This is a genomic window from Plantactinospora sp. CNZ320 (assembly GCF_002846275.1).
The window spans coordinates 2,642,819-2,758,161 of record NZ_PJMP01000001.1 but is presented as its reverse complement, the minus strand read 5'-3'; the positions used below and the strand labels follow the sequence as shown (position 1 = coordinate 2,758,161).

The 115,343-nt window shown below is 72.9% G+C and carries 90 protein-coding genes and 5 pseudogenes (1 of these 95 cut by a window edge); 64 read left to right on the top strand and 31 right to left on the bottom strand.

Annotation, left to right across the window (positions count from 1 at the left end):
* The 4 genes from CLT71_RS12000 to CLT71_RS11985 all read left to right on the top strand — a co-directional run.
* Positions 1 to 512, top strand: partial view of an ABC transporter ATP-binding protein gene (locus CLT71_RS12000; protein WP_101371378.1) — the 3' portion only. 166 nt of this gene lie to the left of the window's left edge; only the last 512 of its 678 coding nucleotides appear in the window; the start codon falls outside the window, past its left edge; it ends in the stop codon at positions 510 to 512.
* A complete protein-coding gene (locus CLT71_RS11995; protein WP_101367167.1) occupies positions 509 to 1,576 on the top strand; it encodes a hypothetical protein in 1,068 nt (355 codons plus the stop codon). The genes CLT71_RS12000 and CLT71_RS11995 overlap by 4 nt, the downstream gene beginning before the upstream one ends.
* Positions 1,577 to 1,701: 125 nt before the next feature.
* A complete protein-coding gene (locus tag CLT71_RS11990) occupies positions 1,702 to 2,961 on the top strand; it encodes a DNA polymerase IV (protein WP_101367166.1) in 1,260 nt (419 codons plus the stop codon).
* Between the two features lie 115 nt (positions 2,962 to 3,076).
* Positions 3,077 to 3,463 (top strand): DUF3040 domain-containing protein, encoded by a 387-nt coding sequence (locus tag CLT71_RS11985; protein WP_101367165.1) that lies wholly within the window; start codon positions 3,077 to 3,079, stop codon positions 3,461 to 3,463.
* Positions 3,464 to 3,789: 326 nt separating this feature from the next.
* On the opposite strand, the gene CLT71_RS11980 is transcribed toward CLT71_RS11985, so the two are convergent.
* The 3 genes from CLT71_RS11980 to CLT71_RS11970 form a co-directional block, all read right to left on the bottom strand.
* Positions 3,790 to 6,270 (bottom strand): transglutaminase TgpA family protein, encoded by a 2,481-nt coding sequence (locus tag CLT71_RS11980; protein ID WP_101367164.1) that lies wholly within the window; start codon positions 6,268 to 6,270, stop codon positions 3,790 to 3,792.
* Between the two features lie 129 nt (positions 6,271 to 6,399).
* Positions 6,400 to 7,698, bottom strand: coding sequence for a DUF58 domain-containing protein (locus CLT71_RS11975; protein ID WP_101371377.1), 1,299 nt, complete (start codon positions 7,696 to 7,698; stop codon positions 6,400 to 6,402).
* 2 nt (positions 7,699 to 7,700) lie between these two features.
* Positions 7,701 to 8,762, bottom strand: a complete 1,062-nt coding sequence (locus tag CLT71_RS11970; protein WP_101367163.1) for an AAA family ATPase — start codon at positions 8,760 to 8,762, stop codon at positions 7,701 to 7,703.
* A 347-nt stretch (positions 8,763 to 9,109) separates the two neighbouring features.
* Here CLT71_RS11970 and leuS point away from each other — a divergent pair, with 347 nt between their 5' ends.
* Positions 9,110 to 11,953, top strand: coding sequence for a leucine--tRNA ligase (gene leuS, locus CLT71_RS11965; protein WP_101367162.1), 2,844 nt, complete (start codon positions 9,110 to 9,112; stop codon positions 11,951 to 11,953).
* Between the two features lie 181 nt (positions 11,954 to 12,134).
* On the opposite strand, the gene CLT71_RS11960 is transcribed toward leuS, so the two are convergent.
* From CLT71_RS11960 to CLT71_RS11935, 6 genes are all read right to left on the bottom strand, one after another.
* Positions 12,135 to 14,387 (bottom strand): xanthine dehydrogenase family protein molybdopterin-binding subunit, encoded by a 2,253-nt coding sequence (locus tag CLT71_RS11960; RefSeq protein ID WP_101367161.1) that lies wholly within the window; start codon positions 14,385 to 14,387, stop codon positions 12,135 to 12,137.
* Between the two features lie 13 nt (positions 14,388 to 14,400).
* Positions 14,401 to 15,417: an FAD binding domain-containing protein gene (locus tag CLT71_RS11955; protein WP_101367160.1), complete on the bottom strand. Its 1,017-nt coding sequence runs from the start codon at positions 15,415 to 15,417 to the stop codon at positions 14,401 to 14,403.
* On the bottom strand, positions 15,404 to 15,859 hold the full coding sequence (locus CLT71_RS11950; RefSeq protein ID WP_101371376.1) for a (2Fe-2S)-binding protein: 456 nt from the start codon (positions 15,857 to 15,859) through the stop codon (positions 15,404 to 15,406). The genes CLT71_RS11955 and CLT71_RS11950 overlap by 14 nt, the downstream gene beginning before the upstream one ends.
* A gap of 325 nt (positions 15,860 to 16,184) precedes the next feature.
* Positions 16,185 to 16,922, bottom strand: coding sequence for a VTT domain-containing protein (locus tag CLT71_RS11945; RefSeq protein ID WP_101367159.1), 738 nt, complete (start codon positions 16,920 to 16,922; stop codon positions 16,185 to 16,187).
* Between the two features lie 90 nt (positions 16,923 to 17,012).
* Complete coding sequence (locus CLT71_RS11940; RefSeq protein WP_101367158.1) at positions 17,013 to 17,771, bottom strand: type 1 glutamine amidotransferase family protein; 759 nt, start codon at positions 17,769 to 17,771, stop codon at positions 17,013 to 17,015.
* Positions 17,761 to 19,008, bottom strand: coding sequence for a MurT ligase domain-containing protein (locus CLT71_RS11935; RefSeq protein ID WP_101371375.1), 1,248 nt, complete (start codon positions 19,006 to 19,008; stop codon positions 17,761 to 17,763). The genes CLT71_RS11940 and CLT71_RS11935 overlap by 11 nt, the downstream gene beginning before the upstream one ends.
* A gap of 198 nt (positions 19,009 to 19,206) precedes the next feature.
* Here CLT71_RS11935 and CLT71_RS11930 point away from each other — a divergent pair, with 198 nt between their 5' ends.
* From CLT71_RS11930 to CLT71_RS11790, 28 genes are all read left to right on the top strand, one after another.
* Entirely contained in the window at positions 19,207 to 22,122 is a 2,916-nt protein-coding gene (locus CLT71_RS11930) for a DEAD/DEAH box helicase (RefSeq protein WP_101367157.1), read from the top strand.
* 332 nt (positions 22,123 to 22,454) lie between these two features.
* Entirely contained in the window at positions 22,455 to 22,886 is a 432-nt protein-coding gene (gene mraZ / locus CLT71_RS11925; RefSeq protein WP_101367156.1) for a division/cell wall cluster transcriptional repressor MraZ, read from the top strand.
* Positions 22,887 to 23,086: 200 nt separating this feature from the next.
* The gene (gene rsmH, locus CLT71_RS11920) at positions 23,087 to 24,217 is read left to right on the top strand and encodes a 16S rRNA (cytosine(1402)-N(4))-methyltransferase RsmH (protein WP_101367155.1); all 1,131 of its coding nucleotides are present in this window, start codon (positions 23,087 to 23,089) and stop codon (positions 24,215 to 24,217) included.
* Positions 24,214 to 24,873 carry a cell division protein FtsL gene (gene ftsL, locus CLT71_RS11915; protein ID WP_101367154.1) on the top strand — a complete coding sequence of 220 codons (660 nt, stop codon included), beginning with the start codon at positions 24,214 to 24,216 and terminating at the stop codon, positions 24,871 to 24,873. The genes rsmH and ftsL overlap by 4 nt, the downstream gene beginning before the upstream one ends.
* 4 nt (positions 24,874 to 24,877) lie before the next feature.
* Positions 24,878 to 27,106: a peptidoglycan D,D-transpeptidase FtsI family protein gene (locus CLT71_RS11910; protein ID WP_101367153.1), complete on the top strand. Its 2,229-nt coding sequence runs from the start codon at positions 24,878 to 24,880 to the stop codon at positions 27,104 to 27,106.
* A gap of 91 nt (positions 27,107 to 27,197) precedes the next feature.
* Complete coding sequence (locus CLT71_RS11905; RefSeq protein ID WP_486483216.1) at positions 27,198 to 28,730, top strand: UDP-N-acetylmuramoyl-L-alanyl-D-glutamate--2,6-diaminopimelate ligase; 1,533 nt, start codon at positions 27,198 to 27,200, stop codon at positions 28,728 to 28,730.
* Positions 28,727 to 30,133, top strand: coding sequence for a UDP-N-acetylmuramoyl-tripeptide--D-alanyl-D-alanine ligase (locus tag CLT71_RS11900; RefSeq protein WP_101367151.1), 1,407 nt, complete (start codon positions 28,727 to 28,729; stop codon positions 30,131 to 30,133). The genes CLT71_RS11905 and CLT71_RS11900 overlap by 4 nt, the downstream gene beginning before the upstream one ends.
* Before the next feature lie 64 nt (positions 30,134 to 30,197).
* Complete coding sequence (gene mraY, locus CLT71_RS11895; RefSeq protein ID WP_101367150.1) at positions 30,198 to 31,328, top strand: phospho-N-acetylmuramoyl-pentapeptide-transferase; 1,131 nt, start codon at positions 30,198 to 30,200, stop codon at positions 31,326 to 31,328.
* Between the two features lie 451 nt (positions 31,329 to 31,779).
* Entirely contained in the window at positions 31,780 to 33,210 is a 1,431-nt protein-coding gene (locus tag CLT71_RS11890) for an FtsW/RodA/SpoVE family cell cycle protein (protein ID WP_486483670.1), read from the top strand.
* Positions 33,210 to 34,316, top strand: a complete 1,107-nt coding sequence (murG, locus tag CLT71_RS11885; protein WP_101367149.1) for an undecaprenyldiphospho-muramoylpentapeptide beta-N-acetylglucosaminyltransferase — start codon at positions 33,210 to 33,212, stop codon at positions 34,314 to 34,316. Before CLT71_RS11890 ends, murG begins: the two co-directional genes overlap by 1 nt.
* A gap of 289 nt (positions 34,317 to 34,605) precedes the next feature.
* Positions 34,606 to 36,111 carry a UDP-N-acetylmuramate--L-alanine ligase gene (gene murC, locus CLT71_RS11880; RefSeq protein ID WP_101367148.1) on the top strand — a complete coding sequence of 502 codons (1,506 nt, stop codon included), beginning with the start codon at positions 34,606 to 34,608 and terminating at the stop codon, positions 36,109 to 36,111.
* Positions 36,108 to 37,046, top strand: coding sequence for a cell division protein FtsQ/DivIB (locus CLT71_RS11875; protein WP_143743442.1), 939 nt, complete (start codon positions 36,108 to 36,110; stop codon positions 37,044 to 37,046). Before murC ends, CLT71_RS11875 begins: the two co-directional genes overlap by 4 nt.
* Before the next feature lie 293 nt (positions 37,047 to 37,339).
* Positions 37,340 to 38,437, top strand: a complete 1,098-nt coding sequence (gene ftsZ / locus CLT71_RS11870) for a cell division protein FtsZ (protein WP_101367147.1) — start codon at positions 37,340 to 37,342, stop codon at positions 38,435 to 38,437.
* 8 nt (positions 38,438 to 38,445) lie between these two features.
* Positions 38,446 to 39,195 carry a YggS family pyridoxal phosphate-dependent enzyme gene (locus CLT71_RS11865; protein ID WP_101367146.1) on the top strand — a complete coding sequence of 250 codons (750 nt, stop codon included), beginning with the start codon at positions 38,446 to 38,448 and terminating at the stop codon, positions 39,193 to 39,195.
* Between the two features lie 192 nt (positions 39,196 to 39,387).
* A complete protein-coding gene (locus CLT71_RS11860; RefSeq protein ID WP_101367145.1) occupies positions 39,388 to 40,104 on the top strand; it encodes a cell division protein SepF in 717 nt (238 codons plus the stop codon).
* Positions 40,105 to 40,127: 23 nt separating this feature from the next.
* On the top strand, positions 40,128 to 40,442 hold the full coding sequence (locus CLT71_RS11855) for a YggT family protein (RefSeq protein ID WP_101367144.1): 315 nt from the start codon (positions 40,128 to 40,130) through the stop codon (positions 40,440 to 40,442).
* 40 nt (positions 40,443 to 40,482) lie between these two features.
* A complete protein-coding gene (locus tag CLT71_RS11850; protein ID WP_101367143.1) occupies positions 40,483 to 41,292 on the top strand; it encodes a DivIVA domain-containing protein in 810 nt (269 codons plus the stop codon).
* A gap of 73 nt (positions 41,293 to 41,365) precedes the next feature.
* A complete protein-coding gene (locus tag CLT71_RS11845) occupies positions 41,366 to 42,112 on the top strand; it encodes a hypothetical protein (RefSeq protein WP_101367142.1) in 747 nt (248 codons plus the stop codon).
* A gap of 60 nt (positions 42,113 to 42,172) precedes the next feature.
* A complete protein-coding gene (locus tag CLT71_RS11840) occupies positions 42,173 to 42,478 on the top strand; it encodes a DUF167 domain-containing protein (protein WP_101371372.1) in 306 nt (101 codons plus the stop codon).
* A gap of 25 nt (positions 42,479 to 42,503) precedes the next feature.
* A complete protein-coding gene (locus CLT71_RS11835; protein WP_101367141.1) occupies positions 42,504 to 44,003 on the top strand; it encodes a potassium/proton antiporter in 1,500 nt (499 codons plus the stop codon).
* Between the two features lie 431 nt (positions 44,004 to 44,434).
* Complete coding sequence (locus tag CLT71_RS11830; RefSeq protein ID WP_101367140.1) at positions 44,435 to 44,854, top strand: TraR/DksA family transcriptional regulator; 420 nt, start codon at positions 44,435 to 44,437, stop codon at positions 44,852 to 44,854.
* A 44-nt stretch (positions 44,855 to 44,898) separates the two neighbouring features.
* Positions 44,899 to 45,615 carry a signal peptidase II gene (gene lspA, locus CLT71_RS11825; RefSeq protein ID WP_486483669.1) on the top strand — a complete coding sequence of 239 codons (717 nt, stop codon included), beginning with the start codon at positions 44,899 to 44,901 and terminating at the stop codon, positions 45,613 to 45,615.
* Between the two features lie 77 nt (positions 45,616 to 45,692).
* Complete coding sequence (locus CLT71_RS11820; RefSeq protein WP_101371371.1) at positions 45,693 to 46,571, top strand: RluA family pseudouridine synthase; 879 nt, start codon at positions 45,693 to 45,695, stop codon at positions 46,569 to 46,571.
* A gap of 37 nt (positions 46,572 to 46,608) precedes the next feature.
* Complete coding sequence (locus CLT71_RS11815; RefSeq protein ID WP_101367138.1) at positions 46,609 to 47,727, top strand: hypothetical protein; 1,119 nt, start codon at positions 46,609 to 46,611, stop codon at positions 47,725 to 47,727.
* A 136-nt stretch (positions 47,728 to 47,863) separates the two neighbouring features.
* A complete protein-coding gene (locus CLT71_RS11810; RefSeq protein ID WP_101367137.1) occupies positions 47,864 to 49,591 on the top strand; it encodes an AAA family ATPase in 1,728 nt (575 codons plus the stop codon).
* A gap of 320 nt (positions 49,592 to 49,911) precedes the next feature.
* Positions 49,912 to 53,448, top strand: coding sequence for a DNA polymerase III subunit alpha (gene dnaE / locus CLT71_RS11800; protein ID WP_101367135.1), 3,537 nt, complete (start codon positions 49,912 to 49,914; stop codon positions 53,446 to 53,448).
* 140 nt (positions 53,449 to 53,588) lie between these two features.
* Positions 53,589 to 54,500, top strand: a complete 912-nt coding sequence (locus tag CLT71_RS11795) for a DUF559 domain-containing protein (RefSeq protein ID WP_486483215.1) — start codon at positions 53,589 to 53,591, stop codon at positions 54,498 to 54,500.
* A gap of 254 nt (positions 54,501 to 54,754) precedes the next feature.
* Entirely contained in the window at positions 54,755 to 55,543 is a 789-nt protein-coding gene (locus CLT71_RS11790) for a DUF2567 domain-containing protein (protein ID WP_486483668.1), read from the top strand.
* On the opposite strand, the gene CLT71_RS11785 is transcribed toward CLT71_RS11790, so the two are convergent.
* Entirely contained in the window at positions 55,458 to 56,213 is a 756-nt protein-coding gene (locus tag CLT71_RS11785) for an LON peptidase substrate-binding domain-containing protein (RefSeq protein WP_101367134.1), read from the bottom strand. The genes CLT71_RS11790 and CLT71_RS11785 overlap by 86 nt on opposite strands.
* 473 nt (positions 56,214 to 56,686) lie before the next feature.
* Between CLT71_RS11785 and hisD the strand changes: the two genes are divergently transcribed.
* The 8 genes from hisD (at position 56,687) to hisF (ending at position 62,589) form a co-directional block, all read left to right on the top strand.
* Positions 56,687 to 58,021, top strand: coding sequence for a histidinol dehydrogenase (hisD, locus tag CLT71_RS11780; protein WP_101367133.1), 1,335 nt, complete (start codon positions 56,687 to 56,689; stop codon positions 58,019 to 58,021).
* Entirely contained in the window at positions 58,018 to 59,124 is a 1,107-nt protein-coding gene (locus tag CLT71_RS11775) for a histidinol-phosphate transaminase (RefSeq protein ID WP_101367132.1), read from the top strand. Before hisD ends, CLT71_RS11775 begins: the two co-directional genes overlap by 4 nt.
* A gap of 71 nt (positions 59,125 to 59,195) precedes the next feature.
* Entirely contained in the window at positions 59,196 to 59,810 is a 615-nt protein-coding gene (hisB, locus tag CLT71_RS11770; RefSeq protein WP_486483214.1) for an imidazoleglycerol-phosphate dehydratase, read from the top strand.
* Complete coding sequence (locus tag CLT71_RS37430; RefSeq protein ID WP_199187578.1) at positions 59,810 to 59,983, top strand: hypothetical protein; 174 nt, start codon at positions 59,810 to 59,812, stop codon at positions 59,981 to 59,983. Before hisB ends, CLT71_RS37430 begins: the two co-directional genes overlap by 1 nt.
* A gap of 17 nt (positions 59,984 to 60,000) precedes the next feature.
* A complete protein-coding gene (gene hisH / locus CLT71_RS11765; protein ID WP_101371368.1) occupies positions 60,001 to 60,621 on the top strand; it encodes an imidazole glycerol phosphate synthase subunit HisH in 621 nt (206 codons plus the stop codon).
* 55 nt (positions 60,622 to 60,676) lie between these two features.
* Positions 60,677 to 61,003, top strand: coding sequence for a hypothetical protein (locus CLT71_RS11760; RefSeq protein WP_101367130.1), 327 nt, complete (start codon positions 60,677 to 60,679; stop codon positions 61,001 to 61,003).
* A gap of 40 nt (positions 61,004 to 61,043) precedes the next feature.
* Positions 61,044 to 61,769 (top strand): bifunctional 1-(5-phosphoribosyl)-5-((5-phosphoribosylamino)methylideneamino)imidazole-4-carboxamide isomerase/phosphoribosylanthranilate isomerase PriA, encoded by a 726-nt coding sequence (priA, locus tag CLT71_RS11755; protein WP_101367129.1) that lies wholly within the window; start codon positions 61,044 to 61,046, stop codon positions 61,767 to 61,769.
* 49 nt (positions 61,770 to 61,818) lie between these two features.
* Positions 61,819 to 62,589, top strand: coding sequence for an imidazole glycerol phosphate synthase subunit HisF (gene hisF, locus CLT71_RS11750; RefSeq protein WP_101367128.1), 771 nt, complete (start codon positions 61,819 to 61,821; stop codon positions 62,587 to 62,589).
* Positions 62,590 to 62,676: 87 nt separating this feature from the next.
* Here hisF and CLT71_RS11745 read toward each other — a convergent pair whose 3' ends face one another.
* Positions 62,677 to 63,132 (bottom strand): hypothetical protein, encoded by a 456-nt coding sequence (locus tag CLT71_RS11745; protein WP_101367127.1) that lies wholly within the window; start codon positions 63,130 to 63,132, stop codon positions 62,677 to 62,679.
* Between the two features lie 135 nt (positions 63,133 to 63,267).
* A complete protein-coding gene (yczE, locus tag CLT71_RS11740; protein WP_486483213.1) occupies positions 63,268 to 64,038 on the bottom strand; it encodes a membrane protein YczE in 771 nt (256 codons plus the stop codon).
* A gap of 59 nt (positions 64,039 to 64,097) precedes the next feature.
* Between yczE and yczR the strand changes: the two genes are divergently transcribed.
* A complete protein-coding gene (yczR, locus tag CLT71_RS11735; protein ID WP_101367126.1) occupies positions 64,098 to 65,555 on the top strand; it encodes a MocR-like transcription factor YczR in 1,458 nt (485 codons plus the stop codon).
* 103 nt (positions 65,556 to 65,658) lie between these two features.
* Positions 65,659 to 66,057 (top strand): NUDIX hydrolase, encoded by a 399-nt coding sequence (locus CLT71_RS11730; RefSeq protein WP_101367125.1) that lies wholly within the window; start codon positions 65,659 to 65,661, stop codon positions 66,055 to 66,057.
* 49 nt (positions 66,058 to 66,106) lie between these two features.
* Here the strand turns inward: CLT71_RS11730 and CLT71_RS11725 are convergent, their stop codons facing one another.
* The gene (locus CLT71_RS11725) at positions 66,107 to 66,907 is read right to left on the bottom strand and encodes an ATP-binding protein (RefSeq protein WP_143743441.1); all 801 of its coding nucleotides are present in this window, start codon (positions 66,905 to 66,907) and stop codon (positions 66,107 to 66,109) included.
* Between the two features lie 270 nt (positions 66,908 to 67,177).
* Positions 67,178 to 69,004, bottom strand: coding sequence for an AMP-dependent synthetase/ligase (locus tag CLT71_RS11720; RefSeq protein ID WP_101367123.1), 1,827 nt, complete (start codon positions 69,002 to 69,004; stop codon positions 67,178 to 67,180).
* A 329-nt stretch (positions 69,005 to 69,333) separates the two neighbouring features.
* Here CLT71_RS11720 and CLT71_RS11715 point away from each other — a divergent pair, with 329 nt between their 5' ends.
* Positions 69,334 to 69,681: a hypothetical protein gene (locus CLT71_RS11715; protein WP_486483212.1), complete on the top strand. Its 348-nt coding sequence runs from the start codon at positions 69,334 to 69,336 to the stop codon at positions 69,679 to 69,681.
* Between the two features lie 78 nt (positions 69,682 to 69,759).
* On the opposite strand, the gene CLT71_RS11710 is transcribed toward CLT71_RS11715, so the two are convergent.
* From CLT71_RS11710 to CLT71_RS11695, 4 genes are all read right to left on the bottom strand, one after another.
* Positions 69,760 to 71,142 carry a DUF6891 domain-containing protein gene (locus CLT71_RS11710; RefSeq protein ID WP_101367122.1) on the bottom strand — a complete coding sequence of 461 codons (1,383 nt, stop codon included), beginning with the start codon at positions 71,140 to 71,142 and terminating at the stop codon, positions 69,760 to 69,762.
* A gap of 134 nt (positions 71,143 to 71,276) precedes the next feature.
* Complete coding sequence (locus tag CLT71_RS11705) at positions 71,277 to 71,789, bottom strand: PepSY domain-containing protein (RefSeq protein WP_101367121.1); 513 nt, start codon at positions 71,787 to 71,789, stop codon at positions 71,277 to 71,279.
* Positions 71,790 to 72,039: 250 nt separating this feature from the next.
* Positions 72,040 to 73,380 (bottom strand): sensor histidine kinase, encoded by a 1,341-nt coding sequence (locus tag CLT71_RS11700; protein WP_101367120.1) that lies wholly within the window; start codon positions 73,378 to 73,380, stop codon positions 72,040 to 72,042.
* Entirely contained in the window at positions 73,377 to 74,069 is a 693-nt protein-coding gene (locus CLT71_RS11695; RefSeq protein WP_101367119.1) for a response regulator transcription factor, read from the bottom strand. Before CLT71_RS11695 ends, CLT71_RS11700 begins: the two co-directional genes overlap by 4 nt.
* Positions 74,070 to 74,226: 157 nt before the next feature.
* On the opposite strand from CLT71_RS11695, the gene CLT71_RS11690 reads away from it, so the two are divergent.
* From CLT71_RS11690 to CLT71_RS11680, 3 genes are all read left to right on the top strand, one after another.
* Entirely contained in the window at positions 74,227 to 74,823 is a 597-nt protein-coding gene (locus tag CLT71_RS11690) for a TetR/AcrR family transcriptional regulator (RefSeq protein WP_101367118.1), read from the top strand.
* Positions 74,810 to 75,664 (top strand): alpha/beta fold hydrolase, encoded by an 855-nt coding sequence (locus CLT71_RS11685; protein ID WP_101367117.1) that lies wholly within the window; start codon positions 74,810 to 74,812, stop codon positions 75,662 to 75,664. The genes CLT71_RS11690 and CLT71_RS11685 overlap by 14 nt, the downstream gene beginning before the upstream one ends.
* A 129-nt stretch (positions 75,665 to 75,793) precedes the next feature.
* Complete coding sequence (locus CLT71_RS11680) at positions 75,794 to 76,291, top strand: septum formation initiator (protein WP_101367116.1); 498 nt, start codon at positions 75,794 to 75,796, stop codon at positions 76,289 to 76,291.
* A 51-nt stretch (positions 76,292 to 76,342) separates the two neighbouring features.
* Here the strand turns inward: CLT71_RS11680 and CLT71_RS11675 are convergent, their stop codons facing one another.
* Both CLT71_RS11675 and CLT71_RS11670 read right to left on the bottom strand, forming a co-directional pair.
* Positions 76,343 to 77,296, bottom strand: a complete 954-nt coding sequence (locus tag CLT71_RS11675) for a terpene synthase family protein (RefSeq protein WP_101367115.1) — start codon at positions 77,294 to 77,296, stop codon at positions 76,343 to 76,345.
* A 22-nt stretch (positions 77,297 to 77,318) separates the two neighbouring features.
* Complete coding sequence (locus tag CLT71_RS11670) at positions 77,319 to 77,948, bottom strand: TIGR03085 family metal-binding protein (protein WP_101367114.1); 630 nt, start codon at positions 77,946 to 77,948, stop codon at positions 77,319 to 77,321.
* A gap of 205 nt (positions 77,949 to 78,153) precedes the next feature.
* On the opposite strand from CLT71_RS11670, the pseudogene CLT71_RS37945 reads away from it, so the two are divergent.
* The 4 genes and pseudogenes from CLT71_RS37945 to CLT71_RS11655 form a co-directional block, all read left to right on the top strand.
* Positions 78,154 to 79,263: pseudogene (locus CLT71_RS37945) on the top strand (ABC transporter transmembrane domain-containing protein); the annotation flags it as partial.
* Between the two features lie 108 nt (positions 79,264 to 79,371).
* Positions 79,372 to 80,151, top strand: a pseudogene (locus CLT71_RS37940) (ABC transporter ATP-binding protein); the annotation flags it as partial.
* Positions 80,148 to 81,935 carry an ABC transporter ATP-binding protein gene (locus tag CLT71_RS11660; protein WP_101367112.1) on the top strand — a complete coding sequence of 596 codons (1,788 nt, stop codon included), beginning with the start codon at positions 80,148 to 80,150 and terminating at the stop codon, positions 81,933 to 81,935. The pseudogene CLT71_RS37940 and the gene CLT71_RS11660, both read left to right, overlap by 4 nt.
* A 96-nt stretch (positions 81,936 to 82,031) precedes the next feature.
* On the top strand, positions 82,032 to 82,841 hold the full coding sequence (locus tag CLT71_RS11655; RefSeq protein WP_486483211.1) for a DUF2470 domain-containing protein: 810 nt from the start codon (positions 82,032 to 82,034) through the stop codon (positions 82,839 to 82,841).
* Positions 82,842 to 82,892: 51 nt separating this feature from the next.
* On the opposite strand, the gene CLT71_RS11650 is transcribed toward CLT71_RS11655, so the two are convergent.
* The 3 genes and pseudogenes from CLT71_RS11650 to CLT71_RS11640 form a co-directional block, all read right to left on the bottom strand.
* The gene (locus tag CLT71_RS11650) at positions 82,893 to 83,543 is read right to left on the bottom strand and encodes a TetR/AcrR family transcriptional regulator (protein ID WP_101367111.1); all 651 of its coding nucleotides are present in this window, start codon (positions 83,541 to 83,543) and stop codon (positions 82,893 to 82,895) included.
* Positions 83,544 to 83,627: 84 nt separating this feature from the next.
* Positions 83,628 to 84,382 (bottom strand): annotated as a pseudogene (locus CLT71_RS11645) (ABC transporter permease).
* Positions 84,379 to 85,140: an ABC transporter ATP-binding protein gene (locus tag CLT71_RS11640; RefSeq protein WP_101367110.1), complete on the bottom strand. Its 762-nt coding sequence runs from the start codon at positions 85,138 to 85,140 to the stop codon at positions 84,379 to 84,381. The pseudogene CLT71_RS11645 and the gene CLT71_RS11640 overlap by 4 nt, the downstream one beginning before the upstream one ends.
* A 207-nt stretch (positions 85,141 to 85,347) precedes the next feature.
* On the opposite strand from CLT71_RS11640, the gene CLT71_RS11635 reads away from it, so the two are divergent.
* The 5 genes and pseudogenes from CLT71_RS11635 to CLT71_RS11620 all read left to right on the top strand — a co-directional run bounded on the left by CLT71_RS11635 (position 85,348) and on the right by CLT71_RS11620 (position 90,102).
* Positions 85,348 to 86,349 (top strand): aldo/keto reductase, encoded by a 1,002-nt coding sequence (locus CLT71_RS11635; protein WP_101371367.1) that lies wholly within the window; start codon positions 85,348 to 85,350, stop codon positions 86,347 to 86,349.
* Positions 86,350 to 86,481: 132 nt separating this feature from the next.
* Positions 86,482 to 87,093 (top strand): annotated as a pseudogene (locus tag CLT71_RS37935) (nucleotidyltransferase domain-containing protein); the annotation flags it as partial.
* Between the two features lie 249 nt (positions 87,094 to 87,342).
* A complete protein-coding gene (hisI, locus tag CLT71_RS37930) occupies positions 87,343 to 87,747 on the top strand; it encodes a phosphoribosyl-AMP cyclohydrolase (protein WP_101371366.1) in 405 nt (134 codons plus the stop codon).
* A gap of 22 nt (positions 87,748 to 87,769) precedes the next feature.
* Entirely contained in the window at positions 87,770 to 89,395 is a 1,626-nt protein-coding gene (locus tag CLT71_RS11625; protein WP_101367109.1) for an anthranilate synthase component I, read from the top strand.
* Between the two features lie 170 nt (positions 89,396 to 89,565).
* Positions 89,566 to 90,102 (top strand): Trp biosynthesis-associated membrane protein, encoded by a 537-nt coding sequence (locus CLT71_RS11620; protein ID WP_486483667.1) that lies wholly within the window; start codon positions 89,566 to 89,568, stop codon positions 90,100 to 90,102.
* 406 nt (positions 90,103 to 90,508) lie between these two features.
* On the opposite strand, the pseudogene CLT71_RS11615 reads toward CLT71_RS11620, so the two are convergent.
* Positions 90,509 to 90,730 (bottom strand): annotated as a pseudogene (locus tag CLT71_RS11615) (hypothetical protein); the annotation flags it as partial.
* Between the two features lie 412 nt (positions 90,731 to 91,142).
* Between CLT71_RS11615 and trpC the strand changes: the two are divergent.
* The 6 genes from trpC to CLT71_RS11585 all read left to right on the top strand — a co-directional run bounded on the left by trpC (position 91,143) and on the right by CLT71_RS11585 (position 100,396).
* On the top strand, positions 91,143 to 91,946 hold the full coding sequence (gene trpC / locus CLT71_RS11610; protein ID WP_199187891.1) for an indole-3-glycerol phosphate synthase TrpC: 804 nt from the start codon (positions 91,143 to 91,145) through the stop codon (positions 91,944 to 91,946).
* A 22-nt stretch (positions 91,947 to 91,968) separates the two neighbouring features.
* The gene (trpB, locus tag CLT71_RS11605) at positions 91,969 to 93,210 is read left to right on the top strand and encodes a tryptophan synthase subunit beta (RefSeq protein WP_101367107.1); all 1,242 of its coding nucleotides are present in this window, start codon (positions 91,969 to 91,971) and stop codon (positions 93,208 to 93,210) included.
* A gap of 5 nt (positions 93,211 to 93,215) precedes the next feature.
* The gene (gene trpA / locus CLT71_RS11600) at positions 93,216 to 94,037 is read left to right on the top strand and encodes a tryptophan synthase subunit alpha (protein ID WP_101371364.1); all 822 of its coding nucleotides are present in this window, start codon (positions 93,216 to 93,218) and stop codon (positions 94,035 to 94,037) included.
* A gap of 109 nt (positions 94,038 to 94,146) precedes the next feature.
* Positions 94,147 to 95,445 carry a prolipoprotein diacylglyceryl transferase gene (gene lgt, locus CLT71_RS11595; RefSeq protein WP_101367106.1) on the top strand — a complete coding sequence of 433 codons (1,299 nt, stop codon included), beginning with the start codon at positions 94,147 to 94,149 and terminating at the stop codon, positions 95,443 to 95,445.
* Between the two features lie 17 nt (positions 95,446 to 95,462).
* Positions 95,463 to 96,668, top strand: coding sequence for an FAD-dependent monooxygenase (locus CLT71_RS11590; protein ID WP_101367105.1), 1,206 nt, complete (start codon positions 95,463 to 95,465; stop codon positions 96,666 to 96,668).
* Positions 96,669 to 96,913: 245 nt separating this feature from the next.
* Entirely contained in the window at positions 96,914 to 100,396 is a 3,483-nt protein-coding gene (locus CLT71_RS11585) for a BTAD domain-containing putative transcriptional regulator (RefSeq protein WP_143743440.1), read from the top strand.
* Positions 100,397 to 100,456: 60 nt separating this feature from the next.
* Here CLT71_RS11585 and CLT71_RS11580 read toward each other — a convergent pair whose 3' ends face one another.
* From CLT71_RS11580 to CLT71_RS11570, 3 genes are all read right to left on the bottom strand, one after another.
* Positions 100,457 to 101,164, bottom strand: a complete 708-nt coding sequence (locus CLT71_RS11580; RefSeq protein ID WP_158242213.1) for a fasciclin domain-containing protein — start codon at positions 101,162 to 101,164, stop codon at positions 100,457 to 100,459.
* A 106-nt stretch (positions 101,165 to 101,270) separates the two neighbouring features.
* The gene (locus CLT71_RS11575; RefSeq protein WP_101367102.1) at positions 101,271 to 103,409 is read right to left on the bottom strand and encodes a M14 family zinc carboxypeptidase; all 2,139 of its coding nucleotides are present in this window, start codon (positions 103,407 to 103,409) and stop codon (positions 101,271 to 101,273) included.
* Between the two features lie 175 nt (positions 103,410 to 103,584).
* Positions 103,585 to 104,460, bottom strand: coding sequence for a GNAT family N-acetyltransferase (locus CLT71_RS11570; RefSeq protein ID WP_101367101.1), 876 nt, complete (start codon positions 104,458 to 104,460; stop codon positions 103,585 to 103,587).
* Between the two features lie 299 nt (positions 104,461 to 104,759).
* Between CLT71_RS11570 and gltB the strand changes: the two genes are divergently transcribed.
* Both gltB and CLT71_RS11560 read left to right on the top strand, forming a co-directional pair.
* Entirely contained in the window at positions 104,760 to 109,415 is a 4,656-nt protein-coding gene (gene gltB / locus CLT71_RS11565) for a glutamate synthase large subunit (protein WP_486483666.1), read from the top strand.
* Complete coding sequence (locus tag CLT71_RS11560; protein WP_101367099.1) at positions 109,408 to 110,925, top strand: glutamate synthase subunit beta; 1,518 nt, start codon at positions 109,408 to 109,410, stop codon at positions 110,923 to 110,925. Before gltB ends, CLT71_RS11560 begins: the two co-directional genes overlap by 8 nt.
* A gap of 103 nt (positions 110,926 to 111,028) precedes the next feature.
* On the opposite strand, the gene CLT71_RS11555 is transcribed toward CLT71_RS11560, so the two are convergent.
* The 4 genes from CLT71_RS11555 to CLT71_RS11540 form a co-directional block, all read right to left on the bottom strand.
* Positions 111,029 to 112,105, bottom strand: a complete 1,077-nt coding sequence (locus CLT71_RS11555; RefSeq protein WP_101367098.1) for a hypothetical protein — start codon at positions 112,103 to 112,105, stop codon at positions 111,029 to 111,031.
* 209 nt (positions 112,106 to 112,314) lie between these two features.
* The gene (locus CLT71_RS11550) at positions 112,315 to 112,944 is read right to left on the bottom strand and encodes a class I SAM-dependent methyltransferase (RefSeq protein WP_486483210.1); all 630 of its coding nucleotides are present in this window, start codon (positions 112,942 to 112,944) and stop codon (positions 112,315 to 112,317) included.
* A gap of 220 nt (positions 112,945 to 113,164) precedes the next feature.
* Positions 113,165 to 114,259, bottom strand: coding sequence for a zinc-dependent alcohol dehydrogenase (locus CLT71_RS11545; RefSeq protein ID WP_101367097.1), 1,095 nt, complete (start codon positions 114,257 to 114,259; stop codon positions 113,165 to 113,167).
* Positions 114,252 to 115,235, bottom strand: a complete 984-nt coding sequence (locus CLT71_RS11540) for a Gfo/Idh/MocA family protein (RefSeq protein WP_101367096.1) — start codon at positions 115,233 to 115,235, stop codon at positions 114,252 to 114,254. Before CLT71_RS11540 ends, CLT71_RS11545 begins: the two co-directional genes overlap by 8 nt.
* Between the last annotated feature and the right edge of the window lie 108 nt (positions 115,236 to 115,343).

The window sequence follows — 115,343 nt, the reverse complement described above, 5'->3', positions numbered from 1 at the left end:
GCTGGGTGACCCCGACCGAGGGCCGGGTGGAGATGCGCGGAGTCGAACGTACCGGCTGGGTCTTCCAGAACCCGTACGGCGTGCCACGGCGCACGGTCCTCGACCATGTGTGCCTTCCGCTGCTGGCCAGGGGGCAGGCTCGTCGCGTCGCGGAACGGCGCGCACTGGAGGTGCTGGCGAGGTTCAACCTGGACCGGGCGGCGCGGCAGCCGTTCCGGGAGCTGTCCGGCGGTGAGGCGCAGCGGCTGATGCTGGCCCGTGCGGTCTGCTCCGAGCCCGACCTGCTGCTGGTCGACGAGCCGACCGCCCAGCTCGACATCGTGACGGCGGCGACGGTCAACGAGACGCTCGGCGCCGTCGCCCAGGACGGCACCATCGTCGTGATCGCCACCCACGACCCGCACACCCGGGCCGCCTGCACGCAGGTCATCGACCTGTCCGCCCCGGCTCTGCACGCCGAGCGGGGGCGCACCGGCACCGACGACGTACGGGAGGGTGATCCGGGCGGATGAGACTGCGGTCGATCTTCTCCGAGGCGTACCGGAACATCGTCACCGGGACGACCCGAGCCCTGCTGCTGGCGGTCGCCCTGGCCACGACCAGTTCCGGTCTGGCCATCGCCGACGCCCGGTCGGTCATCGACATGGAGCAGCGGGCCGCCGGGTTCGTCTCCTCCGGCGCGTCGGTGCGGGTGCTGGTCGCGCGGAAGTCGACCGACGCGGCGGCCTGTGAGCGGCTCGCCCGGATATCCGGGATCGGGTCGGCGGGAGCGCTCCGTGAGACCGAGCCGGTCGTGTTCCGGGCGATGATCGCCAACCCGGTGCAGGCGTACGCGGTGACCCCAGGGCTGCTCAAGGTGCTGGGCGGTGACCCGTCCGCCCCGGCCGGCGTGTGGCTCTCCGCCCAACTCGCCGAGACCCTTGGTGTGCGGCCGGGGCAGGAGATGGCGACCACCCGGGGAACGCTGACCGTGGCGGGCGTCTACGACTATCCGGAGGACGGCCGCGACAGCCGACTCAACTACGCCGCGCTGGTCCCGCAGCCAGCGACCGGCACCTTCGACGAGTGCTGGGCGAACATCTGGCCGTTCTCGCAGGCGCGGGACGACCTGCTCTACACCGCGCTCGCGGTGGACACCAGCTCCACCGATCCGGTCAACGTCGGCCAGCTCAACACGAGTCTCGGCAACCGGTTCTACGGGGTACGGGAGTTCACCGACCGGCCCACCCGGTACGCGCTGCACGGCTGCCTCCTGGTGGGACTGGTGCTGGGCTTCCTGGCGGTCCGGATGCGGCGGCTGGAGATCGCCGGGGCGCTGCACCTCGCCCAGTCCCGCCGCGCCCTGTTGGCCACACACCTGGTGGAGACAGCCGTGTGGTCCTGCGGTGCGCTGCTCCTCGCCGCCTGCGCACTGCTGTTCGGCGTCGTCCTGGCCGGGAGCAGCGATCCGGGGGACGTCTATCTGATCGACATCCGGGGGCCGGTCGCCGCGGTGCTGGCCGCGCTCGTCGGTGCGGTCCTGGCCCTGTGCACCATCCGCGAGAAGCACCTGTTCGGGTACTTCAAGAACCGCTGAACCCCGACCGGGACGGCGCCGGGGCGGAGACCCGGGTAGGAGTGCCGCGGTTGCAGGGCGACCGGCGACGGTGCCAGCCGGAGTTGTCGGCCGGTCCCGTCGTACCCCCGGGTTAACCTGCCGGTATGGGTCGCAGCCACACCGTGCCACGCGGCGGTGATCCGCGCTTCGGCGCGGACGCCGACGACTCCGGCTCGCCGATCCTGCACGTCGACATGGACGCGTTCTTCGTCGCGGTCGAGGTCCGCCGCCGGCCCGACCTGCGGGGCCGGCCCGTCGTGGTCGGCGGGACCGGCACCCGCGGCGTGGTCAGCTCGGCCAGCTACGAGGCCCGGGAGTACGGCGTGCGCAGCGCGATGCCGACGATGCGGGCCCGGGCGCTCTGCCCCTCGGCGGTCTTCCTGCCACCCGACTTCGCGCAATACACTGCCGCCTCCCGTGCGGTGATGGAGATCTTCCGTGACGTGACGCCGCTGGTCGAGCCCCTCTCGCTCGACGAGGCCTTCCTCGACGTCGCCGGGGCGCGCAAGCTGCTCGGCAGGCCGGCCGAGATCGCCCGGCTGATCCGGGCCCGGGTGGCCGAGCAGGAGCGGCTGACCTGTTCGGTCGGGGTGGCGCCGACCAAGTTCGTGGCGAAGCTCGGCTCCAGCCGGGCCAAGCCGGACGGGTTGATCGTGGTACCGGTCGACCGGGTGCTGGAGTTCCTGCACCCGCTGCCGGTCGAGGCGCTCTGGGGGGTGGGGGAGCGGGCGGCGGAGACGCTGCGCCGGCTCGGCCTGCGTACGGTCCGGGACATCGCCGAGGCGCCGGTCGGGCTGCTCCGGGGCAGCCTGGGTGACGCGGCAGCGGCGCACCTGCACGAGCTGGCCTGGGGGCGCGATCCGCGTCGGGTCAGCCCGGAGCACGCGGAGAAGTCGATCGGCGCCGAGGTCACCTTCGACACCGACCTGGCCGATCCGGAAACGCTCCGGCGGGCCCTGCTGGCGCTCGCCGAGAAGGTCGGGGTCCGGCTGCGCCGGGCCGGGCAGGTCGGCCGGACAATTTCGATCAAGGTCCGGTTCGCCGACTTCCGCACGGTCAACCGGTCCCGCACCCTGGGCGGTCCGACCGACGTCACCCGGGAGGTGTTCGACACCGCCTGGGCGTTGTTCGACGCACTCGGCCCCGGTGACCGGATTAGGCTGATCGGCATCCGGGTCGAGGGGCTCAGCGACGGCGATCAGACACCCCGACAGCTCGCGCTCGGCGCGCCCGAGCACGGCTGGCGGGAGGCGGAGGCCGCCGCGGACGCCGCGGCCGCCCGATTCGGGCGTTCCGTGGTACGCCCAGCGAGTCTCCTGGGGCACGACGACCTGCGCCGGACGGAAAATCCGACGCGGCCATAGGTCGTCCCGCTTTCCGACCCGCGACCCCCCTCGTAGACTGGCGGGTAAGCAGCCGGTTGGCTGCCACGGTCTGTCGGTCCGAGCGGACCGGCCAACGTGACCGGGGAGGAGTGCCGTGCCGCTCTCGGAGCACGAGCAGCGGCTGTTCGAGCAGATCGAGCAGTCGCTTGCCGAGGACCCCAAGTTCGCCTCGGCTGTGCGCGCCAGCGATCCGCGTTTCCACGCGCGACGTCGCCTGCTCGTCGCGGTCAGCGTCATCATCGCTGGCCTTGCATTGGTCGTCTACGGCACGGTGAGCAAAACTCCGCTGCTCGGAGTGGCGGGCTTCGTGGTGATGCTCGGTGCGGCCGCGTTCGCGATGCTGTCGCAGCGTAAGGCGCAGTCACCCGACCTGCACGTGGTCGGCGGCACCACCAGCCGCCGAGTCCGCAGCGGGCGACGCCTGTCGTTGATCGACCGACTCGAGGAGAGGTGGCGTCAGCGGCCGGAAGGCCACCGCTGACCGTTCCCGTCCGTGGGGTACGCCCCGTTGACGGTACCGTCGGGATCCGTCCCGGCGACCAGTGGCAATTCTCCATGCCCGCACACCCGCCGTCAGCGGCGCGTTTTTCCGCCGGCCGTTCGGGGCAGCCGCCCGTGGGCCGCGTTCGGCTCTGCCGGCCCTGGGGCGGTTCCTTCATCGCGGTCAGCGGGTGCCGGTTTCCGCCTTCGAGGGTGCTGTGATCCGCCTCACGGGCGTCGTACCCAGGTCGACAGCAGAGCGAGGGCCCACCCCGCGACTCGCGGAGTGGGCCCTTCCAGCTCGGTAGGCGTTACCGGCAGCCCGGATCAGCGGGACGCACGTCCGGCGAGCACCCGTCGAGGGCTCCACCGCAGCATACGGTCCCGGACCCGGCCGGTCAGCCCGACGATCCCGGCCGACAGATCCATGATCGCCAATCGCCAGCGAAAGAGTACCGACGGCGGCAGGGTGGCCGCCACCAGCCGGGTACGCCGGTCGGCTCCGGCGCTCAGCGCCCGGCGTACCGAGCGGAGAGCCTCGGCCAGCGGACCGGCCCGCAGCGGCTCCCGGGCGTACCTGGCGCGTTCCTCGGCGTGCCCGAGCAGCCGGATCGCCTCGTCGGCGCTGCCGGCGGTCAGCCCCTCCCGGACCAGCCGGTCGGCGGTGGCCCGGGGCGTCTCCGCCGGATCCACCCGGACCCGGAAGTCGACAAGGGTGTCGACCAGCTCGTCCCAGGCGGCGTGCGCGTCGGCGCGGGCCCGGGCCAGTTCGGAGTCGCTGAGCACCACCCGGGCCACCCCGGGCGCCGCGTTCTCGCCCGCGGTCACCGAGGCCAGGGCGCTGGCCGCGGCGGCGGCCCGGGTCTGGCGGCGCCGCCGGAGCAGCATCCGCCGCAGCGCGGGCACGGTCAGCAGCAGGGCCAGCAGCACCACCCCGGTGAGTACCCAGAGCGGCCAGTTCGGCCCACTCTCCGGGGCGATCCCGGCGGTGCCGTCGAACGCCTCGTCGAGCGGCCGGTCCGTACCGTCCGCCGCCGACGGATTGGCCGACGGGTCGGTGGTGGGGCCGGTCGGCGTCGTCGGGGAGGTGGAGGTCTGCTCGGGCGCGTCCGGGTCCGGTGCCCACTGCGAACGCCACGAGCCGGTGACACTGGCCGCTGGTGTGGCGTCGAACGGAACCCAGCCGATCCCGGTGAAGTAGACCTCGGTCCAGGCGTGCAGGTTGTTGTTGGTGAGCGTGTAGGTGTTGCCCGACCGGTTGGCGCTGGTGAAGCCGAAGGCCACCCGGGCCGGTACGCCGGCCTCGCGGACCAGCCAGGTCATCGCGGCGGCGTACTGCTGGCAGAAGCCGACCTTGTTGGTGAGGAAGTTGACGATGTCCTGCCCGCTGGTGCCACCCTCGGTGTTCAGGGCATAGCCGAAGCCGTTCTTCCGGGAGAAGTGGTCGTAGATCGCCCGGACCCGCTCGTAGTCGTTCCGCTTGCCGGTGGTCAGCCGGGTGACGAGTTCCTGCACCTCCCGTACCGGTTCGACGGTGGTGTAGAGCTTGCGGAACGCGTGCTCCGGCGCCAGCGTCGGTGCCGCGGCGAGCGCCGCCGGGGTGTACTCCGAGCGGACGAAGTCGAAGGAGTACTTCTTGTTCCGCGACGACGCCCGTTCCGAGTAGAGGACCTGCATGGTGGCGTCGTAGCGCCAGTTCCCGTCGACCTGCCGGGTGTTCACCGGGGCGGTGTAGACCGGCAGGAACGGCATGGCGAAGTCGAGGATCTCGACGTCCGCGTTGTACTGGTCGCGGCTGATGCCCGGGGCAGCCCGGCTCACCTCGCGCGGATCCGGCAGACCCTGGGTCACCGGCGTCCCCTCCGGGGAGCGCGGCCCGAAACCGGTCCGGGAGAAGTCGTCGGCGACCGCGAAACGCAGGTAGAACGGATCGGGGTCGTTGGTGCTCACCCGTACCATGTCGCGCTGCTCGGAGCGGTTGAGTTCACCGCTGAGCTGGGCGAAGAGGTTCACCCGGCCCGGCGAGCCACCCTGCCCGGCCCGGCCGCTGCCGTCGCCCGGGCCGCCGCCGCTGTTGAACTGGCTGAGCAGCCCCGAGGTCATCCCCGGTACGGCCAGCGGCAGCAGCACGGCCACCGCGACGCCGATCACCGCCAGCCGGCGACCCGCGGCGGCCAGCGGTGACGGCTCCCAGACGTCCACGTCCCGCCCGTCGCCGGTGAACCGCCGTCCGAAGTGGCGTACCCGGTCCACGTTGTCGGCGGCGAGCAGCCAGAGGAAGCCGACCGCCCCGATCACGAACGGCACCGCCGAGACGCTGTCGACGTGTACAGCCACCGGCACCGAGTAGATCGCCAGCATCGGCAGCCCGGCCAGGGCGGGACGGCGCATCCCGACGGTGAGCAGGTCCACCACGATCGCCACCCCGCCGACCCCGAGCGCGGTCAGGAAGAGCAGCGAGTTCAGGTCCTGCACCGGTACGCCGTACGCGCGCATGTCCTCGCCGGAACTGGCGATCAGTGAGCCGAAGTGGGTGATGGTGCCGGGGGTGGGCAGCAGGGAGAGCATCTCCTCCCCGCTCGGGAAGATCCAGGTCAGCCCGAACAGCAGCGCGGCGACCATGCCGAGCCCCTGTGCCCAGATCGGCGCCCGCCACCAGCGGGTCAGGGTGGCCGCCCCGGCGATCAGCCCGACGACGATCGTGCACTGCACCAGCCAGGTCCACCGCTCGTAGATGGTGGACATCGGCGCGGCGGCGAGCAGGGTGGCCGCAGCCGCCACGAATCCCAGGTGTCGGCGTCCCCTCATCACATCTTCCCGTCCGTGCCGGTGCTGTCGATCGGTTTCATTGCGCCGCCCTCATCCACCTCGCCGGTCCCGTCCACACGACCGTCACCGCACTCCACCGGTGGCGTCACCGCACTCCAGTGGCGACGGTCACCGCACTCCACCGGCGACCGTCTCGGCCAGTACGGCCCGCCAGGCGAAACCCTGCGAACCCCGGGCCGCCTGCGGCCAGAGCGCCGGCAGCTTGCTGCCGTGTTCGACGCCCACCACCCGCCAGCCGCTGCGCATCAGCCCGAGCGCGGCAGCCCCGTGTGCGTGGTTCGCCTCCTCCCGGGCCTGCGGGTTCAGGTTGAGCCAGGTCGAGCTGTCCACCAGGAACGCGATGCAGGTCGCCCCGTTGCCACGCAGTCCGGCCAGCAGGTCCGCCTCGGCCGTGGTCAACGTGCCGAGCAGCGCGATGACCAGCCCGCCGTCGGAGCGCTGCCGTACCCGCTCGACAAGCGTAGCCACGTCGCCGCGCTGACTGAGCCGGACGTCGGCGAGGTAGTCCAGCAGCAGTCCCTCACCACCGGCGTCGTTCGCGCTGGCGTCGATGCCGGAGTCGCTGACCAGCCGGAGCTTGTAGCCGGCCTGCCGCAGGTGCACGGCGATGCTGGCCACCGCCGACACCGCCCACTCGAAGCTGGCGGTCGGCCCCTCGCCCCGGTGCGCGAACGCCCGGGTGTCGAGAACCACCGTCGCCCGGCTCTCCCAGGGCTGCTCCTCCCGGCGCACCATCAGCTCGCCGGTGCGGGCAGTCGACTTCCAGTGCACCCGGCGCAGGTCGTCGCCGCGCCGGTACTCCCGGGTCGCCGCGTCGTCCTCGCCGTGTACCGCCACCGAACGGGCCCGGCTCTCGCCGGTCCCGGCGTACTCGCCGGCCAGCCGGACCGAGGGGAGCGGGGTGACCTGCGGGATGACGGTGAGCGGGTCGACGCTGGGGAACGCCCGGGTCAGCTCGCAGAGCCCGAACGGGTCGGTGAGCCGGATCACCAGCGGGCCCACCTCGTAACGGCCGCGCACGTCGGCCCGGACCGTGTACGCCACCGAGCTGGCCTGGTGCGCGCCGAGGCGTTCCAGCACCACCCGGGGACGGCTGCCGAGCGCGTACGGCAGCCGGTCCTCCAGCAGCAGCGTCCCGGTCGGCAGCCGGGACATGTTCTGCAACCGGAGCACCACCCGGGAGCTGGCCCCGACCGGCACCCGGTGCGGCTCCAGCGAGCGGCTGCAGGCGAGCTTGTAGCGGCTGCGCCCGACGTAGAGCGCGGCGAGCAGCGGCAGTACGCCGAGCAGGATGGCGACCCGGAGCAGGTCCTTCTCGCCGAGGATCAGCGCGGAGATCGCCGCTGCCACGGCGGCGGCGAGAAAGGACCGCCCCCGGGTGGTGAGACCGCGCAGCGCCTCGCGCACCGTCATCGCCTCCGCGGCTCGTACTGCGAGCGTCCGGTGCTGCCGTCCCCGGAGGGTGGCCGGGTGTCGTACGGCGAGCGCTGCCGTTCGTGCGGCAACGGCAGCCGGTGCACCAGGTCGGAGATGATCGCGTCGGTGGTACGCCGGGCGAGCTGCGCGTCGGCGGTGGAGATGACCCGGTGCGCCAGTACCGGCACGGCCAGCGCCTGGAGGTCGTCGGGGAGGACGTAGTCGCGTCCCTCCAGTGCGGCGACCGCCCGGGCGGTGCGCAGCAGTTGCAGGGTGGCCCGGGGGGAGGCGCCGAGCCGCAGGTCGGGGGATTCCCGGGTGGCGGTCACCAGGTCGACGGCGTACTGCTTGACGGCGTCGGCCACGTGCACGTCGCGGACCGTGGCGATCAGTTGGCGTACGGTGGCGGCGTCGGAGACCGGCCGCAGCTCGTGGATCGGGTCCCGGCCGCCGTGCACGTCCAGCATGGCCAGCTCGGCACCCGGGTCCGGATAGCCCATCGCGATCCGGGCGGTGAACCTGTCGCGCTGCGCCTCCGGCAGCGGATAGGTCCCCTCCATCTCGATCGGGTTCTGGGTGGCGATCACCATGAACGGCGTCTGCAGTTCGTAGGTGACACCGTCGACCGTGACCTGCCGCTCCTCCATGCTCTCCAGCAGCGCGGACTGGGTCTTCGGCGAGGCCCGGTTGATCTCGTCGCCGACCACCAGGTTGGCGAAGACGGCGCCCGGCTTGAACTCGAAGTCGTGCGTCTCCTGGTTGTAGACGCTGACCCCGGTGACGTCGCTGGGCAGCAGGTCGGGAGTGAACTGGATGCGCCGGACCGAGCAGTCGATCGACCGGGCGAGCGCCTTTGCCAGTTTGGTCTTGCCGACGCCGGGTACGTCCTCGATCAGGAGATGGCCCTCGGCCAACAACACGGCGAGGGCGAGCCGCACAGTCGCGGTCTTGCCCTCGATGACCTCTTCGATGTTGGCCACGATCGCGTCGCTGGCGGTACGGAACTGGTCACTCGGCAGCGCGCCGCCCAGTTCGTCCCAGGTCTGTTGAGTCACGGGCCTCCTCCTCGTCGATCACGGCCGTCGCCTAGTAAGAGTCGTTGGGTCGACCGTATGGTTCGCGGGAGAATACGTCCGTCCGGAGTAACCGGATCACCCGCATCACTCAGGCTAACCGTATTCGGCGGGAGAGCCGAGCACACCCGGGAGCCGGGGGACGATCCTCCGCCGATATTCGGCTGCGAAAGCCCTGCCAGCAGGCGGTACGATGGCCGCATGTCCCGGGTTCGCCTGCTCCTTAGCGAGCCGTGCTGACGCGACAGACAGCGACAGCACGGCTACCCCTCCTGCGCGAGGGGCTTTTTTGTGCCCGGAGTACGGACCCGGCCCGCAGAGGAGACGACATGACGACCGAGGCAGCCGAACCGGCGGCGGACGTGCCTCCGTTCCGCTACACGGCGGAGCTGGCCGGCGAGATCGAGCTGCGCTGGCAGGCACACTGGGCCGAGCGGGGCACCTTCCTGGCGCCCAACCCGGTCGGGCCGCTGGCCGATCCCGGCCATCCCAGGGCGGACGCGGCGAAGCTGTTCGTGCTGGACATGTTCCCGTACCCGTCCGGGGCAGGGCTGCACGTCGGGCATCCGCTCGGCTACATCGGCACCGACTGCTACGCCCGCTACCAGCGGTTGGCCGGCCGCAACGTGCTGCACACGATGGGCTTCGACGCGTTCGGGCTGCCGGCCGAGCAGTACGCGGTGCAGACCGGTACCCATCCGCGGACCACCACCGAGGCGAACATCGGCTACTTCCGGGCGCAGCTGCGCCGGCTGGGGATGGGGCACGACCACAGGCGTTCGGTGGCGACGATCGACCCTGACTACTACCGGTGGACGCAGTGGATCTTCCTACAGATCTACAACTCCTGGTACGACACCGCCGCCGGCCGGGCCCGGCCGATCGACGAGCTGGTCGCCGAGTTCGAGGCGGGTACCCGGGCCACCCCGGACGGCCGGGCCTGGGCAGAGCTGTCCGCGGCGCAGCGGCGGCGCGTCGTCGACGACCACCGGCTGGCGTACGTCTCGCAGGCGCCGGTCAACTGGTGCCCGGGGCTGGGCACGGTGCTGGCCAACGAGGAGGTGACCCCGGAGGGCCGGTCCGAGCGGGGCAACTTCCCCGTCTTCAAGCGCAACCTGAAACAGTGGATGATGCGGATCACCGCGTACGCCGACCGGCTGGTCGACGACCTGGACGCGCTGGACTGGCCCGACGCGATCAAGCTGCAACAACGCAACTGGATCGGCCGGTCGACAGGTGCGCACATCGAGTTCCCGACCGCAGCCGCGCCGATCCGGGTCTTCACCACCCGGCCGGACACCATCTTCGGGGCCACCTACCTGGTGCTGGCCCCGGAGCATCCACTCGTCGAGTCGCTGACCGGTGACGCCTGGCCGGCGGAGACCCGGGACGCCTGGACCGGCGGGCAGGCCGACCCCCGGGCCGCGGTGCACGCCTACCGGGAGGCGGCCGGCGCCAGGACCGACGTCGAGCGGCAGGCGGAGAGCCGGGAGAAGACGGGTGTCTTCATCGGGGCGTACGCCACCAACCCGGTCAACGGCGCGCAGATCCCGATCTTCATCGCCGACTACGTACTGGCCGGTTACGGCACCGGCGCGATCATGGCGGTACCCGGGCAGGACGAGCGGGACTGGGAGTTCGCCAAGGTCTTCGAGCTGCCGATCGTGCGTACCGTGCAGCCGCCGGAGAACTTCGACGGCAGGGCGTACCCGGGGGAGGGGCCGGCGATCAACAGCGCCGCGCCGGAGCGCGGCCTGGACCTGAACGGGCTTCCCGTCGCCGACGCCAGGGCCAGGATCGTCGAGTGGCTGGAGGCGAACGGGTACGGCTCCGGCGCGACCACCTACCGGCTGCGGGACTGGCTGTTCAGCCGGCAGCGCTACTGGGGCGAGCCGCTCCCGATCGTCCACGACGAGCAGGGCAACCCGCACGCGCTGCCCGAGTCGATGCTGCCGGTCGAACTGCCCGAGGTGGACGACTTCGCGCCGCGCACCTTCGACCCGGACGACGCCGACACCGATCCGGAGACCCCGCTGTCCCGACGCAGGGACTGGGTCGAGGTCGAGCTCGACCTGGGCGACGGGCCGAGGCGCTACACCCGGGAGACCAACGTGATGCCGCAGTGGGCCGGCTCCTGCTGGTACGAGCTGCGCTACCTGGACCCGGCCAACTCGCAGGTGCTGGTCGACCCGGCCAACGAGCGGTACTGGATGGGCCCGCGCTCACCGGGCGATCCCGGTGGCGTCGACCTGTACGTCGGCGGCCAGGAGCACGCCGTACTGCACCTGCTGTACGCCCGCTTCTGGCACAAGGTGCTGTACGACCTGGGCCACGTCTCGTCGTACGAGCCGTACCGCCGGCTCTACAACCAGGGCATGATCCAGGCGTACGCCTTCCAGAACGACCGGGGCGGCTACGTCGAGGCGGCCGAGGTGGAGGAGGTCGACGGCCGGTACTACTTCCGCGACCAGGAGGTCACCCGGGTCTACGGCAAGATGGGCAAGTCGCTGCGGAACGTGGTGACCCCGGACGAGATGTGCGAGGCGTACGGCGCCGACACGTTCCGGGTCTACGAGATGTCGATGGGCCCGCTGGACGTCTCCCGACCCTGGGAGACCCGGGCGGTGATCGGGGCGTACCGGTTCCTGCAACGGGTCTGGCGGATCGTCGTCGACGAGCGGACCGGGCGGCTGCGGATCAGCGACGCCCGGGCCGACGAGCAGACCCGGCGGCTGCTGCACCGGACCATCGACGGGGTCCGGGGCGACCTGGACGCCATCCGGATGAACACCGCGATCGCCAAACTGATCGAGCTGACGAACGCGCTGACCCGGCTGGACCCGGCTCCCCGCGAGGTGGTCGAGCCGCTGCTGCTGATGCTGTCGCCGTTCGCCCCGCACATCGCCGAGGAGTTGTGGCAGCGGCTGGGGCACGCCGGGTCGCTGGCGTACGAGCCGTTCCCGGTGGCCGACCCGAGCCTGCTGGTCGCCGAGACGGTGACGTACCCGGTGCAGGTCAACGGCAAGGTCCGGGGCCGGGTCGAGGTCGCGGCCGACGCCGCCGAGACCGACGTCCGGGCCGCCGCCCTGGCCGCCGTCGCCGACCACCTGGGCGGCCGGGAACCGCGCAAGGTGATCGTGGTTGCCGGCCGGATGGTCAGCGTCGTCGTCTGACGGCTCGTGTCGTCTGCGGCGCCCTTACGGCCGATGACGATGCCCGGCCGGGCGGTGGACGGGGCCGCCGTCGCCTTTGCCGGGTCGGTGTCGTCGACTGTCGGCGCACGACCTGGACACCAGGGGCGTTACCCGGGGCGGATTTCGCCTCTGGTGTCCAGGCGAGTGGTCCGAGGCCGGGTCAGCGGGAAGAGAGCAGGGCCTCGACGGTGATCGGCAGGTGCCGGATCCGCCGGCCGGTGGCGTGGTGGACGGCGTTGGCGATCGCGGCGGAGGTGCCGACGATGCCGATCTCGCCGACCCCCTTCACCCCGAGCGGGTTCACCACCGAATCGGGCACCTCGATGGTCTCGACGACGACGTCCGGGACGTCAGCGTTCACCGGTACCAGATAGTCGGCGAGGTTGGCGTTGGCCCAGCGCCCGGTGTGCGGGTCCATCCGGGTCGCCTCCAGCAGCGCCTGGCCCAGCCCCCAGAGCATCCCGCCCATCAACTGGCTGTGCGCGGTCTTGCGGTTGAGTACCCGGCCGGGGGCGAAGACGCCGACCAGCCGGCGTACCCGGACCAGGCCGAGATCGGCGTCGACGGCCACCTCGGCGAACTGCGCGCCGAAGGTGTGCATCGCGTGGTCCGTCATCGGCGGCAGGACGGGCTGCCAGGTGCCCACCGCCTCGACGTCCGGGATGTGGTTCCGGCCGAGCAGCTCGGCGTAGGTCTCGCCGACGTCGGGGCGGTCGCGCAGGCACATCCGGCCGTCCCGGACCACCACTGCGGCCGGGTCGGCGCCGTGCAGCGGGGAGTGCTGGTCGGCCACCGCCTGCCCGACGAGCTGGTCGCGCAGCTGGGTGCAGGCCAGGTGTACCGGCGAACTGGTCGCGCCCGAGCCGGCCGAGCCGACCGCGGCGGCGACGTTGGGCAGGTCGGTGGTGCCGCCGAGGAACCGTACCCGCTCGACCGGCAGGCCGAGGCCGTCCGCCGCGACCTGGGTCATCGCGGTCAGCGCGCCGGTACCGAACTCCGAGATGCCCGCCTCGACGACCGCGCTGCCGTCGAGGTACATCCGGGCCCGGGCCCGCTGCGGGCTGATCGGGGCGGCCACCGGATAGGCGGCGGTGGCCATCCCGGTACCGATCTGCCAGCGTCCCTCCCGGCGGGCGCCGGGGGTCGGGTCGCGGTCGGCCCAGCCGAAGAGTTCGGCGCCGCGCTGGTAGCACTCCCGCAGTCCCTTGCTCGACCACGGCTTGCCGGTGTCGGGGTCGACGTCGGTGTGGTTGCGCAGCCGCAGCTCGATCGGGTCGATCCCGGTGGCGTACGCCAGCTCGTCCATCGCGGACTCCAGGGCGAACATCCCGGTCGCCTCGCCCGGGCCACGGGTGAACGTCGGGGTGATGGTGTTGCCCCTGGCCAGCCGGTAGCCGCCGGCGTAGTTCGGTGACGCGTAGGCGATCGCGGCCGACTCCAGCGAGGTCTCGGCCCAGTCGTCGAAGTGCGAGGTCAAGGAGAGCTTGTCGTGCGTGAACGCCACCAGTCTGCCGTCGCGGTCGGCGCCGAGGCGGATCCGCTGCTCCTGTTCCTCCCGGTGCCCGCAGGAGTGGAACATCTGGTCGCGGCTGAGGGTGAGCCGGACCGGCCGGCCGACCTGGCGGGCGGCGAGCGCGGCGAGGGTGACGTGTGGCCAGATCAGCGCCTTGGACCCGAAGCTGCCGCCGACGAAGTGACTGACCACCCGGATCTGGGTCGGTGCCAGGCCGAGCAGTTCGGCGACGCTGAGCTGGGTCGCGGTCGGCCCCTGGGTCGAGTCGTAGATCGTGAGCCGGTCGACGTCGTCCCAGACCACCGTGGTCGTCGACATCTCCAGCGGGTTCTGGTGGTTGGCGGCGAACCCGTACGTCAGGTCGAGGCGCACCTCGGCGTCGCGCAGTCCCGCCTCCGGGTCGCCCCGGGTGGGATTACGGCCGGGTACCAGCCCGCCGAAGATCCGCTCCGGCTCGTAGCTGCTGTCGCGTACCTGGTCGAGCAGGGTCGCCGACGGTGTCTCGGCGTAGCTGACCTGGACCAGGGTGGCCGCGTACTCGGCCCGCTCGATGGTGTCGGCGACGACGATCGCGACCGGCTGCCCGGCGTAGTGCACCACGTCGTCCTGCATCGGGAAGAAGCTCTGCCCGTGTGCGACGAGTCCGGCCAGCGACGGGAAGAGTTTCGGCTGGGCGGCGACCCGGGGCAGGTCGAGGTGGGTCAGCACCGCGATCACCCCGTCGGCGACAGCTGCCTGGCGGCAGTCGATCCCGATGATCCGGCCGCTCGGCACCCGGGCGCCGACCAGCACCGCGTGGCCGAGGTTCGGCAGGTTCAGTTCCCCGGAGTACCTGGCCGCGCCGGTGACCTTGGCCCGGCCGTCCACCCGGTCCAGGGCGGCGCCGAGCACCGGGCTCATCCGCGTACTCCGTTCATCGCGGGTTCCCGTCGTCGCTGACCATCCGGGCGTCGCCGGTGACCATGCGCAGCGCCCGTACGATCGTGCGCCGGCCAAGCTCGATCTTGTACGCGTTCATCCCGTGCGGCACCGCGTCGGCCAGTTCCGCCTCGGCTGCCGCCCGGAACGACTCGACGGTGGCCGGTGCGCCGACGAGCACCGACTCGGCCCGGCGGGCCCGCCAGGGTTTGGTGGCGACACCGCCCAGCGCCAGCCGTACGTCGGTGACCACCCCGGCGTTCAGCGAGACGGCCACCGCGGCCGAGGCGAGCGCGAACTCGTACGACTCCCGGTCCCGCACCTTCAGATAGATCGAGGTACTCGCCATCGGCAGCGGCGGGATCTCCACGGCGACCACGAGTTCGCTGTGCGCGATCGGGTGCTCGCGGTCCGGGGTGTCGCCGGGGACGAGGTAGAAGTCGTCGGCGGGGATCTCGCGGTGCCCGGCCGGCCCCTGGGTGAGCACCACCGCGTCCAGCGCGACGAGCGCGACGGCGAGGTCGGAGGGGTGGGTGGCGATGCAGTGCGCGCTGGTGCCGAGGACGGCGTGGCCACGGTTGACCCCGGTCAGCGCGCTGCACCCGGTGCCCGGTTCGCGTTTGTTGCAGGCCGCCGCCACGTCCCGGAAGTAGCCGCAGCGGGTCCGCTGCATCAGGTTGCCGCCGATCGACGCCATGTTGCGCAGTTGCGGGGAGGCACCGAGCAGCAGCGCCTGGGAGACCATCGGGAACCGGCGGCGGATCGGCAGTGCCTGGGCGATGTCGCTCATCCGGGCGACGGCGCCGATCCGTACCCCGCCGCCGGGCAGCTCGTCGACCTGCCGCAGCGGCAGGTCGTTGATGTCGACCAGGCGCTTCGCGCTCGCGACGTGGATGCGTTGCAGGTCGACCTCGGTGGTGCCGCCGGCCAGGAAGGTGCTGCCCGGGTCGGCGGCGACCGTGCCGATCGCGGTGGCCACGTCGGCCACCCGGGAGTAGCTAACCGGTCGCATCGGGCCCGCCCGTCCCGGCCTCGTCCCGGACCTGCCGGATGGCGGCCCGGATGTTCGGGTACGCCGCGCACCGGCAGATGTTGCCGCTCATCCACTCCCGGATCGTGTCGTCGTCGGCGGCGTGCCCCTCGGCGAGGAACGCCACGGCCGACATGATCTGTCCCGGGGTGCAGTATCCGCACTGGAAGGCGTCCTGGCTGATGAACGCCGTCTGCATCGGGTGCAGGTCCACCCCGTCGGAGAGCCCCTCGATCGTGGTGACCTCGCGGGTCTCGCAGGTGATCGCCAGGGTGAGGCAGGCAAGCACCCGCCGCTTGTCGACCCAGACCGTGCAGGCGCCGCAGGCACCCTGGTTGCAGCCCTTCTTGACGCCGGTGAGGTCGAGCCGGTCGCGGAGCGCGTCGAGCAGGCTGACCCGGGGCTCGACCAGGATGCTCCGCATGGTGCCGTTGACGGAGAGCCGGACGACAGTGGCGTTCGGGCCGCGTACGACGGCGGTGTCGGCGACCTCCACCGCACCGGCTGTCTCGGCGTACGACTTCACCCGTCACCTCGCTGACCATCGCTGCGCGGATCGCGCTCGGCGGGAACGCCTCACCGCCGGGGCCGGGGGTCGCCCGGCCCCGGGGTGAGGCTCGGCCAACCGTCCTTCCCGGGCTGCCGCTCCCGCAGGACGGTGGTGCGCCCAGCCTATCGGCGAATAGTCCTTATCGGGCAAATACCACTAAACGCGCAACGTGTCGATCCGAGGATGTCCGAGGCTCCGACTACTCCGGGTTCGCCCCCGGGCGGTCGGCCCGGAGGTGCGGATCGGCAGCCCCGGACCGCTGGGCTGCTCCGGCGCGACGTTCCGCCCGCCACCAGCGCACCGCCAGTACGGCGGTGGCGACCAGGCCCAGCGCGCCCGGGGAGACCGCCAGCCAGTTCACCTCGTCCGGCGAGACCGCCGCCGCACCCACCGCCGCGTAGCCGAACGCCGACGGGGTGGCGGCCAGCAGGCTGCCCAGCAGGAACGGCCCCAGCCGCGCGCCGGTGGTGCCGTAGCCGTAACTGATCAGCCCGAACCCGCCGATCGGGATCAGCCGTACGCTGATCACCCCGAGTACGCTCTGCCGGGCGAACCAGCCGTCGAGCCGGGCCAGCCGGCCGCGTACCCGCTCCGCGACGAACTCCCGACCGAGCAGCCGGCCGACCGCGAAGCCGGCGAGCGCGGCGAGCAGGGCGGCGGCCAGCGTGTAGCCGGCACCGAGCAGCGGCCCGAAGATCGCCCCCCAGACCACCGTGATCGCCGTCCGGGGCACCAGCGCGACAAGCAGCAGCGCGCCGCCGCCGATCGCCGCGACCGGTGCCAGCCGGCCGAGCCGATCGGCCAGCCGGGGCAGCTCGGCCACCTCCGGCCGGGGCGCGAGCGCCAGCACCAGCCCGAAGAGGCCGAGCACCAGGAGCAGTACGGTGAACCGCGCGACCGACCGCTGCCGAAGCAGTTGCCGGACGCGGCCGATCACTGAATCTTTTTCAACCTGGACCGCGCGGCGCTCACGCACCGCGTCCGACCTTGCCGGTCCGCCGGACTGCAAGTGGAGGTTGAAAAAGGTTCACTGCCGGGCGGCGGCCAGGGCCGCGCTGCGTTCGGCCCGCAGCCGCTCCGACCAGGTGTCGTCGAGCGGCGGCAGTTGCGGCACCCCGATCGCCCAGCGCAGCAGCAAATCCGCCAGGGCCGGGTTGCGGGCCAGCGCCGGCCCGTGCGAATAGGTGCCGAGCAGCTTGCCCCGCCAGGCGCCCTCGGTGCTGCCGTCGTTGCCGATCCCGGTGCTGACCCGGGCCAGCGGGGAGACCCCGGCACCGAGGTGGGTACGCCCGCCGTGGTTCTCGAAGCCGCTCAGCGGCGGCAGCCCGAGCCGGGGGTCGATGGCACCGGCGAGTTCGCCGACCGCCCGGGACGGTCCCCGGTCGGAGTGCAGGTCCAGCAGGTCCAGGCCGGCGCACTTGGTGCCCTTGGCAAAGAACGAGCCGCCCAGCAACTGGTAGCCGGCGCAGACCGCGAAGACCACCGAACCCTGCTCGGCGGCCCGGCGCAGTCCGCCGTCCGCGATCAGCCGCTGCGCGCCCAACGCCTGCGGGCCGTCCTCGCCACCACCGAGCAGGTAGATGTCGGCCGCGACCGGCAGCCGCTGGTCGGAGCGGATCTCGATGCACTCGACCGGCAGCCCGCGCAGCTCGGCCCGGCGGGCCAGGATCAGCATGTTGCCCCGGTCGCCGTAGGTGGAGAGCAGGTCCGGGTAGATCCAGACGATCCGCAGGGTGCTCTCCCCGCCGGCCGGGCCGGGTGTGCGGTAGACGGGCTCAGTCGACACGGTCCAACTCCGCTCGGATGTCCTGGAACGCTGTGTAGTTGGCGATGACCTCGAGCCGCCCCGGCGGAACGCTCCGGATCGCCTCGGTGAAGGTCCGTACGTGCTGGAACGGTACGCCGTTGACGTCCAGCCGCACCGCCAGGTCGTACGCCCGGTCGCCGGTGATCAGCACCTGCCGCCCGCGCAACGGGGCGAAGTCGACGTCGAACAGCCAGGAGGTGTCCAACCCGTCGGGGTCCCGGGCGTTGATCGAGAGCAGCGTCGGCGCCTCGTCGGCCATGTCGAACGCCTCCAGCCAGCTCGCCGGGTTCTTCGCCAGCAGCAGCCGGATCGTCCGGCCGTCCCTGACCACCTGGGCGTACCGGCCGGCGACCGAGGCGACCCCACCGAGCCGGGACACCGCGTCGGTCGGGCGTACCCCGAACTCGGCGGCCACCGCCAGCGCGGTCGCCGCGTTGCCGAGGTTGACCCGGCCGGGCAGTTGCAGGACCACCTTGTGCCAGTCACCTGCCGGGTCGACCACGCCGTCGTCCTCGACCACCCACTGAGGCTCGGGCCGGCGCAGCCAGCAGCCGGTGCACCACCACTGGTCGGCCAGCCGCTCGATCGGCGAGCCGCACTCGGGGCAGACCCAGGAGTCGTCGTGCCAGCGCTGACCGGCGCTGAACCAGGTGACCGGTGCCGGGGTCAGCTGCGGGCTGCGGGCCGCCGGTGGGGTCGCCGCCCAGACCACCATCGGGTCGTCGGCGTTGGCGACCACCCGTACCGACGGGTGCCGGACCAGCGCGGCCCGCCAGAGCTGGGCCATCATCGCCACTTCCTTGGCCCGGTCGAGCTGGTCCCGGGAGAGGTTGAGCAGGGCCACCACCCGTGGCTCGGTCGCCTCCAGCACCTGGGCCAGGTAGTGCTCGTCGACCTCCAGCACCGCGTACGGGGTACTGCCGGCCTTGGCCAGCGCCGAGGTGTGCCCGGTGGGCATGTTCGCGCCGAACGAATTGGTCGCCACCCGCCCGAGTACGCCGACCGCCGCCGCGGTCAGCCTGGTGGTGGTCGTCTTGCCGTTGGTGCCCGACACCAGCGCGATGGCCCGGCCGGACGACAGGTGGGCCAGGAGATCAGGATCGATCTTGAGACCGATCCACCCGCCGATCACCGAGCCGTCGCCCCGGCCGGCAGCCCGGGACAGGGCCGCGGCGGTCCGCGAAACCGAACTGGCCACTTTTGCCCGGAGAGGCATCTTCCCGTCCGTCACGCGAGCGAGGTTACCGGACGGCGCCGGCTGGGTGACCGCCGCACGAAAGACCCGGACGGGCGGGCACGCGGGGAGGCGGCCGGGCCGGCCCGACCCGAGGCGTACCGGCCCGAGGCCCGGGCCGAGGCGTACCCACCCGACGCCCGGCCCCTGGGCGTACCCGGTTGCTACGCTCGGCTGCCGATGAGCCCCTCCGTCGCGTCCGTGCTGCGGGCCCTCGCCGACCTCGCCCCGGCTGCCCCCGAGCGGGTGCTCGACGTGACCCGTCCCGGCCAGCCGTTGATCTGGCTGGCCGTCCCCGACTCCTGCCGGCAGTCCCGCGAGGTGGACCGGCTGGCTGCGGCCGACCTGTTGCACCGCGACGATCGGACCCTGCGGCGCGGCTGGGGCCTGGTCGCCGGCCGGATCGAGACCGATGGCGGGACCCGCAGGGTGCGCTTCCCGCTGCTCAGCGAGCCGGTCCGGCTGGAGCGCACGCTGCGCGGGTACCGGGTGGTCCCGGCCGGCGACTTCGAGATCACCGCGCTGGTCGAGGACCGGGACCTGGCCGCCCGGCTGGAGGTCGCGCCGGGGCTGGGCGGTTCCGGATGGCTGACGAGCACCGGTGCCGAGGCGTGGTTGCGCACGGTCGCCCGGGCGGCAGGCGTGCCGTTGGCCGGTGTCGACCGGACCCGGCGTACCGGTCCGGCGAGCTTTCCGGCGCAGCAGAAGCCGGTGCTCTACGTGTCGGCGGTGCTGTTCAGCGTGCGGGACGTCGCCGGGCTGGCCCTCGGGGACCGGCTGCGGGCCTGGGCCGCCCGGCCCGGCGTCGAGTCCACCGCCCTCGCCATGGTGTACGGCACCGCAGCCCCGAACACCCCCGCCGAGGGCAGCGGGCCGGTCGACAGGAGTGGGCCGGTCGATTCGCCGCTGCCGTTGAACGACGCGCAGACCGAGGTGGTACGCCGGGTCCGGCAGCAGCCGGTGACAGTGGTCTCCGGCCCGCCCGGCAACGGGAAGAGCCACGCCGTGGTGGCCGCCGCACTCGACGAGGTGGACCGGGGCGGGAGCGTACTCGTCGTCACGCAGTCGACGCACGCCGCCGACGTACTCGGTGAGCTGCTGGAGCGCTATCCCGGCCCGCGACCGGTGCTCTTCGGCGACGCGGAGCGCCGGGCCGCGCTGGCGGCCGCACTGGAGCTGACCGCCGAGGCGGAGGTGACGGCGGCGACCCTGGAGGCGGACCGGATCGCAGTTGTCGAGGCAACCGCTGAGGTGGAGCGGGTGACCGGCCAGCTCACCGAGCTGCTCGAGCTGGAACTGCTGGCCGGCGAGGTGCAGCGCTGGGCGCCGGTGGTCGGCGGGCTGCGGCTCGACGTACCCGGTGCCTTCGAGCCCGGCGCGGACCTGGCGGCGGCGGTCCGGTCGGCCGACCGGGTCCGGGCCTCGGCCGGTGCCTGGTGGCGGCGCTGCCTGCCGGGGCCGCCCGGCCGCCTGCTGCGTCGCCGGCTGGGTGCGGCCCGGACGGTGCCGCTGGACCGGCTCGACGACGCGATCGCGGCGGCCCGGGCGGAGGTGGCGGCGGCCCGGTTGGCGGTGGTCGGCGGGGTGGACCCGGGTCCGCTCTGGCCGGTGCTGGCGGCGGCCCGGCAGCGGTTGTCGGCGGCGCTCGGCACCGCGATGCGGCATCGCAGCCGTGGCCCGGACCGGTGGGACGCGGCCGGTCGCCGCAGCGCGGTCGCGCTGGCCGGCGCGCTGCGGGCCGGCCGGAACCGGCGCCGGGAACTTCTCGCCGAACTGAGCGGGGACTCGCTGGTCCGGGCACTGCCACTCTGGATCGGTACGGTCACCGACGTCGAGGAACTGCTACCGCCGATCGCCGGGCTCTTCGATTTGGTGATCATGGACGAGGCGTCGCACACCGACCAGATCCGGGCGGCACCGGCCCTGGTCCGGGCCCGCCGGGCGCTGGTGGTGGGCGATCCACGGCAACTGCGGTTCGTCTCGTTCGTCGCCGACGTCGACGTGGCGGCGACCCTTCAGCGGTACGGCCTGGACAACCGGGTGGACGTACGCCGGGTGAGCGCCTTCGACCTGGCCGCCGGGGCCGCCCCGGTCAGCTGGCTGGACGAGCACTACCGCTGTGCCCCGCACCTGATCGAGTTCTCCGCGCACCGCTTCTACGACGACCGGATCGCGGTGGCCACCCGCCATCCCGGCAACGAGACGGCGGACGTGATCGACGTGCTGGCGGTGTCGGCGGAGCCCGCCGAGGCCGGGGTGAACCGGGCCGAGGTGGCGGCGGCGGTGGCCGAGGTCCGCCGGCTGGCCGAGGCGGGCCGGGTCGGGATCGGCGTGATCACCCCGTTCCGGGCCCAGGCCGACGCGCTGGAATCGGCGCTGGTGGCGGCGTTTCCGGTGACCGAGATCGAGCGGCTCGGGCTGCGGGTCGGCACCGTCCACTCGTTCCAGGGCAGCGAGGCGGAGACCGTGATCGTGTCGCTGGCGGTGACCGATCCGGTCCCCGCCGGGCGGCGGCGGTTCCTGACCGACCCGAACCTGTTCAACGTGATGGTCACCCGGGCCCGGCGCCGGATGGTGGTGTTGACCTCGCAGTCCGCGCCGAACGGCCTGCTCGGCGACTACCTGCGGTACGCGGCACACCCGCCGCCGCCGCGCGGCGAGCCGGTCACCGTCGCCGCCACGGCGAGCGGCGCTCCGGCGAACGGCACCACGGTGCCCGGCGCTGCGGCGAACGGCACCGATCCGGCGAACGGCACCGATTCGGAGCGCGGGCCGGGTGTGCGCGGTGTCGCGACGGTCGCCTCGCCGGGGGCGGGGCCGGTCGGCTGGTCAGACGAGCTGGCGGCGGAGCTGGTCCGGGTCGGGCTGCCGGTGCGGCGCCGCTATCCGGTCGGACGCTTCACTGTGGACCTCTGCGTCGGTACCGGCGATTCGGCGATCGGGCTGAACTGTGCGGTCCATCCGGCCGGCCCGGCCGCGCACATCGCCCGGCACCGGGCGCTGGTCCAGGCCGGCTGGGTGGTGGTCGACGCGTTCGCCAGCCGGTGGGGCGGCGATCCGGTCCGCGCCGCGCTGGACGTCGCCGCCCGCCGTTGATTTTTCCTCCACTTTCCTCCCCACCTCCCTCCACCGGGGCTGTTGAGGTGTCCAGATCGGTCGGAAAAAACCTCTATTTCCGGGCACCCCATCGCCGTCGTACGGCTGTCGGATAGTGGACCTTCGCGCCGGGGGGCCCATTTCCCTCCACCGCCGGCCACCCCTTCTGACGTGCGGTTTCATCCGGCGGACAGCCGGTCTTTCCGGGCGATTCCGGTTGCGGGTGGAGGGAAGTGGAGTAGAGTGGGGCGCGATGGGGGGCCAGAAGGGCCCGCCGGCCCGGGGGGCAGCGGCGCCGCGAACGTCGCTGGTAGGGCGAGGGGGTTGGGCCGGTGTTTCTCGGCACGCACACCCCGCGCCTGGACGACAAGGGCCGGCTGATCCTTCCGGCCAAGTTCCGGGACGAGCTGGCGGGAGGTGTCGTGATCACCAAAGGGCAGGAGCGCTGCCTCTACGTCTTCCCGATGCCCGAGTTCCAGCGGATCGCCGGGCAGTTGCGCGAGCAGCCGATGACACACAAGGCGGCCCGAGCCTACAGCCGGGTCTTCTTCGCCAGCGCGCACGACGAGATCCCGGACAAGCAGGGTCGGGTCACCATCCCGATCCACCTCCGGGAGTACGCGGCGCTGGATCGTGAGCTGGTGGTGATCGGGGCGAGCACCCGGGTGGAGATCTGGGACAAGCGGGCCTGGGAGACCTACCTCTCGGAGAGCGAAGGGGACTTCGCCGACATCGAGGAGGGGGTGCTGCCCGGCGGACTGTAGGGCGGCGCGTGCCGACGCCCGACGTACTGCGAGATCTCCACCCGCTCGAGGTTCCTGGCGCCTCTTCCCCGGTGCCAGGCGCGATCCCCCGAGGACCGAAGGTCGGCCCGGGGGAGCAGAGCGGATGGGGATCTGGCGGTACGACGAGCGCGACAACTACCGGGCACGTCCGGACGAGACAGGGGTCACTGGGGGTCGACATGGGGGAGCTACGCGGTACGCACGTGCCGGTGCTGCTTGAGCGGTGTCTCGAGCTGTTCGCCCCCGCCCTGGACCGGGCCGATCACCGGACGACCGTGTACGTCGACGCCACCCTCGGGCTGGCCGGGCACGCCGAGGCGGTGCTCAGCGCGCATCCGCGTACCGTCCTGATCGGTCTCGACCGGGACACTGAGGCGCTGGCACACGCACGGGCCCGGCTCGACAGGTTCGCCGACCGGGTCCACCTGGTGCACGCGGTCTACGACGAGCTGCCCGAGGTGCTGGAGCGGCTCGGCCACGACCGGGTGGACGGCGTCCTGTTCGACCTGGGCGTCTCCTCGCTGCAACTCGACGCGCCCGACCGCGGGTTCGCCTACGCGCAGGACGCGCCGCTAGACATGCGGATGGACCAGTCGGCGGGTACGACCGCCGAGGAGGTCGTCAACGGCTACTCGCACGGCGAGTTGGCCCGGGTGCTCCGGGTCTACGGCGAGGAGCGGTTCGCCGGCCGGATCGCCTCGGCGATCGTCCGGGAGCGGGAGCGCAACCGGCTCACCTCGTCGGCCCGGTTGGCCGAACTGGTCAGGGAGTCCATCCCGGCGCCAGCCCGACGTACCGGGGGACATCCGGCCAAGAGGACGTTTCAGGCTTTACGGATCGAGGTAAACCGGGAACTGGCCGCGCTGGAAACGGCGCTGCCGGCCGCCCTGGACGCACTGTCCGTGGGCGGTCGCCTGGTGGTGCTGTCCTACCACTCACTTGAGGACAGGATCACCAAGCAGGTGTTCGCCGGCCGAGCCCGGAGCACCGGGCCGGTCGACCTCCCGGTCGAACTGCCCGGTACCGGGCCGACGCTGCGGCTGCTCAGCCGGGGAGCTGAGTTGCCGGGCGAGGCGGAGGTCCAGGCCAACCCGCGGGCCGCATCGGTGCGGCTGCGGGCGGCGGAACGGATCGACCGGGACGGCGGAGCGAGTGCGACGACGAGGCGGGCTGTCCGCGAACGGCCCGGGCGAGTCGTCGGGACAACAGGTCCGGCCGGTGCGGGGGCACCGGGCGGATCCGACGGAGCGCGACGGGACATGCCGCCGGGATCCGACGGCGGCACGACAGTACAGGGGGAGGGAAGATGAACGTCAACAAGCGCGAGCGCCGGGAACAGCCCGACGTGACGCGCGACGCGCAGCAGCGCACACCGCGGTCGGGGGGCCGGACCACGGTGCAGCGGGCGCAGCGGGCGGACGACGGCCGGTCGAACCCGGCGTCGGAGGCCCGGGCACGGGGGGCACGACGGTATCCGACCCAGGGCAGTGCCGCGCTGCGGGAGCGGGACTTGGACCAGCCGGCGGTACGCGTCTGGGACAGTTCGGAGGAGCGGCCGGAGCAGGCACCCGAGTCGTCGACGCCGACCCGGCGTTCCCGGCTCCGGGTGGCACCACCGCTGCCGGTGGCCCGACCCCGGGTCTCCTTCGTGGCGCTGATCCTGGTGCTGGTGGTCGGCGGGATGCTCGGCATCCTGGTGGTCAACAGCAAGGTCAACGAGAACGCGTTCCGGCTGGAGCGGCTGCAGCAGCAGCAGTCCACGCTGGACATCCAGGAACAGGAGCTGAAGCAGAAGATCGCCGACGCCGAGGTGCCGGGCAACCTCACCGCCCGGGCCCGCCAGTTGGGCCTGGTCGACTCGGGGCCACCCGCCTTCATCCGGCTGCCCGACGGCCGGGTGATCGGGGTGCCGCAGCCGGCCGGTGGCGAGCCGGCGATCACCAGCCAGCAGGGCGCCGGGGGATGACCCGGTGACGCCGCGGTCCGACGAGCCGCGCCGGGACGCTTCGGTGTCCCGGCGCGGCTCGTCGCGTGCCGGTCGGGACTCCGAACGCGGCGCCGAACAGGGCGGCCGCGCCGGTTCCGGGCTGGGCGGCATCTCCGACGCCCGGGCCTACACCCCACGCGGGCGGACCGTGCGGGACAGCCCGGAACTGCGGCGTACCCCCGGAACGGTCGGCGGCGACTCCGGCGGCCGGTCCCGGCGTACCCCCAGGACCGCACGGTCGGCCGACCCGTTCCGGCCGGCGTTGCAGGTGCTCGACGGTGGCCGGGCCGGCGCGGCCCGGACCGCCCGGCGCACCTCGCAGACCGGCAACGGACGCACCATCACCCCGCGTCCGGTCCGGGGCACCGACGTCGCCAAGCCGGTACGGCGGCGCACGGCCGAGTCGACCGGCGGTCCGACCCGGACGGCCGCCGGTGCGCCCGAGCGTCGCCCGGCCCGGCGACCCCGCCGGCCACCCCGACTCGCCGACCCGCACCGGCGGCTGCGGCTCGGCACCCTGCTCGCGCTCGCCATGTTCACCACCATCGGCATCCGGCTGATCGCGCTCCAGGTCGTCGACGCCCCGGAGTACGACGGCGGCGGCGTCGGCGACCGGCTGCGTACCGTCGTCCTGCCCGCCCCCCGGGGAGCCATCTACGACCGCTCCGGGGCGGCGCTGGCGCAGAGCGTCGAGGCCCGTTACGTCTACGCCGACCCGGAACTCGTCGACGACCCGGCCCGGACCGCCGCGGCGCTCTCGCCGCTGCTCGGCATCCCCGCCTCGAAGCTGGCCGAGGAGATGGGCAAGCGGAAGCGGCCGGACGGGCGCCCGTCGAACTTCGAGTACCTGGCCCGGGGGGTCGAGGTCAACACCGCCGAGAAGATCATGGATCTCAACCTGGCCGGCATCGGCACCGGGCGGGACGAGCGGCGCGAGGTCCCCGGCGGCGACCTCGCCGCCAACCTGCTCGGCTTCACCAGCCAGGACCGGGTCGGCCTGGAGGGGATCGAGGCCCGCTACGACGAACTGTTGCGCGGGGTGAACGGCGAACGGGAGTACGAGGTCGGCAAGGGCGAACTGGCCGCCGAGATTCCCGGTGGCTACAGCAGGGTCACCCCGGCCCGGCCGGGCAGCTCCCTGCAACTCACCATCGACCGGGACCTCCAGTTCATGGTGCAGCGGATCCTGGCCAAGCGGATGCAGGAGGTCAACGGCACCACCGGGGCGGCAGTGGTGCTCGACGTACGCAGCGGCGAGGTGCTGGCCCAGGCGAGCTATCCGACCTACGACGCGGCCGACTGGCAGAAATACAAGGCAAGTGACCGCAACGATGCCGCCACCAGTTTCGTGGTGGACCCCGGATCGGTGCACAAGGCGATCGTCTTCGGCGCCGGGCTGGAGGAGGGGGTGATCACCCCGGAGACCGCCTGGCCGACGCCGTACAGCATCCGCAAGGGGGACCAGCCGTTCCGGGACACCCACAACGCGCAGGGCCGCAAACTCAGTGTCGCCGGCATGCTCGGGTTCTCCTCGAACGTCGGCACCATCCGGGTCGCCGACCGGCTCGGCGTGGAGAAGCTCTACGAGTACCAACTCAGGTTCGGGCTGGGCCGGCCGACCGGGGAGGGAGTGCTCGGCGAGGCGTCCGGCCGGGTGCTCAAGCCGTCGGAATACAGCGGCTCGACGTACGGGTCGGTGCCGATCGGGCACAGCGTCGACGTCACCCCGTTGCAGATGGCCGCCGCGTACGCCGCGATCGCCAACGACGGCACCTGGATCCAGCCCCACCTGGTACGCGAGATCATCGCCCCGGACGGCAAGCGGAAGCCGGTACCCGCACCGCAGACCCGGCGGGTGCTCAGCCCGGAGAGCGCTGCCGCGCTGCGTACCCTGCTGGAGGCGCCGGTGACCATCGAGGGCGGTACGGCCAGACAGGCGGCGATCAAGGGGTACCGGATCGCCGGCAAGACCGGCACCGGATCCCGGGTGGTCGACGGGCGGTACGCCCCCGGCCAGGTCGCCTCGTTCATTGGGATGGACCAGGCGGACGACCCGCGCTACGTCATCGCGGTCTTCGCGCACACCCCGTCCGGCGGTGGCGGCGACATCTCCGCACCGGCCTTCAAGGAGATGATGGAGTACGTACTCGGTCACTATCGGGTGCCCTCCACCGGAAGCGCGCCGCCGAAGTTCGTCGTCTATCCGCGATGACCTGCCGGAACGGGACATCATCGGTGGGTGCGGGCAAACCACCGGGGCGGCTGTGCGGGGTGGACCCCCCGAAGGGGTAGGGTCTGACGCCGTGCCCGGCAATCCCCGTCCCCACGCCGTGACGCCGGTCCGGCTCGCCGATCTCGCCGCGCGAGTCGCCGTCGAGTCGCTCCCGGACGCCGCCGACCTGGCAGTAACCGGGGTGACCCATGCCAGCGCCGAGGTCCGTCCCGGCGACCTCTACGCGGCGCTGCCGGGTGCCCGCCGGCACGGCGCCGAGTTCGTCGCCGAGGCGGTGGCGGCCGGCGCGGTGGCCGTACTCACCGATCCGGCCGGCGCCCCGGCGGCGGCCGAGGCGGGGTTGCCCGCCCTTGTGGTGCCGGAGCCGCGTGCGGTGCTCGGCGACCTGGCCAGCGCGATCTACGGCGACCCCACCGCCGGGCTGACCGTCGTCGGCGTCACCGGCACCGCCGGCAAGACCAGCACCACCTACCTGATCGAGTCCGGTTTGCGGGCGGCCGGTGAGGTCACCGGGCTGATCGGCACCGTGGAGTGCCGGCTCGGCGACCTGGTGGTGGAGAGCGTCCGGACCACCCCCGAGGCCACCGACCTGCACGCCATGCTCGCGGCGGCCCGCGAGCGCGGGGTCACCGCGGTGGCGATGGAGGTCTCCAGCCACGCGCTGGCGATGGGCCGGGTCGGCGGGGTGCGGTTCACCGTCGGCGGCTACACCAACTTCGGTCACGACCACCTGGACTTCCACGCCGACGTCGCCGACTACTTCGCGGCCAAGGCGCGGCTCTTCGACGGCCGTTGCGACGTCGAGGTGCTCAACCACGACGATCCGGCGCTCGTGCCGCTGCGCAAGCCAGGCACCGTCACCTATTCGGCCGCCGGTGACCCGGCCGCGACCTGGTGGGCCGACGCGGTCCGGGACTCCGGCTACACCCAGACCTTCACCGCGCATGGGCCGGACGGGCTGGCCGTGGAGGCCGGGGTGGCGCTGCCCGGCCGGCACAACGTGGCTAACGCGCTGCTGGCGATCGCCGTACTGGTCGGCGCCGGCGTCGACCCGGCGGTCGCGGCCCGGGGCGTGGCCGCCTGCCCGGGCGTGCCCGGCCGGCTGGAACTGGTGCAGGCGCCCGGACCGGTGCACGGGGTGGTCGACTTCGCGCACACCCCGGGCGCGGTGGTGGCCGCGCTGACCGCGTTGCGCGAGCTGACCAGCGCCGGCAACCGGCTGATCTGCGTACTCGGCTCCGGCGGCGACCGGGACCACGGCAAGCGCTCCCTGATGGGTGCCGCCGCGTCGGCCGGCGCCGACCTGGTGGTGGTCACCGACGACAACCCGCGCAGCGAGGACCCGGCGGTGATCCGGGCCGAGGTGCGGCGCGGCGCCGAACAGGACGGCGGGGCGGACCGGGTACGCGAGGTGGCCGGCCGGCGGGCGGCGATCGACGAGGCGGTACGGCTCGCCGGGCCCGGTGACGTGGTCGTGGTACTCGGCAGGGGGCACGAGCGCGGCCAGGAGATCGCCGGCCGGACGTACCCGTTCGACGACCGGGTGGAGCTGGCAGCCGCGCTCACCGCCCGGTTCGGCAACCTGGTGGAGGGACGCCGATGATCCCACTGACCCTGTCCGAGGTGGCCGCCGCGATCGACGGTCGACTTGTGGCGGCCGAGCCGACCGCGCGGGTCACCGGCCCGGTCGAGTTCGACTCCCGCAAGGTACGCCCCGGTGGGCTCTTCGTGGCCTTCCCCGGCGAGAAGGTGGACGGGCACGACTTCGCGGCGGAGGCGGTCGCCTCCGGTGGGGCGGTGGCGGTGCTCGGCTCCCGGCCGGTCGACGAGGTGCCGATGGTGCTGGTCCCGGACGCCCGGGCCGCGCTCGGCCGGCTGGCCCGGGCGGTGCTGGACCGGCTGCCCGAGCTGACCGTGATCGGGCTGACCGGCTCGTCCGGCAAGACCACCACCAAGGACCTGGTCGCCCAGCTCACCGACCGGCTCGGTGCCACTGTGGCGCCGCCCGGCTCGTTCAACAACGAGCTGGGGCACCCGTACACCGCGTTGCAGGCCGACGCGCAGACCCGGTTCCTGGTGCTGGAGAAGGGCGCCCGGGGGCTGGGACACATCCGCTACCTCTGTGAGATCGCTCCGCCCCGGATCGCGGTGGTTATCAACGTGGGCGTGTCGCACATCGGCGAGTTCGGCTCGCAGGAGGCGATCGCCCAGGCCAAGGGCGAACTGGTCGAAGGGCTGCCGGCCGACGGGCTCGCCGTGCTCAACGCCGACGACGAGCGGGTACGCGCGATGGCGACCCGCACCGCCGCCCGGACGGTACTTGTGGGCGAGGCCGCCGACGCCGAGGTGCGGGCCGAGGAGGTCAGCCTTGACGATCGCGGGCGGGCGTCGTACACCCTTGTCACGCCGGAGGGTCGGGCGGCGGTCCGGCTCGGGATCAGCGGCCGGCACCAGGTCGGCAACTCGCTCGCCGCGGCGGCGGTGGCCCGGGAACTCGGCATGCCGCTGGCCGAGTTGGCCGAGGCGCTCGGTCAGCTCGGCCTGCCCTCGACCCGCCGGATGGACGTCTTCGACCGCACCGACGGGGTGACGGTGATCGACGACTCCTACAACGCCAACCCCGCCTCGACCGCCGCAGCGCTGCGGGCGTTGGCCGGGATGGGGCAGCGGCGGCGGACCTTCGCGGTGCTCGGCTACATGGCCGAGCTGGGCGATTTCGAACGGGACGGGCACGAGCAGGTCGGTCGGCTCGCTGCGGAGTTGGGCGTCGACCGGCTGATCGTGGTCGGCGAGCCGGCCGCGCCGATCCACGACGGCGCGGTGGCGATGGCGAACTGGGGAGGAGAGTCGGTGCTGGTTACCGATCAGGCGACGGCGGTCGAGGCGCTGCGCCGCGAGTTGCGGCCGGGTGACGTCGTCCTGGTGAAGGGCTCGCGCTACCGTACCTGGGAGGTGGCCGACGCGCTGCGCGCCGAGGCCGTGCAGCCCGGGAACGGGTCCCGATGAGCGGGGCGGTCGTCGTCGGGTCGGTCATGGTCGTCGGGTCGGTCGCGGCGGAAGGCGGGCCGGCGTGAGGGCGGTCATCGTCGCCATCGGTGTGGCGTTCCTGATCTCGCTCTTCACCACGCCAATCGCCATCAAGGTCTTCACCCGGCTCAAGGCCGGCCAGCCGATCCGGGCCGAGGGCCCGGTGATGCACCAGGGCAAGAAGGGCACGCCGACGATGGGCGGCGTGGTCTTCATCGTCGCCACGGTGATCGCGTACGTCGCCGGACACGTCGCCCTGACCACCCTGCCCGACCAGCAGATCGCCCAGGTCGAGCCGACAATCACCGCGCTGGTGCTACTCGGACTGATGGTCTTCTCCGGCGCGGTCGGGTTCATCGACGACTTCCTCAAGGTCCGCAAGCGCAACAGCGCCGGGCTGAACAAGCGGGGCAAGCTGCTCGGCCAGATCCTGGTCGGTGCCGTCTTCGGGGTGATCGCGCTCTACTTCCCGAGCACCATGACCGACGCGTCGGGCGTGGCGACAAACACCGAGACGGTCGGCAGCACCACTCTCTCCTTCATCCGCGACATCGACGCGCTGGAGGTCGGCAAGGTCGCCTCGGTGATCATCATCATCTTCGTGGTGATGGCCGCGACCAACGGCGTCAACCTGACCGACGGGCTGGACGGGCTGGCCACCGGCGCCTCGGTGATGGTGCTGGCCGCGTACGCGCTGATCGCGTTCTGGCAGTACCGGCACTGGTGTGCGGACCCGGACTACGCCAGCGGCGGTGCGTACTGCTACACCGTCCGGGACCCGCTGGAGATCGCGCTGATCGCCGGGGCGGCGGCCGGGGCCTGTGTGGGCTTCCTCTGGTGGAACACCTCGCCGGCCCGGATCTTCATGGGCGACACCGGGGCGCTCGGGCTGGGCGGCCTGATCGCCGGAATGGCGATGTCCACCCGGACCCTGCTGTTGCTGCCGATCCTCGGCGGGCTCTTCGTGATCATCACGATGTCGGTGGTCATCCAGATCATCTCGTTCCGGACCACGGGTAAACGGGTCTTCCGGATGTCGCCGCTCCAGCACCACTTCGAACTCGCCGGCTGGAGCGAGGTCAACATCGTCGTCCGATTCTGGATCATCGCCGGGATCGGGGTGGCGATCGCCCTCGGCCTCTTCTACAGCGAGTTCCTCGCCTCCGTCACCTGACCCCGCGGGGTCGGGACACGCCGTACCGATCCGACACGCCGGCCGGCCGCCTGCGCCAGGGCGGCCGGACCAGCGCCGATGATGGGCGGATGGGGGAGGACGAGGGGACGGCGCGGTGACCGGGGAACAGCCACGACGGCCGGGGGGTCCCGCCGGCCGCCGGGCCAGCGGGCAGCCGGCCGGCGGCGGGCGGTCCACCGGCGGCGGGCAGCCGGACGACGACGGGCGGCCCACCGACGACGGCGGGCGGCCGGCCGACGGCACCGGGCGTGAACCGGTCGGCACCGCACGCCCGACCGGGGCCACACGCGGATCGGTCGCCGGCGCGCGTGAACCGGTCGGCACCGCCGCTCGTGGCTCGGCAGGCGCGGGCGCACGTGGCCCGGCAGGCACCGGTGCACGTGGCCCGGCAGGCACCGCCCGTCCGCCCGGCGCCCCGACCGGCGTCGACCTGGCCGGTGGACTGGCCGCGCTGCGTGGGCTGCTGGCCCGGCCGCTCGCCTCCTACTACCTGCTCATCTCCAGCTCCGGACTGCTGCTGCTGATCGGGCTGACGATGGTCTTCTCGGCGACCAGCGTCCGGGCGTACGCCAGCGACGGCAACGCCTTCGCGATGCTGGCCAAGCAGGCGCTCTTCGCCCTGATCGGGCTGGGTGCGTTCTGGATCTGCCAGCGCCTGCCGGCCCGTACCTTCCGGGCGGTCGGGCTGCCCACCCTCGGCGTCGCGGTGGTGCTGCTGGTGGTGCTGGACGTCCTGCACCTGTGGGACAAGCTCAACGGGGACCGGGACGCCGTCCTCGGCCCGCTGGAGGCCCGGCTGCTCTGGCTGTACATCGGCCCGATCCAGGTGCAGCCCTCCGAGTTGGCGAAGTTCGGCCTGGTGCTCTGGGGCGCCGACATGATCGCCCGCAAGGGTGCCGCGCTCGGCTGGTGGCGGGAGCTGGCCACCCCGCTCTTCCCGGTGGTCGGCCTGCTCTTCCTGCTGGTCGGCTACAACGACCTGGGCACCATGCTCTGCCTGCTCGCAGTGGTGGTCGGGCTGCTCTGGGCGGCCGGCATCCGCAAGCGGGTCTTCGCCACCCTCTCGATCTTCGGCCTGGTCGGGGTCGGGCTGCTGGTCGCCGCCGCCTCGATCGGGGCCGGCTCCGGCGACGGTGACGCCAAGAACTACCGGCTGGCCCGGCTCACCATGTTCTTCAACCCGCCGCCGGCGGACGAGTGCGGGCTGACCGACTGCTACCAGTACCTTCAGGCCCGGTACGCGATCGACAACGGTGGCTGGTTCGGCGTCGGACTGGGCAAGAGCAGCCTGAAGTGGAACTGGCTGCCCGAGGCGCACAACGACTTCATCTTCGCCATCCTCGCCGAGGACCTGGGCGTGGTCGGCTGTGCAGTGGTGCTGACCCTCTTCGCGGTGCTGGCGTACACCGGACTGCGGATCGCCCGCCGGGTCGCCGACCCGTTCCGCCGGCTCGCCGCCACCGCCGCGACCGCCTGGCTGGTCAGCCAGGCAGTGATCAACATCGGTGGGGTGGTCGGGCTGCTGCCGATCACCGGCCTGCCGCTGCCGTTCATCTCCGACGGCGGCAGCGCACTGGTGGTGACCCTCGCCGCGATCGGCATGCTCGCCTCGTTCGCCCGCGCCGAACCGGACGCCGCCAGGGCCCTGCATGCCCGTCCGGCACCCCGATGGGTACGGCTACTCTGGGCCCCGTTGCCGCCGCTTCCCTCGGCGCGCCGCCGCGGGCGGACACCCGCGCCGGCCCCCCGGGAACCCCTGTCCGGGGCCGGAACCGGGCGGCGACGGGAGTCCGAGGCCGGGCCAGTTGGTGGCCGGGCGAGGCGAGGGCGCGCCGGTACGGCGAGCGAGAGGAGACGCTGATGGGTCCGCTGCGGTCGGTGCTGCTAGCGGGAGGAGGCACGGGTGGGCACATCTACCCGCTGCTCGCCTTTGCCGACTGCCTGCGCCGGCACGACCCGGGAGTGCGGATCACCTGCGTCGGCACCCCGAAAGGGTTGGAAAACGAGCTGATTCCGCCGCACGGCTACGATCTGCGGCAGATCCCGGCCTATCAGCTCCCCCGGTCGGTCAACATGAACCTGATGCGTACGCCGGACCGGATGTGGAAAGCAGCCCGGGCCGCCGGAAAGGTGATCGACGAGGTACGCGCCAACGTCGTCATCGGGTTCGGCGGCTACGTCTCGGTGCCCGCCTACCTCGCCGCGTGGCGCCGGGAGCTGCCGATCGTGATCCACGAGGTGAACGTGCCGCCGGGGGTGGCGAACCGGCTCGGCATGAAATTCACCAAGCACGTGGCGGTCGGCTTCCCGCACCAGCCGGCCCAGGCCGAGTCGCTGCGCCACGCCCGGGTGGTCGGGGTGCCGCTGCGGCGCGGGATCACCACCATCGACCGGGTGGCGCACCGGGCGGCGGCACGCCAGCAGTTCGGCCTGCACCCGGACCTGCCGGTGCTCTTCGTGGCCGGCGGTTCGCAGGGCGCCCGCTCGATCAACCTGGCGGTGGCCGGTGCGGCCAAGGCACTCGCCGCGGCCGGGGTGCAGGTGCTGCACGTGATCGGCGCCCGCAACGAGCCGGTGCAGGTGCCGCACGACCTGCCGGTGCCGTACGTGACCCTGCCGTACCTCTCGCAGATGGAGCTGGGCTACGCCGCTGCCGATCTGATGCTGGGCCGGGGTGGGGCGATGACCTGCGCCGAGGTGGCGGCGATCGGCCTGCCCACGGTCTACGTGCCGTACCCGCACAGCAACCAGGAGCAGAAGCGCAACGCCCTGCCGGTGGTGGAGGCCGGCGGCGGGTTGCTGGTCGACGACTCGGAGATGACGGCGGCCTGGGTCGAGCGGACCGTGATCCCGCTGATCCGCGACCCGCACCGGCTGGCCGCGATGGGCGCAGCCGCCGCCGGGTACGGCCGGCGCGACGGCGACGAGGCACTGCTCGACTTCGTCTACGAGGCGGTGGCCCGGTGAGCGCGAGGAGTGAGCGGGGTTTGCGAGCCCCGCAGTCGCGAACGAAGGCGGGTTCGGTGAGCGCGAGGAGTGAGCGGGGTTTGCGAGCCCCGCAGTCGCGAACGAAGGCGGGTTCGGTGAGCGCGAGGAGTGAGCGGGGTTTGCGAGCCCCGCAGTCGCGAACGAAGGCGGGTTCGGTGAGCGCGAGGAGTGAGCGGGGTTTGCGAGCCCCGCAGTCGCGAACGAAGACCGGTTCAGTGAGTGTTGGTAAGCCGGTGACCGGACGGATTCCGAGTGGAAGGCTGGTGTCATGAACACCGCGCAGTTCAGCCCGGTCGGCACGCTGGCCGCCGAAGACCTGGGGCGCATCCACCTGATCGGGGTCGGCGGGGTCGGCATGAGTGGGCTGGCCCGGTTGCTGCTCACCCGGGGCCTCCAGGTCTCCGGCAGCGAGCTGCGGGAGTGGCCGGCGCTGGCCGGGTTGCGGGCGCTGGGCGGCACCATCCACATGAGTCACGCCCCGACCAACCTGGACGGCGTCGACACAGTGGTCTACTCCACCGCGATCCCGCAGGACCATCTGGAGCTGGTCGCCGCCCGGGAGCGCGGGCTGCGGGTGCTGCACCGCTCGGAGGCGCTGGCCGCCGCGATGACCGGCCGGCGCACGATCGCGGTCGCCGGCACGCACGGCAAGACCACCACCACCTCGATGGTGACGCTGATCCTCCAGCACGCCGGCCAGGATCCGTCCTTCGTGATCGGCGGCGAGATCTCCGAGGTCGGCTCGAACGCCCACCACGGCAGCGGGGAGTACTTCGTCGCCGAGGCGGACGAGAGCGACCGCTCCTTCCTGCTCTACCGGCCGTACGTCTCGATCATCACCAACATCGACGAGGACCACCTCAACACGTACGGCGACTACGCCGGCCTGGAGGAGGCGTTCGCCGACTTCGCCCGGCTGACCGACCCGGACGGGTTCGTGGTGACCTGCGCGGACGACCCGGGCACCCGGCGGATGGCCGAGCGGCTGCGCGACGAGGGACGGACGGTGTACACCTACGGCACGGCCGAGGACGCCGACCTGCGGCTGACCGACGTGGTCTCGTCGGCCGGCGGCGTACGCTATCTCGCCACCCTGCAGGGCGAGTCGCTGGGCGAGGTCCGGTTGCCGGTGCCCGGCGCGCACATCGGGCTGAACAGCGCCTCGGCGGTGCTCACCGCCTGCAAGCTCGGCCTGCCGATGGATTCGGTGACCTCGACGCTGGCCTCCTTTCCCGGGGTACGCCGCCGGTTCGAGCGCAAGGGGGTGGCGGCCGGCGTCCACGTCTACGACGAGTACGCCTACCACCCGACGTCGATGACCGCCGCGCTGAAGACCCTGCGGGAGGTGGCCGGCGACGGTCGGCTGATCGTCGTCTTCCAGCCGTACCGGGTCTACCGGACCCGGGACCTCCAGGCCGAGATGGCCACCGCGCTCGCCATCGCCGACGAGGTGGTGATGCTGGAGGTCTTCGGCCCGGGTGAGGTGCGGGCGCCCGGTGAGGGCGGGGCGGCGCTCGCCGAGGCGATCGACCTGCCGGCCGAGCGGAAGATCTTCCTCCCCTCCTGGTCGGACGTACCGGCCGAGGTGGCCCGGCGGGCCCGCCGGGGTGACGTGGTGGTGACCATGGGCGCCCCGCCGATCTCGTTGATGGGCGACGAGCTGCTCGACGCACTTGTCGGTGGCGCGGCGAACGGTCAGCCGGACGCGGCGGCGGAGGCCGGAGCGCCGGGGGCAGCCCCGCGCGGCGCCGGGGCAGCCAGCGACGCCGAATGAGTCCGGGCACGTCCCGGGGCCGGTCCGGCGGTCCGGCTCCGGGCGGTCGCTCCGGCGGTCCCGGGCAGTCCGGCCGGGGAGCCGGTGGCGGACGTGCCGCGGGCCGCTCGGTCCGGGGCGGACCGGGGGTCGGTAACCCGCGCACCGGCGCGGGTCGCCCGCCGGAGCGCCGCTCGGGTACGGGTCGGGGCTGGCGACTGGTCCGGGCCAGCACCGACGCGGTGCCACCGTCGGTACGCCGGTTCACCCGCCGGGCCAGGCAACGCCGGGTACGCGCCGCGCTGCCGTGGACGGTGCTGGCCGGAGTGCTGGTGCTCAGCCTCGCCGGTGCGGCGATCGTGTACGCCACCCCGGTCCTCGGCTTCCGTACGCTGCGGGTCGTCGGTGCCACCCTGGTCACCGACGACCAGGTACGCCAGGCGGCCCAGGTGACCGAGGGGGTTCCGTTGGCCCGGGTCGACCTCGACGGGGTACGGGCCAGGGTCGCCGAGCTGCCGCCGGTGGCCCGGGTGACGGTCTCCCGGCAGTGGCCGAACACCCTGCGGGTGGAGGTGGTGGAACGTACCCCGGTCGCTGTGGTGCCGCAGAACCGGCGCTTCCTGGTCATCGACGCGGCCGGGGTGGTCTTCCAGACCCGGTCGGATCGGCCGGCGGGGCTGCCGCTGGCCCGCCTCGGTGAGCCCGGTCCCGACGACAGCGCCACCAAGGGGGCGCTGACGGTGCTGGCCAACCTGACCCCGGAACTGCGGGAGCGTCTCGTCGAACTGGTGGTGGAGGGCCCGGCCCGGATCACCGTCAAACTGCGCGGCGGCCGTACGGTGCTCTGGGGCGACGCCTCGCGCAGCGACGTGAAGGCGCAGGTGGCGACGTCGTTGCTGGCCCGCAAGGGGGACACCATCGACGTACGCACCCCGGACGTGGTGACCATCCGCTGACCGGTGGTTCGGGCGGCGCCCCGTGCTCGGTCGGTCGGTCGTGTCGACACGCCGGTCGGCGGTTCGCAAGTGACGTTTGTCGGCGGGCGTGCCGACACGCCGCGCAGGTCCTTGGGTTCGGCCGCGCGTACGCATACGTTGCCCCGAGAGGATCAATGGTTGACATAACTGTAAGCCTCTAGTAGAGGGTGAGGGTTACCCTTCGCATCCTCGTACCGAATGGTTGTCGGCCTCGCTCCGGCCGGATCGCCGGGCGGGGTAGCGGCCGCCGAGATCGAAGGAAAGGACCAGCGATGACACCTCCGCACAACTATCTGGCGGTCATCAAGGTCGTCGGCATCGGCGGCGGCGGCGTCAACGCCGTCAACCGGATGATCGAGGTCGGGCTCAAGGGCGTCGAGTTCATCGCGATCAACACCGATGCACAGGCCCTGTTGATGAGTGACGCCGACGTCAAGCTCGACGTCGGTCGGGAGCTGACCCGGGGACTGGGCGCCGGCGCCAACCCGGACGTCGGCAAGAACGCCGCCGAGGACCACCGCGACGAGATCGAGGAGGTCCTCAAGGGCGCCGACATGGTCTTCGTGACCTGCGGCGAGGGCGGCGGTACGGGTACCGGCGGCGCGCCGGTGGTGGCGAACATCGCCCGCAAGCTCGGCGCGCTCACCATCGGTGTGGTGACCCGGCCGTTCTCGTTCGAGGGCAAGCGCCGGCAGGTGCAGGCCGAGGCCGGCATCGACGAGCTGCGCAACCAGTGCGACACCCTGATCGTGATCCCGAACGACCGGCTGCTCGCGCTCGGCGACCGGGGCATCAGCATGATGGACGCCTTCCGGCAGGCCGACCAGGTGCTGCTCTCCGGTGTGCAGGGGATCACCGACCTGATCACCACGCCGGGTCTGATCAACCTGGACTTCGCCGACGTCAAGAGCGTGATGAGCGGCGCGGGCAGCGCGCTGATGGGCATCGGCAGCGCCCGGGGTGACAACCGGGCGGTGGAGGCGGCCGAGGCGGCCATCTCCAGCCCGCTGCTGGAGCAGAGCATGGACGGTGCCCGGGGTGTGCTGCTCTCCATCGCGGGCGGCTCCGACCTCGGCCTCTTCGAGATCAACGACGCGGCGCAGCTGGTAACCGACGCCGCCCACCCGGACGCGAACATCATCTTCGGTGCCGTGATCGACGACGCGCTCGGCGACGAGGTCCGGGTGACAGTCATCGCGGCCGGCTTCGACGGTGGCGCTCCGGCCTACAAGCCGGTGGAGCAGGCCCGCAAGGTCAGCCCGCCGGCCGTCGCGCCGGTCTCGCCGCCCCCCGCACCGCCGGTGCAGGCCCCGCGTCGGGTGCTCTTCGACGACGTGGACGTGCCGGACTTCCTCAAGAACGGTTCCTGAGTCGACAGATGTCCGAACCACCCCTTCCGGCGCCGGACGACGAGCGCCGGGCCGAACTCGCGGCCAACCTGGCCCGGGTACGTGCCCGGATCGATGCCGCCTGCGCGGCGGCGGGACGTGATCCGGCCGGCGTCACCATGGTCGCGGTGACCAAGACGTATCCGGCCTCCGATGTGGCGCTGCTGGCCGGGCTGGGCGTGCGTGACGTGGGGGAGAACCGCGACCAGGAGGCGGCGCCGAAGGCGGCCGAGGTGGCGGCGACCGGTGCCCGGGTCCGGTGGCACTTCGTCGGGCAGCTCCAGCGCAACAAGGCCCGTTCTGTCGTCCGGTACGCCGACCTGGTGCACTCGGTCGACAGCGTACGGCTTGCCGGTGCGCTCGCCGACGCGGCGGCGCGGTACCGGGAGCAGCCGCTGGAGGTGCTGGTGCAGGTCAATCTGGACGGTGCCGCCGACCGGGGCGGCGCGCTCGTCGACGGCGACGACCCGGACCGGGGGGTCGACCAGGTCGCGGCGGCGGTCGTCGGGTCAGGCCGGCTGCGCCTGGCCGGGGTGATGGCGGTCGCCCCGCTCGGCGCGGACCCGGAGCCCGCCTTCGCCAGGTTGGCCGGGGTGGCCGCCAGGCTGCGTTCCGGTTATCCGGAGGCGGTCGTGGTCTCGGCCGGGATGAGTGGTGACCTGGAGGCGGCGATCGCTCACGGCGCGACACATGTGCGGATCGGCAGCGCGTTGCTCGGAATGCGTAGCACGCTGCGGTAGCCTGACAACCGGACACCAAACTACATCAGTGTTGTTTGAGTCGGCATCCCCACTGGCGGGGGTCGGGGTGAGACCGGTTTCACGGTCGTGCCGGGGTTGCCGACTCGGGCCAGTGGGCACTGCGGTGTTCACGTGCGTGACAGGGGCACGGCACAGGGGGTGGGTGTCGCACGGCGGACGGAGGGGCGCGGGATGGGTGCACTGCGCAAGGCGGGGGTCTGGCTCGGGCTCGTCGAGGAGGATGACGAGCGGGCCTACGACGACGGTGGCTACGAGAAGAGTGGCTACCGCGAGTCGCGTTACCGGCAGAGCCGGTACGCCGACGAGTTCGCCGACGAGGACGAGGAGCAGGACGAGGCGCCGCCGCCCCGGCCCCGGGCCGGTGAGCGGACCCGGCTCGCCGAGCGCAACGTCGGCCGCTCCGTCGAGCACGACCGCGATCGCGATCGGGTCGATGGTGACCGTCCGGAGCGGACCGAACGCGCCGAGCGATCGAGCGTACGGTCGATCAGCCGGCCGAGTGGCACCGAGCCGTCCGCCGCGCTGACGTACCAGACCCGGGACAATCTCGCGCTCGCACCGCAGGCCCAGTTGCGGGAGCGGCCCGTGCCGGTGGAGCAGCCGGAGCAGCGTTACCAGATCACGACGCTGCACGTCACCACCTACCGCGAGGGTCGCACCATCGGTGAGCACTTCCGGGACGGCGTTCCGGTGATCATCAACCTCACCGAGATGGACGAGGCCGATGCCCGCCGATTGGTCGACTTCGCCGCCGGTCTGGCGTTCGGGCTGCGCGGTACGATCGAGCGCGTGACCAACCGGGTGTTCCTACTCTCACCGGCTAACGTCCAGGTCACCGCGGAGGACAAGGCCAAGATCGCTGAGGGTGGGTTTTTCAGCCTGAGCTAGCCCGACCGAGGGATCCGCCTGCCGTGCTTCTGTCCATCCTGTTTCAGGTCCTCTACCTGATCGTCTACGTCTTCCTGCTGGTGCTTTTGGCCAGGTTTGTCCTAAGTGCCGTCCTGCAGTACGGGCGCCGCTGGCAGCCGAGCCGGGGAGCCTCGGCAGGAATGGAGTCGGTGTGGAGCGTCACTGATCCGCCTCTCAAGGCGTTGAGGCGTGTGATCCCACCATTGCGAATTGGTACCGTGAGCATCGACCTGGCCTCCCTTGTGCTTCTGGTTATCCTGTTCGTGCTGATGAGATTCGTGTTAGGGCCGTTGATCAACAGTTCAGCAACCTGGTGACCGGCGTGCCGCGCGGCCGCAACTGACCCGAGGAGTTTCGATGCCGCTGACCCCGGCCGACGTGCACAACGTCGCCTTCAAGAAGCCACCGATCGGCAAGCGGGGCTATGACGAGGAGGAAGTCGACGCGTTTCTGGACGAGGTCGAGCGCGAGCTCGCCCGTCTGATCGAGGAGAACAACGAACTTCGCGCCCAGGTGGAGCGCGGTGGCCGTGGCGGCGCACCAGCCGGCCCGGGCCCCGACCCACGGCTGGCCGCCGAACTCAACGACGTCAAGGCCCAGCTCGACCGGGTGCAGCGCGACAAGGCCGCAGCCGAGCAGGCGGCCCGGGCGATGCAGGCCGAACTGGAGCAGGTCCGGGCCCAGGGCGGCCCGGCGGTCGGCGGCGGCGACGGGGAGCAGCAGGCTCTCCGGGTGCTGATGATGGCGCAGCGCACGGCGGACGACCACGTCTCCGACGCGCGCCGGGAGGCCGACCAGCTCCTCTCCGAGGCGCGGACCAAGGCCGAGGAGGTCACCCGGGAGGCGCGGGCCAAGGCCGACGCGCTGGAGCGGGACGCCCGCCAGCGGCACCAGGAGGCGATGGGCGGCCTGGACGCCAAGCGCACCGCGTTGCAGAAGCACATCGAGGAGCTCAAGCAGTTCGAGCGCGAGTACCGCACCCGGCTCAAGGCGTACCTGGAGAGCCAGTTGCGGGACCTCGACGGGCGTGGCCAGGGCCTTGAGGTGGAGATGACCCGGACCGACGGCAATCGGTCCGGTGGCAGCACTCCCGGCCTCGCCACCGCGGGCCTGGCCAACTCGTACGGCGGGAGCGGGCGCTCCGGCGCACTCGAGACCGGGCGCTGATCCCCTGACGGGGACCGGCGTGGTACGACAGGACGCGGCACGACAACCGGAACCGATGCGTCGGGGGTGAGCCGTGATAGTCGGCAGTCTGGTGCTCATCCTCGTCGCCGTCGCGTTGCTCGTGCTCGGTCTGGCGAGCGGGTCGAGCGGGCTGCTGATCAGCTCGATCGCGGTCAGCCTGCTGGCCGCCGTCGCACTGGTGGTGGGCGCCCGGCAGGCTGCCGGGGAGCGGGGCGTGGCCAGTGGCTTCGTTCCGGACGATGACGACGGGCTGGCCGCACGTGGTGGCGGCGGCGAGGGCGAACCACGCCGTCGCCGGCCACCGACCAGCACCCGGATGGCACCGACCGACCCACGCCTCGGCGGCGACGCGACCGACCCGTTCGGCGAGAGCGGATCGGTGCTCACCGAGCCTGTCGAGGCAACGGTTCCCTCCCAGGCCACCCGGGCCGGCACTCGCCGAGACGGCCACCCGGACGGCGGCGCTGACGACGACGACACCGGCTGGCGGCAACCGGCCGGCGCGTCGGAGGCGCCGGTGGCGGGCCCGGGCGCGCAGGGGGAGCCGGACGGCGACCTCCCGGCGGACGAGCCGGCATCCCAGCCGGTCTCCGAGGCCGACGCCGCGCTTGTCGCCGCCCTGCTCGACGACGTGTACGTGGTCGACGGCCGACCGCGCTACCACCTCGCCCACTGTCCACACCTGTCCGGGCGGGAGAGCGAACCGCTTCCGGTGAGCGAGGCGGTGGAACTCGGTTTCACCCCGTGCGGGCTCTGCGAGCCGGACACCGCCCTGCTCGCAGATGCGCCCCGGGGCTGACCGCCGGCGCCGGTGGCATCGGCGCGGTTCGGCGGCGCGGAGGGTTCCGGTGTGGTCGCGGTGACCGGGCCGACGGTGCTGACCGTCGCGGTCCGGGTCAAGCCCGGCTCGTCCCGGGCCCGGGTCGGCGGTCGCTTCGACGGGCCGTACGGGCCCGCACTGGTGATCGCGGTACATCCACCGGCGGCCGACGGACGGGCCACCGAGGCGGCCCGGCGGGCGCTGGCCGAGGCGCTCCGGCTGCGGCCGGCGGCGGTGCGCCTGCGTACCGGTGCGGCCAGCCGCGACAAGCTCTTCCTGGTCGACGCTGCCGGTCCCGAGGTCGACGCGCGACTGCGCCAGCTGCGCGACGGATCCGCTCGGTGACGGGCCGGCCACCTGCGCGGCGGAGGTGACCGGTCGGCTCGACCTCGCCCTGCTGATCGGGGCGGCGGTACTGCTCGTCGCCGTCGGCGCGGTCCGGCTCTCGACCCGGCTCGGCGTACCGAGTCTGCTGTTCTATCTCGCCCTCGGGGTGGCGATCGGGAAATCCGGGCTCGGCATCCGGTTCGACGACGCCGAGCTGACCCGGGCACTCGGCTTCTGCGCGCTGATCGTGATCATCGCCGAGGGTGGTCTGACCGCCCGGTGGAGCACCCTGCGACCGGTACTCAGCGTCTCCATCACGCTGGCCACCGTCGGGGTGCTGGTCAGCGTCGGGGTGGTCGGGGTGGTGGTGCACGCCCTGCTCGGCCTGGACTGGCGGCTCGCGCTGCTCTACGGCGCGGTGCTCTCCTCCACCGACGCGGCGGCGGTCTTCGCCACGCTGCGCTGGCTGCGGCTGCCGCGTCGGCTGGTGGCGACCCTGGAGGCCGAGTCGGGGATGAACGACGCCCCGGTGGTACTGCTGGTGGTGCTGCTCTCCACCTCGTCGCTGGCCGGCCACCACTGGTGGTACGAGGCGCTGCTGGTCTGCTACGAACTCGCCGTCGGCGCCGTACTCGGCTTCGGGGTGGGGATGCTCGGTCGGTGGACGTTGCGCCGGGCCGCCCTGCCCTCCTCCGGGCTCTATCCGATCGCCGCGGTCGGCCTGACCGTGCTGGCGTACGGGGTGGCGACCGTGCTGCACGCCTCCGGCTTCATCGCGGTCTACGTCGCCGGGGTGGTGCTGGGCAACTCGCGGCTGCCGCACCGGCAGGCGATCCTCGGGTTCGCCGACGGGTTGGCCTGGCTAGCCCAGATCGGCCTCTTCGTGCTGCTCGGGCTGCTCAGCTCGCCGGGCCGGCTGGAGGACGCGCTGCTGCCGGCGGTGGTCACCGGGCTGGCCCTGACCTTCCTGGCCCGGCCGCTGTCGGTACTGGTCAGCGCGACCGGGTTCCGGGTGGGTCTGCGGGAGCAGGCGTACCTGTCCTGGGCGGGGCTGCGCGGGGCGGTGCCGATCGTGCTCGCCACCATTCCGCTCTCCGAGGGGCTGCCCGGTGCCGACCAGCTCTTCGACACCGTCTTCGTACTTGTGGTGATCTTCACACTGGTGCAGGCCGGTACCCTGGCGCCGGTGGCCCGCCGGCTGGGGATAGCCGCCCCGGCCGAGCTGACCGAGCTGCGGGTGGAGACCGCTCCGCTGGAACGGATGCGGGCGGACCTGTTGCAGTTGGAGATTCCGCCGGGTTCGCGGTTGGTCGGCGTACACCTGGACGAGCTGCGGTTGCCGGTGGGTGCCTCGGTCACGCTGGTCTCCCGGGACGGCGTCGGGTTCGTGCCCGGGCCGGACACCCGGCTCAAGGTCGGGGACAGCCTGTTGATCGTGGCGACGGCCCGGGTTCGGGACGAGGTGGAGCGTCGGCTTCGGGCGGTCAACCGACGCGGTCGACTGGCCCGCTGGTTTGGGGAGTACGGCGACGATCGTACCTGATACTGCTATTGTTCCCTTTGCCCGGTTTGCGGATTATTACGGGTTGAAATCGGTAACATCGGTGCGGCATGTTGTCGGACGTCTGTACGTTCCGTATTCTTGCCAACCTCCGGAGTGCGCGGCGTCCCGCCGCGCGCCCGTTTTTGCAATGGGGGGCGTCGTGGTCGGACGGGCAGGGGCCGGAGGCGAGACAACCGGAATGTCCGGTTCGTTGCCCGTGCCGCACCCGACCGGACAATCCCGCACCGCCGCGCGGCACAAGCGTCCGGCGCCTCCGGGACCCGGCGGCGGATTCCGCCGGCAGCACCCCACCGGTCGCGCCCGCCGCGGCGACCGGACCGCGCAGGACCTGCCGGACCGTCACGGGAGCGTCGGAGGTTCCTGTCCAGGCACGGCCGACCGCCGCGGAGTCCGCGGCCGAGGGAGCGACGATGGCTAAGCCAGCCGAGACCAGGACCGCCGGCCGCAAGTCGGCCCCGAAGACGTCGCGCAGCGCCGCGGAGACCGAGAAGATCCGCGCCGCGCTGGCGGCCCGCCGGGACGAACTCCGTGCCGAGTACGATCAGACGCTGAGCGAGATCACCGAGCTGCAGCGCGACCGGTTGACCGACTCGGCCGGGGACGACCAGGCCGACACCGGCACCAAGACGTTCGAGCGGGAGCAGGAGATTTCCCTCGCCAACAGCATCCTGGAACGCATCACACAGGTGGAGCGGGCACTGGAGCGGCTTGACGAGGGCAGCTACGGCTGGTGCGAGCGGTGCGGCAATCCGATCCCGGTGGAGCGGCTCGCCGCGTTCCCCTCCGCCACGCTGTGCGTCTCGTGCAAGCAGTTGGAGGAGCGCCGGTGAGCCGCACCGGGCGGTGAAGCTGACGGAAGGGACTCCTGCTGAACATCGACGACGAGCGGACGACCACCGACGACGAAGCGACCGCGCAGGCCCGGGCGACCGGGCCCGGGGCGGATCCGTCCACACCGGGGCGGGGCCGGCGGGTGGCCGTCACGGTACTGCTGGCCACCGCCGTACTGGCCTGGCTCGCCGATCTCGGCACGAAGCACCTCGCCCTGCAGACCCTCGCCGACCGTGATCCGGTACGCCTGCTCGGCGGCGCCGTCTATCTGACCCTGACCCGGAACAGCGGGGCGGCGTTCAGCCTCGGTTCCGACTACACCTGGATCTTCCCGCTGGTCACCGCAGGGGTGATCGGTTGGATCGGCTGGATGGCCGTCCGGCTGCGCTCGCTGCCCTGGGCGATCTCACTCGGCCTGGTCCTCGGCGGCGCCCTCGGCAACCTGACCGACCGGATCTTCCGGGCACCGGACCTGTTCGTCGGGCACGTGGTCGACATGGTCAGCCTCTTCGACCCGTACGGGCAGGTCTGGCCGATCTTCAACCTGGCGGACAGCGCCCTGGTCAGCGGCGTCGTCCTGGCGGTGCTGCTGGAGTTGAGCGGCCGGCAGCGGGACGGCACCCGGCTGCGTTCCCGGCCGAAGGGCAGCGACGCCGAAGCCGAGCCCGAAACCAGAACCGAGCACGAGACCAGAACCGAGCCCGAACCCAGAACCGGGACCGGAACCAGGACCGACACCGAGCGACGGGACCTGTCGTGACCTCCATCTCCGACGCCGGCCCGCTGCGGCCGGCCGGCGACCGGCGTTCCCTGCCGGTACCCGACGGCCTCGACGGCATGCGGCTGGACCAGGCGGTGTCCCGGCTCTTCGGTCTGTCCCGCACCGTGGCGGCGGCGCTTGTCGAGGCCGGTGACGCCCTGGTCGACGGTGCCGCCCGGCCGAAGTCCGACCGGGTCTCGGCAGGCTCGTGGCTGGAGGTGGTGCTGCCGGCGCCACCCAGCGCGCCGACAGTCATCGCCGAGACGGTGCCCGGCCTGCGGGTCGTCTACTCCGACGACGACATCGTGGTGGTCGACAAGCCGGTCGGGGTGGCGGCACACCCGAGTCCCGGGTGGAGCGGCCCCACCGTGATCGGCGGGCTGGCCGCGCTCGGGCACACCATCGCGACCAGCGGCGCGGCCGAGCGGCAGGGCGTCGTGCACCGGCTGGACGTCGGCACCACCGGCGTGATGGTGGTGACCAAGAGCGAGCAGGCGTACAGCCTGCTGAAGCGGGCGTTCAAGGCCCGCGAGGTGGAGAAGCGCTACCACGCGGTGGTGCAGGGGCATCTCGACCCGCTGCGCGGCACCGTCGACGCCCCGATCGACAGGCACCCGACCCACGACTACCGCTGGGCGGTGGTGGCCGGCGGCAAGCCGAGCATCACCCACTACGACACCCTGGAGGCGTTCCCGGCGGCGAGCCTGCTCGACGTACGGCTGGAGACCGGGCGTACGCACCAGATCCGGGTGCACCTCTCCACGCTGCGGCACCCCTGTGTCGGTGATCTGACATACGGTGCCGATCCGACCCTGGCGGCCCGGCTCCGGCTCACCCGTCAGTGGCTGCACGCCCGCGAGTTGGCCTTCGCACACCCCCGGACGGGCGAGCAGGTCCGGTTCGTCAGCGACTACCCTGACGACCTGGAAGTTGCACTCCGCATCCTGCGCGACTGACCGACCGGCAGGGATCACCCGACGAGGGAGTTCGTCCGTGCGCCTCGGCGATCTGTTGCGACAGTTGGACAGCCGACTGTTGCCGCCCCTGGCCCGGGGCATGGCCCGGCTCGGGTACGGCCCGCTCCGGCTCCGGCTGCTGACCACGGTCGCGCTGCTCTGCTCGGCGGCCGTACTCGTCACCGCCGTCTGGGCGGCTGACCGGCGGCCGGCCGGCGACCCGACCGTCGGCGAGGTGACCCGGGTCGGGGTGATGCAGGGCGAGTCGATCCCCGACTACGTGGAGGCGACCCGGGGAGAGTTGCGCTCGCTGATCGCCGCCAGCGCCGCCGAGCCGGCGGAGCCGACGTACGCCCTGGTCACCATGTCGGCCTATCTCGCGCCGGACCGGTTGACCCCGGTGCTGACCGGGATCGGTGTCTCGGAGGTCTTCGCCCGGCTGTGGCGCCCCGGCACCCAGACCGAGATCGTCCGCATTCCGGCGATGCGGGTCCCGGACGACGTGGTCGCCGGGATGTCGGAGGTGGCGGCCCGCAAGGACCAGGAGGCCCGGGACTACCAGGAGCGGGCCGCCGGGGTCAGCGGCGACGGCGCCGGGGAGCGGGAACTGCGCCGGTACTACTCGAGTGGCGCCCGCGTCGCCGACGAGGAGGCGACCGCCTACCGGATCGGATGCTCGTGCGTCTACGCGGCGGTGGTCCGCGGTGAACCGGTCGCACTGGAGCGGATCGCCGCCCGACCCGAGGTACGGGCCGTCGACCCGGCACCGGAGGTACGGCGACTGGACCGTACCGTCTTCACACCGCCGCTGCCCGAGCAGTCCGACGTGGCCCGCCCGCCCGCCGACGCGAGCCTGCCGGCGACCGACGGCGACGAGACCGCTGACCCGGACGCCGGGGGTACGCCGGAGGCTGACCCGCCCGCCCCGCCGACCTCGACCCGTCCGGCGGCCGACCCACCGGTCGCCGGTACCGCGAGTCCGGTCGGTCCCGGCGGCACGGCGCCGCCGCCCACGGCGGACTCCCCGGTGGAGGACGATCCACCGAGGCCGGACCCGCCGGTTGATTCGCCGACGGCCGAGATACCGTCGGACCGGCCGCCGGTCGAGGCACCGCCGGTCGAACCGCCCACCACCGGGGCGAGCGGCGGAGCGTGACGGTGGGCGGCACGATGGACGTCTGGTCGACGGTGGGCACGCCGACGGCGATGGATGCGCTGGCGTAGGTGGCCCGAATAGGGTTTGCTTCGTAGCCTGTCAGGGCGGGGACCGATGGTGCTGGGAGGGGCGAGCCGTGGACGGCACCGAGACCGGCTGGGGCCGGCCGGCGGAATCAGCGCCGCGTTGGCGGGCGCTGCTCGACCGGGCCCTGCACGGCGGTCGCACCGACGAGCAGCGGGTTCTCGACGAGCGAGCCGGGCCGGAGCCGCCTGCCGAGGGCGGCTCGACCGGCCGGTTCGCCGGTAACGGGTACCCGAACAGGCCCGAGCCCGACCCTCGCCCGCCGGCCCCGGGGCACCCGGCCCGGCCCGGTTATCCGGAGCCGGCAGGTTACGGCGGCGCCGGTTATCCGGGGGAGTCCCGCTACGCCGCCCTGGAGGAGGGGTACCGGCCAGATCCCGGCTTCGGTGCCGCACGCCCGGCCGACCCCGGATACCGTCCCGGGCCGGTGCACCCCGCGGAGCCCGGCTACCGTCCCGGCCCGGACTACCGGACCGGCCCCGACCGGCGGGAGCCCGGTTATCCGCCCGGCGGCTACCGGCCGGACCCCGGCTACCGGCCGGAGCCGGTAGAGCCGTACCGCCCGGAGCCTGGGGAGCCGTACCGGCCGGAGCCGGGTGAGCCGTACCGGCCGGAACCGGGTCCGGACTTTCCCGGCGAGTCCCGCTATGCCGCCCTCGGCAGCGGCTACCAGCCCCCGCCGCCGGTGGTGCCGGCGCCGCGACCGGCCCTGCCCAGCCCGCCGCCACCGGGCCGTCGCGGCGAGCCGCCCCCGGCACAGCGGGCGGTGCCGCCGCCCGCCGGTCGGTCGGTTCCGGCGCAGCGCGGCTCGCTGGCGCCGCCGGCCGCCCCGCCCGTCATCCCGCCACCCGGCCCGGCACCGGGACATCCGCCGGCCGCCGGCTATCCGGCGGTGGACGTCGGGTACGCCCCGGTGTCCCGCCGGGCCAGCGTCGAGCCCTATCCGAGCCGGCAGCAGCGGTCGGCCGACCCCGAGGTGGAGCGCGCCCGCAACGTGTTGCGCCGCGAACTCGGCTCACCCCGGGTGGTCGCCTTCGCCAACCCGAAGGGCGGTGTGCACAAGACCACCGCGACGGTGCTCGCCGCGGCGACGGTGGGCAGCGTACGCGGCCGTGGCGTGCTCGCCTGGGACGACAACGAACTGCGCGGCACCCTCGGCCTGCGGGCCGGTAGCGCCCGGCACGCCCGTACGATCCGGCACCTGGTCGCCGACCTGATCGAGATCGAGGCGCTGCCGAGTACCCAGTTGCTCGACCGGCTCGACGACTATCTCCGGCACGCCTCCGACGGCTCGTACGACGTGCTGGCCGGCGAGGAGAGTCCCCGGTTCGCCCATCGTCTCGACCAGCACACCGTCCGGCGGGTGCTGGAACTGCTCCGCCGCACCCACGACGTGATCTGTGTCGACACCGGCAACAACGTGGAGAGTTCCAACTGGCAGACGGTGCTGCGCGCCGCCGACCAGCTGGTGGTGACCACGGTGCCCCGGGAGGACGCCGCCTACACCGCCGACTGGATGCTGGACCTGCTGCACGACATCGGCATGGGCGAGCTGGCCGACAACGCGGTCACCCTGCTCTCCTGCCCGACGCCGGGCCGCTCGCCGCTGCTGGACGACCTGAAGCGGCACTTCGCCACCCGGACCCGCGCGGTGGCGGTGGTGCCGTACGACCCGGCGCTGGAGACCGGCTCCTCGATCGAGTACGCCCAACTGGCGCAGGAGACCCGGGACGCGTGGCTCCAGGCGGCGTCGATGATGCTGGAGCCGTTCGCCCGCTGACGGTGTAAGGAAGGGCCCCCGCTTATCGCTTTCTGTCGTACAAGGGCCCCTTCCTAACGGGCAGGGCGGATGTGTGGGGCAGGTCGCCGAGGGAGTGTCAAGGCTGGAGACCGGGAGGCCCTGAGGCTAGGCTCGGGTGCCGGCGGTCGCGCCGCGAGGGGCGGCCCCGCCGTCGGGGCACGGACCGTGCCGTCCGGCCCACGCTCGCCCGGCGCTGCGTGGTGCCGTTTGGGGGATGCGTCGCTGGGTGACCGGCAGCCGCCGTCGAGTTTTCGTCGGGGTGCCGGTCGGCAGCCGCATGAGGGGAAGGGGGCCCTGGGGTGTCTGACTCGTTCGTGCACCTGCACGTGCACACCGAGTACTCGATGCTCGACGGGGCGGCCCGACTCAAGGAGTTGTTCGCCGAGACCAACCGGCTGGGCATGCCGGCCCTGGCGATGACCGACCACGGCAACCTCTTCGGGGCGTACGACTTCCACAAGCAGGCCACGGCCGCCGGAGTGAAGCCGATCATCGGGGTCGAGTCGTACCTGACCCCGGGGACCGACCGGCGGGAACGGACCCGGGTCCGCTGGGCCGACGGTGGCGAGAACGACGTCTCCGGCGGTGGGGCGTACACCCACATGACGATGATCGCCGGGGATGCGGACGGCCTGCGGAACCTGTTCCGGCTGAACTCGCGATCGAGCCTGGAGGGCTACTACTTCAAGCCGCGGGCCGACCGGGAACTGCTGCACCAGTACGGCAAGGGGATCATCGCCACCACCGGCTGCCCCTCCGGCGAGGTGCAGACCTGGCTGCGGATCGGCAACTTCGACAAGGCGTGCGAGTCGGCGGCGGAGTTCCGGGACATCTTCGGGGCGGACAACTACTACCTGGAGGTGATGGATCACGGGCTCGACATCGAGACCCGGATCCGGCAGGACCTGATCCGGCTGGGCAAGAAGCTCAACCTCAAGCCGGTGGCCACCAACGACCTGCACTACACCTACGAGAAGGACGCCGACGCGCACGAGGTGCTGCTCTGCGTGCAGTCCGGCTCGACGCTCGCCGACCCGAAGCGGTTCAAGTTCGACGCGCGGGACTTCTATCTGAAGTCGGCGGCCGAGATGCGCGCGCTCTGGGACTCGGAGGTGCCGGGGGCCTGCGACAGCACGCTGGAGATCGCGGAACGGATCGGCGACTACTCGGAGCTGTTCGCCCCGCGCAACCTGATGCCGCAGTTCCCGGTGCCGGCCGGCGAGACCGAGGAGACGTACCTGCGCAAGGAGGTGATGCGCGGGCTGGAGCGGCGCTTCCCGGACGGGGTGCCGGAGGACCGTCGGCAGCAGGCCGAGTACGAACTCGGCGTCATCCTCAAGATGGGCTTCCCGGGCTACTTCCTGGTCACCGCCGACCTGGTCGCGTACGCCAAGCGGGAGGGGATCCGGGTCGGGCCGGGCCGTGGTTCGGCGGCGGGCGCCCTGATCGCGTACGCGCTCGGCATCACCGAACTGGACCCGATGGCGCACGGCCTGCTCTTCGAGCGCTTCCTCAACCCCGATCGCGTGTCGATGCCCGACATCGACATGGACTTCGACGAGCGTAGGCGCGGCGACATGATCCGCTACGCCACGGAGAAGTACGGCGAGGAGCGGGTCGCGCAGATCATCACGTACGGCACCATCAAGGCGAAGGCGGCGATCAAGGACGCGGCCCGGGTCCTCGGGTACCCGTTCGCGATGGGCGACCGGATCACCAAGGCGATGCCCCCGGCGGTGATGGGCAAGGACATCCCGCTCGGCGGCATCTTCGACCCCGGGCACCCGCGCTACCAGGAGGCGGCGGAGTTCCGGCAGCTCTACGACGGCGACGGCGAGGTACGCAAGGTCGTCGACACCGCCAAGGGCCTGGAGGGGCTGAAGCGGCAGTGGGGGGTGCACGCGGCCGGGGTGATCCTGTCCCGGGACCCGCTGGTGGACGTGCTGCCGATCCAGAAGCGCGAGCAGGACGGCTCGATCATCACCCAGTGGGACATGGGTGCCTGCGAGACCATCGGCCTGCTCAAGATGGACTTCCTGGGCCTGCGCAACCTGACCATCATGGACGACGCGCTCGAGGCGATCCGGGAGAACCGGGGCGAGAACCTGGTGCTGGAGGACCTGCCGCTGGACGACAAGGCGACGTACGCCCTGCTCGGCCGGGGTGACACCCTCGGGGTGTTCCAGTTCGACGGCGGCCCGATGCGGGCGCTGCTGCGGTCGATGGCACCGGACAACTTCGAGGACATCTCGGCGGTCGGCGCGCTCTACCGGCCCGGTCCGATGGGCGCGAACGCGCACAACGAGTACGCCGACCGCAAGAACAACCGCAAGCCGGTGGTACCGATCCACCCCGAACTCGCCGAGTCGTTGCAGGACATCCTCGGTGACACCTACGGGCTGATCGTCTACCAGGAGCAGGTAATGGCGATCGCCCAGAAGGTGGCCGGCTACTCGCTCGGCAAAGCAGACCTGCTGCGCCGGGCGATGGGCAAGAAGAAGAAGGAGATCCTCGACAAGGAGTTCGCGCCCTTCGCCGCCGGCATGAAGGCAAACGGCTACAGCGACGCGGCGATCAAGACCCTCTGGGACATCCTGGTCCCGTTCTCCGACTACGCGTTCAACAAGGCGCACAGCGCGGCGTACGGCGTGGTCTCCTACTGGACCGCCTACCTCAAGGCGAACTACCCGGCGGAGTACATGAGCGCACTGCTCACCTCCGTCGGCGACGACAAGGACAAGTCGGCGGTCTACCTGGCCGAGTGCCGGCGGATGGGCATCAAGGTGCTGCCGCCGGACGTGAACGAGTCCAACGCCCGGTTCGCCGCGGTCGGCAAGGACATCCGGTTCGGGCTCGGCGCGGTCCGCAACGTCGGCGCGAACGTGGTCGAGTCGATCCGGCGGGCCCGCAAGGAGAAGGGCAAGTTCACCGACTTCTACGACTACCTGCGCAAGGTCGACGCGGTGGCCTGCAACAAGCGCACCATCGAATCACTCATCAAGTCGGGGGCGTTCGACTCGCTCGGGCACACCCGCAAGGGGCTGCTCGCCGTACACACCGACGCGATCGACTCGTTCATCGCGCTCAAGCGCAACGAGGCGGTCGGCCAGTACGACCTCTTCGGCGACGCGTTCGGCGGCGGCGATGACGGCGGTGGGGGCGGCATGGTGGTGACCCCGCCGATCCCGAGCGGCGAGTGGGACAAGACCGACCTGCTCACCTTCGAGCGCGAGATGCTCGGCCTCTATGTCTCCGACCATCCGCTCTTCGGTGTCGAGCACGTGCTGGCCGCCGCCGCCGACATGTCAATCGCGGCGCTGGCCGAGGAGGGCGGGGTCGCCGACGGGCAGGTGGTCAACCTGGCCGGCATCCTCTCCGGGGTGCAGCGCCGGATCACCAAGCAGGGCCGGGCGTGGGCCTCGGCGACCCTGGAGGACCTCGGCGGCGCGGTCGAGGTGCTCTTCTTCCCGAACACCTACGAGCTGGTCGGGCAGTACATCGCCGAGGACGCGATCGTGGTGGTCAAGGGCCGGGTCGACCGCCGCGACGACCAGCCCCGGCTGATGGCGATGGACCTGTCGATGCCCGACATCACCGCACCGGACGAGGTGAAGCCGGTGGTGCTGGCCCTGCCGCCGTCCCGCTGCACGCCGCCGCTTGTGGAACGGCTCCGCGAGGTGCTGGCCAGCCATCCCGGCTCGGCCGAGGTGCACGTCAAGCTGGTCAACGGCTCCCGGGCCACCCTGCTGCGGCTCAGCCCGCTCCGGGTGGCGCCCACCACCGCGCTGATGGCCGACCTCAAGGCGCTGCTCGGCCCGAGCGCCGTCGCCGGCTGACCCCCCCCGCGCCTCGCGCCGCGAGGCGCGGCGGTTTGTGCGTGCTGGATGTCGTGGTAGCGACAGTCACCGCGCACAAACCACTGTTTGATTGCCGGGTGCGGGTGCCGGATGATGAGGCTAGCGGGCTGGAGTGGTTGTTGTTCGAGCAGGCGGGGGTGGTCACCTGGAGTCAGGCTGTTGCCGAGCTGACTCCCTCGAAGGTGCGGCACCTGCTCAACACCGGCCGCTGGCGCCGGGTGGCACACAATCTGTTGATAACGCAGAACGGCCAGTTCACGCGTGAGCAGCAGTGGTGGGTGGCGGTGCTCGCCGCCGGTGACGGCGCGCTTCTCGCCGGTCTGGCGTCGGCCCGCGCCGGCGGGCTACGTGGGACGTGGCGTAGCGACGTGGTCGACGTGCTCGTTCCGTACGGTAAGGGAGCGCCGAACCTGTTGCGTCGGTTGCCGCTGGGGCTGCCGGCCGTACGCGTACGCCGGACCCGGCACCTGCCCGACGCCGACCGCCAGCGGGGCCGGCCGGATCGCACCACGATGGCCCGTGCCCTCGTCGACGCGGCGCAGTGGGCGCGCACCGACGACGAGGCGCAGGTGATCCTCGCGGCCGGCTGCCAGCAACGACGTGTCACGCCGGCCGAGATTCATGCGGTGCTCGCGCGGATGCCCCGGGTGCGACGGCGGGCGCTGATGCGGCAGACGATGGCAGACATCGCGGGCGGAGCGGAGGCGCTCTCCGAGATCGACTTTGTCCGGCTCTGCCGCCGTCACCGGATACCGGTGCCGGATCAGCAGGAGCGTCGTACGGACGCGAGCGGTCGGGTCCGGTATCTCGACGCCTACTGGCGGCGGTGGCGGCTGCACGCCGAGGTCGACGGCGCGCACCACATGGATGCCCGACACTGGGCCGCGGACCTGCGTCGCCAGAACGAGATCTGGGTGGCCGGCGACCGCATCCTGCGCTTCACCGCCTTTGACGTGCGCCGCAAACCCGAGTACGTGGTGGCACAGGTGCGCGCCGCCCTCGAAGCGGCAGGCTGGCGCGAGAGTTCGTGAACACTCCTTGCCGTAACGTCCGTCGACAGAACTGCGCGGGCTCACATCGATTTCTAGCGGCACATCGCGCTGCCTACCGACCAGGTTGGGCGGTTTCCTGTACCGGGACTCCGACCGTGCGCCGGGCCTGAGAGGATCATTTGGTGAGTCCGGCAACCAGCCGTCCCGACGGCACGTTTGACGACGGCGACGACCACCGCCCCCCGTCGACATCGACCCCACCTGCCCCGCCCCCCGCGTCCGGCGTCGAACCGGTGGGCGTCGGGGTGCCGCCACAAACGCCGGCAGGCTCGGACGGCTCTGCGCCCTCGGAGGGTGCCGGGCCGGCTCCGCTCGGGTACCCCGTCGTCCCGTCTCCGGGCGGGGGCGATCCGGCCGGGGGGCGGCTGCGGGGCGGGGCGGCCAGCGTCGCGGCGCTGCTGGCGCTGATCCTGTTGGGGGTCCCGTTCGGCCTGCTCTGGTCGGCCGTGTCGCCCGGTGTGCCGGTGGTGCAGACCGAGGACGGCGCGCTGCTGGCCGCGTCGCAGCCGGAGGAGTTCATCGCCGCTGACGGCTGGTTCAGCCTGCTCGGGTTCGCTCTCGGTGTGCTGGCCGCGATCGCGGTGTGGCTGCTGCTGCGCCGGCGCCGGGGACCGGTCGGCATGCTGGTGGCGGTGCTCGGCATGCTCGGCGCCGCCGTACTCGCCTGGCAGATCGGTCGGCAGATCGGCCTCGCCGGCTACGAGCGGCTGCTCGCCAGCGCCCCGCCCGGGGCGACGTTCAGCAAGCCGCCGGACCTGTACGGCGGGCAGTACGACTTGCTGCTCGGGTTCATCCCAGTCATCGGGGACCTGCTGGTGCCGGCGTTCGGCACGGTGGTGACGTACACCCTGCTCGCCGGCTGGTCCCGTTACCCCGGACTGCGCCCCGAGGCCGAGCCGGTGTTCCACCCCGAGGTCGAGCCGGCATCCCGGCCGGTCAGTTGGGACTTGCCGGTACCGCCAGCTCCGCCAGTGGCACCGGCACCGCCCGTACCTGGCGCAGCAGAGCCGCCTCGCGATTGAGCAGCCGGAGTTCCGCGCTCAGCCGGCCGGCGGTGTCCGGCGTCGCCAGCAGGCGCTGCCGGTCGGTGAGGGTCAGCGCGGCGGTCGCGGCCACCAGGTGGGACAGCACTGTCGGGTCGTCCGGCAACTGCTCGGCAAGCTCCTCCGGGTCGTCCCGGACCAGCGTGAGATAGCGCCGGAAGACCGCGAGTACCCGGGGCGCCAGCAGGTCGGCGAGCTGCTCCTGCCCGACCGGCTCCGGCAGCCACTCCACCTCGGCGGTCAGGTACGGCGTGCCGCCCTCCTCGACCCGGGCGATCCGGAACCGTCGGCGGCCCACGGTGACGATGTCCAGCCGACCGTCCGGCAGCTCGGTGACCTGCCGCAGCTCGGCGGTACAACCGACGTCGTGCAGGGAGACCGGCGGACCGTCAGGGCGCTGGTCGGTCAGCTCCGACTGGTCCGACCGCTCTTCCGGACCGGGCCGGGACTCGGCTTCGGGGCCGGCGGAGACCGTCGCCGACCCGCCGCTGCGGATGGCGACCACCCCGAACTCCCGGGGCGTGCCGTCCGGCAGGCCGCGCAGGTGCCGCATCAACTCCAGATAGCGCGCCTCGAAAATGTGCAACGGCAGGACCAAGCCGGGAAAGAGCACCGTCCCGAGCGGAAACACCGGCAGCCGCGCGTCCACCGTCCGAGCCTAGCCCGTCGCCCCCGGCGGTGAACCGCCCCGCCGGGGGCGATCCTGCCACCGGTCGGCCCCGCCCGTCCGGTCCCGTCGACCCTCGTGCCACCCGTCCGGTCCCGTCGACGTTCGTGCCACCCGCCCGGTCCCGTCGACGTTCGTGCCACCCGCCCGGTCCCGCTGTCCGGTCCCGTTCCACCCGCCCGGCCCCGCTGTCCGGTCCCGTCCCACCCGGTCGGTCCCGCTGTCCTGTCCTTCCGCCCGTCCGGTCCCTGCGTCCGGTCCCCGTTCCGTCCGGTCGGTCCCGTTCCGCCCGAGCGAGCGGCAGCGGCCGGGGCAGGTTGAAGCCCACCGGCCGGCGGCGCGGAGCCGCCACGGCGTGCCGGCGTACGCCCCCGGCAAAGGGGGTGGCCCGGGTCACCGTCCCGCCGGCTGGGCGGACGCGGTCCGATCGGTGGGCGCCGAATAGACTGCCAAGGGTGTTGAACCGGATCGACCTGCGCGGCGGTTGGCGTGACCCACGCTCGCTGCTGCCCCGTGCCCAGCTCGACGTCTCCGTGGCGGTGGAGAAGATCCGCCCGATCGTGGAGGCGGTCCGCGAGCATGGTTTCGCGGCGATCCAGGACGCCACCCATCGGCTCGACGGCCTGCGGCTGGACCGGTTCCGGGTGCCTGCCGAGGCGATCACCGAGGCCGAGTCGACGCTGGAGCCGGAGGTCCGGGCCGCGCTGGTCGAGTCGATCGACCGGGCCCGCCGGGTGCACGCCGACCAGCGGCGGGCCGACGTGACCACCGAGGTGGTGCCGGGCGGCACTGTCACCGAGCGCTGGGTCCCGGTCGACCGGGTCGGGCTCTACGTCCCCGGCGGCCTCGCGATGTACCCCTCGACCGTGGTGATGAACGTCGTGCCGGCCCAGGCGGCCGGCGTCCGCTCGCTGGTGGTGGCGAGCCCGCCGCAGCAGGAGTTCGGCGGCCTGCCCGACGCCCGGGTGCTCGCCGCCTGCGCGCTGCTCGGCGTCGACGAGGTGTACGCGGTCGGCGGTGCCCAGGCGATCGCCATGCTGGCGTACGGGGCGACGACGGACGCGGACGGGCAGACCCGGTGCGAGCCGGTCGACATGATCACCGGACCGGGCAACATCTGGGTCACCGCCGCCAAGCGGCTGCTCCGGGGTGTGGTCGGGATCGACGCCGAGGCCGGCCCGACCGAGATCGCCGTACTCGCCGACGAGACGGCCGACCCGGTGCACGTGGCGGCCGACCTGATCAGCCAGGCCGAGCACGATCCGCTGGCCGCGAGCGTGCTTGTCACGCCGTCGGTGGAGCTGGTCGAGGCGGTCGACCGGGAGCTGCGCCGGCAGGTGCCCGAGGCCAAGCACGCCGACCGGATCAGCACCGCGCTCGGCGGGCCGCAGAGCGGTGCGGTGCTGGTCGACGACCTGGCGGCGGGACTGCGGGTGGTCGACCTCTACGCCGCCGAGCACCTGGAGATCCAGACCCGGGACGCCCGCGAGTGGGCGATGCGGGTACGCAACGCCGGGGCGATCTTCGTCGGCCCGTACGCGCCGGTGTCGCTCGGCGACTACTGCGCCGGCTCCAACCACGTGCTGCCGACCGGCGGCTGTGCCCGGCACTCCTCGGGGCTCTCGGTGCAGTCCTTCCTGCGCGGCATCCACATCGTCGAATACGACGAGGCGGCGCTCCGGGACACCGCCCGGCACGTGGTGACACTTGCCGCCGTGGAGGATCTGCCCGCGCACGGCCAGGCGGTGCGGGTCCGGTTCCCGGAGAGTGTCGACGGGGCGGCGACGTGATCTCCCTTTCCGACCTGCCGATCCGCGACGACCTGCGCGGACGCAGCCCGTACGGTGCGCCGCAGCTCGACGTGCCGGTGCGGCTGAACACCAACGAGAACTCGTACCCGCTGCCGGAGGCGGTGGTGGAGGCGATCGGCAAGGCGGTCGCGGCCGAGCTGCGGGATCTGAACCGCTATCCCGACCGGGACGCGGTGGCGCTCCGGGCCGACCTCGCCGACTATCTCGGGCACGGGCTCGGCACCGCCAACGTCTGGGCGGCGAACGGGTCCAACGAGGTCCAGCAGCAACTGTTGCAGGTCTTCGGTGGGCCGGGGCGGACGGCGCTCGGCTTCACCCCGGCGTACTCGATGCATCCGCTGCTGGCCACCGGCACCGGCACGACCTGGCGGGACGGCGCCCGGGGCACCGACTTCGGGTTGACCGTCGCCGACGCCGTCGCGCAGGTCCGCGAGTACCAGCCGGATCTGGTCTTCCTCTGCTCGCCGAACAACCCGACCGGCACCGCCCTGGACCCGGCGGTGCTGGACGCGGTGCTGGCCGAGGCGCCCGGGATGGTGGTGGTGGACGAGGCGTACGCCGAGTTCGCCCGCCCCGGCACCCCGACCGCGCTGGCTCTGCTGCCCGGCCACCCCCGGCTGGTGGTGACCCGGACCATGAGCAAGGCGTTCGGTTTCGCCGGTGGGCGGCTCGGCTATCTCGCCGCCGATCCGGCGGTGGTGGACGCGGTGCAGCTCGTCCGGCTGCCCTACCACCTCTCGGCGCTCACCCAGGCCGCCGCCCGGGCGGCCCTGGCACACCGGGACCTGCTGCTCGGCACGGTCGAGGCGATCAAGGAGCAGCGGGACCGGATCGTGGCCGGGCTGCGTTCGTCCGGCCGGACGGTCGCCGACAGCGACGCCAACTTCGTGCTCTTCGCCGTCGGCGGCGACCAGCGGGTCGCCTGGCGGGCACTGCTCGACCACGGCGTGCTGGTCCGCGATGTCGGGCTGCCCGGCTGGCTGCGGGTCACCGCAGGCACGCCGGAGGAGACCGACGCCTTCTTCCGCGCCCTAGAATCGGTGCCGACCAGCTCCGATCCGACCGGCTCCGGGACGGCGTGATGCGTTACCGAACAGCAGGTCGGCCGACCCGGACACCCGGTCGGCCGCCCCGGACAGCGAAAGGTCCTACCGTGAGCAGCAGAACCGCCCGGGTCGAGCGGACCACGGCCGAGACCAAGGTGCTCGTCGAGCTGGATCTCGACGGCTCCGGACAGGCCGACATCACCACCGGGGTCGGCTTCTACGACCACATGCTGCACCAGATCGCCCGGCACGGCGGTTTCGACCTGACCGTGCACACGGTCGGCGACCTGGAGATCGACGCCCATCACACCATCGAGGACACCTCGCTGGCTCTCGGCACCGCCTTCGAAGAGGCCCTCGGCAACAAGGCCGGCATCCGGCGGTACGGCTCGGCCACCATCCCGATGGACGAGGTGCTGGTCCGGGCCGCCGTCGACCTCTCCGGCCGGCCGTACGTGGTGCACGACGAGCCGCCGCTCGCCCCGTACATCGGGCCGGTCTATCCGACCAGCATGACCCGGCACATCTGGGAGTCCTTCGGCCAGTCCGCCCGGTTGACCCTGCACGTGTCGGTGCTCCGGGCAGCCCGGCCCGGCGGGCACCCGGACGCGCACCACGTGGTGGAGGCGCAGTTCAAGGCGGTCGCCCGGGCGCTGCGCGAGGCGGTGGCCATCGATCCCCGGTCGGCCGGCGTGGTGCCGAGCACCAAGGGGCTGCTCTGATGGACATCGTCCTGCCGGTGGCGCTCTTCGCACTGGGTGGCGTGCTGATCGGTGGCGCCTGGTCGCTGCACCGCCAGGGCGCACCGCAGCGGGTGCTCTGGATCGTGGGCCTGCTCGCCCTGCTCGCCACCGCCGGTGGTGTGCTCTGGCTCGTACCCGGGGAGGGTGGATGACCGCCGAGGCGCCGGCACTGCCCCGGGTGGTGGTGCTGGACTACGGCTCCGGCAACCTGCGCTCCGCGCAGCGGGCGGTGGCCCGGGCCGGCGCCGAGGTGACGGTCACCGACGACCTCGACGCGGCGGCCGCCGCCGACGGCCTGGTGGTGCCCGGGGTCGGCGCCTACGCCGCCTGCATGGCCGGGATCGAGGCGCTGCGGGCCGGTCCGGTGATCGCCGAGCGGGTCGCGGCGGGCCGCCCGGTGCTCGGCATCTGCGTCGGCATGCAGATCCTCTTCGAGTACGGCGAGGAGCACGGCCTCGTCACCAAGGGGCTCGGGCTGCTGCCCGGCGGGGTGACCCGGCTGACTGCCGAGCGGGTGCCGCACATGGGCTGGAACACCGTCGCGGCACCGCCGGAGTCCCGGCTCTTCGCCGGTCTGCCGTCTGACGCCCGCTTCTACTTCGTGCACTCCTACGCCTCGACCGACACGGGCGTACTCGCCGCCGCCGGTGCATTGCCGACCATGGCCGAGCACGGTGGCCGGTTCGTGGCTGCGGTGGAGCGCGGGCCGCTCTCGGCAGCCCAGTTCCATCCCGAGAAGTCCGCCGAGGCCGGCCGGATCCTGCTGCACAACTGGCTGGCCACGCTGTGACGGCGCCCCGGACCCGGGGAGTTCCGGGCCGCCGTGCCGGGGCGGGTGTCGCCCGGTGAGCAAGGAACGGGCCCGCCGCCGCGCGATCCGGCTCGCCGAGGCGGAACGGGAGCGGGCCGCCCGGGCGAGGCGGGTCGCCCGCCGGCAACGCCGCCGTACGTTGCTGCGCCGGCTCACCCCGCGACTGCCGGACCGGCGTACCGGACGGTTGTTCGCGCGGCGCAGCCGGGGCGAGCGGGCCGGAGTGGTCGCACTCTCCGGTGCGGCGGTGATCGTCATCTGGCTGCTCGTCGACGACCTGGCCCTGCGGCTCGCCCTGATCGCGCTGCTGCTGCTGGTGCTGCCGGCGGTCGTGGTGATCGCGCTGGGCCGCCGGACCTGAGCCCACCAGCACAGTCGTTTCGCCAACCGAGGAGAGCACGTTGAGCCTGACCCTGCTTCCCGCCGTCGATGTCGCGAACGGCCAGGCGGTCCGCCTGGTCCAGGGCGCCGCCGGCAGTGAGACCAGCTACGGCGAGCCACTGGAGGCGGCCCTGGCCTGGCAGCGCGACGGCGCCGAATGGATCCACCTGGTCGACCTCGACGCCGCGTTCGGCCGGGGCTCGAACGCCGAGCTGCTGGCCGAGGTGGTCGGCCGGCTCGACGTCTCGGTGGAACTCTCCGGCGGGATTCGGGACGACGAGTCGCTGCGGGCGGCGCTGGCCACCGGGGCGGCCCGGGTCAACATCGGCACCGCCGCCCTGGAGGACCCGCAGTGGTGCGACCGGGTCGTCGGCGAGTACGGCGACCGGGTGGCGATCGGGCTGGACGTGCGCGGGCGTACCCTCTCGGCCCGGGGCTGGACCCGGGACGGCGGCGACCTGTTCGAGGTGCTGGAGCGGCTGGACAAGGCGGGCGCGGCACGTTACGTGGTGACCGACATCACCAAGGACGGCATGATGCGCGGCCCCAACCTCGACCTGCTGCGCGAGGTCTGTGCCCGTACCGACGCCCCGGTGATCGCCTCCGGCGGCGTCTCGACCCTGGACGACCTGCGGGCGCTCGCCACGCTGGAACCGATCGGGGTGGAGGGCGTGATCGCCGGCAAGGCGCTCTACGCCGGTGCGTTCACCGTCGCCGAGGCCCTCGCCGTGCTGCGGGCGGCATGATGGTCCGCACGGCGGAGGCGGTCGTGGCCGTGCCGGTTAGGCTCGGCTCATGACTGTGGCGGTACGGGTGATCCCCTGCCTCGACGTGGACGCGGGACGGGTCGTCAAGGGGGTCAACTTCGTCGACCTGCGGGACGCGGGCGACCCGGTCGAGCTGGCCGGGGCGTACGACGAGGCGGGTGCCGACGAGCTGACCTTCCTCGACGTCACCGCCTCCTCGGACGACCGGGGCACCATGCTCGACGTGGTACGCCGGACCGCCGAGACGGTCTTCATCCCGCTCACCGTCGGCGGCGGCGTACGCCGGGTCGCCGACGTCGACGTGCTGCTCCGGGCCGGTGCGGACAAGGTGGGGGTGAACACCGCCGCGATCGCCCGGCCGGAACTGATCGCCGAGATCGCCGAGCGGTTCGGGCGGCAGGTGCTGGTGCTCTCGCTTGACGTGCGGCGTGCCCCGGCCGGGACCGGCACCGAGAGCGGGTTCGAGGTGACCACCCACGGTGGCCGGCGCGGCACCGGGATCGACGCGGTCGGCTGGGCGGCCCGCGCCGCCGAACTGGGTGCCGGGGAGATCCTGCTCAACTCGATGGACGCCGACGGCACCAAGGCCGGCTTCGACCTGGAGTTGATCGCCGCGGTGCGGCAGGTGGTGGACGTACCGGTGGTGGCCAGCGGCGGGGCCGGCGCGGTGGCCCACTTTCCGCCGGCGGTGGCGGCCGGCGCGGACGCGGTACTGGCGGCCAGCGTCTTCCACTTCGGCGAGTTGAGTGTCGGCGAGGTCAAGGACGCGCTGCGCGGCGCCGGGCATCCGGTCCGCTGATCCACGTCCGGGCATCCGGTGAGCTGACCCGTCGCGGCCCGACCGCCGCAGCGCTGTCGGGTGGGTCGGCTGGTCGGGCCGGGCGGACTATCCGCCGTTCTCCGGGGAGCGGCGCGGCATCGGCAGGGTGAACCGGGCGGCGTACTCCTGAATCGCCGCGGCGTGCTCGTCCTCGGCGAGTTCCCAGTCGTGGCTGCCGGGGGAGTGTCGCCGGGTCAGCACCCCGTGCACCGTCTCGACGGTGGTGGCGAGCCCGCCGTGCGGCCGGGTACGCCAGAGGTGCTCACCGGCGGAGGTGACCCGGAACCAGCCGTCCGAGACGGTGATCAGGCCGGCGCCGACCAGGCGGCGCACCGCGGCCTCGATCTCGTGCCGGGCCGGCAGGGCCCGGTTGAGATGGTCGGCGGTGGAGAGCACGTCGGCGAGCCGGACGCCCTCCGGTCGCCGGGTGCTGCTCGACCGCCGGTGCCGACCGGCACCACCAGCGATGACCAGCGAAACGAAGATCCATGCGTCGGACCAACGCCATCCCTCATCCCCCATGGGAGAAATGATGCCGTGCCGCGCCAGCCGACGGAACCGTTGCGCACCGGTTCATTCCGTCGAACGGGGGCGACCGGCGCTCCACGTGGGATGATCCGGAACAGATCGACGATCTTTTTCGGCCCGCCGCGCCGGTCACCGGGTGCCGGCCTCGCGCACCGACCGGGACAGGTCGCCCGGGTCGGGCCGGGACAGATCACCCGGGTCGGGCCGGGACAGGTCGCCCGGGTCGGGCCCGGCGACCGGGACGGACTGGGCCACCGGGGTGGACTGGGCCGGTGGCGCCGGGGTGGACTGGGCCGGCGGCACCGTGAACATCGGGATGAAGGCGTGCACCAGCGGGCCGATGGCCAGGGCGTACACGACAGTGCCGATCCCGACCTGGCCGCCGAGGGCGAACCCGATCGCCAGTACGGCGACCTCGATCACGGTACGGACCAGCCGGAGTGACCGGTGCGGCCGGCGGGCGACGTACCCGGTCATCAGGCCGTCGCGCGGACCGGGGCCGAACCGGGCGCCGATGTAGAGGCCGGTCGCCATCCCGTTGAGCAGGATGCCGGCGGCCAGGAAGCCGATCCGGGTGGGCAGTGCCTCGACGGTGGGCAGCAGGGCCAGTGCGACGTCGACGGCGATTCCGATGACTACCACGTTGCTCACCGTGCCGAGGCCGGGACGCTGCCGCAGCGGGATCCAGAGCAGCAGCACCAGGGCACCGACGGCGATGGTCACGGTGCCGATCGAGGCTCCGGTGAGCCGGGACAGTCCCTGGTGGAAGACATCCCAGGGGTCGAGCCCGAGGGACGCCTCGACCATCAGCGCCATGCTGACGCCGTAGAGCGTCAGGCCGACGTAGAGCTGTCCGAGACGCCGGACGAGCCGGTCGCCACGGTTGCCAATTCTTGCCATGCATGCCACTCTGAGGGCCAATCCAGCGGTTATGAAGGGCCAATCGGGGTGGAGTGGCTATGACCAGCCTCGTTCGAGGGGCTCAGCTCAGCCGGATGCTCGGCCAGTGGCACGCACTTCCGGGTCGCCGGCGCAGCCCCGACTATCTCGCCCTGGCCGGCGCGGTGCGCGGGCTGCTCGCGGACGGCCGGCTGCCGCTGGGCGTACGGCTGCCGGCCGAGCGGGAACTCGCCGAGGCACTGCGGGTGAGCCGGACCACCGTCACCGCCGCCTACCGGGAACTGCGGGAGAGCGGGCACCTGAACAGCAGGCGGGGCGCCGGCAGTTGGACCACCCTGCCGGGCGGGCACCGGGTGGCCAGTTCGGGACTCTGGACCCCGCAGGACGACCTGGACATGATCGACCTCGGCTGCGCCGCGCTGGCCGCCCCGGCCGAACTCGCCTCGGCCGCCCGAGCCGCCGCCGAGGACCTGCCCCGCTATCTGGGCGGCGCCGGCTACCACCCGACCGGAATAGTCGAGCTGCGCACGGAGGTGGCCCGGGGCTACACCGAGCGGGGCCTGCCCACCAGCCCCGAGCAGATCATGGTGACCAACGGGGTGCAGCACGCCCTCGACCTGGTACTCCGGCTCGCCCTGCCGACCGGCGGCAGCGTACTCGTGGAATCGCCGACCTATCCCAACGCGCTCGCCGCGCTCGCCGCGCGCCGCGCCCGGATCGCCACCCACGGCCTCGCCACCGAGGGTACGGGCTGGGACGCCGACCTGCTGCTGGGCAGCCTCCGGCAGACCCGTCCCCGGTTGGCCTACCTGATCCCCGAGTTCCAGAACCCGACCGGTCACCTGATGCCGGCCGAGCTGCGCGAGCGGGTGGTGGCGACCGCACACGCCAGCGGCACCGACCTGGTGGTCGACGAGTCCTTCGTGGACCTCGCACTGGACGGCACCGAGGTGCCCCCGCCGACCGCCGTCTTCGACAGGCACTCCCGGGTCGTCACCATCGGCGGGATGAGCAAGCCGTACTGGGGCGGCCTGCGGATCGGCTGGATCCGCGCCTCGGCACCCCAGGTGCAGCGGCTGGCGGCGGCCCGGGTCGGGGTGGACATGGCCGGTCCGGTGCTGGACCAACTGGTCGCGGTACGGCTGCTCGCCGCCGCCGAGACGATCGTGGCCGACCGCCGGGCACAGTTGGCCACCCAGCGCGACGCCCTGCTCGCCGCGCTCCGCGTGGAACTGCCGAACTGGCGGGTGCGGACCCCGGCGGGTGGGGTGACGCTCTGGGCCGAGCTGGACGGGCCGATCGCCAGCGCGCTCGCCCGGGCGGCCGAGGAGGTCGGGGTACGCCTCGCGCCCGGTCCCCGGTTCGGCCTCGACGGCACCCTGGAACGCTTCCTCCGGCTGCCGTTCACGCTGCCCGCGCACGAGCTGACCGAGGCGGTACGCCGAATCGCGGCCGTCCGGTACGACATCGACCGGGTAGAGCGTCCACTGTGGCGGGAGCCCGTGGTGATCGCCTGAGCGGACCTGTGGTGTGCTCGCCTGAGCGGGCCCGTGGCGAGCGCCTGAGCCGAGCGGGCACCCGCCGGGGCGTCCGGCCGGACCTGCTGCGATCATCGACCCGATGACGATGATCGACAAGATCGCCTGGATCCGGCTGGAAGAGGGCCGGATCCTCAGCTCCCGCTCGCACGGCAGGGATGTCTACTACCTCCCGGGCGGCAAACGGGAGCCCGGCGAGACAGACCTCGAAACCCTGGTACGGGAGATCGAGGAGGAACTCAGCGTCGCCGTCCTACCCGGCACCGCCGAGCCGGTCGGCGTCTTCGCGGCGCCGGCCCACGGACATCCGGCCGGTACCGTCGTCCGGATGACCTGCTACGCCGCGGATTATCGAGGAGTGCTCCGACCGGCCAACGAGATCGCCGAGATCGTCTGGCTCGGGTACGCCGACCGGCACCGGGTCTCTCCGGTGGACCAGGTCATCTTCGACCACTTCCACGGCAGCGGCGAGCTGCGCTGAGCCGCTTCTGCCGCCGGACGCGGGAGTACGGTCCGCCGGTCCGCCCCGCTCAGGCCGGGTAGCCGGCCCGGGGGATGGTCACCACGCTGGGCAGGCGCAGCCGGGGCGTCGGCGGGGCGACCAGGCTGGCCCAGACGATCTTGCCATCGCTGCCGGGCAGTACGCCCCAGCTCGCGACCGACCGGGCGACCATGGCCAGCCCGCGACCGCGCAGCGCGAGCGGCTGCCGCGGATCCGGGGCAGCCTCCTGCCGGGGCAGCGCCGGCGTGCCGGGGTGCCGGTCCGCCACCGCGATCCGCAGCCGCTGCCGGTGGTGGCAGAGCGTCAGATCGATGTCGGTACCGGCGTGCTCGACGGCGTTCGCCACGAGTTCCGAGGCGACGAGTTGGGCCTGGTCGGTGACGTCGGAGAGCCGCCACCGCTCGCAGCACTCCCGGACAAGTCCGCGCGCCGCGCTCACCGCCTGCGGCACCGGCGGCAGTCGACGGTGGGCCTGCCGGGCGCGGGTCGACACCGGGTAGGGGCGGATCCGGCTGAGCGCGTCGGCGAGCCGGGGGTAGAGCCGGACCCGCCGGGTCGGTAGCCGGCGCAGCAGCATGGTCAGGGCCGAGGCCGGTGCGCAGACCAGCACTGTGATGCCGCGCCGGCACGACTCCCGGAGCATCACCATCGCCGGTAGCAGCGTCGGCAGCAGCTTGTCCGGGGCGATCCGGGTACAGTCCACCGCCACGTACGGCGGGTGGTGCGCGGCGCAACGTGAGAGTGCCCGTTGCAGGGCGTACGCCTGGGACACACTCCACCGGCCCGCCAAGGTGATCACCAAGGCGCCGGTCTCCACGTGCGCTGCCACCGTGGCCACCATCACCGGAACCCCCCTTACCACCCGCGTACCGTCGCGACCGGGCACCTGACCTCGCCCGCCGTGCGCCTGACTCTGCTCTTACCCCGGCGACGGGTCGATGAAGCCGCCCGGATGTCACCTTGTCGACGGTAGTTGTGTCGGGACCGACGGTAGTGCTCCGGGCGGCAGCACCGGACCGCCGGGCGATCGCCTGTCGCACGGCGGTCCGGTGAGTGTCGGGCCCCGTTCCGATGGGAGGAGCGGGAGCCCGGAGAGGGCTCAGAGCTGGGCGAGGGTGCCCTCGTACATCCCGTCGATCTCCGACTTGAAGTTGTCCTCCACGGCCCGACGCTTGATCTTCATCGAGGGCGTCATCTCGCCGTCCTCGACGGTCAGGTCGCGGGTGAGCACGGTCACCTTCTTGATCGTCTCCCAGCGGTTGAGCTTCTGGTTCAGCTCGGCGACGTAGCCGTCGACCATGGCACGTACCTCGGCCGACCCGACGATCTCCGCGTACGGCCGGCCGGCCAGCGGACCGCCGGCCGCCCAGGTGCCGATCGCGTCGGGGTCCAGGGTGACCAGCATGGTGCAGTAGTTGCGGGCCTGCCCGATCACGACCACCTGGGAGGTGTACGGGCAGAGCGCCTTGAACATGCCCTCGATGTGCGACGGCGAGATGTACTTGCCACCCGAGGTCTTGACCAGGTCCTTCTTCCGGTCGGTGATCTTCAGGAAGCCCTCGTCGTCGAGTTCGCCGATGTCACCGGTCCGGAAGAAGCCGTCCGAGGTGAACGCCTGGGCGGTCTCCTCGGGCAGGTTGTGGTAGCCGCGCATCACCGGCATGCCCCGGAGCAGGATCTCGCCGTCGGAGTCGATCCGGCACTCCAGGTCACCCATTGCCTTGCCGACCGTACCGATCTTGAGGGCACCCGGCCGGTTGACGAAGTTGCCGGCGCTGGTCTCGGTCAGCCCGTACCCCTCGGAGATCGGCAGGCCGGCTGCGGCGAAGAAGTGCGCGATCTCCTGGCTCAGCGGCGCGGCCCCGGAGACGAGTACCCGGATCCGGCCGCCCAGCCGGGCCTGGAGCTTGCTGAAGACCAGTTTCTCGGCGAGCCCGTACCGCAGTCGCAGCCCGGCCGAGACGGGCTGGCCGGCCTGCTCCAGCGCCACCTTGTGCCTGCCGGTCCGGACCGCCCAGGCGAAGATCTTCGCCTTCGCGCCGCCCGCCGTCTGCGCGGTGGTGACCGCCCGGTTGTAGACCTTCTCGAAGATCCGGGGTGCGCCGCACATCAGCGTCGGCCGGACCACCCCGAGCAGTTCGACCAGCCGGTCCAGCCGGCCGTCGACGTAGGTGGGCATGCCGACGTGGATCACGCCGCAGATCAGCGTCTTGCCGAACGAGTGCGACAGCGGCAACCAGAGGTACTGCAGGTCCTCCGCCTTGATCAGCCCGAGATTTGCCTGTGCCACGCCCTCCCAGCACCAGCCGGCGTGCAGCAGCTCGACGCCCTTGGGCCGGCCCGTGGTGCCGGAGGTGTAGATCAGGGTGGCCAGGTCGTCCTGGTCGATCTCGGCGACCACCCGGTCGATCAGCTCCGGGTCGTTCTCCAGGGCCAGCGCGCCCTGCACCTCCAGGTCGGCGAGGGCGAGCTGCGGCGGGGTGGCGTCCGAGGAGGCCGGCCCGTCGATGATCACGACGTGGGTAAGCGCCGGCAGCTCCACCCCGGCGATCTTGGCGGCCTGCTCGGCGTTCTCGGCGATCAGCACCTTCGAGCCGGAATCGGCGAGAATGTAGGCGGTGTCCTCCGGCTCGGTGGTCGGATAGACAGTGGTGGTCGCGCCGCCGGCACACATGATGCCGAGGTCGGCGAGGATCCAGTCGAGCCGGGTGTTGGCCAGGATCGCCACCCGATCCTCGGAGCCGATGCCGAGGCCGCGCAGTCCGGCCGCGATCGCCTTGGCGCGCTGGCCGACCTGCGCCCAGCTCAGCCAGACCGGGCCGGAGTCGTCCGGGGCGGGGTGGGCGAAAGCGTCCCGGTCGGGGGTGGCCGAGACACGCTTCAGGAACATGTCGGGGATGGACCGGTAGGGGACGTCGAGTGCCATGGCGAGGGGTGCCTCCGGATATCGTCGCGTGACGGTGATCACGTTAAATCGCGGTTACCGTACGGTATTGGCTTCTCCGGTGCCACGGCTAGTCCCGATCGGTCGGGCCGCCCGTACCGATCGGACCAGGTCGGCCCGCTCCCGCCTGGCGGATCCGGCCCGCCGTCACGGATCAGGCCCGAGTGGCAAAACCGAAATTCCGGGTACGTCTGGCAAGCTATCCAGGCGGTCGGCCCCGGCGGACCGGCAGAGCGCGCCGCCGGACCACGGCGCGGAGGTCATCAATCACTGGGTGAGGGTCATCAACCATGGGTCATGCAGGACCGGTCATGGGAAGTCCCGGTCGCGGCGACGCGGTGCCGGGCCACGTCATCCACCTTCCGGTTGCCGTACACACCCTGCACGCCGCCACCGAACTGGCGGCCAGGCTGGCCGAGTCGCTGGCCTTCCTGCCGGAACTCGACGCCGGTGAGGTCACCGTCTCGGCCGAGGACGCGCAGCACGAGCGGTACCGGGTCTTCTGCGACCGGCTGCTCTTCGGCGGTGGCCGGTGCGGCGAGCGGGAGGGCCACCGGGGCGCCTGTGTCGCCGGCCCGCCGGCCGGGGCGGCCGGCGGGCGCCGGACACTGATCGACGCGACCTCCGGCTGGGCCGGCGCGGCACCGCCGGCCGGCTGACCGCCGCACCGCCGGCTGACCCGCCGGGCGGAGCAGGTGCGCAGCGGTGCGGCCTGCCGGGCGGGGACGCGCCGGGGGTCAGGTCCAGGGCACGGTGCGCACGTCGCCCAACTCGGCCACCGCTACCCGGTCCTCGATTGCGAGTACGCCGACCATCCGCTCGGCCTCCGGAATCGTCACGTGCCGGCCCACCGAGGCGGCCAACGCCTGATCCGGTGTCTCCAGCCAGAGCCTCCGCTGCTCCCAGCGCATCTGCACGATGTCGCCGGAGCGGCCGACGAAGCAGGCCCAGGCGTCGGTGCGGGCCGGCATCCAGCGCAGCGCGTCGATGCTCTCCCGCAAGGTGAGCGGCACGTCCGGGTATGCACGCCCCGCCGAGTGCTGCCAGCTCGCCTCCAGCAGCCCATCCTCGCCGGGGACCGTCGGCGCCGGGTCCGGTCCGGCCGTGTCGTCCGGTCCGGAGCTGGGCGGGCCGTCGCCCCTGAGCTGCCGGATTAGCGTCATCCCGGCGTACCTGTCGACCCGGGACTCGGGCCGGACCCCAACCGCGTCGGGCGCGTCGGAGGACCCGTCGGGCTCGACAAAGGCCTCGGCAGAAACCTCGTCGGAGGACTCGTCGGGCTCGTCGGACCGATCGGAGTAGCCGGGTCGGAGGGAGCCGTCGAACGAGCCGACCAGGGTGTCCCAGTCCCGCCACACGATGACCGTCGCACCGTTCAGCGTGATGCCGAGCCGGGTGACGGCGGGCAGCCAGGGCAGGTAGAGACTGGTCAGCCGGGCGGCCGAGATCGGCCCGGTGGTCGGGGCGTACACCCCGCGCCAGATGTCGGGCACCTCGATCTCGACTGTGACGTCGTCGTCGACCGGCGCCGGGAAGGCCGCCAGCCGGCCGGTACGGCGCCGCTGCCAGGTCAGCGGAACCCGGATCCGGATGTCGGGGTCCCCGGACCAGTCCACCGGCAGACCGTGCTCACGCAGTGTCGCTGCCACCTCCGTGCCGATCTCGACCGTGGGCGACTTCCCGAAGAGCCCGTACGTGATCCAGATGCCCCCGCCGTCGGCGCCGCGCTCGGCGTCCTGCTGGTGGTAGAAGGCGTACCCGCGCGGCGACTCGCCGTTGACGACCTCGGCGCCGATCTCGGCCAACCCGCAGTTCTGGCAGCAGGTGAAACTCTCCCGGGCGACGATCCCGGCTGTGTCCAGGGCCCGGAAGGCGAGGGTGAGCCGGTCGTTGTCGGTCGACTCCGGCCACTGCGACTGGGCGGCGGCATGCGCGGCGAACTCGGCACCGGCCACCTCCCGGGCCAGCTCCTCGACCCGTACCGGATCGTGTTCGTCGTGCAGGTATTCGATCGCACCGGTCACGATCGCGTCGTACGGCAGTTCGGCGAGCGCGACGTGCCGCCGGACGTACCCCTCGACCAGGTGCCGGAGCTCGTCGGCCTCGTTGGCAGGTTCCACGGCCGCGAACGCTAGCAGCGGCGGCGGACAGTACCGCTGATCGTGGCGGCGACCGTCATGGCGGACGCGCGGCCGTAGGGGGTTCGGGTCCCGGAGCGGACGGGGCGTTCCGTCCACCCCGGGAACCGGCGCGATCAGTCGTCGTCCTCGTCGTCGTCGCGGTCGTCGTCCTCGTCGTCGTCCTTGTCGTCCTTGTCGTCGTCCTGCTCGGTCTTGACGATCTCGCCGGTGGTCGTGTCCACGTCCACCTCGACCTCACGGCCGTCCTTGACCAGCTCGACGCTCCACACCTCGCGGCCGTGCTCCTGCTCCCGCTCGACCTCGTCGAGCTGACCGCCACCGGCGCTGGCCAGGGCGATCTCGACGGCCCGCGCCGAGTCGACGGATCCGGCCGGTGCCGAGCCGGTCGGTGCGGGGGAGCCGCTCGGTGCGCCCGACGGCGTGCCGCTCGGCGTACCCGTCGGAGCGCCGGTGCCCGGGGTACCCGTCGGGGGGGTGCCGGGCGTCGGCTCGGCGGGCGCGGTGGTGGCGACGGCGCCGAACCCCTGCCGCTCGCTCTCGGCCGCGCTGGCCCCGATCGCGGTGCCGACGACGGCGGCTGCCGCCAGCACGCCACCGACGCTCAGGACCAGAGTCTTTCGCCGCATCGCAGTCTCCTCAATCTCGCGAACACCCGGTTCCGGGGTTCTCGGCACAGAGGTTCGCGCGGATCGGGATAGCGGCGCGCTGTCCGAACGCTAAGCCTCGGTAAAGACGGCAGAGCTGAGTCCCGGTAAGACGCGGCTGAGCTGAGCCCCGGTAAAGACACGCGGCAGGGCTGAGTCCCGGTAAGACGCGGCTGAGCTGAGCCCCGGTAAAGACACGCGGCAGGGCTGAGCGTCGGCGAGGTGGCGGAGGCTAGGCCTCGGTGAGGAGGGCGGACGGCGACCCGCTGCTGGTCAGCGGCGGGCCGAGGGTGACCGCGACCCGTGCCCCGCCGCCGTCGGCCTGCGACAGCTCGAACCGGCCGCCGCTGTCCCGGGCCGCCCGGCGGGCGATGTCCAGGCCCAGCCCGGTCGAGCCGGCCGCGCTCGCCCCGCGCTCCACCAGCCCGGCGGGGGCGGGCCCGACCAGGGCCGGCGGCAGGCCGGGGCCACTGTCGGCGACGGTCAGCAGCGCACCTCCGCCGGGGCGGGGCGTCAGCGTGACGGCGAAACCCGTGCCGTCCGGGGTGTGCGCGAAGACGTTGCCGAGCAGCGCGTCCAGCACCGCCGCCAGCTCGTCGGCGGGCAGCCGTACCGGTAGCGGCCCGTCGGCGAGGTCGAGTCCGACGTCCCGCCCGGTGTCCTCGGCCAGTACGGTCCAGAAGGCGACCCGGTCCCGGACCACCGCCGTGGCGTCGCAGACCGGCTCGGTACCGGTGTCGGTGCCCCGCCGCCGGGCCTGCCGGATCAGCCCGGTCACCGCCCGCTCCACCGCGTCCACCCGCTCGGTGATCCGGGCCGCCTCCCTGGGGTCGGCCAGCGACTCCGACTCCAGCCGCAGCGACGTCAACGGGGTGCGGAGCCGGTGTGACAGGTCGGCGAGCTGCTCGCGTTCGTCCCGGAGCAGTTCCTGGATCCGGGTCGCGAGATGGTTGAGCGCGCCGGCCACCGCCCGCAGCTCCGGCGGGCCGGACGGGGTGGCCCGGGCGGTCAGTTCCGCGCCGGCCAGCCGGTGCGAGACCGCCGACAGCTCGGCGATCGGGGCGGTGAGCGACCGGGCCAGCCGGTCGGCGACGGCGAGGCCGAGCAGCAGCAGCGCCACCCCGAGCCCGGCCAGTACCAGCCAGGAGCGGTAGACGCCGTGGGTCAGCTCGTCGTCGGAGACGAAGGTGCGGATCACCGCCGTACCGTCCGGGCGGCCCTGCACGGCGACCAGGATCTCCCGGCCGTCCTCGCCCGCGACGGTGAGGCTCTCGCCCCGGGCGGCCAGTTCGACGCCGTCGGTCCGGGGCGCGCCGTCGCCGAGGACCGCGCCGTCGGGCAGGAAGACCGTGACCGGCCGCTCGGCCGTGGCACCGACCTGCTCGGCGGCGAGGCGCAGCCCCTCCGGGTTGGCGGTGCCGACCAGCGGGACCAGGGCCTGCACGTCGGCGGTGGCGGCCACCACCGCCCGGTCCGCCGCGACGCCGCGCAGCAGCACGGCGAGCGGGACCAGGAAGGCCAGCAGCACCAGGCCGGTGGTGGCCGCGACCAGCAGGGTGAGCCGGCGCCTCACGACCGGATCCCGGGTACGTCGAGCCGGACCCCCACCCCGCGCACCGTGTGCAGGTAGCGGGGCTGTTGCGCGGTCTCGCCGAGCTTGCGGCGCAGCCACGACAGGTGTACGTCCACCGTCTTGTCCGCCCCGCCGTAGGGAAGCTGCCACACCTCGGTCAGCAGTTCCCGCTTGCTGACCACCCGGCCGGCCCGGGCGGCCAGATAGTGCAGCAGGTCGAACTCCCGGGGAGTCAGTTCCAGCGGCGTACCGGCCAGGGTCGCCTGCCGGGCCGCCGGGTCGACCCGCAGCTCGCCGACGGCCAGTACTGCCGGGGCGTCGGCCGGGCCGGTACCGCGCCGCAGTACGGCCCGGATCCGCGCGTCGAGCTGGGCGGCGGTGAACGGCTTCACCACGTAGTCGTCGGCGCCGGCGTCCAGTCCCCGGATGATCTCGGCCTCCTCGTCCCGGGCGGTGGCGATGATCACCGGTGTGCTGTTCACCGCCCGGAGCATCCGGAGCAGTTCCAACCCGTCCAGGTCGGGCAGGCCGAGGTCGAGTACGACGAGGTCGGGCCGGTCGTCGAGGACCCGTTGCAGCCCGGTCATCGCGGACTGTACGGCGGCCACCGCGTGTCCCCGGTCGCGCAGTGCGTGCAGCAGCGGAGTACGGATGGCCGGGTCGTCCTCGATCAGCAGTAGGCGAGCCACACCCGGCACGGTAACCCGGAACTGCCCCCCGCCACCCGGTTGCCGGGCGACCCAGGGCGACCCGGGGCGCGGATCGGCCCCCTCCGGTTGCCGGGCTCCAGGAACCGGCTACTATCTTAGGGCTATTAAGTTTTCGCTTAGGAGTCGAAAGGTCGGTATGCCGCGCCAGGGTCTGACGAGTGAGCGGGTGGCGGATGCCGCCGCCGAGCTGGCGGACGAGGTGGGACTGTCCCGGTTGACCGTGGCGGCGGTCGCCCGGCGCTTCGGGGTCTCCGACGCCGCGCTCTACGCGCACGTGCGTGGCCGGGACGCCCTGATCGCGCAGGTCGCGGTCCGGGCGGCGGCCACCTTCGCCGACCGGCTCGGCCTCGCGGTCGCCGGACGGGGTGGCCGGCAGGCGCTCGTCGGATTCGCCGACGCCTACCGCGAGTTCGCGGTGGCCCACCCCGGGCAGTACGCCGCGACCCAGCTGCAGTTGCCGGCCGAGATCGGGACGAACTCGGCGGGACACCTGCGCGTCATCGAGCTGAGCTACGCGATGCTGCGCGGGTACGGGCTGGTCGAACCGCGGCTCACCGACGCCCTGCGCTTCGTACGCAGCACCCTGCACGGGTTCGCGACGCTGGAGAGTGCCGACGGGTTCGGGCACCCCCGTGACCTCGACGCGTCCTGGCGCAGCGTCCTCGACGCGATCCACACGACGCTGTGCAACTGGCCCACCGCAACAAAGGAGAGTGGAAATGCCGAGTCGTGACAGCCGCGACCAGGAGATCAGGTCACCGGACGGCACCCGACTGGTGGTCCGCCGGACGGGTTCCGGCGACCCGGTGATCCTGGTGCACGGCTCCGGGGGCGGCCTGCACTCCTGGGCCGGCGTCGCCGAGCTGCTCGCCGACGACCACGAGCTGTGGCTGCCGGCCCGGCGCGGTTACCGCCCCAGCGACGTCCCGCCGACGGTCAAGTCCTTCAAGGACGAGGTCGCCGACCTGGTGGCGGTGGCCGAGGCGGCGTACGCGTCGTCGGGCCGGCGGGTCCACCTGGTCGGCGCGTCGTACGGGGCGACCCTGGCCCTGCACACCGCAGCGGCCGAGCCATCCCGGCTGCGCTCGCTCGCGCTCTTCGAGCCACCGCTCTTCGCGGCGGGGGTGGAGTTGGTGCCGCTGCTCGACCGATACCGTGCCGCCTTCGACCGGGACGACGCGGTGGCGATGGCTGCGGTGTTGAACGAGGTGACCCGGGTCCCGGCGGAGGTGGTCAGGGCGTTCGCGGCGGCGGCCGGTGACCGCCGGCCCGACCCGGCCGACGCCCGCCGTTCGGCGGTCGGCTGGCTGCACGACCTCGAAGCGCTGGCGACCGACAGCACCGGCATCGCCCGCTGGTCCTCGGTCGGCTTGCCGACCCTGCTGATGCAGGGCGCCGACACCTGGGAACCGATGCCCAGTGCGATGGAGGCGCTCGCGGCGGCGATCCCGCGAGTGCGCCGGGTGGCCTGGGCCGGGCAGTCCCACTTCGTCACCAGCACGGCACCGGCGCTGGTCGCCGACGCCCTGCGCCGGTTCTTCGCCGAGATCGACGACCAGCGGACCGGAGACTAGGCCGGGGCCGGGGCCGGGGCCGGGGCCGGGAGGCGGGGCCGGGAGGCGGGGTGGGGGAGCGGGTGCCGTTAACGGTCTCTTAGGGTCCGCCGGCACCGGCTTTAACGCCGGAGGCGGCATCATCGGAGGATGCGTCGACGTACCCTGCTCGCCGTGGCCGGTTGGCTGCTCGCCGCGCTGACCGCGACCGGGACCGGGCTGGCCGCCGTACAGGTGATCGGAGCCGGGCTGACCGGGCCGGCGGGTGAGGTGCGCAGCCCGGACGAGGTGGCGCGGGCGCTGGCCGACCCCCCGCCGCCGGCCGCCGTTGCAGGCGCTCCGGCGCCGTCCGGCGACGCCGTCAGCCCGGCACCGGACACCTCCGCCACCCCGCCGGTCGGCGCCGACGCCTCGCGCCGGCTGGTCTCCACCCCCGGGGGTACGGTGCTGGCCGAGTGCGCCGGCCAACGGGTCTGGCTCAGCGCCTGGACGCCGGCCCAGGGTTACCGGGTCGGCGAGGTCGAGCGCGGTCCGGACGACGACGCCGAGGTGACCTTCCACGGCTCGGGTGGGCGGATCGAGGTCGAGGTCGAGTGCGCCGACGGTCGACCGGTGCCGACCTGGAAGGCACACGGCAGCGACGACTGATCCGGTATCGGCACCGGACACCCAGCGCCGGCAGCGGCCCGGCGGCTCGGCTCAGTGGTAGCGGCCCGCACCCAGGGACCAGTCGTAACTGCCCCGGATCCAGGCGCGCCGGGAGGTGACGAACCGGAGGGTGTCGGGGTCGCCGCCGGCCAGCAGTGCGGACTCCAGCCGCAGGTACGCCCGCAGCCCGGCGTTGAACCGGCGGGCCGCGTCGATGAGTGCGGCCTGCTCCTCCCGCCCCGCCTCGCGGGCCAGTACGACGATCAGGTTGTGCCCGTCCCCGCCCTGCCGGCGCTCCTTCGCGTACGAGAAGACGTCGTTGCACCAGCAGACCAGGTCGGCGGCGAGGTCGTCGAGGTGGGACGCCTCGACATCGGCCCGACAGATGACCTCGGCCAGTCCGCCGTACGCCAGGTCGGTCAGGGTGAAGCTGGGGCGTACCGCACCTGTGTGCCGGCGCATCTGGAGGTACTCGGCCACCGCCGGTACCCGGTCCCGTTCCCGGTTCGCCGCCTCCCAGAGCAGCGCCAGCAGGTAGTCCCGCATCTGGGCGGCGAACCGGAGCAGCAGCCGGGGCGGGCCGTGCGCGCGTACCCGTCGGCAGAGGTCGTGCAGGGCGGCGGCGGTCGGGCCGGCGACCGGGGTCGAGCCCGGCGGAGCCGGCCCGCCGCGCAGGTCGAGGACGTCGAGCAACTGCCCGACGACCGGGGCGAGCCGGGCCGGGTCGTCGCCCAGGCCGTCGTCGTCGCAGCGGTCGTCGAAGGCGAACAGCCAGCTGAACAGGTCGGCGAGCAGCCGGAGCTGCTCGGGGACGGCGTCCGGGCAGATCCGGCCGGCCAGCTCGGCGGCGTTGGCCCGCTCCAGCCGGTGGGCGGCGGCGGGGGTGCCGACCAGGCCGAGTTCGCGGGCCCACCGGGTGGACTGCGGCCCCACCCGCCCCACGTGCGCGCTCACCCGTTCCGGAAAGGGTGGCCGGGTCAGCCACGTCAGGGCGAGGGTACGCATCGGCAAGGGCGGCGGCTCCCGTTCAGATCCCGAGTTTCGCGGTACGTAACCGCTCGGTCAGCGCGGATGGACCGACCAGTTGCACCCGGGCGACCCGCTGCCGCCCGAACAGGAACATCAGCAGCTCGCCGGGCGCCCCGACCATCCGGAGCTGCTCGCCGCCGGCCCCGGCGGTGGCCTCGCCGTGCTCCGGTGCCTGGATCAGCAGCGCGGCCGGAAACCGGCGCAGCGACATCCGGGCCATCGCCGGGATGCGCTTCCAGAGCGCGGCCTGCTGCCCGGCCGGAAGGCTCCGGGGCTGCCAGTCGGGCCGGGCGCGCCGGACGTCCTCGTGGTGCACGAAGTATTCGACCAGGTTCGCCAGCTCGTCGATCGGCGGCAGCGACATCGGACTCCACCGGGGCGGGCGCCGGACCAGCTCGACCAGGGCCGGGTACGGCCGTTCGGCCGTCGCCGCCTGGACGCGTTCCCCGTGCCGCCGCAACGGCGGAAGGAGCAGGCCGGCCGCCGCGTCGGGGCGGCGTTCCCGGACCACCAGGTGGGCGGCGAGGTCCTTCGCGGTCCACTCGGGGATGATCGTGGGTTGGTCCGGCCCGATCGCCAGGAGGAGATCGGCCAGCGACTGTCGCTCCGTGTCCGCGTAGCGGGGCATGTCTTGATCGTAATCCCGATTCGGCCGTCCGGTGCGGGACGGCCGATCGGTATCCATCCCGCGCGCGGTCCGGCATCGGGGACCAGGCTGTGACAGCAGACACAATCAGGGCAGACTCGGTATCACCCACGCCAATCGGTTCGTCAAGGCCGCTGCTGATCGGTAAGGATGAGCTGGACGCAGGAGGCTTACGGCGGGGGAGAGCGTGGCGGCCAAGACAAGCCGGGACATACTCGTGCGAGGGCTCAGGGTCCTCGGCTACGGGATCCGCGAGGAACCACGGATCTTCGCGGTGGGTGTCGCCGGCAGTGTGTTGTACAGCCTGTTGATCATCGCGAGCGCGTACGTGGTCGGCGCCGTCGTCGGCGAGGTGGTGGTGCCGTCGCTGGAGTCCGGCCGGGTCGACCTGGCCGCGGTGCTGCTCGGCGCCGGCGCGCTGTTCGCGGTGAGCGTCGGCCGGGTACTGGGCATGTTCGGCCGCCGGCTCGGCGCCGGCTTCATGCAGTACCGCCTGCAGGCCAGCTACCGGCGCCGGATCACCCGCCGCTACCTGGAACTGCCGCTCTCCTGGCACCACAGGCACGCCACCGGCACCCTGCTCTCCAACGCCAACTCCGACGTCGAGGCGGCCTGGTTCCCGATCGCGCCGCTGCCGTTCGCGGTCGGCACCCTGGTGATGATGATCGCGGCGATGGGGTCGCTCTTCGTCACAGACTGGGCGCTCGCCCTGGTCGGCGTGGCGATCTTCCCCGCGCTCTTCACCCTGAACGTCGTCTACTCCCGACGGATGGCACCCCGGCAGGCCCGCGCGCAGCAGATGCGCGCCGAGGTCAGCGCGATCGCCCACGAGAGCTTCGACGGTGCGCTGGTGGTCAAGACCATGGGCCAGGAGGCCCGGGAGACGGCCCGGTTCGCCGCCCAGGCCGGTGAGCTGCGGGACGCGCTGATCTCGGTCGGCCGGCTCCGGGGCGTCTTCGACCCGATCCTGGAGACCCTGCCCAGCCTCGGCACCCTGGCCGTGCTGCTGGTCGGCGCGGTGCGGCTGAGCCAGGGCGCGGTCACCATCACCGAACTGGTGAGCGTGGCGTTCCTCTTCACGGTGCTGGCCTTCCCGGTCCGGGCGATCGGCTGGGTGCTCGCCGAACTGCCGCGCAGCGTCGCCGGCTGGGACCGGTTGCAGTCCGTACTCACCGCCACCGGCGAGATGCCGTACGGCGACACCACGCTGGACCGCCGGGACGGCCGTCCCGCCACCCTCGTCTTCGACCGGGTCAGTTTCGGGTACGCACCGGCCGAACCGCCGCCACCGACCGCCCCCGCCGAACCCGGGCTGGCGATCGAGGAGCCGGAGGCGGCGGCACGACCGACCGGGGTGGCGCCGCCGGTCGGACCCGTCCCCGCCGAGCCGCCGGCCGAGCCGGTGCCGGTACTGCACGACGTCTCGTTCACCGTCCCGGCCGGCCGCACGGTGGCGCTGGTCGGGCCCACCGGCTCCGGCAAGTCGACGATCGTCTCCCTCGCGGTACGGCTGGTCGACCCCGACGCCGGCACGGTGACCCTGGACGGGGTCGACCTGCGTTCCCTCACCGCCGAGTCGCTCGCCGGCAACACCGCGCTGGTCGCCCAGGTGCCGTTCGTCTTCGACGACACCATCCGGGAGAACATCACCCTCGGCCGGGACGGCATCACCGACGACGACGTCTGGGCGGCGCTGCGGCTGGCCGAGGCGGACGGCTTCGTGGCGGCGCTGCCGGAGGCGCTGGACACCCTGGTCGGGGAGCGCGGCGCCGCGCTCTCCGGCGGCCAGCGGCAGCGGCTCACCCTGGCCCGGGCACTGGCCGGCAAGCCCCGGCTGCTGGTGCTGGACGACGCCACAAGTGCGGTCGACCCGAGGGTGGAGGCGGCGATCCTGGCCGCGCTGCGTGGCGGGGGGTCGGGGTCGACCGACGCCGACGGTCGACCGGGACCGGGGGCGTCGATCCTGGTGGTGGCGTACCGGCTGGCGACGATCGTGCTCGCCGACGAGGTGGTCTACGTCGAGCACGGCCGGGTCGTCGGCCGGGGCAGTCACAGCACGCTGCTGCGTACCACGCCCGGCTACGCCGCGCTGGTCACCGCGTACGAGCGGGCCGAGGCGGAACGGGAACGCGACCGTGCGTACGAGGATCCGGCGAACCGCCGGGGCGAAGAGGTGGACGCGTGAGCACGACCACGGGGGCGGTACCGGAGCGGGTGGAGACCGCCTGGGGGACCTTCCGGCGAGGGCTGGCGCTCTCCCCGGAGTTGCGTAACGGACTGGCCGGCACCCTCGGGCTGGCGATGGTCTCGATGGTCGGCCGGGCCGCCGTACCCGTGGCGGTTCAGCAGGGCATCGACCGGGGGCTGCGCGCACCCGGCGGTCCCGACATCCGGGTGGTCGGCATCGTGGTGGCGGCCACCGCCGCGGTACTCGTGGTGACCACCATCTGCGGCTACCTGATGATGCGCCGGCTCTTCACGGTCAGCGAGACGGCGCTGGCCGGGGTACGGGTGCGCGCCTTCCGGCACGTGCACGACCTGTCGACGCTGCACCAGCAGGCGGAGCGGCGCGGTTCGCTCGTCTCCCGGGTCACCAGCGACGTCGACCAGATCACCCAGTTCCTCCAGTGGGGCGGCGTGATCCTCCTGATCAACCTCGGTCAGGTGGCGGTGATCACCGTGGTGATGGCGGTCTACTCCTGGCAGTTGACCCTGATGGTGTTCGCCGCGTTCATCCCGGCCGTGGCGGTGATCCGGTTGTTCCAGCGGCGGCTCGCCGTCGCGTACGGGGTGGTCCGGCAGCGGCTCGGCGCGATGCTGGCGGCGATCTCCGAGACCGTGGTGGGCGCGCAGGTGATCCGGGCGTACGGGATCTCCGGCCGGACGGCGCAGCGGCTGGACCGGAGCATCGACGCGCAGCGCCGGGCACAGCAGCGGGCGATCCGGACCAGCGTGGTCAGCTTCTCGACCGGTGAGATCGCCGCCGGCCTGGCCCTGGCCGGGGTGGTGGTGCTCGGGGTCCGGCTGGGTGTCGGCGGGTCGCTGGGCGTCGGCGAGCTGACCGCCTTCCTCTTCCTGGTCACCCTCTTCATCCAGCCGGTGCAGATCGCGACCGAGGTGCTCAACGAGGCGCAGAACGCGGTGGCGGGCTGGCGGCGGGTGCTCGACGTACTCGACGTCGCGCCGGACGTGGCGGACCCGGCTGAGCAGGGTGTGGACCTGCCGCCGGGGCCGATCGACATCCGCTTCGCCGGGGTCGAATACCGGTATCCGGGCGGGCCGCCGGTGCTGGTCGACGTCAACGTGGAGATCGCGGCCAAGACCCGGGTGGCGGTGGTCGGCGAGACCGGCAGCGGCAAGACCACCTTCGCGAAGCTGCTGACCCGGTTGATGGACCCGTCCGAGGGGGCGGTGCTGCTCTCCGGGGTGCCGCTGGACCGGGTCCGGTTCGCCTCGTTGCGGTCCCGGGTGGTGATGGTGCCGCAGGACGGCTTCCTCTTCGACTCGACCGTGGCGGAGAACGTCCGGTTCGGCCGGCCGGAGTTGACCGACGAGGAGCTGGCGCTGGCCTTCACCGAGTTGGGTCTCGGTGACTGGGTGGAGGGGCTGCCGCTCGGGCTGGCGACGCCGGTGGGGGAGCGTGGCGAGGCGCTCAGCGTGGGCGAGCGGCAGTTGGTCGCGCTGGCCCGGGCGTACGTCGCCGACCCGGACCTGCTGGTGCTGGACGAGGCGACCAGCGCCGTCGACCCGGCCACCGAGGTGCGCCTGCAACGCACCCTCGACGCGGTGACCCGGGGGCGTACCACGGTGGCGATCGCGCACCGGCTCTCCACTGCGGAGGCCGCCGACGAGGTGATCGTGGTGGACCGGGGCCGGATCGTGCAGCGCGGTCCACACGAGGAACTGGTCAGTGACCCGCGCTCGGTCTACGGCCTGCTCTACGCCTCCTGGTTGGAACAGACCAGGTAGTGACGAGCGGGTGACGGCGGTGAGATGGACGCCGACCGCCCGATAGGTTAGCCTGCCCTTACTAAGGACAGGCTAACTCCGCCGGAGGTCGACGTCATGCAGCCCAGCTCCGCCGAGGTGGCCCGTACCCTGGCCGCCGGTCGGCTCTGCGGGACCGCCCGGGTCGCCTACCGGCCCGGACCGCACCAGGTCCGGCACGCCACCGACCCGTCGGGCCGGATCCTGCTGCTCGTCTCGATCGTCAGCGACCTGGCCGCCGCGCTCCGGCCCAGGGAGAGCCGGGGCACCGCACTGGTGCTCGACGTCCGCGACCTGCCACCGGCCGCCGGTGCGCCGTCGCTCGGCCGGGTCTGGATCTCCGGCTGGCCCGAGCCGCTGGCCGGGATCGAGGCGCGGCAGGCCGCCCTCGACTTCGCCGACGTGCTGCCGACCGGAGACCTGCTCGACGTCGGCCGGGGCTTCACCCTGCACCGCTTCGAGCCGGTCGAGATCCGGCTGGAACGCGCCGGCACCCTGCGGCACGTCGAGCCGGCCGAGTACGCCGCCGCCGAGCCCGATCCGCTGCATCCGCTGGAACGGGACCTGCTGGCCGACCTCGCCGACCATCACGGGCCGGAGATCGAGGCCTTCCTTCGGCGCCAGCTCGGCGACCTCGTACCGCCGGGCGGCGCGGACGAGCCACCGCCCCGGGTGGTCCGGCTCGACAGGTACGGCATGGTGGTGGCCCTCGGTGGACGCGGTACCCGCTGCCGGGCCCGGCTCGCCTTCCCCCGCCCGCTGGCCAGCCCGGCGGAGCTGGCGAGGCTGCTGCATCCCGTGCTCTGCCGGCGGCGGCACCAGGCGCAGCGCCCCGACCAGGGGTGGCCGGTCGGCAGCCTCTCCGACCAGGTCTGGTCCGACCGGTAGCCCGCCGTCCCGGGACTGCCGGCCGGACGGCCGGGCCGGAGCCCGCCCGGGTCAGCCGTTCCGCCCTACCCCGTCGACCGTGCCGGGATCGGTGGGCTCGCCGGTGAGCCCGGTGACATCCCCGGTCAGATAGCGCTGCAGGGTCGGCGCCACCGCTGCGACCACGACGTCCGGCGGCGCCGAGGCGAGCGGCTCCATCCGCAGGATGTACCGGACCATCACCATGCCGGCCATCTGGGTGGCGACCAGGGACGAGCGCAACGGCGCCTCGGCCGGATCGATCTCCAGCAGCCCGGTCGCCCGGCGGAGCACCTGGGTCTCCAGGAACTCCCGGAACAGCCGGGCGGTCCACTCGTTGCTGATCGCCGACCGGAACAGCGCCACCCCGGCGGTACCCGCGGGGGAGTCCCAGACCCGCAGGAAGGTCCGGACCAGCCGTTCGCCAACCCCGTCGCGCCCACCGCCGGCGATCTGCGGCAGCACCTCCTGCGGGTCGAACGGGATGTCGATGGTGGCGAGGAAGAGCTGGTCCTTGCTGCCGAAGTAGTGGTGCACCAGCGCCGGGTCGACTCCGGCGGCGGTCGCGATGGCCCGGATCGAGGTGTGGTCGAAGCCCCGTTCGGCGAACGCCTCCCGGGCGGCTGTCAGGATCACCTCCCGGGTGTCGGGGTTGCCCGGTCGCCGTCCGCTCCGTCGTGCCATCGCCGCCCTCGTGCTCGTACTCGTACTCGTTCCTCCGGCACCGGTCGGCGCCCTTCCGGCGGGCACCGACCGGTGACCCGGCCCTCAGCCGGTACGCCGCCGAAGCGTGGCCGCCGCGAGCACCAGGGCGACCACCACCGCCCCGGCCACCACCGCGACGTCCCGCCACATCGTGCCGGTCGGCTCGGCGTGCGCGCCGACCTCCTGTAGCGCCTCCACCGCGTACGACAGCGGCAGCGCGTTGCTATCGCCTCCAGCCAGCCGGCCATCTGGTCGCGGGCGACGAACAGACCGCAGAGCAGGATCTGCGGGATCACCACGACCGGCATGAACTGTACGGCCTGGAACTCCGTCTGGGCGAAGGCGCTGCAGAAGAGCCCCAGCGCGACCCCGAGTACGGCGTTGACCACCGCGATCAGCACCACCAGCCCGGGGTTGCCGGCGGTGGAGAGGTCGAAGAGCCAGTACGCCGCGCCGGCCGCGACACCCGCCTGCACAGTGGCGGCCAGTCCGAAGGCGAGGCCGTAGCCGAAGAGCAGGTCGAGCTTGCCCAGCGGGGTGGTGAGCAGTCGTTCCAGCGTGCCGGAGGTGCGCTCGCGCAACATGGCGATGCTGGTGACCAGGAACATGATCACGAACGGGAAGACGCCGAGCATGACCAGGGCGACCCGGTCGAAGAGGGCCGGCTGTCCCGGCGGTGCCGGCTGGTCGCCGTACATGTAGTAGATCAGGGTGAGCAGCACCACCGGCACCACCAGCAGCATCGCCACGGTGCGCCGGTCGTGCCGCAGTTGGCGCAGGATGCGGCCGGTGGTGACGGCCAGGATCGTCGGGTTCACCGTCCCACCCTCCGGTCGCCGCTGCGGGCCAACCCGTCCCCGTCGGCCAGCTCGTTCGCCTGAATCAGCCGCAGGAACGCCTCCTCCAGGTCGTCGGTGCCGGCCGCCGCGCGTACCGCCGGGACTGTGTCGTCGGCGATCAGCCGGCCCTCCCGGATCAGCAGCAGCCGGTCGCACCGGGCGGCCTCGTCCATCACGTGGCTGGAGACCAGCAGCGTGGTGCCCTCGGCGGCCATCGCGTGGAATCGCTGCCACAGCTCTGCCCGGAGCACCGGGTCCTGCCCGACCGTCGGCTCGTCGAGGATCACCACCTCGGGGCGGCCGACCAGGACGCAGGCGAGCGAGGCCCGGCTGCGCTGGCCGCCGGAGAGGGTGCCGACGAGCTGGTTCGCGGCGCCGGTCAGGCCGACGTCGGCGATCGCCCGGTCGGCCTCGGCCCGGCCGACGCCGTGCAGCCGGCCGAAGTAGCGGGCGTTCTCCCGGACGGTCAGGTCCGGATAGACGCTCGGTGCCTGGGTCAGGTAGCCGACCCGCCGCCGCAGGCCACTGGCGCCGGCCGGCTCGCCGAGCACGGTGACGGTGCCGCCGGCCACGGTCTGGACGCCGACGATGGCCCGCAGCAGCGTGGTCTTGCCGCTGCCGCTCGGGCCGAGCAGCCCGGTGACGCTGCCGCGCGGGACGGTGCAGCCGATCCCGTGCAGCACCCGCCGTCTGCCACGGGTCACGACGAGGTCGCGGACCTCGATCGCGGTCTCCATGATGCCTCCCTGAAAACTCATCAAGTGTTGAAATCAACGCTAGATGAAATTCTGTTGGCGGACAATCCTGGATCGGGGCCGGCCGGTTTCCCGGTGGGGCGGCGGCGGGTACCGGTCCCGGATGGCCGGCCCGGCGGTGAGGTGGAAACCTGGACCGGGCAGGCTGGACCGGCCAGGGTGGAACGTGCGGCGGACGGAGCGGAAGCGATGCGCAAGCGCAGGATCGGTGCCATCGGGCCCGAGGTCTCGGCGATCGGGCTGGGCTGTATGGGGATGAGCGCGGCCTACGGGCCCCGGGACGACGAGGAGTCGACCCGGACCCTGCACCGCGCCCTCGACCTGGGGATCAACCACCTGGACACCGCCGACATCTACGGCCGGGGACATAACGAGGAACTACTCGGCCCGGTGGTGCGCAAGCGCCGCGACGAGGTGTTCCTGGCCACCAAGTTCGGCAACCGGTTCATCGGCGAGGGGGGCAGCACCGCCTCCCCGGGGGCGTACGTCGACAGCTCCGGGGCGTGGGCCCGCCAGGCCTGCGACGCCTCGCTGGCCCGGCTCGGGTTGGACACCATCGACCTCTACTACCTGCACCGGCGCAACCCGGAGACGCCGATCGAGGAGACCGTCGGCGCGATGGCGGAGCTGGTGGTGGACGGCAAGGTGCGGTTCATCGGGCTCTCCGAGGTGAGTCCGGCGACGCTGCGGGCCGCGCACGCCGTGCACCCGGTGGCGGCGGTGCAGATGGAGTACTCGCTGTTCAGTCGGGACGTCGAGCAGGAGATGCTGGCGACCTGCCGGGAACTCGGCGTGGCGCTGGTGGCGTACTCGCCGGTGGGTCGGGGGCTGCTCACCGGGACGATCAGCAGCCGGGATCAGCTCGATGCCGAGGACTTCCGCAACCGGGTGCCCCGGTTCGCCGAGGAGAACCTCGGCACCAACCTGGAACTTGTCGACCGGGTCCGGCAGGTGGCCACCGAGATCGGCTGTACCCCGGCCCAGGCGGCACTGGCCTGGCTGCTCGCCCAGGGCGACGACGTACTGCCGATTCCCGGCACCAAGCGGGTCGGCTATCTGGAGGAGAACGCCGCCGCCGTCGACCTGCGGCTCACCGGCGAGCAGGTGGCTCAGCTCTCCGCCGCGGTACCCGTCGGAGCGGCGGCCGGGGAGCGTTATCCGGAGCAGTCAAAGCGATTTATCGGCAAATAACGGACGAAACGCCCAGGCGAAGCATGATCGGGCGTTGCGTCATGATCCGAGCTGCGGCACGATGACGCCGTGGATCACGGTCCGTTACGGCAACTCGGGTTCCTCGACGACTGGACGGACCGGTTGCGCGCAATGCCCGGCCCGCCCGTCGTCGGGGTGCTGCTGCGCGGCAGCTATGCCCGCGGCGCCGCCACCGAGTACAGCGACGTGGACATCGATGTCCTGGTCAGCGGGGGGCCGTACGCCGCGTGCCCCGGATTCCTCGTGCAGACCGGCGACCGGCTGACGCACCTGTCGGTGGCCGTCCGGGACGTCGAATCCTGGCTCGAACGGCTCGACCGGCCCGCCGAATGGTCCTTCGGACTGCCTGTCATCGCGCCCGCACGGTTACTCTGGGCACACGCCGCCTGGCGGTCCTCCGTCGACGTCACCGAGATCCGCCAGCGCCCCGCCGAGCCGGATCTGGCGGAACTGGTCGCCGCGCTCGGCAAGGTCAGCGGCGCCTGTGCCGGGGGTGCCGAGTACGAGGCCCGGCTCGCCGCCGCCGAACTGGCCCGGCGCTGCCCCTCGGTGCTCCGGCTGGCCAACCCCGCGGTGACCGTGGCCAGCCGGCGGGACGCGCTGGCCGCCGCGCTGGACCTGCCGGTCGCCCCCGAGCACTACCGCGACGACCTGCTCACCTGCCTCGGGCTGCGCCCCGATACTCTGCCCCGGCTGCACGCGGCGGCGCACCGCCTGGTGGCCGGTACGGTCGCGCTGGCCCGCCCGTACGCCGAGGAACTGGCCGGGGCGGTCGGGCCGGATTTCGCCGCCGCCCTGCGCGACGGCCGGCTCGACCGCTACGTCGACCAACTCGTCCGCCCCGACCGGACCGGGGCGATCACCCCACCGGGGACGGCCGGCACGCACGGCGGCGTGGCGCTGGCCACTTCCGTGGGCGGGAGCGGGGACGGGTCGACGGTTCCGGCGCCGCGTGCGAAACAATCGGGAACTATGCCCGTACCCGATCTCTCCCCGGCGACCGCACCCGGCCCCGCGCGACCCTCGGCCCTCGACCCGGCGATCGCCGCGCGGCTGCGCCGCAACCCCGACGGACTCGTCACTGCCGTGGTCCGGGCGCACGACAGCGGCGACGTGCTGATGGTCGCCTGGATGGACGACGAGGCGCTGCACCGCACCCTCACCACCGGCCGGGCCACCTACTGGTCGCGCAGCCGGCGGGAATACTGGGTCAAGGGCGACACCTCCGGCCACCACCAGTACGTCCGCTCGGTGGCCCTGGACTGCGACGGCGACGCCCTGCTGGTCAGCGTCGACCAGGTCGGTGCGGCCTGCCACACCGGAAACTGGACCTGCTTCTCCGACGAACTGCCGGTCACCGGCGGACCGACGACATGACCGACGCTGGGGCGGTGACCCGATGACCACCGGAGCGGTGAGCCCGGACGAGGCGACCTTCCGCGAGCTGGCCCGGACCCGGCGGGTGGTGCCGGTGGTCCGGCGGCTGCTCGCCGACGGGGAGACCCCGGTGGGGGTCTACCGCAAGTTGGCCGGCGGCCCGGGAACCTTCCTGCTGGAGTCGGCGGAGCAGGGTGCCGGCGCGGGCGGGATCGCCTGGTCGCGCTACTCCTTCGTCGGGGTACGCAGCGCCGCCACCCTGGTCGAGCGGGACGGCCAGGCACACTGGCTCGGTACGCCCCCCGCCAGCCTGCCCAGTGGTGGCGACCCGATGACCGTGCTCCGGGCGACCGTGGCGGCGCTGACCGGCCCGGCCGCCACCGGCCCACTCGGCTCCGGCGCGGTCGGCTCCGAGCACGGTCCCATGCCACCGCTGCTCGGCGGCATGGTCGGCTACCTCGGCTACGACGTCGTACGCCGGATCGAACGGCTGCCGACGCTGACCGAGGACGACCTGCGCCTGCCCGAGCTGGGCATGATGCTCGCCACCGACCTGGTGGTGCTGGACCACTTCGACGGCTCCGCGATCCTGGTGGCGAACGCACTGCTACCGGCACCGTCGGACGCCACGGCCGACGGTCCGGCGGCTGCCGCCGGTGGCGAGGACCCGGAGCGGGCGGCCCAGGTGACGGCGGCGTACCACCAGGCGGTCGGCCGGCTGGACGCGATGACCAGCGCGCTCTCCCGCCCGATCCCGCCGATGATCGCCACGGTCGACCGGCCCTCCCCGGGCGAGGTGTTCAGCCGGACCGCCGAGGGCGAGTACCCGAAGGCGGTCGAGGTGGCCAAGGAGGCGATCCGGGCCGGTGAGTGCTTCCAGATCGTGCTCGCCCAGCGCTTCGAGCGGGAGACCCGGGCCGATCCGCTGGACGTCTACCGGGTGCTCCGGGCCACCAACCCGAGCCCGTACATGTATCTGCTCCGGTTCGACGACTTCGACATCGTCGGGTCCTCGCCGGAGGCGCACCTGAAGGTGAGCACCGGCGCGGACGGCCAGCGCCGGGCGATGCTGCACCCGATCGCCGGCACCCGTCCCCGGGGCGGCAGCCCGGCCGACGACGGGCGGCTCGCCGCCGAGCTGCTCGCCGACCCGAAGGAGCGGGCCGAGCACGTGATGCTCGTCGACCTGGGCCGCAACGACCTGGGCCGGGTCTGCCGGCCGGGCACGGTCGAGGTGCCGGAGTTCGCCACCATCGAGCGGTACAGCCACGTGATGCACATCGTCTCGACGGTGGTCGGGACGCTGCGGGAGGACCGGACCGCCTTCGACGCGCTCGCCGCCACCTTCCCGGCCGGTACCCTCTCCGGTGCGCCGAAGGTGCGTGCGATGGAGATCATCGAGGAGCTGGAGCCGACCCGTCGCGGCCTGTACGGCGGCACGGTCGGCTATTTCGGCTTCGGCGGCGACCTCGACATGGCGATCGCGATCCGGACCGCGCTGATCCGCCGTGGCCGGGCGTACGTGCAGGCCGGTGCCGGAATCGTCGCCGACTCCGACCCGGCCGCCGAGGACCGGGAGACCCGGAGCAAGGCGGCTGCGGTACTGGCCGCGATCGCGGCGGCCGAGACGCTCCGGCCGGCCCGGTGAACTCCGACCGGCGAGACGCTCCGGCGGGCCCGGTGAACTCCGACCGGCTGCCGGAGGCGCCTGCGGTACCCGCCGAACGGCCGGCCCCGGCGCAGCCGGCCCGCGTCGACGGCCCGCCCGGATCCGGGCAGTCACCGGACCAGCCGGCACGGTCGGCGGGGCGGCGGGAGTTGACGTACGCGGTGCTGTTCTGCCTGCTCGGCGCCGGCCTCGCGGTCTTCGCGGCGACCCGGACCTGGTCGGTCGAGCTGACCGCGCGCCCGGCGCCGCTGCCGCCCGGGCGGGTCACCCGGACCGGTGGTGACCTGCTGCCCTGGCTGCCTGCGCTGGCCCTGGTCGGGCTGGCCGCCGCCGGAGCGGTCCTCGCCACCCGGGGGAACGGGCGCCGGCTGGTCGGCGCGGTGCTGGCGCTGCTCGGTGTCGGGGTGGCGGCCGGTGCCGGCTGCGCCTGGTTCGGCACCGGCGGCGAGGTGAGCGTCGGCTGGCCCCTGCTCTGCGTGCTCGGCGGACTGCTGGCCGCTGCGGCCGGCGGCTTCACGGCCGTGCGGAGCGGCGGGTGGCCGGTGATGGGTGCCCGCTACGAGCGGGCCTGGCCCGGCGGGGCGGGCCGGGGGAGTCCGGTCGCCCCCGAGGGCCGGGTGGACGCCGGGGGCACGAGGGCAACCTGGGACGCGCTGGACCGGGGCGAGGATCCGACGGTCAGCTGACACGCTGGCGGCCGGTGGCCCCGCGTGGCGCGCGGCTGGAGCGGCCGGCGGTCGCGCCGCGTGACGTGGCGGCGGATCGGCCGGCGGTCGCGCCGCGTCGCCCGGCGGCGGGGCGACCGGCGCTCGGGCCGGCTGCCGGCGTGCCGAGGGTGACCTGCTCGCCGGCCGGCCGGGCCGGCGGGTTGGCGATCGTGGTTCCGACCGGTGTCGTTCCGGTGGTCGCGGGCCCGACCAGCGCCGTGGTCGCCGTCGCGGTTCCGACTGGTGTCGTTCCGGTGGTCGCCGGTCCGACCAGTGCCGTCGTGGCCGTCGCGGCCGTGGCGGCGGTCGCGGTTCCGACCGGAGGCATTCCGGTCGTCGCGGCTCCGGTGAGTGGCGCGGTGATGGTCGTGGTTCCGGCCGGTGGCGTGGCGGCGAGCGCCGCCACCAGGGCGCGGATCTCATCCCGGCGCAGCGCCCGCTCCCGGTCCGCGCAGATCGCCTCCCAGGCGTTGCCGCGGGCGGTCCGGATCCGGGCGTCGCCGATCACCGCCCGCTCGACGCTGTGCACCATGCCGACCGCGGCGGAGAGTACCGCCCGAGGAATGCTGGTCAGGTCGATGGTCGAGTCAGGTTTCGCAGCGCTCATGGTCTTCCCCGCACGAAATCGATCCGACTGGTCGGCGGCGGTCCCGCGACCAGTGTGCCCGACGTTGATGGTGCCGATCCGGTGTTTCCGGTCGGTCACCCCCGGACTAACGGTTCGTCCGGAATCCGGCCCACCATCCGGGACAACCTCCCGGGTCGCGTTTCGCTTCCTTGATCTCGGTCACATCCGGGCCAGGCCCCGAGGCACCTCGATGGCGCAGCGTGATAGTCCGCTCACAGGGTCGGCCATTATGCCCCAGTCCATCTCGTGAAGCACGCCATACCCCCGAGGGCGTCCGCCCCGTGGCGACGCCTAGCATCGGCCCATGACACCCGGAGAGGGGAGTCCGTTGGTGACTGCTGAGCATCCGCACGCGGCGGGAGACGAAGCCGGATCGGCCACGTCCGCCAACGTGCTCGACGAGATCCTCGCCGGAGTCCGCGAGGACGTCGCACGGCGGCAGGAACAGGTGCCGCTGGAGCAGATCAAGGAACTCGCGGCGGCGGCCGCGCCACCCCGGGACGCGTACGCGGCACTGCGCCGTCCAGGCGTCGGGGTGATCGCCGAGGTGAAGCGCTCCTCGCCGTCGAAGGGACAGCTCGCCGAGATCGCCGATCCGGCCGACCTGGCCGGTGAGTACGCGGCGGGTGGGGCGCGCTGCATCAGCGTGCTCACCGAGGGGCGGTGGTTCGGCGGATCGCTGGAGGACCTGGCGGCGGTACGCAGCGCCGTGGACATTCCCGTGCTCCGCAAGGACTTCGTCGTCTCCAGTTATCAGGTGCACGAGGCGCGGGCACACGGTGCCGACCTGGTCCTGCTGATCGTCGCCGCGCTGGAGCAGAACGTGCTGGTCGGCCTCCTGGAGCGGATCGAGTCGCTCGGGATGACCGCGCTGGTGGAGGTGCACGACGAGGAGGAGGCGGACCGCGCCCTGGAGGCCGGTGCCCGGGTGATCGGGGTGAACGCCCGCAACCTGCGGACCCTGGAGGTCGACAGGTCGGTCTTCGAGCGGATCGCCCCCGGCCTGCCGAACAACGTCGTCAAGATCGCCGAGTCCGGGGTACGCGGCCCGCACGACCTGATCCGGTACGCCTCGGCCGGCGCCGACGCCGTACTCGTCGGCGAAGGGCTGGTGACCCAGAAGAGTCCCCGCGAGGCGGTGGCCGAACTGGTAAACGCCGGCAACCACCCGGCGACCCCCCGGCCGGTCCGATGAGCGAGCGAAGCGGAGCAGCCGGATGAGTGCCCCGACCCTGCCGAGCGGTGGAGCGGCCCTGCCCGACCTCTCCGGACACTTCGGCCCGTACGGCGGTCGGTTCGTACCGGAGGCGCTCGTCGCCGCGCTCGACGAACTCGACACGGCGTACCGGGAGGCGCTGGCCGACGAGTCGTTCAACGCCGAGTTCACCCGGCTGCTGCGCGAGTACGCGAACATCCCGTCGCCGCTCTACCGGGCCGAGCGGCTCTCCGCCCGGGTCGGGGCGCGGATCCTGCTCAAGCGGGAGGACCTCAACCACACCGGGGCGCACAAGGTCCGCAACGTGCTCGGCCAGGCGCTGCTCACCAAGCGGATGGGCAAGCCCCGGGTGATCGCCGAGACCGGTGCCGGCCAGCACGGAGTGGCCAGCGCGACCGCGGCCGCGTACCTCGATCTCGAGTGCGTGGTCTACATGGGTGAGGTGGACACCGAGCGGCAGGCCCTCAACGTCGCCCGGATGCGGATGCTCGGCGCCACAGTCGTCCCGGTGACCGCCGGATCGCGGACCCTCAAGGACGCGATGAACGAGGCGATGCGGGACTGGGTCGCTAACGTCGACCGGACGCACTACCTGATCGGCACCACCGCCGGCCCGCACCCGTTCCCGGCGATGGTCCGCCAGTTCGTCCGGGGGATCGGGGTGGAGGCCAGGCAGCAGTGCCTGGACCTGACCGGCGCGCTGCCGGACGCGGTGACCGCCTGCGTCGGCGGCGGCTCCAATGCGCTCGGCATCTTCCACGCCTTCGTCCCCGACCCCGACGTGCGGCTCTACGGCTTCGAGGCCGGCGGCGACGGGATCGAGACCGGGCGGCACGCGTCGAGCATCACCGGCGGCTCCTCGGGGGTGTTGCACGGCGCCCGCACCTACGTGCTGCAGGACGAGGACGGGCAGACGATCGAGTCGCACTCGATCTCGGCCGGGCTCGACTATCCCGGGGTCGGCCCCGAGCACGCCTGGCTCAACGACGCCGGGCGGGCCCGGTACGCGCCGGTCACCGACGCCGAGGCGATGGACGCGTTCCAGCTGCTCTGCCGGACCGAGGGGATCATCCCGGCGATCGAGAGTTCCCACGCGCTCGCCGGTACGCTCAAGATCATCCCTCAGCTCACCGCCGAGCTGGGCCGTGAACCCACGATCGTGGTCAACCTCTCCGGCCGGGGCGACAAGGACGTGCACACCGCCGGGGAGTACTTCGGCATCCTCGACGGAGACCAGAGGTGAGCGAGATGGCCACCACCACGTCCGAGCGGGGCATCGGGGTCGTCTTCGAGAAGGCCCGGGCCGAGGGGCGGGCGGTGCTGGTCGGCTGCATGCCGGCCGGCTTCCCAACCGTGGACGGCAGCATCGCCGCGATGCGGACCATGGTCGACGCCGGGGTCGACGTGATCGAGGTGGAGATCCCCTACTCCGACCCGGTGATGGACGGTCCGGTCATCCAACGGGCCAGCGACATCGCCCTGGCCGGCGGGGTACGCACCCGCGACACGCTGCGGGTCATCGAGGCGGTGGCCGCGACCGGGGCCGCGGTGGTCACCATGACCTACTGGAACCCGATCGAGCGGTACGGCGTCGACGCCTTCGCCCGGGACCTCGCCGCGGCCGGCGGTACCGGCCTGATCACTCCGGACCTGATCCCGGACGAGGCCGGCGAGTGGCTGGCCGCCTCCGACGCGTACGGGCTGGACCGGACGTTCCTGGTCGCGCCCTCGTCGACCGACCGACGGCTGTCGATGACCATCGAACACTGTCGGGGCTTCGTCTACGCCACCGCGCTGATGGGGGTGACCGGCGCCCGGGAGAAGACCTCGGATGCCGCACCGACCCTGGTCAGCCGGGTTCGGGCGATCAGCGCACTGCCGATCGGGGTGGGTCTCGGGGTCAGCACCGGCGAGCAGGCCGCCGAGATCGGCCGGTATGCCGACGGCGTGATCGTGGGCAGCGCCCTGGTCCGCTGCGTGCTGGACGCTCCCGACGAGGCGGCCGGGCTGGCCGCGTTGGGCCGGCTCAGCGCCGAACTCGCCGAGGGCGTACGCGCCATCCAGCGCTAAACAGTTAGGAAGGGCCCCTTATTATGCAAAAGGCGATAAGAAGGGCCCCTTCCTCTCATCCCGGACCGGGGTGCCGCCGGCAGGGGTTGCGACGGTAGCCTGTGCACCCGTGACCCTCGCCTCGCTCTCTCCTCAGGCGGCCCTGCCGAGTCCCGCCACCGCCGTGTGGCAGCTCGGGCCGGTGCCGATCCGGGCCTACGCACTCTGCATCGTGCTCGGAATCGTGGTCGCCTCGGTGGTGACCGAGCTGCGACTGCGTCGCCGTGGCGCCGCCCCCTGGGCGGTGCTGGACATCGCGGTCTGGGCGGTGCCGTTCGGCATCGTCGGCGCGCGGATCTACCACGTGATCAGCTCACCCGGCTCCTACTTCGGTGAGGGCGGTGACCCGGTCAAGGCCCTCTTCATCTGGGAGGGCGGGCTCAGCGTCTGGGGCGCGGTCGCGGGCGGCGCGGTCGGTGCCTGGCTCGCCGCGCGGCAGCTCGGCCTGCCGCTGACCGTGGTGGCCGACGCCCTCGCCCCGGGCCTGCCGCTGGCCCAGGCCGTCGGCCGGATCGGCAACTGGTTCAACAACGAGCTGTTCGGCGGACAGACCTCCCTGCCCTGGGGCCTGGAGATCCACCGGATGGACCCGGCCAATCCCGGGCAGGCGCTCCGCGACGACAGCGGCAATCCGATCCTCGAACCCGGGCTCTTCCACCCGACCTTCCTCTACGAGGCGCTCTGGAACGTCGGCGTCGCCGGCCTGGTCCTGCTGCTCGACCGGCGACTCAAGCTCGGCCGGGGCCGGGCGTTCGCGCTGTACGTGATGGGTTACACCGCCGGCCGGGTCTGGATCGAGATGATGCGTACCGACCCGGCGACCGAGATCCTCGGCACCCGGCTCAACGTCTGGACCGCCATCCTGGTCTTCCTCGGCGCGCTGGTCTACTTCGTCCGGGTCCGGGGGCCGCAGGAGTTCCTGGTGCCGATCGACGCCGCTCCCGCCCCGCTGGGCGCGGGTGACGCCGCCACCAGTGACGTGTCGCAGGTCGACGTCTCCCGGGAGCCGGCCGCGGTCGGTGCGCCCACCGGTTACCGGGTGGTGACCGAGGAGCAGTTCCGGCGCTTCCAGGCCACCGGCGAGGTCCCGCCGGCCGAGGAGTCCGGGGCGGCCGGAGAGCCTGGTGGAACGGGCCCGGCCGGGAGCGACGACGCCGACAGCGACGAGTCCGGGGGCGACGGCCCCGGGAGCGAGTCCGAGGCCCGCCCGCAGGCTCCGGCCGGATCGTCCGAAGCCGCGTCGCAGCAGACCGCCGCGTCGCAGCAGACCGCCGGGTCGCAGCAGGCCGCCGCAGAGCCGGCCGGTGTCCGGGACGGCGAACCCGCCGACGCCGGTGCCGCGCCGGGGACCGTAGACCGGGATCGTTGAGCGGGGGAGCCGACCCGATGCGTACGGCCGTGGTGGTGGGCGCCGGAATCGGCGGGTTGGCGACCGCCGGTGCACTGGCCCGCTCCGGTTGGCAGGTGACCCTGCTGGAGCGGGACGACCGGGTACGCGCCGAGCGCACCGCAGTGGTGCTCTGGCCCAACGGGGTACGCGCGCTGCGCGCCCTCGGCCTCGGCGCGGGGCTGGCCGCGATCGCGACGCCGCTGCCCGACGTCGGCGTACGACGCCCCGACGGGCACTGGCTGGTGCAGCCCCGCCCCGGTCTCGGCGAACGCGGGCCGGTCGTCGTACACCGGGAGGACCTGCACGACGCGCTGGTCGCCGGCCTCGGCGACCGGGTGGAGATCCGCACCGGCGTCGAGGTCCGGACGGTCCGGGTCGGCGACGGTGACGGCGACCGGCCGGTGGTCGGCGACGGGCGCGCGAGCTACGAGGCCGACCTGGTCGTTGCCGCCGACGGGATCGACAGCGCGGTCCGCCGCCGGTTGGCGCCGGAGGCCACGGTCGTCAGCTCCGGCTGTGCGGCCTGGCGGGCAGTCATCCCGTGGTACCGGGCGCCACAGCTGCCGGCGGACCGGCCGGTGGACGGCGAGACGCTCGGCGCCGGTTACCGGTTCGTGGCGGCCTCGCTCGGTGACCGGGGTGCCTCCGGCGGCTCCACCCGGGGCGGGATCTACTGGGTGGCGACGGCTGCCGGGGCGTCCCGGCCCGAGCCGCCGGCAACCCAGCTCGCCCTGCTCCGCCGCTGGTTCGCGAACTGGCCGGCGCCGATCGGCGAGCTGCTCGCCGCGACCGAGCCGGAGGACCTGGTCCAACAGGAGGTACGCGAGCTGCGCCCGCTGCCCCGCGGGTACGCCTTCCCGGGCGGTACCGGCGGGGTGGTGCTGATCGGCGACTCCGCGCACGCCATGCCGCACCACCTGGGCCAGGGCGCCTGCCTAGCCCTGGAGGACGCCGCGACGCTGCGTTCGCTGCTCCGGGAGGCGATCCCCGGTGCGCCGCTGCGGGAGGCGGTCGAGTCGTACAACCGGCTGCGCCGCCCCCGGACCGTGACAGTGGTCCGGCAGACCCGGCGGATGTCGGCGGTGTTGCAGGCCCGGGGACGGCTGGCGCTGCGCGCCCGGGACGCCGCCCTCGGCACCATCACGCCCCGGTTGCTGGGCAGCGCGGCGAGCGTGGCGGCCCAGTGGCGGCCGCCGGAGTGATCGAACCGGGGGTCGGCCGCTGCGCGCTGCCGTGCGGGCGGCCGGCCGTCGGCGGATCTTCGGTTGCCGGCTCCGGCTCGGGTGGACCGGTCGATATCCGAATCGAAGGGGGCCGCCGCCCGAGCGGGTCGCGCCGGACCCTCCGGTTCGTCGGCTAACCGACCGATCGGGGGGATGCCCCAGCCGACCGCGCGTCGCGCACACTACCCGGGAGCGAAGGTGAGGGCTCCCAGTTGCGGCACAGCGTGCCTGCTCAACAGGCTAGTACCCAGCGGCGGCACGCCACCCCCGGCGAGGTACGGCTGCTCGGACCGGTTCGCCTGATCGGCTCCCGGGGGCCGGTCCCGCTGCCGGACGCTGCCGGTGCGCTCCTCGGGCTGCTGGCGCTGCGGCCGAACGAACCCGTGCCGGACGCCGAGTTGCTTGCCGCGCTCGCCGGTCGGGAGGCACTGTCCCGGGTCGGTCCGCGTCCCCTGGAGCGGGCGGCCACGCAGTTGGCCACCGCGCTCGCCGACTGCGGCGCACCGGACGCGCTCGAGGTTCGACCCGGCGGATACCTGCTCCGGATGCCTGACGACCGGATCGACGCGAGCCGGTTCGGGCGGCTGCTGGACCGGGCCCGACACCGGATGGTGGACGGTGAGCTGCGGGCCGCCGCCCGACTGTTCCGGGCTGCCCTGGACGTCTGGACCGAGCCGCTGCCGGGGTCCGGTGTGGACGGGCTCGACCCGTACCGGCGCTGCCCGACGGGGCTGCCGGACTGGTCGGCCGGACCGGTGCTCGGGGCCGGTGTCGACGAGCACGACCCGTACCGGCTCTGCCCGTCCGGCTGGGCTGCCGTGGAGCTGGGCCGGCTGCGACGGGCCCGGGTCGGCGCCTTCGAGGACCGCTGGGAGTGCCTGCTGCGGCTGGCCGTGGCGGCGCACACCGCCGCCGGTGGGCCGGTTGCCGACCGGGCGACGGTGGCCGCCGGTGCGACCGCCGCCCGGGTGGCCCGGACCGCGGTCGCCGAGCTGACCTCGGCGGTGGCGACCCATCCGCTGCGGGCACGGCTGTGGGAACTGCTGCTCGTCGCCGCGTACCTGCACCAGGGGCGCCGGGCTGCTGCCGAGGTGCAGCAACGCGCCCGGGAGGTGTACCGGAACCAGGCGGGCGTCGAGCCGGCCGGCCGGGTGTGCGTACTCGCGGCGGCGGTGCGTAGCGGTGAGCTGCCCGAGGACTGGGCGACGGGTCCGGCTCCGACACCTGCCCCGGAGGCGGTCACCGGCTCGTCACCGTCCCGGCCCCGCCCGGCTGCCCGGCTTCCGGTGCCGCTCACCGCCCTGCTGGGCCGGGACGAACTGCTCGCCGTCGTCGCCGAGCGGCTGGACCGGCACCGCCTCGTCACGCTCACCGGTACGGGTGGGGCCGGCAAGACCCGACTGGCGGTCGCGGTGGCGGCGGCCCGTACCGACCGGCCGGTCTGGTTCGTCGACCTGACCCCGGTGGAGAGCCCGGTACGGGTACCGCAGGCGGTGGCCGCCGCGCTCGGCGTACCGGACCTGGGGCGGGACGCGGTCGAGGCGCTCGCCGCCGACCTGGGGCCGGCCCGGGCACTGCTGGTACTCGACAACTGCGAGCACCTGGTCACCGGCTGCGCGGAGCTGGTGCGGCGGTTGCTGTCCCGCTGCCCGGGACTGCGGGTGCTGGCGACCAGCCGGGTGGCGTTGCGGCTGCGCGCCGAGTCACTGGTCCGGGTGCCGGCGCTCGCCGTACCCGAGGTGGGCACCGGGCACAGCCTCGCGGCGCTGGCCGCGCACCCGGCCACCCGACTCTTCCTCGAACGGGCCCGGGAGGTCACCGGCCGGCCGGTACCGGAGACCAGTGCCGACGCGGTCGTCCGGCTCTGTGCCGATCTGGACGGGCTGCCGCTGGCGATCGAGCTGGCCGCGGCGCGTACTCCGATGTTGACGGTCAACGAGATCGTCGCCCGGCTGGGGACCGACGTGCGGCTGCTGCGCAGTCCGGACCCGAGACTGGGCCGGCACCGCAGTGTCGCCGCCGTGGTGGAGTCGAGCCTGGCGGTGCTGGACGCGGACGCCCGCCAGCTCTTCGACCGGCTCGCCATCTGTGCCGGCGGGTTCGACGTCGAGGTGGCCCGGGCGATGGGTGGCAGGTCCGCGCCGGCCGCCCTGGCCGCGCTGGTCGAGGCGTCCCTGGTGGAGCCGCTACCCGCCGATGGAGCGCAGCCGTCCGAACCGGGCGCGGCGGCGGAGCCGGCAGACCACTCCGGGCCGCGCGACCGACCCGGCGAGTCCGGGGCGGCTGAGGGCGGCCGGGGCGGAGAGTCCGGGGCAGGCGAGGGCGGCGGGGCCCGCTACCGGATGCTGGAGCCGGTCCGGCGGCATGCGCTGGCCCGGCTGGCCGACGCCGGTGCCGAGGTGTCCGCCCGGCAGGCGCTCGCCTCCTACTGCCTGGATCTGGCCCAGCGGGCCGACTCCCGGCTGTACGGTGCGGACCGGGACCGGTGGCTGGCCCGGCTGCGCGCCGAGGAGCCGAACCTGCGGTCCGCGATGATCTGGCTGGCCGAGGCGGGTGCGGGTGGACCCGCACACGGTGACCTGCGGCTTTCCGCCGCCCTCGCCATGTACTGCCGGCTGGCGGGAAACTACCGGGAGGGCCACGGCTGGCTGTCGGCGGCGCTGGCCAGGCATCCGGACGCCCCGGCCGAGCTGAGGAGCCGGGCCGGGATCGGTGCGGCCATGCTGGCGATGCTGGCCTGCGACTATCCGGCCGCGATCCGGCACGCGGAGCTGGCGAGGGCCGCCTGCCGCAGCACCGGTGACCGCCGGGCCGAGGCACGGGTGGAGCAGATCCTCGGCTCGGTGGCCCGTGAGCAGGCCCGCTACGCCGACTCCGCCGGTCACCTGGCCACCGCCGGTGCCATGTTCGCCGACTGCGACGACGAGTGGGGCGAGGCGCAGATCACCGAGCTGCGCGGCTTCACCGCCTGGCTCGCCGGTGACCTGGACCGGGCCGACTCGCGGCTGTGGGCGAGCCTGCGCCGGCACGAGCGGTTGGGTGACCCGCTGGCGGCGGCGAGCGCGCTGATGAACCTCGGTGCGGTGGCGCTGTACCGGGGCGACGTCGACCGGGCGTCGTCGCTGGTGGACGTGGCTCTGCGGCGGTACTCGGCGGTCGGCTTCCCGGAGGGGGTCGGCTGGGCGCACAACCTGCGCGGGCTGGTCGAGCTGCGCGGTGGGCGTACCGGCCGGGCCGCCCGGCACCTGCGGCTGAGCTTGGCCGCGCATCGCCAGGTCGGTGACCGCTGGCGTACCGCAAGTGTGCTGGAGGCGCTGGCCGAGGTGGCCCGGCTGGACGGCGACCCGGTGCGCGGGGCCGAGCTGCTCGGCGCGGCCGACCGGATCCGGGAGGAGATCGGGGCGCCGGTGCCGGCGTGCGAGCGGGCGGACACCGAGGCGACGGAGCGGGCCCTGCGCGCCCAGTTGGACGCCGGGACACGCCGGTTCGGCGGCACCGGCAGCGGTAACGGCCCTGGCGGCGGTAACGGCACCGGCAGCGGTAACGGCAGCGGCCGCGACAACGGCACCGGCGGCGGTAACGGCGGCGGAACATGCACCGGCACCGGCACCGGCGGCTTCGCCCTGGCCCACCGGTACGGCCGAGAGGCGCCGCTGGACGTGGTGCTGGCCGGCGGCCCGGCAGGCGAGGCGCGCTCGACGCCCTGACCCCGCTCGCCGGGAAGCACGCTCAGTAGCCGGGGAGCAGTCAGTTGGCCAGGGAGAGGCTCAGTGGCCGGGGTCGGCGTTCGGGTCGAAGGTGGTCGGCAGCTTGCCGAGTACGCGGTTGACGATGTGGATCCGCCCGCCCGCGACCCGGTAGTCGGCGCAGACGCTCTGCGCGTGCTCGCCGATCCGGGCCATCGGTCCGGCCGCGCTGACCGGCACCGTGCTGCCGTCCAGGGTGCGTACCGTGCCGTCGGCGACGAGGTCGGCCAGTGGGTGGGCGCCGGCCACCAGGTGGGCCCGGACCAGGTCCCGCAGCTCGTCCCGGCGGTGGATCATCAGCTCGTCGAGGTTCTCCTCGGAGAACTTCTTCCCGAACGCGTCGTCGGTCGGGGCCAGGATGGTCACCCCGCCCGGTGCGCGCAGCTCGGCGGCGAGGTCGGCGGCGCGTACCGCCGCCTCGAACCTGGTCAGCACCGGGATCCACTGTAGGGCCACGTCGCCGGGTTGGTCGGCCAGCGCGTCCGGGTTGCCGGGGTCGCTGCCCGAGGGCAGGGCGGCGCAGAGCGGCCCGGTCACCCCGGTGCCGGCCGCCGCCGCGTCCCGGTCGTCGGGGCCACCGTCGGTGCAGCCGGCGGCCGTGCCGGCGAGCAGCGCGGTCGCGGCGAGCGCCAGCGCCGCCTGGAACCTCCGGCCGATCCGGGTACGGCCGACCGGTCGTCGCCCGACGGGCTCGCCGGCCGGGTACGCCGGGATGGACGGCTCGGACACGACAACCTCCATGACTGACGAGGGTGCCGTACCGGTGGACCGGGCCTGTCCGGCCCGACCCACCGGTACGGCTGATGGTGCCTGGTTCAGCTGTGTGCCGCGCCGGTCACAGCGTGGCGCACTGGCCCACCTTCGGGCCCTTCACCGAGTTGGCCACCTCGATGTTCGTCGGTGCCGGGCTGTTGGCCGCACAGCTCAGCGGACCGTTCACCGAGTTGGCCGCGATCAGGGCCGGACCGCTGGCGGTGTTGTTCGCCGCGAACGAGACCGGGCCGGAGATCGTGTTGTCGATCAGCGAGACGGCGCCGGTGGTGCCGGCGACCGAGACCGGGCCCCGGACGGTGCTGTCGGCGAGGAAGACCCCGGCGGCACCGGCCGCGCTGACCGGGCCACTGATCGTGCTGCCGGTGGCGACGAGGATGGCGCCGGGCCGGATGGTCACCGGACCGTTCACCGTCGCGTCCGACAGGCAGGCGAAGCCGGAGATGGTCAGCGGCCCGTTGTGCCGGCCGGTACGGGTCGGGTAGACCCGGGTGCCGTCGACCAGTTCCTCGGCGCCCTGGGCGTCCAGCAGCAGCGGGATCAGGCCCCGCTCCGGCTGGGCCAGCGGCACGTAGTACCCGTCGGAGCCCTTGACGACCTTCCAGCCGTGCGCGGCGATCCGCTCCGCGACGGTGGCGCCGACCCCGCCGGGGCCGTCGGTACGGGCCCCGTTGTACTGCTCCTCGGTGAGCTTGTACGCGCACGGCGCGTTGTCGAGGATCATCTCCGGTACCGGCAGGTCGTCCCGGGGGCCGGCCTCACCGGGGTGCGGCGCCGGGTGCAGCGGGATCGGCCGGGAGCCCCGGAAGACGAGCCGGCCGGTGTTCGAGGCCTGGAACTCGATCGCCTCGGTACGGGCCTGCGTGATCGCCGGCAGGTTGGCCCGGTGGTAGTCGAGGAACTGGCTGAACGTCCAGAGCGCCGAGTACGTCTTGCGACGCCTGTTGTTCGCCGAGTTGCCCTCGTCGGGCCGGGTCTGCCCGCCGGAGCTGCGCAGCTCCAGCAGCGAGTTGACGGTGTTCTTCAGCCCGAGGGTGTTGCGCAGGATGGTCTCCTCGCTCAGCCCCACGCCGCTGCCGCCCTGGCAGCCGTACGGGCAGGCCCACCAGCCGTCCTTGGCGCCCTGCACGTACATGTGACCCTCGATCATGTCCAGCGACTCGTCGAAGATCGGCTGGGCCACGTTCTGGTGCCGTGGCGGCAGCATCGGCAGGTCACCGGCCTGGGCGTTGCCGTACTCGTGCCCGTCGTAGCTGGCGACCGGGCGGTAGTCGCGGACCATCTTCACGAACGCCGCGGTCTCCGGCTGGCGGATCAGCGAGTAGTCGCGGTTGAGGTCCTGCCCGGTGGAGTTGCCCCGGGTGTTGGCGGCCCGACCGTCGCCGTTGATGGTCGGCACGATCAGCACCGTGGTGTGCCTGAGCAGGTCGACCGTCCGGGCGTCGGTGCCGAACGCCAGCTTGCGGGCGAGCACCAGGCAGGCTTCCCGGTCGCCGGGCTCGTTGCCGTGCACGTTGCAGTTGATCGCCAGTGGCGAGGTGGCGGCGACCGCCTCCGGGGTGGCCGGCGGGGCGGGGTAGCCGATCACCAGCATGTTGATCGGGCGGTTGAGCACGGTACGGCCGATCTCCACCACCCGGACCCGGTCACTGAGCCGGTCGAGTTCGGCGGTGTAGGCGTACTCGTTGACGTCGCTTGTGTACTGCGCGGCCTTGGTGGTCTCCCACTGGGTACGCAGGTTCTGCCCGGGTACGGCCGGGTCGCCCCAGGGCTGCTGGGTGGTGCCGGTGACAGGTGCCGAGTACGGCTGTTCGGCGGTGCCGATCCGGGCCCGTACCCGCCACTGGAACCGCAGGCCAGGGTCGAAGCCGGCGTCGGCGAAGGTCGGCGACTCGTTGTTGACCTGACGGTTCGGCCGCCAGACGCCGACCACCACCGCCGGGCCGGTGGCCGTGTCGGAGGCGTCGACCGGGGTGCGCTCGATCTGGTAGTCGGTGGCACCGGGGACAGGCGTCCAGGCGACCGTGGCGTACCCGTCGGCTTGGGTGACGGTGAGTCCGGTGACCTGGTTCGGTTCCGCGGCAGTGGTGCCCGGCACCGCCGAGGTCGGCTGGCCGAAGGCCGCCGAGGGGGCGGTGACGGTGCCGAGGCTTGCCACGAGCAGTGTGGACAGTACGACTACCGTCGGTTTCCTTATTCGCATGTGAACTCCGAGGGGGAGGAGTCGGGGGACTGCACTGCGGGTCATCATGATCCCGCGACGTGCGGCGATGCAATGATCTTGAGAATGTCTTGAGCATCCTCGCCCTCGGCGGTGCAAGGAAGGGCCCCTTCTTATACAAAAAGCGATAAGAAGGGGCCCTTCCTTGCAGGCGGGCTCAGCCCACCGGGGCAGGCTCGGCGATGCAGGCGGTGCCGATCCGGCGGAAGCCGACCCGGAGGTAGACCCGGGCGATCTGCTCGCTGCCGGCGGAGAGGAAGACCAGGTTCGTACCGTCGTCGAGCAGCCGGCGGGCCAGCGCGGCGGTGACCGCGGCGCCGAGGCCCCGGCGGCGCGCCGTGGGCAGGGTGGCGATGCCGGCGATCTCGGCGACGTCGTCGACCCGCAGCGCCATCCCGCTGGCCACCGCACCCTGGCCGGGCAGCTCGACCAGGGCGGAGATCCGGCGGCCGGCGGCGGTCCGGGTGCGCTCCTCGTCGAGCGAGTCGACCGGCAGCTCGACCAGGGCGGTGTCCCGGGCGGCCGGGCCCGCCGCGCCGACCTCGGTGCCGGGTGCGGCGAAGCCGACCGCCGCGACCGCGCGCCGGACAGCCACGTCGGCGGCGAAGGTCGGCGCCGCCGGGTCGAGAATCCGCACCGGCGTCGCCGCGAACTCCTCGGGCGGGGGCAGGGCGGCCGGGTCGAGCACCATCAGCGGGGCCTCCAGCACCGCCAACCCCGCCGACCGGGCCACCGCGAGCAGCTCCGGGTTGTTCTCGTGTACCCACTCGAACGCCTCGGGCAGCCCGAGGTCCCGCTGCCGCTGGCGGACCGCCGTCACGTCGGCGGCCGACGGCGGCTCCGTGGCGTCCAGCCTGGGACGGGCGTAGAATGGCCATCCCGCTCCATCGCGGACGAACAGCACCAGCCCGCCGAAATCCTCTGTGTGTGCCCCGTCACGCGGCACCGCATCGTAAAAACGTTCCAACCGGTCAAACGGCTCGTCTCGTACAGATGCCACCGGGGGAGCGTACACGTACGGGGCCCGGGACATGTGATCAATTCCGCTGCCTGCGATCGGTTCGCCCCTGGTGGACCCCGCCGGACCCTAACGTAGACTCGAGAGACCCAGCAGGGCCGACGTCGTCCCGACCTAATGATTGAACGTGAGTGACGACAGGAGCCCCGGTGGCCTTTCCGTACCCCCAGGAACCGCACCTCTCCTCGTCGGCGGGTGCCGACTCCGCGTCGACCGGCCCCGGCCGGGTTCCGGAGCGTCCCGACCGGACGGCAGCCCGGCCGCCGGAGCCACAGGGGCTCTACGACCCGGCCACGGAGCGGGACGCCTGCGGGGTGGCCTTCGTCGCCGACCTGCACGGGCGCCGCTCGCACGACGTCGTCGCCAAGGGCCTCGCCGCGCTCTGCCGACTCGACCACCGGGGTGCCCGGGGCGCCGAGCAGAACACCGGCGACGGCGCCGGGATCATGCTTCAGGTGCCGGACGGCTTCCTTCGCGAGGTCGTCGACTTCCCGCTCCCACCGGCCGGGCAGTACGCCACCGGCCTGGTCTTCCTGCCCACCGACCCGGCCGACGAGGCGCGCGCCCGCACGGTGCTGGAGAAGTACGCCCTGGTCGAGGGGGCCGAGATCCTCGGCTGGCGGGACGTACCCGTCCGTCCGGACGACCTCGGCGAGACCGCGCTGGCGGCCCGGCCGGTGATCCGGCAGGTCTTCCTGGCCGCGCGCCGGCTGACCGGCTCGCCGGCCGGTCCGGCCGGCACCCCGCTGACCGGCATCGACCTGGACCGGGTCGCGTTCTGTGTCCGCAAGCAGGCCGAGCGGGAGACCGCCGAGCGCGGCATCCCCGCCTACTTCCCGTCGCTGTCGGCCCGGACCATGGTCTACAAGGGCATGCTCACCCCGGACCAGCTCCCCGAGTTCTTCCCGGACCTGACCGACCCCCGGGTGGCGAGCGCGATCGCCCTGGTGCACTCGCGGTTCTCCACCAACACCTTCCCGTCCTGGCCGCTGGCCCACCCGTACCGGTTCATCGCGCACAACGGCGAGATCAACACGATCCGGGGCAACAAGAACTGGATGCAGGCCCGGGAGGCGCTGCTGCGCAGCCCGAGCATCCCGGGGAACATCCGGCGGCTCTTCCCGATCTGCACCCCGGCCGCCTCCGACTCGGCCAACTTCGACGAGGTACTCGAACTGCTGCACCTGACCGGGCGGAGCCTGCCGCACGCGGTGCTGATGATGATCCCGGAGGCCTGGGAGAACGACCCCGACATGACCCCGGCGAAGCGGGCCTTCTACCGCTTCCACGCCAGCCTGATGGAGCCCTGGGACGGTCCGGCCGCGGTCGCCTTCACCGACGGTTCGCTCGTCGGCGCCGTGCTGGACCGCAACGGACTGCGGCCGGGCCGGTGGTGGCTCACCTCGGACGGCCTGGTGGTGCTCGGCAGCGAGGCCGGGGTGCTCGACCTCGACCCGGCGACGGTGGTCGGCAAGGGGCGGCTCCAGCCGGGCCGGATGTTCCTGGTCGACACCGCCGCCGGCCGGATCGTGCTGGACGACGAGATCAAGTCCGAGCTGGCGGCCGAGCACCCGTACGACGAGTGGCTGCACGCCGGCCTGATCGACCTGGCCGACCTGCCGCCGCGCAAGCACATCGTCTACGCCCACCACTCGGTGCGCCGCCGGCAGCAGACCTTCGGCTACACCGAGGAGGAGCTGAAGATCCTGCTCGGCCCGATGGCCCGGGCCGGTGCCGAGCCGGTCGGCTCGATGGGCACCGACACCCCGATCTCGCCGCTGTCGACCCGGCCCCGGCTGCTCTACGACTACTTCCACCAGCTCTTCGCCCAGGTCACCAACCCGCCGCTGGACGCCATCCGGGAGGAGTTGGTGACCAGCCTCCAGGCGACCATCGGGCCGGAGGGGAACCTGCTCGACCCGAACGCGGCGAGCTGTCGCCAGGTGGTGTTGCCCTACCCGGTGATCGACAACGACGAGCTGGCCAAGATCCTCTCCATCGACGAGGACGGCGACCTGCCCGGCTTCAAGGCGGTCCGGGTCTCCGGGCTCTACCGGATCCGGGACGGCGCGGCCGGGATGAAGGCCCGGCTGACCGAGATCTGCCGGCACGTCTCGGAGGCGATCGAGGACGGGGTGCGCATCCTGGTCCTCTCCGACCGGGACTCCACCGCCGACCTGGCGCCGATCCCGTCGCTGCTGCTCACCGCCGCCGTGCACCAGCACCTGGTGCGGGAGCAGACCCGGACCCAGGTCGCGCTGATCGTGGAGTCCGGCGACTGCCGCGAGGTGCACCACACCGCGCTGCTGATCGGGTACGGGGCGGCGGCGGTGAACCCCTATCTCGCCTTCGAGTCGGTCGAGGATCTGATCAACACGGGTGCCCTGACCGGTGTCGAGCCGGCCAAGGCGGTCCGGAACTACGTCAAGGCGCTCGGCAAGGGCGTACTCAAGATCATGTCGAAGATGGGCATCTCGACTGTCTCGTCGTACTGCGGTGCCCAGGTCTTCGAGGCGGTCGGCCTGGACAACCGGCTGTTGCAGCGGTATTTCGCCGGCACGCCGGGCAAGATCGGCGGCGTCGGGCTGGCCGAGATCCACGCCGAGGTCGCCGCCCGGCACGCCCGGGCGTACGCCGAGAACGCCGGCCAGCTCAACCACCGCCCCCTGGAGGTCGGCGGCGAATACCAGTGGCGCCGCGAGGGCGAACTGCACCTGTTCAACCCCGAGACGGTCTTCCTGCTCCAGCACGCCACCCGCAGCCGGCAGTACGACGTCTTCCGGGAGTACACCGCCAAGGTCGACGGGCTGGCCGAGCAGGCCGGCTCGCTGCGCGGGCTGTTCCGGCTCCGCACCGGGGTACGCGAGCCGGTACCGCTCGACGAGGTCGAACCGGCAAACGAGATCGTCAAGCGCTTCGCCACCGGCGCCATGTCGTACGGCTCGATCTCGGCCGAGGCGCACGAGACCCTCGCGGTCGCGATGAACTCCCTCGGCGGCAAGTCCAACACCGGCGAGGGCGGCGAGGACGTCGAACGGCTCTACGACCCGACCCGGCGTTCCGCCGTGAAGCAGGTCGCCAGCGGTCGGTTCGGGGTGACGAGTGAATATCTGGTCAACGCCGACGACATCCAGATCAAGATGGCCCAGGGTGCCAAGCCCGGCGAGGGCGGGCAGCTCCCCGGCAACAAGGTCTGGCCGTGGATCGCCCGCACCCGGCACGCCACCCCCGGCGTCGGGTTGATCTCCCCGCCGCCGCACCACGACATCTACTCCATCGAGGACCTGGCCCAGCTCGTACACGACCTGAAGAGCGTGAACCCGGCCGCCCGGGTGCACGTCAAGCTGGTCAGCGAGGTCGGGGTCGGCACCGTCGCGGCGGGCGTCGCCAAGCTCAAGGCCGACGTCATCCTGATCTCCGGCCACGACGGCGGCACCGGCGCCTCCCCGCTCAACTCGCTCAAGCACGCCGGCACCCCGTGGGAGCTGGGCCTGGCCGAGGCACAGCAGACGCTGCTGCTCAACAAGCTCCGCGACCGGGTCACCGTGCAGGTCGACGGCCAGCTCAAGACCGGCCGGGACATCATCGTCGCGGCGCTGCTCGGTGCCGAGGAGTACGGCTTCGCCACCGCCCCGCTGATCGTCGCCGGCTGCGTGATGATGCGGGTCTGCCACCTGGACACCTGCCCGGTCGGCATCGCCACCCAGAACCCGGTGCTGCGGCAGCGCTACACCGGCCGCCCGGAGTTCGTGGAGAACTTCTTCCTCTTCCTCGCCGAGGAGGTCCGGGGCTACCTCGCCGAGCTGGGCTTCCGCTCGCTGGAGGAGGCGATCGGCGCCACCGAACTGCTCGACTTCGCCCCCGCGCTCGACCACTGGAAGGCGCACGGGCTCGACCTGCGGCCGGTGCTGCACGTACCCGAGCTGCCGGCCGGTGCCGCCCGGCGCGGCGTACGGGCCCAGGACCACGGGCTGGACCGCTCGCTGGACAACGAACTCCTCGCCCTGGCCGAACCGGCGCTGCGCGACGGCACCCCGGTCCGGGCGGCGGTGGCGGTACGCAACGAGCACCGCAGCGTCGGCGCCATGCTCGGCGGCGCGGTCACCCGACGGTTCGGCGGGGCCGGCCTGCCCACCGACACCATCGAGTTCGACCTCACCGGCACCGCCGGCCAGTCGTTCGGCGCCTTCCTGCCCAGCGGCGTGACGCTGCGGCTGGCCGGCGACGCCAACGACTACGTCGGGAAGGGACTCTCCGGCGGCCGGATCGTGGTCCGCCCCGACCCGGCGGCACCCTTCGCCGGCGGCCTCGACGCGCCAGCCGGCCCGAACGGCCGGGCCGAGGACCAGATCATCGCCGGCAACACCATCCTGTACGGCGCCACCGGCGGGGAACTGTTCCTGCGCGGTCGGGTCGGCGAGCGGTTCGCGGTACGCAACTCCGGGGCGGTGGCGGTGGTCGAGGGGGTCGGTGACCACGGCTGCGAGTACATGACCGGCGGTGTGGTGGTGGTGCTCGGCCAGACCGGGCGGAACTTCGCCGCCGGCATGTCCGGCGGTACGGCCTTCGTCTGGCAACTCGACACCCGCCGGGTCAACCCCGAGCTGGTCGACCTGGCCCCGCTCACCGACGACGAGCGGGTCACCCTCTACGACCTGGTGCAGCGGCACTTCGCCGAGACCGACTCGTCGGTGGCGGAAGGGCTGCTCAAGCGCTGGCCGGAGGCGGTGCGGGAGTTCACCGCGGTGGTGCCCCGGGACTACAAGCGGGTCATGGAGATCATGCGGATCGCCCGGGCCGAGGGCCGGGACGTGGACGAGGCGGTGATGAGCGGGCTCGCCGCGCCGGGCGTACCGGCACAGCCCGCCGCCGCCGTCACACCGTCGCCGCCCACACCGGCTCCGCCCGCGTCCCCGGCCCGACCGGTCGCCCCCGGTTCGCGCCCGTCCCAGGAGGTGGCTCGTGCCTGACCCGAGCGGATTCCTCAAGCACGACCGGAAGCTGCCGGCCCGTCGCCCGGTGCCGGTGCGGATCTCCGACTGGCGCGAGGTGTACCCCTCCGCCGACGAGGGCCTGATCCGCGACCAGGCCACCAGGTGCATGGACTGCGGCATCCCGTTCTGCCACGACGGCTGCCCGCTGGGCAACCGCATCCCGGACTGGAACGACCTGGTCCGGACCGGCAACTGGGCGGCGGCCATCGAGGCGCTGCACGCCACCAACAACTTCCCGGAGTTCACCGGGCGGCTCTGCCCGGCGCCCTGCGAGGCAGCCTGCGTACTCGGGATCAACGGTGGGGCGCCGGTCACCATCAAGCAGGTCGAGGTCGAGATCGTCAACCGCGCCTTCGACCTGGACCTGGTGGCTCCGCAGGACGTACCGGCACCGTCCGGTCACTCCGTCGCGGTGGTCGGCTCCGGCCCGGCCGGACTCGCCGCCGCCCAGCAGCTCGCCCGGGCCGGGCACGCGGTGACTGTGTACGAGCGGGACGACGCGATCGGCGGGCTGCTCCGCTACGGCATCCCGGACTTCAAGCTGGAGAAGGAGCACATCGACCGGCGGATGGCCCAGCTCACCGCCGAGGGCGTCGAGTTCCGCACCGGGGTGAACGTCGGCGTCGACGTCACCGCCGAGCAGCTCCGGGCCGAGCACGACGCCGTGCTGCTGGCCTGCGGGGCGCTCGCCGGCCGGGACACCCCGGCGACCCCGGGCCGGGCGCTGCGCGGCGTGCACCAGGCGATGGAGCACCTCGTCGCGGCCAACCGCGCGGTCGCCTCGGCGGCCGGCGGCCAGCCCAGCGTGAACGGGCGGGAGTCGTCGACCCCGCTCGACGCCGCAGGCAAGCATGTGGTGATCATCGGTGGTGGTGACACCGCCGCCGACTGCCTGGGCGTGGCGCACCGGCAGGGCGCGGCCGGCGTACACCAGTTGGACCTCTACCCGCGACCGCCGCAGGAGCGCGACGAGGCCCGCGACCCGTGGCCGACCTGGCCGTGGATCCTGCGGGAGTACCCGGCGCACGAGGAGGGCGGCGAGCGGGTCTTCGCGGTAGCCGTGCAGGAGTTCGTCGACGACGGCACCGGCCAGGTACGCGCGGTCCGGATCGCCGAGGTGACCGTAACGAAGCGGGACGGCCAGCGGCTCCTGACCGTGCTGCCCGGCACCGAGCGGGAGTTGCCGGCCGACCTGGTGCTGCTGGCGATCGGCTTCGAGGGCACCGAGGAGCAGCCGCTGCTCGACCAGTTCGGCGTGACCCGCAACCGGCGCGGCGCGGTCGACGCCGACTCGGGGTGGCAGGCGGACGGCACGCCGGGGGTCTTCGTCGCCGGTGACATGCACCGGGGCGCCTCGCTGATCGTCTGGGCGATCGCCGAGGGCCGGGCCGCCGCGGCCGCGATCCACGGCTACCTGGGCGGAGCGAGCCAGCTCCCGGCCCCGGTGGCGCCGTCCACGCAACCGCTGGCGGTCCCGGCCCGCTGACCGTCCTGTTCGGAGCGGTCGAGCGAGGGCGACGCTGACCGGCGACGAGGGTCCGCGCCAGCTGGGCGTGGACCCTCGTCGACAGGCGACACCCCGACGAGGGTCAGTCGATCAGCGCGAAGCTGGCGTAGTACTCGCCCCGGGGGTCACGCGGTGCCGTGCGGTCGGCGCTGACCTCGGTGCCGACCCAACCACGGAACCGTCCACTGTTGTCGATGACCTGGAGCAGCGGCCGGACGTGGCTGTTCAGTTCGTAGCAGGCGGTGTACGACAGGCACTCGCACCAGAACTCGTAGGTGTTGCGGCGCCCGCCGAACTGCCCGCTCAGGTAGTAGAAGCGCCGGTTCTGGTTCGGGTCCGCGAGCTTGTCCACGCACTCCTGGTAGTCCGGACGGCTGGTGGCGCAGCACGAGGCGGGATGGCAGCGGGCGTTGTACTGCACGTCGCCCAGGCAGGATCCGTCGTCGCAGATCTCCCAGGTGGACATGTCCATTCCGCCGCTGCTGCCCCGGGCCCAGTTCGTGATGGCATTGCCGTTCCACGACTGGCCTTCGAGCAGGAAGGTGCCCCGGCCCCGGATCGCGCTCATCGGCGCCTTGCTGGCCGAGTCGAAGCCGGCGTTGCTGCCGTATCCGATGCCGCTGGTCAGCGAGTAGTTGTCACTTGCCAGCGCGATCCGGCCCAGTCCGTTACCTGCGTCGGAGACGCTCCACGTCTCCACCAGGTTCACCGTGCTGGTGCTGCCGTTGACGGTGCTGCGCGTCCAGGTCACCGTCACCTGTCCGGTCGCCTGGTTGACCGCGTACGTGCCGGTGAACCGGCCGTTGGGCTCGCCGGAGAAGCCCGGCGCGGTCTTGATGGCGCAGTTGTTGCGCGGGTTCTGCCCCGGGGTCCAGTTGCCGCAGTAGTAGACGTCCCCGCTGCGTTCCGGCAGGGGATTGTCCTGCTGGTTCCAGGTCCAGAAGTTGTGTTCCGCGGTGTTCGCCGTCGGGCTGAAGACCAGGTAGCCGAGCCGGACGTAGTTGCGGTAGGCGTCGGTGCGGAAGCCTGCGGTGCTGACCACCCAGTTCGACATGCCGAGTGGTGCGGGTGCGGCCTGCGCGACGGGTACGGCGACGAGTTGAGTGATGGCGACCAGGGCCGCGATCAGCAGGGCGGCTGTTTGTGCGGGTCTGCGCACGGCAGTCTCCTCGGGGAACCGGGACGAAGAGTGACCGGAGCAGGATAACGGCCAGGCCGCAATTATGGGGGACGATTCACGTCACGAGATGGAAGGCGGCCCCGAGCCGCCGAGCGGAGTCATCCGAGCTGCACCTGTGGGACGCGCCGTCCCGCTCGGGTACGGGCGCAGGAGGCGGTGCCACCCGCCGGCCGATCGGCGCTCAGCTGTCAAACGAAGGTGAACATCCGGCTGCCCCGGTCGAGCGGCCGGGGAGTACCGGTGAACCGGTGCGTGCCCACCCCGAAGCCGGCCTCCGGTGCGGAGAGCCAGCTCAGTTCGAAGCCCTCGGCCGCGAACCACTCGCAGATCCGGGGCACCAGATCGGGCTCGCCTCGGTGCCGGGTCCAGATCACCGTGCCACCGGTCGCGCAGAGCTGGGTGCAGTATCCGACCGTGCGTCGGACGTCGGCGTCGGTGATGTTGCCGAAGACGCCGCAGACCAGCACGAGGTCGGCCGGCGCCAGATCGGCGTACCGGTCGACGAGTGCGGCGTCCCCGACGACCACTTCGACGCGGTCCAGCCCGGCCGCGCGGGCGGCTCCGGCGGCCACCGTCGCGTTGCGGGGGTCCAGTTCGACCAGTCGCGCGGTGACGTCCGCTCGGCGGGGATGCCCGGCCAGTACGCCGAGCAGGTCCCGCCCCTGCCCGGCGCAGAGGCTGACCGCCCGCACCGGTCCGGGCGCGGCCCGGTCGAGGAACTCTCGGATCTGATCCTGCACCGCCGCGAGCCGGCCGCTCAGGGGCGAACCCGGATCCGCGTAGTCCGCATGCCACTCGTGCCAGTCCCGCTCCACCACGCCCCGAGGCTACCGGGCGACGACGGCGCGCGCGGACCTCACCGCCGGCCCGGACCCGAGCAGCAACGTCATCCTCGACGGACCGGTCACCGCCTACCTGGTCCGGCTCACCGGCCTCTCGCTCGGCGGTCAGGGCCGGCTGCTCGTCGGCGGCAGCACCGTCACGATGACCGCCGACGGGGCACCGCCAAGGTGAGCACCCGTCAGCAGGTGAGCCCCGTCAGCAGGTGAGCACCGCCTGCATCTCGTGCCGGCGCCCGGCGGCCAACTCGGTCAACAGCGCAGGTGCCTCGTCGAACGGCAGCACCGCCGAGACCAGGTGCTTGCGTACCAGGTCGCCGTAGTCGCGGAGCAGGGCGATCGTCTCCGCCGACAGGCGGTCGCGGTCCCAGGTGGGGGCCAGCCCGCGCGGTACCCGGCCGATCTGCGCGCAGCGCAGCGAGAGTCCATTGTGATGAAACTCCTCGCCGAGCCGCACCAGATCGGCACCACCCTGATAGAAGGCGAGGTCGATGACGGTGCCCTGCGGGCGGAGCAGCCGCAGCGCCAGATGCAGGGCCGACGCCTGACCCCGACACTGGAACACCACGTCGGCGCCCCGGTCGTCGGCCGCGTGCCGCCACCGCGTCTTCAACACCACGGCCGGATCGTCGGCGGTCGGGTCGAGCGTCTCCAGGCCGAGCGCCTCGGCAACCGCCCGCCGCTGCGGGGTCGGATCGAGTACGACGACCGAGGCGGCACCGGCCCGCCGGGCGAAGAGCGCGGTCAACAGCGCCACCACTCCCGCCCCGGTCACCGCGACCCGACGCCCCCGTACCCCGTCGCCGAGGTCCCGCACCCCGCTGCCGTACAGGTCGGCTGCGGCGTGCAGCAGCCCGTTGGCGCAGATCGGTCCCATGTGTGCCACGTAGATGCCGAGCAGTGGATCCAGATCGGCCGGTATCGGCACCACCCGGTCCACCCGCGGATCGCCCCGGTACGCCGTCCGGTGCCCGTACGTCATCGCCACCACCGCCCCTTCGGCCACCGCCGGGGTACGGCTGCCGGTCACCCGCCCGACCTCCATGTAACCGAGCCGGGTCACCGGGTACGGGGTGGCCGGCGCCCCCTCGACGAAGAGCCCGAGGGTGCCGTCCCAGCCGGCCGACAGGTACGGGTTTGTGCCCTTGACGTAGCTCAACTCGGTACCGGCGGAGATCCCGCTGAACAGCGTCTCGACCCGGAACGTGCCGTCGGTCAGCGGTTCTGGCTCCTCGGAGCGGAACGCCACCTCGTGCGGACCGGTGACCACCAGGTTCCTGTCCCGCTCAGACATGTGCCGGCTCCAGCGGCGGCACCCGGACCGGCGCGCCGGTCGCGGCCGACTCGGCGACCGCCAGCGCCAGCAGATGGGTGCGGAGCGCCTCCGGGTAGGGCACCCGGATGTCCGCGCCGATTCCCCGTACCGCGTCGACGAAGGCGCGGTCGACGTCCCGGCGAGCCTGCTCCGGGTCGCCGGTGATCCGGTGCTCGCCGTCGCCGTTCCGCACCAGCAGGCCGTCCTCGGCGACCGAGAGCGCCAGACCGTCGGCGTACACCTCCAGGCCGGCCCGGTGTTTCCAGCCCAGCGCACAGGTGGTGCCGAGCGTGCCCACCGCGCCGGTCGCGAACCGCAGCGTGGCGGCGGTCGCGCCGTCGACGTCAGCGCCGTCGACCCCGGGTGGGGTGCCGTTGCCGGCGGCCCAGACCTCCGTCACCTCGCCGGCGAGGTGACGGGCCAGGTCGAGCACGTGTGCGGCCTGCTCCACCACCGGGCCGCCGGACCGGTCTCGCCGGGGCCACCAGGCGACCGGCGGTACCTTGTCCAGCCAGCTCCCGGCGACCAGCCGGACCTGCCGATCGGCGAGGATCCGGCGCGCCTCGTCGACGACGGTCAGATAGCGCCAGTGGTGGCCGACTGCCGTCACGGCGCCCGACTCGTCGACGAGTCGGTTGATCCGCAGCGCGGTTCCCCGGTCCAGCGCGATCGGCTTCTCCACGAAGAGGGCCAGACCGGCGGCCAGCACCGCCTCCTCGGCGTCGCCGTGCGCGAAGGGCGGCACGCAGACGTATACCGCGTCCAGCTCCGCCGCCAGCAGCGTGGCGACGTCCGGGAAGAGTCGGGCGCCGCTCGACTCGGCCAGCCGCGCCGCCGCCTCCGGCACCACGTCGGTGACCCCGACGATCCTCACGTCGTCGAAGCCCGACAGCACCCGCGCGTGCCGCTGCGCCACGCCGCCCGCACCGACAAGTCCCACCCGGCAGATCCGCATCCGCCACCTCCCGTTTCGACCGCACCGGACCTTCGCCTTCTCCGGCTCCGCCGGTCGGGAAACCTCGGAGCCGCATCCAGCGGGTCGGGTCGGGAAGACCTCGGAGCG

Bases quoted from the DNA above. Each gene is read 5' to 3' on its own strand.
- CLT71_RS11980 (WP_101367164.1), bottom strand. From the start codon at position 6,270: ATGAGGGGACGCCGACACCTGGGATTCGTGGCGGCTGCGGCCACCCTG.
- CLT71_RS11730 (WP_101367125.1), top strand. From the start codon at position 65,659: ATGACGATGATCGACAAGATCGCCTGGATCCGGCTGGAAGAGGGCCGG.
- CLT71_RS11705 (WP_101367121.1), bottom strand. From the start codon at position 71,789: ATGCGGCGAAAGACTCTGGTCCTGAGCGTCGGTGGCGTGCTGGCGGCA.
- yczR (WP_101367126.1), top strand. From the start codon at position 64,098: ATGACCAGCCTCGTTCGAGGGGCTCAGCTCAGCCGGATGCTCGGCCAG.
- CLT71_RS11715 (WP_486483212.1), top strand. From the start codon at position 69,334: ATGGGAAGTCCCGGTCGCGGCGACGCGGTGCCGGGCCACGTCATCCAC.
- CLT71_RS37430 (WP_199187578.1), top strand. From the start codon at position 59,810: ATGGACATCGTCCTGCCGGTGGCGCTCTTCGCACTGGGTGGCGTGCTG.
- ftsL (WP_101367154.1), top strand. From the start codon at position 24,214: ATGAACGTCAACAAGCGCGAGCGCCGGGAACAGCCCGACGTGACGCGC.
- CLT71_RS11545 (WP_101367097.1), bottom strand. From the start codon at position 114,259: ATGTCTGAGCGGGACAGGAACCTGGTGGTCACCGGTCCGCACGAGGTG.
- CLT71_RS11745 (WP_101367127.1), bottom strand. From the start codon at position 63,132: ATGGGGGATGAGGGATGGCGTTGGTCCGACGCATGGATCTTCGTTTCG.
- CLT71_RS11540 (WP_101367096.1), bottom strand. From the start codon at position 115,235: ATGCGGATCTGCCGGGTGGGACTTGTCGGTGCGGGCGGCGTGGCGCAG.
- CLT71_RS11650 (WP_101367111.1), bottom strand. From the start codon at position 83,543: ATGGCACGACGGAGCGGACGGCGACCGGGCAACCCCGACACCCGGGAG.
- CLT71_RS11830 (WP_101367140.1), top strand. From the start codon at position 44,435: ATGGCTAAGCCAGCCGAGACCAGGACCGCCGGCCGCAAGTCGGCCCCG.
- CLT71_RS11655 (WP_486483211.1), top strand. From the start codon at position 82,032: ATGCAGCCCAGCTCCGCCGAGGTGGCCCGTACCCTGGCCGCCGGTCGG.
- CLT71_RS11875 (WP_143743442.1), top strand. From the start codon at position 36,108: ATGAGTCCGGGCACGTCCCGGGGCCGGTCCGGCGGTCCGGCTCCGGGC.
- murG (WP_101367149.1), top strand. From the start codon at position 33,210: ATGGGTCCGCTGCGGTCGGTGCTGCTAGCGGGAGGAGGCACGGGTGGG.
- trpA (WP_101371364.1), top strand. From the start codon at position 93,216: ATGGCCACCACCACGTCCGAGCGGGGCATCGGGGTCGTCTTCGAGAAG.
- CLT71_RS11820 (WP_101371371.1), top strand. From the start codon at position 45,693: ATGCGGCTGGACCAGGCGGTGTCCCGGCTCTTCGGTCTGTCCCGCACC.
- CLT71_RS11860 (WP_101367145.1), top strand. From the start codon at position 39,388: ATGGGTGCACTGCGCAAGGCGGGGGTCTGGCTCGGGCTCGTCGAGGAG.
- CLT71_RS11670 (WP_101367114.1), bottom strand. From the start codon at position 77,948: ATGCCCCGCTACGCGGACACGGAGCGACAGTCGCTGGCCGATCTCCTC.
- CLT71_RS11590 (WP_101367105.1), top strand. From the start codon at position 95,463: ATGCGTACGGCCGTGGTGGTGGGCGCCGGAATCGGCGGGTTGGCGACC.
- CLT71_RS11635 (WP_101371367.1), top strand. From the start codon at position 85,348: ATGCGCAAGCGCAGGATCGGTGCCATCGGGCCCGAGGTCTCGGCGATC.
- CLT71_RS11950 (WP_101371376.1), bottom strand. From the start codon at position 15,859: ATGCGGAGCATCCTGGTCGAGCCCCGGGTCAGCCTGCTCGACGCGCTC.
- CLT71_RS11685 (WP_101367117.1), top strand. From the start codon at position 74,810: ATGCCGAGTCGTGACAGCCGCGACCAGGAGATCAGGTCACCGGACGGC.
- CLT71_RS11575 (WP_101367102.1), bottom strand. From the start codon at position 103,409: ATGCGAATAAGGAAACCGACGGTAGTCGTACTGTCCACACTGCTCGTG.
- CLT71_RS11995 (WP_101367167.1), top strand. From the start codon at position 509: ATGAGACTGCGGTCGATCTTCTCCGAGGCGTACCGGAACATCGTCACC.
- ftsZ (WP_101367147.1), top strand. From the start codon at position 37,340: ATGACACCTCCGCACAACTATCTGGCGGTCATCAAGGTCGTCGGCATC.
- CLT71_RS11640 (WP_101367110.1), bottom strand. From the start codon at position 85,140: ATGGAGACCGCGATCGAGGTCCGCGACCTCGTCGTGACCCGTGGCAGA.
- hisF (WP_101367128.1), top strand. From the start codon at position 61,819: ATGACTGTGGCGGTACGGGTGATCCCCTGCCTCGACGTGGACGCGGGA.
- CLT71_RS11960 (WP_101367161.1), bottom strand. From the start codon at position 14,387: ATGAGCCCGGTGCTCGGCGCCGCCCTGGACCGGGTGGACGGCCGGGCC.
- CLT71_RS11930 (WP_101367157.1), top strand. From the start codon at position 19,207: ATGAGCCCCTCCGTCGCGTCCGTGCTGCGGGCCCTCGCCGACCTCGCC.
- yczE (WP_486483213.1), bottom strand. From the start codon at position 64,038: ATGGCAAGAATTGGCAACCGTGGCGACCGGCTCGTCCGGCGTCTCGGA.
- CLT71_RS11690 (WP_101367118.1), top strand. From the start codon at position 74,227: ATGCCGCGCCAGGGTCTGACGAGTGAGCGGGTGGCGGATGCCGCCGCC.
- CLT71_RS11865 (WP_101367146.1), top strand. From the start codon at position 38,446: ATGTCCGAACCACCCCTTCCGGCGCCGGACGACGAGCGCCGGGCCGAA.
- CLT71_RS11900 (WP_101367151.1), top strand. From the start codon at position 28,727: ATGATCCCACTGACCCTGTCCGAGGTGGCCGCCGCGATCGACGGTCGA.
- CLT71_RS11990 (WP_101367166.1), top strand. From the start codon at position 1,702: ATGGGTCGCAGCCACACCGTGCCACGCGGCGGTGATCCGCGCTTCGGC.
- trpB (WP_101367107.1), top strand. From the start codon at position 91,969: ATGAGTGCCCCGACCCTGCCGAGCGGTGGAGCGGCCCTGCCCGACCTC.
- CLT71_RS11720 (WP_101367123.1), bottom strand. From the start codon at position 69,004: ATGGCACTCGACGTCCCCTACCGGTCCATCCCCGACATGTTCCTGAAG.
- CLT71_RS11955 (WP_101367160.1), bottom strand. From the start codon at position 15,417: ATGCGACCGGTTAGCTACTCCCGGGTGGCCGACGTGGCCACCGCGATC.
- leuS (WP_101367162.1), top strand. From the start codon at position 9,110: ATGACGACCGAGGCAGCCGAACCGGCGGCGGACGTGCCTCCGTTCCGC.
- hisI (WP_101371366.1), top strand. From the start codon at position 87,343: ATGCCCGTACCCGATCTCTCCCCGGCGACCGCACCCGGCCCCGCGCGA.
- CLT71_RS11850 (WP_101367143.1), top strand. From the start codon at position 40,483: ATGCCGCTGACCCCGGCCGACGTGCACAACGTCGCCTTCAAGAAGCCA.
- CLT71_RS11935 (WP_101371375.1), bottom strand. From the start codon at position 19,008: ATGCCTCTCCGGGCAAAAGTGGCCAGTTCGGTTTCGCGGACCGCCGCG.
- CLT71_RS11570 (WP_101367101.1), bottom strand. From the start codon at position 104,460: ATGTCCCGGGCCCCGTACGTGTACGCTCCCCCGGTGGCATCTGTACGA.
- CLT71_RS11680 (WP_101367116.1), top strand. From the start codon at position 75,794: ATGCGTCGACGTACCCTGCTCGCCGTGGCCGGTTGGCTGCTCGCCGCG.
- CLT71_RS11675 (WP_101367115.1), bottom strand. From the start codon at position 77,296: ATGCGTACCCTCGCCCTGACGTGGCTGACCCGGCCACCCTTTCCGGAA.
- murC (WP_101367148.1), top strand. From the start codon at position 34,606: ATGAACACCGCGCAGTTCAGCCCGGTCGGCACGCTGGCCGCCGAAGAC.
- CLT71_RS11625 (WP_101367109.1), top strand. From the start codon at position 87,770: ATGACCACCGGAGCGGTGAGCCCGGACGAGGCGACCTTCCGCGAGCTG.
- rsmH (WP_101367155.1), top strand. From the start codon at position 23,087: ATGGGGGAGCTACGCGGTACGCACGTGCCGGTGCTGCTTGAGCGGTGT.